At 32.5% G+C, this 115,343-nt stretch carries 116 protein-coding genes, 2 pseudogenes and 2 riboswitches (2 of these 120 running past the window's edge); of the genes and pseudogenes, 98 read left to right on the forward strand and 20 right to left on the reverse strand.

The features are described 5' to 3' along the window. Together G9F72_RS12015 and G9F72_RS12020 are read right to left on the reverse strand one after the other, a co-directional pair. On the reverse strand, window positions 1-31 hold the beginning of the coding sequence (locus G9F72_RS12015) for an NADH-dependent flavin oxidoreductase (RefSeq protein WP_164957468.1). 1,088 nt of this gene lie to the left of the window's left edge; the window shows 31 of its 1,119 coding nt (coding positions 1-31); the start codon lies at window positions 29-31; its stop codon lies beyond the left edge, outside the window. A 119-nt stretch (window positions 32-150) separates the two neighbouring features. Next, window positions 151-1,134, reverse strand: a complete 984-nt coding sequence (locus G9F72_RS12020) for a tocopherol cyclase family protein (RefSeq protein WP_164957467.1) — start codon at window positions 1,132-1,134, stop codon at window positions 151-153. A 159-nt stretch (window positions 1,135-1,293) separates the two neighbouring features. Between G9F72_RS12020 and G9F72_RS12025 the strand changes: the two genes are divergently transcribed. The 12 genes from G9F72_RS12025 to G9F72_RS12080 all read left to right on the forward strand — a co-directional run bounded on the left by G9F72_RS12025 (window position 1,294) and on the right by G9F72_RS12080 (window position 15,132). Further along, window positions 1,294-1,803, forward strand: coding sequence for a sigma-70 family RNA polymerase sigma factor (locus G9F72_RS12025; protein WP_164957466.1), 510 nt, complete (start codon window positions 1,294-1,296; stop codon window positions 1,801-1,803). Next, window positions 1,800-2,258 (forward strand): hypothetical protein, encoded by a 459-nt coding sequence (locus tag G9F72_RS12030; protein WP_164957465.1) that lies wholly within the window; start codon window positions 1,800-1,802, stop codon window positions 2,256-2,258. Before G9F72_RS12025 ends, G9F72_RS12030 begins: the two co-directional genes overlap by 4 nt. Continuing rightward, complete coding sequence (locus G9F72_RS12035; protein WP_164957464.1) at window positions 2,239-2,763, forward strand: hypothetical protein; 525 nt, start codon at window positions 2,239-2,241, stop codon at window positions 2,761-2,763. Before G9F72_RS12030 ends, G9F72_RS12035 begins: the two co-directional genes overlap by 20 nt. Beyond that, the gene (locus G9F72_RS12040) at window positions 2,756-3,061 is read left to right on the forward strand and encodes a LiaF transmembrane domain-containing protein (RefSeq protein ID WP_164957463.1); all 306 of its coding nucleotides are present in this window, start codon (window positions 2,756-2,758) and stop codon (window positions 3,059-3,061) included. The genes G9F72_RS12035 and G9F72_RS12040 overlap by 8 nt, the downstream gene beginning before the upstream one ends. 65 nt (window positions 3,062-3,126) lie before the next feature. Next, window positions 3,127-4,218 (forward strand): hypothetical protein, encoded by a 1,092-nt coding sequence (locus G9F72_RS12045; RefSeq protein WP_164957462.1) that lies wholly within the window; start codon window positions 3,127-3,129, stop codon window positions 4,216-4,218. Between the two features lie 487 nt (window positions 4,219-4,705). Continuing rightward, window positions 4,706-6,280, forward strand: a complete 1,575-nt coding sequence (locus G9F72_RS12050; RefSeq protein WP_164957461.1) for a hypothetical protein — start codon at window positions 4,706-4,708, stop codon at window positions 6,278-6,280. 301 nt (window positions 6,281-6,581) lie between these two features. Beyond that, entirely contained in the window at window positions 6,582-8,723 is a 2,142-nt protein-coding gene (locus G9F72_RS12055; protein ID WP_164957460.1) for a PAS domain S-box protein, read from the forward strand. A gap of 198 nt (window positions 8,724-8,921) precedes the next feature. Beyond that, a complete protein-coding gene (locus G9F72_RS12060) occupies window positions 8,922-9,344 on the forward strand; it encodes a MarR family winged helix-turn-helix transcriptional regulator (protein ID WP_164957459.1) in 423 nt (140 codons plus the stop codon). Window positions 9,345-9,428: 84 nt separating this feature from the next. Next, window positions 9,429-9,785: a carboxymuconolactone decarboxylase family protein gene (locus G9F72_RS12065; RefSeq protein ID WP_164957458.1), complete on the forward strand. Its 357-nt coding sequence runs from the start codon at window positions 9,429-9,431 to the stop codon at window positions 9,783-9,785. An 82-nt stretch (window positions 9,786-9,867) separates the two neighbouring features. Next, window positions 9,868-11,577 carry a dihydrolipoyl dehydrogenase gene (gene lpdA / locus G9F72_RS12070; protein WP_164957457.1) on the forward strand — a complete coding sequence of 570 codons (1,710 nt, stop codon included), beginning with the start codon at window positions 9,868-9,870 and terminating at the stop codon, window positions 11,575-11,577. Between the two features lie 435 nt (window positions 11,578-12,012). Next, window positions 12,013-13,713 (forward strand): ABC-ATPase domain-containing protein, encoded by a 1,701-nt coding sequence (locus G9F72_RS12075; protein WP_164957456.1) that lies wholly within the window; start codon window positions 12,013-12,015, stop codon window positions 13,711-13,713. Window positions 13,714-13,749: 36 nt separating this feature from the next. Next, complete coding sequence (locus G9F72_RS12080; RefSeq protein WP_164957455.1) at window positions 13,750-15,132, forward strand: glutamate decarboxylase; 1,383 nt, start codon at window positions 13,750-13,752, stop codon at window positions 15,130-15,132. Between the two features lie 96 nt (window positions 15,133-15,228). Here the strand turns inward: G9F72_RS12080 and G9F72_RS12085 are convergent, their stop codons facing one another. Genes G9F72_RS12085 through G9F72_RS12100 form a run of 4 tightly spaced genes read right to left on the reverse strand, consistent with a single transcriptional unit; the run spans window position 15,229 to window position 19,126 of the window. After that, window positions 15,229-16,392, reverse strand: coding sequence for a DHHW family protein (locus tag G9F72_RS12085; RefSeq protein ID WP_164957454.1), 1,164 nt, complete (start codon window positions 16,390-16,392; stop codon window positions 15,229-15,231). Window positions 16,393-16,411: 19 nt separating this feature from the next. Further along, window positions 16,412-17,818 carry an MBOAT family O-acyltransferase gene (locus G9F72_RS12090; RefSeq protein ID WP_164957453.1) on the reverse strand — a complete coding sequence of 469 codons (1,407 nt, stop codon included), beginning with the start codon at window positions 17,816-17,818 and terminating at the stop codon, window positions 16,412-16,414. 29 nt (window positions 17,819-17,847) lie between these two features. Beyond that, the gene (locus G9F72_RS12095) at window positions 17,848-18,333 is read right to left on the reverse strand and encodes a DUF4358 domain-containing protein (RefSeq protein ID WP_164957452.1); all 486 of its coding nucleotides are present in this window, start codon (window positions 18,331-18,333) and stop codon (window positions 17,848-17,850) included. A 25-nt stretch (window positions 18,334-18,358) separates the two neighbouring features. Further along, window positions 18,359-19,126 carry a GDSL-type esterase/lipase family protein gene (locus tag G9F72_RS12100; RefSeq protein WP_164957451.1) on the reverse strand — a complete coding sequence of 256 codons (768 nt, stop codon included), beginning with the start codon at window positions 19,124-19,126 and terminating at the stop codon, window positions 18,359-18,361. Between the two features lie 550 nt (window positions 19,127-19,676). Between G9F72_RS12100 and G9F72_RS12105 the strand changes: the two genes are divergently transcribed. The 50 genes and pseudogenes from G9F72_RS12105 to G9F72_RS12350 all read left to right on the forward strand — a co-directional run bounded on the left by G9F72_RS12105 (window position 19,677) and on the right by G9F72_RS12350 (window position 59,514). Then, window positions 19,677-20,540, forward strand: a complete 864-nt coding sequence (locus G9F72_RS12105) for a MurR/RpiR family transcriptional regulator (protein ID WP_164957450.1) — start codon at window positions 19,677-19,679, stop codon at window positions 20,538-20,540. 198 nt (window positions 20,541-20,738) lie between these two features. Beyond that, window positions 20,739-22,154, forward strand: a complete 1,416-nt coding sequence (locus G9F72_RS12110) for an ABC transporter substrate-binding protein (protein WP_164957449.1) — start codon at window positions 20,739-20,741, stop codon at window positions 22,152-22,154. A 116-nt stretch (window positions 22,155-22,270) separates the two neighbouring features. Then, entirely contained in the window at window positions 22,271-23,191 is a 921-nt protein-coding gene (locus G9F72_RS12115) for a carbohydrate ABC transporter permease (RefSeq protein ID WP_164957448.1), read from the forward strand. Between the two features lie 21 nt (window positions 23,192-23,212). Beyond that, entirely contained in the window at window positions 23,213-24,073 is an 861-nt protein-coding gene (locus tag G9F72_RS12120; protein WP_164957447.1) for a carbohydrate ABC transporter permease, read from the forward strand. A gap of 37 nt (window positions 24,074-24,110) precedes the next feature. Further along, a complete protein-coding gene (locus G9F72_RS12125) occupies window positions 24,111-24,575 on the forward strand; it encodes a GNAT family N-acetyltransferase (protein ID WP_164957446.1) in 465 nt (154 codons plus the stop codon). Window positions 24,576-24,596: 21 nt separating this feature from the next. Beyond that, a complete protein-coding gene (locus tag G9F72_RS12130; protein ID WP_164957445.1) occupies window positions 24,597-25,559 on the forward strand; it encodes a GNAT family N-acetyltransferase in 963 nt (320 codons plus the stop codon). A 2-nt stretch (window positions 25,560-25,561) separates the two neighbouring features. Continuing rightward, on the forward strand, window positions 25,562-26,263 hold the full coding sequence (locus G9F72_RS12135) for a PIG-L deacetylase family protein (RefSeq protein WP_164957444.1): 702 nt from the start codon (window positions 25,562-25,564) through the stop codon (window positions 26,261-26,263). 12 nt (window positions 26,264-26,275) lie between these two features. Further along, window positions 26,276-27,424, forward strand: coding sequence for an exo-beta-N-acetylmuramidase NamZ domain-containing protein (locus G9F72_RS12140; RefSeq protein WP_187356062.1), 1,149 nt, complete (start codon window positions 26,276-26,278; stop codon window positions 27,422-27,424). Window positions 27,425-27,449: 25 nt separating this feature from the next. Beyond that, window positions 27,450-29,030, forward strand: coding sequence for a glycoside hydrolase family 3 protein (locus G9F72_RS12145; protein WP_164957443.1), 1,581 nt, complete (start codon window positions 27,450-27,452; stop codon window positions 29,028-29,030). Between the two features lie 45 nt (window positions 29,031-29,075). Then, window positions 29,076-30,218 (forward strand): annotated as a pseudogene (gene anmK / locus G9F72_RS12150) (anhydro-N-acetylmuramic acid kinase AnmK); the annotation flags it as partial. 43 nt (window positions 30,219-30,261) lie between these two features. Next, a complete protein-coding gene (locus G9F72_RS12155) occupies window positions 30,262-30,435 on the forward strand; it encodes a hypothetical protein (RefSeq protein WP_164957441.1) in 174 nt (57 codons plus the stop codon). Next, window positions 30,420-31,181, forward strand: a complete 762-nt coding sequence (locus G9F72_RS12160) for an N-acetylglucosamine kinase (protein ID WP_224676100.1) — start codon at window positions 30,420-30,422, stop codon at window positions 31,179-31,181. Before G9F72_RS12155 ends, G9F72_RS12160 begins: the two co-directional genes overlap by 16 nt. Before the next feature lie 188 nt (window positions 31,182-31,369). Then, on the forward strand, window positions 31,370-31,909 hold the full coding sequence (locus G9F72_RS12165; RefSeq protein ID WP_164957439.1) for a cob(I)yrinic acid a,c-diamide adenosyltransferase: 540 nt from the start codon (window positions 31,370-31,372) through the stop codon (window positions 31,907-31,909). Window positions 31,910-31,954: 45 nt separating this feature from the next. Continuing rightward, window positions 31,955-32,128, forward strand: a riboswitch (cobalamin riboswitch). Window positions 32,129-32,314: 186 nt separating this feature from the next. Beyond that, complete coding sequence (locus G9F72_RS12170; protein ID WP_164957438.1) at window positions 32,315-32,683, forward strand: sirohydrochlorin chelatase; 369 nt, start codon at window positions 32,315-32,317, stop codon at window positions 32,681-32,683. Next, window positions 32,674-33,306 (forward strand): precorrin-8X methylmutase, encoded by a 633-nt coding sequence (locus tag G9F72_RS12175; RefSeq protein WP_164957437.1) that lies wholly within the window; start codon window positions 32,674-32,676, stop codon window positions 33,304-33,306. Before G9F72_RS12170 ends, G9F72_RS12175 begins: the two co-directional genes overlap by 10 nt. Next, complete coding sequence (cbiD, locus tag G9F72_RS12180) at window positions 33,299-34,381, forward strand: cobalt-precorrin-5B (C(1))-methyltransferase CbiD (protein WP_164957436.1); 1,083 nt, start codon at window positions 33,299-33,301, stop codon at window positions 34,379-34,381. Before G9F72_RS12175 ends, cbiD begins: the two co-directional genes overlap by 8 nt. Continuing rightward, window positions 34,378-34,974 (forward strand): precorrin-6y C5,15-methyltransferase (decarboxylating) subunit CbiE, encoded by a 597-nt coding sequence (gene cbiE / locus G9F72_RS12185; protein ID WP_224676101.1) that lies wholly within the window; start codon window positions 34,378-34,380, stop codon window positions 34,972-34,974. Before cbiD ends, cbiE begins: the two co-directional genes overlap by 4 nt. Then, window positions 34,961-35,512 carry a precorrin-6Y C5,15-methyltransferase (decarboxylating) subunit CbiT gene (gene cbiT / locus G9F72_RS12190; RefSeq protein ID WP_164957435.1) on the forward strand — a complete coding sequence of 184 codons (552 nt, stop codon included), beginning with the start codon at window positions 34,961-34,963 and terminating at the stop codon, window positions 35,510-35,512. Before cbiE ends, cbiT begins: the two co-directional genes overlap by 14 nt. Next, window positions 35,509-36,168, forward strand: a complete 660-nt coding sequence (gene cobI, locus G9F72_RS12195; protein WP_164957434.1) for a precorrin-2 C(20)-methyltransferase — start codon at window positions 35,509-35,511, stop codon at window positions 36,166-36,168. The genes cbiT and cobI overlap by 4 nt, the downstream gene beginning before the upstream one ends. Continuing rightward, on the forward strand, window positions 36,168-36,929 hold the full coding sequence (gene cobM, locus G9F72_RS12200; RefSeq protein WP_164957433.1) for a precorrin-4 C(11)-methyltransferase: 762 nt from the start codon (window positions 36,168-36,170) through the stop codon (window positions 36,927-36,929). Before cobI ends, cobM begins: the two co-directional genes overlap by 1 nt. After that, the gene (gene cbiG / locus G9F72_RS12205) at window positions 36,926-37,891 is read left to right on the forward strand and encodes a cobalt-precorrin 5A hydrolase (RefSeq protein ID WP_164957432.1); all 966 of its coding nucleotides are present in this window, start codon (window positions 36,926-36,928) and stop codon (window positions 37,889-37,891) included. Before cobM ends, cbiG begins: the two co-directional genes overlap by 4 nt. Further along, the gene (gene cobJ, locus G9F72_RS12210) at window positions 37,891-38,610 is read left to right on the forward strand and encodes a precorrin-3B C(17)-methyltransferase (RefSeq protein ID WP_164957431.1); all 720 of its coding nucleotides are present in this window, start codon (window positions 37,891-37,893) and stop codon (window positions 38,608-38,610) included. Before cbiG ends, cobJ begins: the two co-directional genes overlap by 1 nt. Next, the gene (gene cobK / locus G9F72_RS12215; RefSeq protein WP_164957430.1) at window positions 38,607-39,338 is read left to right on the forward strand and encodes a precorrin-6A reductase; all 732 of its coding nucleotides are present in this window, start codon (window positions 38,607-38,609) and stop codon (window positions 39,336-39,338) included. Before cobJ ends, cobK begins: the two co-directional genes overlap by 4 nt. Window positions 39,339-39,389: 51 nt before the next feature. Further along, window positions 39,390-40,262, forward strand: a complete 873-nt coding sequence (hemC, locus tag G9F72_RS12220) for a hydroxymethylbilane synthase (RefSeq protein ID WP_164957429.1) — start codon at window positions 39,390-39,392, stop codon at window positions 40,260-40,262. A gap of 19 nt (window positions 40,263-40,281) precedes the next feature. Beyond that, the gene (gene cobA, locus G9F72_RS12225; RefSeq protein ID WP_164957428.1) at window positions 40,282-41,757 is read left to right on the forward strand and encodes a uroporphyrinogen-III C-methyltransferase; all 1,476 of its coding nucleotides are present in this window, start codon (window positions 40,282-40,284) and stop codon (window positions 41,755-41,757) included. Further along, on the forward strand, window positions 41,750-42,718 hold the full coding sequence (gene hemB / locus G9F72_RS12230; protein WP_164957427.1) for a porphobilinogen synthase: 969 nt from the start codon (window positions 41,750-41,752) through the stop codon (window positions 42,716-42,718). Before cobA ends, hemB begins: the two co-directional genes overlap by 8 nt. 117 nt (window positions 42,719-42,835) lie before the next feature. Then, window positions 42,836-43,576 carry an energy-coupling factor ABC transporter permease gene (locus tag G9F72_RS12235; RefSeq protein ID WP_164957426.1) on the forward strand — a complete coding sequence of 247 codons (741 nt, stop codon included), beginning with the start codon at window positions 42,836-42,838 and terminating at the stop codon, window positions 43,574-43,576. A 3-nt stretch (window positions 43,577-43,579) separates the two neighbouring features. Then, entirely contained in the window at window positions 43,580-43,894 is a 315-nt protein-coding gene (locus G9F72_RS12240) for an energy-coupling factor ABC transporter substrate-binding protein (protein WP_164957425.1), read from the forward strand. After that, a complete protein-coding gene (gene cbiQ, locus G9F72_RS12245) occupies window positions 43,891-44,709 on the forward strand; it encodes a cobalt ECF transporter T component CbiQ (RefSeq protein ID WP_164957424.1) in 819 nt (272 codons plus the stop codon). The genes G9F72_RS12240 and cbiQ overlap by 4 nt, the downstream gene beginning before the upstream one ends. Then, entirely contained in the window at window positions 44,688-45,533 is an 846-nt protein-coding gene (locus tag G9F72_RS12250; RefSeq protein ID WP_164957423.1) for an energy-coupling factor ABC transporter ATP-binding protein, read from the forward strand. Before cbiQ ends, G9F72_RS12250 begins: the two co-directional genes overlap by 22 nt. Window positions 45,534-45,568: 35 nt before the next feature. Beyond that, entirely contained in the window at window positions 45,569-46,210 is a 642-nt protein-coding gene (locus G9F72_RS12255) for a bifunctional precorrin-2 dehydrogenase/sirohydrochlorin ferrochelatase (RefSeq protein ID WP_164957422.1), read from the forward strand. Between the two features lie 598 nt (window positions 46,211-46,808). Further along, entirely contained in the window at window positions 46,809-47,612 is an 804-nt protein-coding gene (locus tag G9F72_RS12260) for a lipid II flippase Amj family protein (RefSeq protein WP_164957421.1), read from the forward strand. 257 nt (window positions 47,613-47,869) lie between these two features. After that, window positions 47,870-48,124 carry a GNAT family N-acetyltransferase gene (locus G9F72_RS12265; protein WP_224676285.1) on the forward strand — a complete coding sequence of 85 codons (255 nt, stop codon included), beginning with the start codon at window positions 47,870-47,872 and terminating at the stop codon, window positions 48,122-48,124. Between the two features lie 78 nt (window positions 48,125-48,202). After that, a complete protein-coding gene (locus tag G9F72_RS12270; RefSeq protein ID WP_164957420.1) occupies window positions 48,203-48,658 on the forward strand; it encodes a GNAT family N-acetyltransferase in 456 nt (151 codons plus the stop codon). Window positions 48,659-48,803: 145 nt separating this feature from the next. Further along, the gene (locus G9F72_RS12275; RefSeq protein ID WP_164957419.1) at window positions 48,804-49,712 is read left to right on the forward strand and encodes a PhzF family isomerase; all 909 of its coding nucleotides are present in this window, start codon (window positions 48,804-48,806) and stop codon (window positions 49,710-49,712) included. Between the two features lie 187 nt (window positions 49,713-49,899). After that, window positions 49,900-50,442 carry a GIY-YIG nuclease family protein gene (locus tag G9F72_RS12280; RefSeq protein WP_164957418.1) on the forward strand — a complete coding sequence of 181 codons (543 nt, stop codon included), beginning with the start codon at window positions 49,900-49,902 and terminating at the stop codon, window positions 50,440-50,442. 267 nt (window positions 50,443-50,709) lie between these two features. Beyond that, window positions 50,710-50,898, forward strand: coding sequence for a class I SAM-dependent methyltransferase (locus tag G9F72_RS12285; RefSeq protein WP_164957417.1), 189 nt, complete (start codon window positions 50,710-50,712; stop codon window positions 50,896-50,898). 28 nt (window positions 50,899-50,926) lie between these two features. Further along, window positions 50,927-51,151 carry a class I SAM-dependent methyltransferase gene (locus G9F72_RS12290; protein WP_164957416.1) on the forward strand — a complete coding sequence of 75 codons (225 nt, stop codon included), beginning with the start codon at window positions 50,927-50,929 and terminating at the stop codon, window positions 51,149-51,151. 17 nt (window positions 51,152-51,168) lie between these two features. Next, complete coding sequence (locus G9F72_RS12295) at window positions 51,169-51,327, forward strand: hypothetical protein (RefSeq protein ID WP_224676102.1); 159 nt, start codon at window positions 51,169-51,171, stop codon at window positions 51,325-51,327. A 709-nt stretch (window positions 51,328-52,036) separates the two neighbouring features. After that, the gene (locus G9F72_RS12300; RefSeq protein WP_202054851.1) at window positions 52,037-52,720 is read left to right on the forward strand and encodes a response regulator transcription factor; all 684 of its coding nucleotides are present in this window, start codon (window positions 52,037-52,039) and stop codon (window positions 52,718-52,720) included. Next, window positions 52,717-54,081 carry a sensor histidine kinase gene (locus G9F72_RS12305; RefSeq protein WP_164957414.1) on the forward strand — a complete coding sequence of 455 codons (1,365 nt, stop codon included), beginning with the start codon at window positions 52,717-52,719 and terminating at the stop codon, window positions 54,079-54,081. Before G9F72_RS12300 ends, G9F72_RS12305 begins: the two co-directional genes overlap by 4 nt. 87 nt (window positions 54,082-54,168) lie before the next feature. Then, window positions 54,169-55,416: a hypothetical protein gene (locus G9F72_RS12310; RefSeq protein WP_164957413.1), complete on the forward strand. Its 1,248-nt coding sequence runs from the start codon at window positions 54,169-54,171 to the stop codon at window positions 55,414-55,416. Window positions 55,417-55,888: 472 nt separating this feature from the next. After that, window positions 55,889-56,167, forward strand: coding sequence for a helix-turn-helix transcriptional regulator (locus G9F72_RS12315; RefSeq protein ID WP_224676103.1), 279 nt, complete (start codon window positions 55,889-55,891; stop codon window positions 56,165-56,167). A gap of 102 nt (window positions 56,168-56,269) precedes the next feature. Further along, window positions 56,270-56,455, forward strand: coding sequence for a hypothetical protein (locus tag G9F72_RS12320; protein WP_224676104.1), 186 nt, complete (start codon window positions 56,270-56,272; stop codon window positions 56,453-56,455). 99 nt (window positions 56,456-56,554) lie between these two features. Next, window positions 56,555-56,806, forward strand: a pseudogene (locus G9F72_RS27620) (group II intron reverse transcriptase/maturase); the annotation flags it as partial. 141 nt (window positions 56,807-56,947) lie between these two features. Then, entirely contained in the window at window positions 56,948-57,196 is a 249-nt protein-coding gene (locus tag G9F72_RS12330) for a hypothetical protein (protein ID WP_224676105.1), read from the forward strand. A 110-nt stretch (window positions 57,197-57,306) separates the two neighbouring features. Beyond that, window positions 57,307-57,606, forward strand: coding sequence for a hypothetical protein (locus tag G9F72_RS12335; protein WP_164957412.1), 300 nt, complete (start codon window positions 57,307-57,309; stop codon window positions 57,604-57,606). 267 nt (window positions 57,607-57,873) lie between these two features. Further along, the gene (locus G9F72_RS12340) at window positions 57,874-58,743 is read left to right on the forward strand and encodes a helix-turn-helix domain-containing protein (RefSeq protein WP_164957411.1); all 870 of its coding nucleotides are present in this window, start codon (window positions 57,874-57,876) and stop codon (window positions 58,741-58,743) included. 218 nt (window positions 58,744-58,961) lie between these two features. Continuing rightward, window positions 58,962-59,252, forward strand: a complete 291-nt coding sequence (locus G9F72_RS12345; RefSeq protein ID WP_164957410.1) for a YciI family protein — start codon at window positions 58,962-58,964, stop codon at window positions 59,250-59,252. Between the two features lie 106 nt (window positions 59,253-59,358). After that, a complete protein-coding gene (locus G9F72_RS12350) occupies window positions 59,359-59,514 on the forward strand; it encodes a GNAT family N-acetyltransferase (RefSeq protein ID WP_202054850.1) in 156 nt (51 codons plus the stop codon). Between the two features lie 175 nt (window positions 59,515-59,689). Here G9F72_RS12350 and msrB read toward each other — a convergent pair whose 3' ends face one another. Together msrB and G9F72_RS12360 are read right to left on the reverse strand one after the other, a co-directional pair. Next, the gene (gene msrB / locus G9F72_RS12355) at window positions 59,690-60,145 is read right to left on the reverse strand and encodes a peptide-methionine (R)-S-oxide reductase MsrB (protein WP_164957409.1); all 456 of its coding nucleotides are present in this window, start codon (window positions 60,143-60,145) and stop codon (window positions 59,690-59,692) included. 86 nt (window positions 60,146-60,231) lie between these two features. Beyond that, window positions 60,232-61,359 carry an aminopeptidase gene (locus tag G9F72_RS12360; protein ID WP_164957408.1) on the reverse strand — a complete coding sequence of 376 codons (1,128 nt, stop codon included), beginning with the start codon at window positions 61,357-61,359 and terminating at the stop codon, window positions 60,232-60,234. Window positions 61,360-61,587: 228 nt separating this feature from the next. Here G9F72_RS12360 and G9F72_RS12365 point away from each other — a divergent pair, with 228 nt between their 5' ends. The 8 genes from G9F72_RS12365 to G9F72_RS12400 all read left to right on the forward strand — a co-directional run bounded on the left by G9F72_RS12365 (window position 61,588) and on the right by G9F72_RS12400 (window position 71,461). Beyond that, window positions 61,588-61,983, forward strand: coding sequence for a hypothetical protein (locus G9F72_RS12365; RefSeq protein WP_164957407.1), 396 nt, complete (start codon window positions 61,588-61,590; stop codon window positions 61,981-61,983). Window positions 61,984-62,076: 93 nt separating this feature from the next. Next, window positions 62,077-62,178: riboswitch (purine riboswitch) on the forward strand. Between the two features lie 168 nt (window positions 62,179-62,346). Beyond that, the gene (locus G9F72_RS12370; RefSeq protein WP_164957406.1) at window positions 62,347-63,462 is read left to right on the forward strand and encodes a BMP family ABC transporter substrate-binding protein; all 1,116 of its coding nucleotides are present in this window, start codon (window positions 62,347-62,349) and stop codon (window positions 63,460-63,462) included. A gap of 30 nt (window positions 63,463-63,492) precedes the next feature. Continuing rightward, on the forward strand, window positions 63,493-65,031 hold the full coding sequence (locus G9F72_RS12375) for an ABC transporter ATP-binding protein (protein ID WP_164957405.1): 1,539 nt from the start codon (window positions 63,493-63,495) through the stop codon (window positions 65,029-65,031). Then, entirely contained in the window at window positions 65,025-66,083 is a 1,059-nt protein-coding gene (locus G9F72_RS12380; protein ID WP_164957404.1) for an ABC transporter permease, read from the forward strand. The genes G9F72_RS12375 and G9F72_RS12380 overlap by 7 nt, the downstream gene beginning before the upstream one ends. Next, a complete protein-coding gene (locus G9F72_RS12385) occupies window positions 66,080-67,018 on the forward strand; it encodes an ABC transporter permease (RefSeq protein ID WP_164957403.1) in 939 nt (312 codons plus the stop codon). The genes G9F72_RS12380 and G9F72_RS12385 overlap by 4 nt, the downstream gene beginning before the upstream one ends. Before the next feature lie 190 nt (window positions 67,019-67,208). Then, window positions 67,209-67,649, forward strand: coding sequence for a MarR family winged helix-turn-helix transcriptional regulator (locus G9F72_RS12390; RefSeq protein WP_164957402.1), 441 nt, complete (start codon window positions 67,209-67,211; stop codon window positions 67,647-67,649). Between the two features lie 30 nt (window positions 67,650-67,679). Next, window positions 67,680-69,455, forward strand: a complete 1,776-nt coding sequence (locus G9F72_RS12395) for an ABC transporter ATP-binding protein (RefSeq protein ID WP_164957401.1) — start codon at window positions 67,680-67,682, stop codon at window positions 69,453-69,455. Next, the gene (locus tag G9F72_RS12400; RefSeq protein ID WP_164957400.1) at window positions 69,452-71,461 is read left to right on the forward strand and encodes an ABC transporter ATP-binding protein; all 2,010 of its coding nucleotides are present in this window, start codon (window positions 69,452-69,454) and stop codon (window positions 71,459-71,461) included. The genes G9F72_RS12395 and G9F72_RS12400 overlap by 4 nt, the downstream gene beginning before the upstream one ends. 60 nt (window positions 71,462-71,521) lie before the next feature. On the opposite strand, the gene G9F72_RS12405 is transcribed toward G9F72_RS12400, so the two are convergent. After that, the gene (locus tag G9F72_RS12405; protein ID WP_164957399.1) at window positions 71,522-72,238 is read right to left on the reverse strand and encodes an SGNH/GDSL hydrolase family protein; all 717 of its coding nucleotides are present in this window, start codon (window positions 72,236-72,238) and stop codon (window positions 71,522-71,524) included. Between the two features lie 302 nt (window positions 72,239-72,540). Here G9F72_RS12405 and G9F72_RS12410 point away from each other — a divergent pair, with 302 nt between their 5' ends. Next, on the forward strand, window positions 72,541-73,071 hold the full coding sequence (locus tag G9F72_RS12410; RefSeq protein ID WP_164957398.1) for a YcxB family protein: 531 nt from the start codon (window positions 72,541-72,543) through the stop codon (window positions 73,069-73,071). A 115-nt stretch (window positions 73,072-73,186) separates the two neighbouring features. On the opposite strand, the gene G9F72_RS12415 is transcribed toward G9F72_RS12410, so the two are convergent. Continuing rightward, window positions 73,187-73,333, reverse strand: a complete 147-nt coding sequence (locus G9F72_RS12415) for an LDCC motif putative metal-binding protein (RefSeq protein ID WP_164957397.1) — start codon at window positions 73,331-73,333, stop codon at window positions 73,187-73,189. Between the two features lie 580 nt (window positions 73,334-73,913). On the opposite strand from G9F72_RS12415, the gene G9F72_RS12420 reads away from it, so the two are divergent. The 15 genes from G9F72_RS12420 to G9F72_RS12490 all read left to right on the forward strand — a co-directional run bounded on the left by G9F72_RS12420 (window position 73,914) and on the right by G9F72_RS12490 (window position 91,313). Beyond that, complete coding sequence (locus G9F72_RS12420; protein WP_164957396.1) at window positions 73,914-75,080, forward strand: ABC transporter substrate-binding protein; 1,167 nt, start codon at window positions 73,914-73,916, stop codon at window positions 75,078-75,080. Between the two features lie 79 nt (window positions 75,081-75,159). Then, window positions 75,160-76,053, forward strand: coding sequence for a branched-chain amino acid ABC transporter permease (locus G9F72_RS12425; RefSeq protein ID WP_164957395.1), 894 nt, complete (start codon window positions 75,160-75,162; stop codon window positions 76,051-76,053). Window positions 76,054-76,056: 3 nt separating this feature from the next. Further along, window positions 76,057-77,121, forward strand: coding sequence for a branched-chain amino acid ABC transporter permease (locus G9F72_RS12430; protein WP_164957394.1), 1,065 nt, complete (start codon window positions 76,057-76,059; stop codon window positions 77,119-77,121). Then, window positions 77,109-77,906, forward strand: a complete 798-nt coding sequence (locus tag G9F72_RS12435; protein ID WP_164957393.1) for an ABC transporter ATP-binding protein — start codon at window positions 77,109-77,111, stop codon at window positions 77,904-77,906. Before G9F72_RS12430 ends, G9F72_RS12435 begins: the two co-directional genes overlap by 13 nt. Continuing rightward, a complete protein-coding gene (locus G9F72_RS12440) occupies window positions 77,899-78,615 on the forward strand; it encodes an ABC transporter ATP-binding protein (protein WP_164957392.1) in 717 nt (238 codons plus the stop codon). Before G9F72_RS12435 ends, G9F72_RS12440 begins: the two co-directional genes overlap by 8 nt. Window positions 78,616-78,873: 258 nt before the next feature. Further along, window positions 78,874-79,380: a flavodoxin domain-containing protein gene (locus G9F72_RS12445; protein ID WP_164957391.1), complete on the forward strand. Its 507-nt coding sequence runs from the start codon at window positions 78,874-78,876 to the stop codon at window positions 79,378-79,380. Between the two features lie 64 nt (window positions 79,381-79,444). Further along, window positions 79,445-80,041 (forward strand): signal peptidase I, encoded by a 597-nt coding sequence (gene lepB, locus G9F72_RS12450; RefSeq protein WP_164957574.1) that lies wholly within the window; start codon window positions 79,445-79,447, stop codon window positions 80,039-80,041. Window positions 80,042-80,202: 161 nt separating this feature from the next. Further along, window positions 80,203-81,246 carry a threonine aldolase family protein gene (locus G9F72_RS12455; RefSeq protein ID WP_164957390.1) on the forward strand — a complete coding sequence of 348 codons (1,044 nt, stop codon included), beginning with the start codon at window positions 80,203-80,205 and terminating at the stop codon, window positions 81,244-81,246. Window positions 81,247-81,279: 33 nt separating this feature from the next. After that, window positions 81,280-82,446 carry a DUF4041 domain-containing protein gene (locus G9F72_RS12460; protein ID WP_164957389.1) on the forward strand — a complete coding sequence of 389 codons (1,167 nt, stop codon included), beginning with the start codon at window positions 81,280-81,282 and terminating at the stop codon, window positions 82,444-82,446. 167 nt (window positions 82,447-82,613) lie between these two features. Next, window positions 82,614-84,698 (forward strand): penicillin-binding transpeptidase domain-containing protein, encoded by a 2,085-nt coding sequence (locus G9F72_RS12465; protein ID WP_164957388.1) that lies wholly within the window; start codon window positions 82,614-82,616, stop codon window positions 84,696-84,698. Window positions 84,699-84,820: 122 nt separating this feature from the next. Next, window positions 84,821-85,594, forward strand: a complete 774-nt coding sequence (locus G9F72_RS12470; RefSeq protein ID WP_164957387.1) for a LamB/YcsF family protein — start codon at window positions 84,821-84,823, stop codon at window positions 85,592-85,594. Between the two features lie 11 nt (window positions 85,595-85,605). Further along, window positions 85,606-86,835: an NRAMP family divalent metal transporter gene (locus G9F72_RS12475; protein ID WP_164957386.1), complete on the forward strand. Its 1,230-nt coding sequence runs from the start codon at window positions 85,606-85,608 to the stop codon at window positions 86,833-86,835. A 16-nt stretch (window positions 86,836-86,851) separates the two neighbouring features. Continuing rightward, a complete protein-coding gene (gene pxpB / locus G9F72_RS12480; RefSeq protein ID WP_164957385.1) occupies window positions 86,852-87,586 on the forward strand; it encodes a 5-oxoprolinase subunit PxpB in 735 nt (244 codons plus the stop codon). 4 nt (window positions 87,587-87,590) lie between these two features. Then, the gene (locus G9F72_RS12485) at window positions 87,591-88,625 is read left to right on the forward strand and encodes a biotin-dependent carboxyltransferase family protein (RefSeq protein WP_164957384.1); all 1,035 of its coding nucleotides are present in this window, start codon (window positions 87,591-87,593) and stop codon (window positions 88,623-88,625) included. Between the two features lie 588 nt (window positions 88,626-89,213). Continuing rightward, window positions 89,214-91,313, forward strand: a complete 2,100-nt coding sequence (locus tag G9F72_RS12490; protein WP_164957383.1) for a sodium-translocating pyrophosphatase — start codon at window positions 89,214-89,216, stop codon at window positions 91,311-91,313. Window positions 91,314-91,370: 57 nt separating this feature from the next. Here the strand turns inward: G9F72_RS12490 and G9F72_RS12495 are convergent, their stop codons facing one another. Beyond that, entirely contained in the window at window positions 91,371-91,988 is a 618-nt protein-coding gene (locus G9F72_RS12495) for a nitroreductase family protein (protein ID WP_164957382.1), read from the reverse strand. A 254-nt stretch (window positions 91,989-92,242) separates the two neighbouring features. Between G9F72_RS12495 and G9F72_RS12500 the strand changes: the two genes are divergently transcribed. Then, window positions 92,243-94,270, forward strand: a complete 2,028-nt coding sequence (locus tag G9F72_RS12500; protein WP_202054849.1) for an alpha-amylase family glycosyl hydrolase — start codon at window positions 92,243-92,245, stop codon at window positions 94,268-94,270. Window positions 94,271-94,399: 129 nt separating this feature from the next. Here the strand turns inward: G9F72_RS12500 and G9F72_RS12505 are convergent, their stop codons facing one another. Together G9F72_RS12505 and G9F72_RS12510 are read right to left on the reverse strand one after the other, a co-directional pair. Further along, window positions 94,400-95,101 carry a tetratricopeptide repeat protein gene (locus G9F72_RS12505; RefSeq protein WP_224676106.1) on the reverse strand — a complete coding sequence of 234 codons (702 nt, stop codon included), beginning with the start codon at window positions 95,099-95,101 and terminating at the stop codon, window positions 94,400-94,402. 63 nt (window positions 95,102-95,164) lie between these two features. After that, window positions 95,165-96,058: a polysaccharide deacetylase family protein gene (locus G9F72_RS12510; RefSeq protein WP_164957381.1), complete on the reverse strand. Its 894-nt coding sequence runs from the start codon at window positions 96,056-96,058 to the stop codon at window positions 95,165-95,167. Between the two features lie 185 nt (window positions 96,059-96,243). On the opposite strand from G9F72_RS12510, the gene G9F72_RS12515 reads away from it, so the two are divergent. Further along, entirely contained in the window at window positions 96,244-96,720 is a 477-nt protein-coding gene (locus G9F72_RS12515) for a cation-transporting P-type ATPase (protein WP_224676107.1), read from the forward strand. A gap of 178 nt (window positions 96,721-96,898) precedes the next feature. On the opposite strand, the gene G9F72_RS12520 is transcribed toward G9F72_RS12515, so the two are convergent. Genes G9F72_RS12520 through G9F72_RS12530 form a run of 3 tightly spaced genes read right to left on the reverse strand, consistent with a single transcriptional unit; the run spans window position 96,899 to window position 100,836 of the window. Beyond that, the gene (locus tag G9F72_RS12520) at window positions 96,899-98,644 is read right to left on the reverse strand and encodes an ABC transporter ATP-binding protein (RefSeq protein ID WP_164957379.1); all 1,746 of its coding nucleotides are present in this window, start codon (window positions 98,642-98,644) and stop codon (window positions 96,899-96,901) included. Then, a complete protein-coding gene (locus G9F72_RS12525) occupies window positions 98,634-100,376 on the reverse strand; it encodes an ABC transporter ATP-binding protein (protein WP_164957378.1) in 1,743 nt (580 codons plus the stop codon). Before G9F72_RS12525 ends, G9F72_RS12520 begins: the two co-directional genes overlap by 11 nt. After that, window positions 100,357-100,836, reverse strand: a complete 480-nt coding sequence (locus G9F72_RS12530) for a MarR family winged helix-turn-helix transcriptional regulator (RefSeq protein WP_164957377.1) — start codon at window positions 100,834-100,836, stop codon at window positions 100,357-100,359. The genes G9F72_RS12525 and G9F72_RS12530 overlap by 20 nt, the downstream gene beginning before the upstream one ends. A gap of 321 nt (window positions 100,837-101,157) precedes the next feature. Between G9F72_RS12530 and G9F72_RS12535 the strand changes: the two genes are divergently transcribed. Further along, window positions 101,158-102,567 (forward strand): GGDEF domain-containing protein, encoded by a 1,410-nt coding sequence (locus G9F72_RS12535; protein WP_164957376.1) that lies wholly within the window; start codon window positions 101,158-101,160, stop codon window positions 102,565-102,567. Between the two features lie 282 nt (window positions 102,568-102,849). Here G9F72_RS12535 and G9F72_RS12540 read toward each other — a convergent pair whose 3' ends face one another. The 4 genes from G9F72_RS12540 to G9F72_RS12555 all read right to left on the reverse strand — a co-directional run bounded on the left by G9F72_RS12540 (window position 102,850) and on the right by G9F72_RS12555 (window position 106,471). Continuing rightward, window positions 102,850-103,572 carry a phosphatase gene (locus tag G9F72_RS12540; protein WP_164957375.1) on the reverse strand — a complete coding sequence of 241 codons (723 nt, stop codon included), beginning with the start codon at window positions 103,570-103,572 and terminating at the stop codon, window positions 102,850-102,852. A gap of 76 nt (window positions 103,573-103,648) precedes the next feature. Next, the gene (locus G9F72_RS12545) at window positions 103,649-104,671 is read right to left on the reverse strand and encodes a metal-dependent hydrolase (RefSeq protein WP_164957374.1); all 1,023 of its coding nucleotides are present in this window, start codon (window positions 104,669-104,671) and stop codon (window positions 103,649-103,651) included. 52 nt (window positions 104,672-104,723) lie between these two features. Further along, window positions 104,724-105,365 (reverse strand): pentapeptide repeat-containing protein, encoded by a 642-nt coding sequence (locus G9F72_RS12550; protein WP_224676108.1) that lies wholly within the window; start codon window positions 105,363-105,365, stop codon window positions 104,724-104,726. Between the two features lie 158 nt (window positions 105,366-105,523). Continuing rightward, the gene (locus G9F72_RS12555) at window positions 105,524-106,471 is read right to left on the reverse strand and encodes an L-lactate dehydrogenase (RefSeq protein ID WP_164957372.1); all 948 of its coding nucleotides are present in this window, start codon (window positions 106,469-106,471) and stop codon (window positions 105,524-105,526) included. A 536-nt stretch (window positions 106,472-107,007) separates the two neighbouring features. On the opposite strand from G9F72_RS12555, the gene aroF reads away from it, so the two are divergent. The 9 genes in view from aroF to G9F72_RS12600 are tightly spaced (at most 60 nt apart) and all read left to right on the forward strand, a layout consistent with a single transcriptional unit that may run on beyond the window. After that, entirely contained in the window at window positions 107,008-108,021 is a 1,014-nt protein-coding gene (gene aroF, locus G9F72_RS12560) for a 3-deoxy-7-phosphoheptulonate synthase (RefSeq protein ID WP_164957371.1), read from the forward strand. 15 nt (window positions 108,022-108,036) lie between these two features. Continuing rightward, a complete protein-coding gene (locus tag G9F72_RS12565) occupies window positions 108,037-108,888 on the forward strand; it encodes a prephenate dehydrogenase (RefSeq protein ID WP_224676109.1) in 852 nt (283 codons plus the stop codon). 1 nt (window position 108,889) lies between these two features. Next, window positions 108,890-109,963 carry a 3-dehydroquinate synthase gene (gene aroB, locus G9F72_RS12570; RefSeq protein WP_164957369.1) on the forward strand — a complete coding sequence of 358 codons (1,074 nt, stop codon included), beginning with the start codon at window positions 108,890-108,892 and terminating at the stop codon, window positions 109,961-109,963. Between the two features lie 33 nt (window positions 109,964-109,996). After that, window positions 109,997-111,334 (forward strand): 3-phosphoshikimate 1-carboxyvinyltransferase, encoded by a 1,338-nt coding sequence (gene aroA / locus G9F72_RS12575; RefSeq protein WP_164957368.1) that lies wholly within the window; start codon window positions 109,997-109,999, stop codon window positions 111,332-111,334. Beyond that, window positions 111,315-112,385 (forward strand): chorismate synthase, encoded by a 1,071-nt coding sequence (aroC, locus tag G9F72_RS12580; protein ID WP_164957367.1) that lies wholly within the window; start codon window positions 111,315-111,317, stop codon window positions 112,383-112,385. The genes aroA and aroC overlap by 20 nt, the downstream gene beginning before the upstream one ends. Window positions 112,386-112,444: 59 nt before the next feature. Continuing rightward, a complete protein-coding gene (gene pheA, locus G9F72_RS12585) occupies window positions 112,445-113,584 on the forward strand; it encodes a prephenate dehydratase (RefSeq protein WP_164957366.1) in 1,140 nt (379 codons plus the stop codon). Window positions 113,585-113,586: 2 nt separating this feature from the next. After that, entirely contained in the window at window positions 113,587-114,087 is a 501-nt protein-coding gene (locus tag G9F72_RS12590; RefSeq protein WP_318010949.1) for a shikimate kinase, read from the forward strand. Window positions 114,088-114,098: 11 nt separating this feature from the next. Next, window positions 114,099-114,524, forward strand: a complete 426-nt coding sequence (aroQ, locus tag G9F72_RS12595; protein ID WP_164957364.1) for a type II 3-dehydroquinate dehydratase — start codon at window positions 114,099-114,101, stop codon at window positions 114,522-114,524. Window positions 114,525-114,584: 60 nt separating this feature from the next. Then, window positions 114,585-115,343, forward strand: partial view of a mechanosensitive ion channel domain-containing protein gene (locus G9F72_RS12600; protein WP_224676110.1) — the 5' portion only. The gene runs 102 nt beyond the window's last position; the window shows 759 of its 861 coding nt (coding positions 1-759); the start codon lies at window positions 114,585-114,587; the stop codon falls past the right edge of the window.

Genomic DNA, 115,343 nt, shown 5'->3' on the forward strand with positions numbered 1-115,343 from the left:
TTCTAGGTTGAAGTAATTTTTCAATTTTCAATTAAATCTCTTCCTTTCAAAATAAAATTCATTGTACTTGTCTTTATTTTCATAATACTACACTTTTATACCATTGTATACAATAATAATTATTATTAAATATTTATTAATATTTATGAACTATTCACTTAATATCATTCTCTGATCTCCACCATATTCTATGCCACAACATAAACCATTTTCACAAAATATGATTTTAGAAATTGTTTTATCTATAAGAGTAACTTTTACTGAGGCTTTTAAATTTTCCTCAACTAGTGGAACCATTTTGTCGTCTCTAGGTCCCATACAGAGCATGAAATTACTTTTATCTGTTTTTGTTTCAATTAATAGTTTGAATTTTTTATTTTCAGTGGTTATTATAACATCTAAAGAGTTTTGAACAATGGTTAATGTACTTTTATTTATTGTTGTAAATTTATAAAATTTATCATCAACGAATAACCCAATTAAAAAACCTCTAAAGCTTGTAATCATAAAAGGGATATGGCCTATAGAGCAACTAAGAGAGGCTTTTCTATTTTTGAAACTATTGCACTGTACCCAAGTCCAAGAATAAGGAAAAGCAGAACCCCAATTTTTTTCGATATACCCTTTTCCACCACTAAAATCTATTTCAGAGCCGTTGATGCATAATGATCCTTCAAGGTCCATGTCCATAACTGATACTTGACTATAGCATTGCATTGAAGGTATAAAATTATAATAGCCCATGCTTCCTGGATTTATTAATGAGTCTGGCCATTTCAAGAGGTTTTTAAAAGAAATTAAACCAGTTATATTATCAGTAGAATCATTTATATTTAAAGAAATTTCCTTTAAAGAAAAGTTGCTATTTGCAACACTTATATTAAGTTCAATATTACTTTTAGAAATAAATTTATCTTTGGTAAATTTTTTATAACTATAACTCGCCTTATTACCTTGTAATATCTGTATAAAAGAGTGGGAGTTTTCCGTGGATTTACCAAGGTAAATTCCAGGTATTGTGGAAATCACATTATTCATGTTTTTATCTACTAATTTAAAGTACCAACCTTCAAAAAAGTTACTTTTTCTATTTTTTCCATGATAAAGATCTGGATTTATTATATTCTTAAGCATTAGTTACTCCTTACAAAACATGATTTTTTTTATTATAACCTAATTCCATATTTTAACCTAATTTATAAGTTAAAAAATATTATAAAATAAATTTATCTAATATTGAAGTGTTTTTTAACTGTTAATCGTTATATTAAGTGTAAGGATAAAAAAGGGGTGATGGCTATTCAAAAACAGCAGTTTGCAAACTATATAAAACAGTATGAACGATTAATCATTACTATTTGCTTATCCTTTACAAAAAATTACTTTGATGCAGAAGATTTAGCACAACAAACTTTTTTGTCAGCCTATACAAATTTCGCTAAATTTGATGGGGTAAATTTTAAGGCCTGGCTTACAACAATTGCCACAAATAAATGTAAAGATTTTCTTAAGAGTCCTGCAAGGGTAATTAATAGCGTATTACCGGAAGATTTTGAAAAGCTAGTGGACACGGGAGATTCGCCTGAGGATGTACTTCTAAAAAAACATAGTAAGGAAAAAATATATATTTTATGTGACAAACTAAAAGAACCTTATAGGGCAGTGGCCGTAAACTATTTTTGCGAAGACATTAAACTATCCGACATGGCAAAAGATACAGGACAAAGCTTGAAAACATTACAAACCCATCTTTATAGGTCTAAAAAACTGTTAAAAACACTATGGAAGGAGGAGTCAATGTGAGTAGTACATTATTTAAAGAAAATGGACACGTATCTAAAATAGCACTAAAAGCACTTAAAGAGGGTTGTCTAAGTGATAATGAAGTAATTTTATTATCAGAACATATTTGTATATGTGAAGGTTGTGCGGATGCACTAGCGAGTAGCTTTGATGATAATGAACTTGCAGTGGCTCCTTTAGGATTTGGGCAGGAAATAATGTGCAAAATAAAAAATAAAAAAGAAAAAAACACCCAGTTTGTGTTTTATTCTCTTAGGGTGGCAATGGCAGCAAGTATAGCATTAATGTTTGTTTTTTCAAATGGATTAAATTTTCTGGCCAATACAAAAACCAAAACATTAGTTGTAAATCCCATGAGCTTAAGTACTATAAACGCAATTAATGAAAGTCTTAATAATTTCTCTCAAAAAATAATCAACTTGGAGGTTTTTAATAATGAAAAAGGAAAAAAGTAAATTTTTAACCTTTGGTTTTTCAATGTTACCTGGTGCAGGGCACATGTATATGGGCTTTATGAAGATGGGACTATCACTTATGGCGGCATTCCTCTTTTTAATATTTCTTTCTAGCTGGCTTTCTATAGGACCACTGCTCTTCGTTTTACCATTAATCTGGTTTTACTCGTTTTTCGATTGCATGAACAAACGTTATTCAACAGATGAAGAATTTTTACTTTTGGAGGATAATTACTTATTTTCTCTTGATGAATTAGTAAAAATAGATAAGGGAATATTTAAAAAACACAGCTTGGTTTCAGGAATATTACTAGTGCTTCTTGGTGGCTACTTAATATGGAATAATATAATAAACAGTTTATCAGGATATATTTCTGGTGAATTATATGGCACTATCTATAATATAACAAGAATGGCTCCACAGATAATCTTAGGTGTTGTAATAATTGTTGTGGGTGCAAAGCTTATTATAGGCAAGAAGAGAGAGTGTGATTCAAATGATTAAGGGGCGTCGCGTTGGAACATTTACCACGGGAATAGTTTTAGTTATGTTTGGAATAATGTTTTTACTAAAGTTAATATATCCAGGAATTAATTACTTATTAATAGCATCGCTTTGGCCACTAGTTTTAATTATACTGGGCATTGAAATTATTGTAGCATATTTAACAAATAAAGAAGAAATAATGAAATACGATTTCTACGCTATAATTCTCATAATAATAGTATCCGTCTTCGCAATGGGCATGGGATGTATGGAGTATGTAATTACTCATATGTCACAGTTTAGAACTGTATTTTAATTGTGTTGAAAAGTATGGAGCAATATGTAATAATATAGTTATACACATTTAGGGGGAATTAACTTATGAAAAAATCATTTATTTTATTTGGTTTGTCAATGACTGTTCTTGCAATGTTCACTGGTTGCAGTCAACAAGTAAAGTTGCAAACGGGTATGGAAAACAGTTCAACTATTAAGTCTTGTTCTTATGACATGACAGTATCGGCTGATGCAACAGGTCTTAAGAGCAATAGTTCAGATACGGGGATAGCAGCAGGATTAGATGCAGGCGTGTCAAGTATGCTAAGTGCAGGAAAGGTATCATTAAACTTTAACGGAAAGATGTTAAAGACAGATGACAGATCAAAGCTTAGTAGTAATGTAAAGGTATCCTCAGGAGGAGTATCTTTTGAAACACCAATATACATTGATAGTTCCAATACAAAACTAGACTTTGATTTGTTTGTAGGTGTACCAGCTATTTTCAAAGATGTTCTAGGTGCTGAATTAGCAAATATATCAAATTTACATTTGGCTTCTAAGGATTTAGAAAGCTATGTAAAGAGTAATAGTTCTGCGGATGAAAATAAAAAATTTCAGGATTCAATGACAAAGTTATTTGATAATAAGGGGAATAAGAATACTCAAGTTTCAAAAGATATGTTACTATCATTTAATACGTATTTAACTAAGAATAAGGCAAAAGTACAAACCTTTGCAAAGCTTGGTGATGCGTCAGCTTCAAAGAACGGCATATACACTATTAAGCTTTCAAAAGAGGATCTTAAAGCTATCGTTTCTGATTATTTCAGTAATGAAACATATTTCACAAATTTCAAAGATGCAGCTAAGGAAACAGAGGGGTTATATTCAGTAGGTGCTTCAGATACAGTAAAACCTGTGAAAGTCGATGATGCAAAAACAATTATTTCGGATTATAATAAAGCACTTGATGCTAATAAAACTGTGGATATAGTGGCAACAATTACAATAGCAGAAAAGCTTATAACTAAGACGAATATTAAATTTGCTGTTGTTAACACAGATGGTAATGTAACCTTTGAAATAGATAGCAAACTAAGTGATATTAATAATGTGACATCTATTGTTGCACCAGATAAAAATTCTGATAAAACTTTAAATATTATGAAATTAATTGATCCTTCAACTAAATAACTATAATAGAAAGTGTTATAAGTTTAACTTATAGCACTTTTTTTTTTAGCGTGAAATTAATTGAAACTGGATGTGATTGTTTAATTTCACTGTAAAATGGCATAAGAGATTTATTAGCCTTCCTTATATTGATAAAAAATGCAAGAAAAAAAAGGAATTTTCTTAAATATGACGAAATTATGTAGAGAAGTAAGAATTTGCACCATGAAATTCTATAAGGCGGTATATATTTGTGTATAAATTAGCATTTGCTATTTGCTAGGAAAAAATACTTAAATAACTAAAATTTTAGCTTTAATTTTAGTTAGAATTAACTACATAAATAGAAATGACTCTGATTTATGGGGAGAAATTTAACTAGGGAAATTTAACTAGCTGTGCTAAAATTAGTGAATATATTTGAATATAGTATGCAAACAGGATATAATATATTGAATACAAAATATTGCTTATTTTAAAGATTTACATAAATGTTTGGAGGGAATAAATGATTTGTAACTATTGTAACAATGAATTTACTAATATTAATGGATTGAAATTTTGCCCATATTGTGGAGAAGAAATAGAAGAATCCGTTGATTCTAAAGTTGGACAGAGTGCAGATAAAATTAATAATGTAGAAAGCGAGAATATAGTTGCAGGGGACACATTGACGAAAAAACATGAGGATACACTTCCCATGCCTGCAATAACAGAAAAAGATATAAAGAAGTATAAAAGGGATAAATTTTTTAGTTCTTTAAGAAAACCTGTTATAAATTTGAAAGTAATTATACCTATAATGGCATTGTTAGTAGTTATTGCAGGAGGAGTGTTTGCATTCACATTAGCTAAAGTTAAACCTGTAGATGAAGTGAGAATAAAGGAAGATTTGATAGGAAAAGTAATAACTCTTCCTAAAGGGACAAGCATAAAAATTAGCAAGGATAATATGAAAAGCTTCAGTATAAATACTAGAAATACGGATAAGAGTAAGGATCAGATAAAAGTAGCATTAACACTGAACAACGGCGCTCTTGAGGCAAAGACTCTGATATCAGCAGTATATACAAACCAAGGTAAAAACCAATGGAAAATAAGTGACGAAATTATATTGGACAAGGTTACTGCAATAAAACCAGTGGTAGGTATGGATGAAAAGAAGTTATTAGAATCATTGAAGAAATTAAGTATAACTATAGCAGATACAAAAATAATATTAGGTGGAAAAGATGTTAAAAATCTTGGCATAAGTTTAAGAACACCAGATTTAGAAAATGGAAAAGAAGAAATTCAAGTGCAAACATCTATAGACAGCGGACTTCTTGCTGCTACAGGAAAATTAAAGTGCAGCCTTGTTTTCGAAAATGAAGCTTGGAGCATTGCTACCACTGAAAAGAATAGCACTGAGGACTTTACATTAGTAATTTCACCAACCTTTTCTAATGAAACAGTTATTGAAGCTATAAGAAAACAGGGATTAGAAGAAACCGTAACTTATCCAAGTTTTTTCGGGGGTAAAGGGTTTACAGTAAAGGATAGTTTTACTAAGGGCATTAGTATATCAGGTAAAAGGTATGATGCACAAAAGGGATTATTATATGTTACTGCTAAGAGGGAAAATACAGCAGGAGAAATAAAGTCTGTATTATCAACTGGTTATACTTTCTCAATATCCTTAAGCACAATAGCATTAACAGACAAAGCGAAAACTACTGTTAGTAGTGGTGCAATAAATAATATGGCTACACCGTTAATAATATCAACTATTACCAATGTTGAAATTGAAGGAAGCAATTTATTTTTCTGGTTTTCTAATAATCATAAAATAACACCTGAAGAAGCAAATACATTTAAGACTACTGAAATATTATCCAAGAAGGGCTTTGATAATATAAAATATGTATATGGAAGTATTACTTATAAGGATGGTAAAAAGAATAAAAGTGTTTCAGGGTCCTTTGTTGCATTATATTTCCTAGTTTACGATGGAGCTAAGGGATATAACTGGAAATTGGATAAAATAATTGGCGAAGATTCACCTAATTATAAGACAATTAGCAAGGAAGTGAAAAATCAATAAAAGATATAGAGGTAATTTTACTAACTTTCTGTGAATTGTGAAAAAGAACAATTGTTCATTCTAATGGAGTCTAAACAAATCCTATGACAAAGTCATAGGATTTTCTTGTTATATGTTGAATTTATGCTAATATGTATTATAAATTTTAAAATTTATGTTGAATAAATGCAGGATATAAATATAATTAAAATATATGTATAAATTAGAATTAAAGTAGGGCTTTTTAATGTATTATTATGGTAATAATAAATACAAAGAGTTTGAACTATTGTTATTTGATTATTGGGGGTGGGTAAAAATTATGAATAGAGACAAGTCTTTAGAAATAGAAAACCTTAGAAATAAGGAGCGAGTTCAACATAAGCATACTAACTGCAATGATTTTTTTAAAATTAATCACACAATAATGATTGTTATAGATCCGGAAACTGGAGTAATAATAGATGCTAATGATGCTGCGTGCTCTTTTTATCAATATGATTATGAGCATATCATTAAATTGAAAATCAGTGACATTAATGTACTTTCAATTGAAGAACTTGCTATGCAAATCCAACTTGCCACTAAAGAGCAGAGAAATCACTTTTATTTTAAACACCGATTATCAAATGGTGAAACCAGGGATGTAGAAGTCCACAGTGGACCAATAATTCAGAAGAGTAGGAAACTATTATACTCAGTTATCCGTGATATAACTGATAGCAAGAAAGCCGAAGAAGAAATGATAAAAAAAAACAATGAACTGGAAGAGAAGAATAGTGCTAATATGAAGAAATTGGAACAAGTCAATGCCATCCTTGAAAAAGAGATAGCTGAAGGTAAGAGAACTATGGAACAGCTAAAAGCAAACGAAGAACGACTGACCTTTGCTCTTGAGGGTAGCGGAGATGGTGTTTGGGATTGGAATGCAAGAACCAATGAAATGATTTATTCAAAAGGATGGAAGAAAATGCTTGGGTATGAAGAGTCTGATATTCAAAATTTATTTAGCGAATGGGACAAGTTACTTCATCCTGATGATAAGGAGTCTGCTCATTTAAATTTAAACATGTATTTAGAAGGACTAGTTCCGGTATACGAGAGTGAATATAGACTCCGTGCAAAAGATGAATCCTATATATGGATACTTAGTAAAGGTAAAATTATAAGTTGTACTAAAGACGGAAAGCCATTAAGAGTAACAGGTACACATTCTGATATTAATTCTCGCAAACTAATGGAACAGGAATTAAGAGAAGCCAAGGAACGGTTTTCAAATGTTCTTGAGTATTCCAAGGATGCATCTTATAGAAGAAATGTTGTAACAGATAAATATGATTATATGAGTCCAGTTATTGAAAGATTAACGGGTTATACTCTTGAGGAAATGATGATAATGAACGAGGATTCTGTTTTTGAAAAAATTCATCAAGATGATTTGCAGGATGTAGTTCAGTGTATAAAAGAATCAACAAAGAACTCTGGATCAGATGCAATAGAGTATCGTTTTTTATGCAAAGATGGTGAGTATCGCTGGTTTCTTGACAGGTTTACATCAGTAGTGGGAAAATTATCACAACCTTCATTCCGTTATGGGGTTTTTCAAGATATTACTTTTCAGAAAAATGCTAAAGAAGAGTTAAAAAAAGCAAAAGAAATTGCTGAAAAAGCTAGTATTAACAAAAGTGAATTTATTGCTAATATGTCACATGAACTTAGGACTCCACTTAATGTTACCCTTGCAGGGGTTCAGCTCTTTGAGCTATATCTTAAAAATGGCTCTTACTTAGATAAAGAAAAAAGTTCAAGGCACCTAAAAGCTATGAAACGGAATTGCATGCGCCTATTAAGGTTGGTAAATAATTTAATTGATTCAACTAAAATTGATGCTGGATTTTATGAACCACATTTTAGCAATCAAGATATTGTAAGTCTTATTAATAGAATTTCATTGTCGGTATCAGATTATGCAAAACATAAGGATATCAACTTGTTATTCCATACAGATGTTGACGAAATGTCCATAATATGTGATGTGGATATGGTTGAGAGGATAATGCTTAACATCATCTCTAATGCTATAAAATTTACTGCAGATTCTGTCATTATAAATATTCACAAGGGAATGGACACGGTTATTATTTCGGTTAAAGATAATGGCATTGGAATTGAAAAAGAGAATCAGGATATTATATTTGAGAGGTATAAACAAGTTTCAAAACTATTTACAAGGGAGAATGAAGGTAGTGGTATTGGATTATCGCTAACAAAATCTCTTATTGAAATGCATGGTGGAAATATTAGCGTGGAAAGTGAATATGGAAAGGGCTCAGAATTTATTATTGAACTTCCAGTTAAACAGTGTGCACATGAGGAATGCATAGTATATAATGTTAATGAAACTGAGAATAAAGACAAATTTATTGAAAAGATGAATGTGGAATTTTCGGATATTTATGAATAAGGGAACATCCATAATTTTAGAATGTATGATTATAAAGAAAAGCAATTCGAACTATTAATTTACAGTAAGGAGAAGATAATAAGTCCTCTCCTTGCAACCTTGGTTAATTCTTTAGAAGTAAATAAAATTGATAAAAAATATTAAATCTTATATAATAATAGTATGAAAATATACTATAATAAAAAGTTGGAGGCTTAAATGTTTGATATTGAATCATGTGTGTGTTTTATAAATAGCAAGACATCTAAAAAAATGGCAAGTATGTTTAATGAAAGACTAATTCCACTTGGTGTTACCAGAGTTCAGTGGATAGCTATGTATTATTTATTAAAACATGGAGACCTAAGCCAAAAGGAATTAGGAGAAAAGATGGATATAAAAGAGTCTACTGTAGCTAGGCTTTTAGATAGAATGGAAGAAGAAGGTTTAATTATAAGAACTCTTGCAAAGGAAGATAGAAGGGTTAAATATATTAAACTTACCCCAAGTGGTAGAGAGAGAATGGGGGAGCTTTTACCTGAGGGACAGAAAATGAGTGAGCTTTTTTCAAGGGGTATTACGGAGGATGAAATACAAGTATTTAAAAGAGTACTGGAAAAATTCATGGAAAATATCAGTTAAATTTTTATCATATACTATTGCAATTACTTAAAATACTTGCTATACTAATCATTAGGATAGCAAGTATTTTAAGGGGGCAATAATATGGCTAAAAATGTTAGAGAAATGTTAAATGATTTTATGGGTGGATTACAGGCATTAGGTGAAACTAACGGTGAACATGTAGGTGCATTTATGAACTTACTTGGTACAACATATAAACCAGGTGCGTTAGATACAAAGACAAAGGAATTGATCAGTGTAGGTATTGGAGCATACAATCGTTGTGAATACTGCATAGTATTCCATGTTTATAAAGCATTTGAGGCAGGTGCTACTTCAGAAGAAATAATGGAAGCAGCTATGGTTTCTGTTGCCTTTGGTGGTGGACCTTCAATGGCTTATAGTGTAACCTTACTTAAGGATTCTATTGAAGAATTCAAAAATGATTTTAATAAATAACCTAGATAAAGCAGTTATGCTGCAAAGTTAGTAAGGCGGCGCAAGCTGCCTTATTTCTTATTTTGGAAAGGGGATAAAAGAAATGATTATAGATGTTAAGGTAGAGAAATCTACAGATAAGAATGCTGTAACAAAAATAATGAAAATCTTAAAAAATGTGGGAGATTCTATTCTGGTAAATGATGAAATTTTTGAGGTGGAGAGTGGAAAGGGTACCAGCACCATTAGTTCAAAAGCAAAGGGAATTATTGATAGCATTAATGTAAAAGAAGGAGACATTGTTAATGCAGATACTGTATTGGCAAAGATAAATGGAGAGCAAGCGCCTAAAGCTGCAAACACAAGTAATAATACCTTTAATTATTTTCAAAATTTGATTAAGCCAGTGAAGCTTCAAATGGAGTGCGACATTACAATAATTGGCGGAGGTCCTGGAGGATATGTAGCTGCAATTCATGCTGCTAAATTAGGGGCAAAGGTTATATTAATAGAAAAAGAAAAATTAGGTGGAACCTGTTTAAATTGGGGGTGTATTCCTACTAAAACATTAGTTAGGTCTGCACAGGTTTTCGATACCTTAAAACGGGCGGAAGAATTTGGATGCTATGCGGAAAATATTGGTATTAGCATGGAAAAAGTAATTGCAAGAAAAGATAAGGTTGTTACAGAGCTAGTTCAGGGTATTGTGTATTTAATGGATAAAAACAAGGTAAAGGTTATTAATGGGGCTGGTGAAATTCTTGATAATGAGACTATAATAGTGAAAAGTAATACACAAGAAGTTACTATCAAAACAAAAAATATTATTATTGCTACAGGTTCTAAATCAGCAGTGGTACCACTTAAGGGTATTGAAAATAAAAATATAATTAATAGCACCGATGCACTTTGTCTAAAGGAAGTACCAAAGAATCTAGTAATTGTAGGCGGTGGGGTTATTGGGATGGAGTTTGCCTATATTTTTGCTAGCTTTGGCGCGAAGGTTTCAGTGGTGGAATTTATGGATCAATGCCTTTTAAGCTGTGATGATGATATATGCGAAGAAAACAAAAAAAATGCATCAAAAAGAGGGATTAAGCTATATACTACTGCAAAGGTAGAAGAAATTTGTGAAGCTGAGGATAATGAATGTATAGTTCATTTTGTACAGGATGGTAAAGATAAATACATAACTGCAAACAAAGTACTTTTATCTGTTGGAAGAACTCCATATATAGATGGACTTGGACTAGAAAAGGTAGGAATCGAATTAAATCAAAATAAAAAGGGAATTATGGTTAATTCTAAAATGCAAACTAATATTTCTAATGTGTATGCCATTGGAGATGTAACAAACATTATGTTACTTGCTCATGCTGCATCTCACCAAGGAATAGTAGCTGTAAACAATATAATGGGTAAGCCTTGTGATATGGATTATACAACAGTTCCTAGCGCAATTTTCACGGATCCTGAAATAGCAATGGTGGGTATAGGTGAAAAAGCAGCAAAGCTTCAGGGAATAGAGGTGGAAATAGGCAGATTCCCATTTTCAGCTAACGGAAAAGCGAAATGTTATGGAGAAAGTAATGGCTTTATTAAAATTATAAGAGATAAAAACACAGAAAAGTTGATTGGTGCAAGCATCGTGGGTCTACATGCTACAGATTTAATTGCAGAGCTTACTCTAGCCATTAAGAATAATTTAACAGCAGAAGCAATAACTGAAACTATACATGCCCATCCTACTACAGCAGAGGTAATTCACGAAGCTGCATTGTCTTTAGAAGGAGGAGCTATCCATTTTGCATAATAGTGGACAATTACTTAAATAATCTCCATTTCTTCATAACATCTACATATCCTTAGGCTATATTATAGTCATAGATAGTTTAAGGAGGTGTTGTTATGGTTGGACTCGCTTTAGCTAAATGTATTCATGCATGTGGCATGCACGGGCAAGAATTAGTAGCTTGTATAAAAATGATGATGAATATGTAAATAAAATTATCATAAATTCATAAAAAGGCTTGTGATTATTCTTATCACTAGCTTTTTTATATTTGAAAACAGAAATTGATACTTTAGAAAAAATAATAGTTTTTGCAAACTCTAGATGCTTATTGATACATTAATTAAAGATGGGTATAATTACTACAAGTTACTAAAAAAAACATTAACAATTTATTAGCTTTTTTATTTCATAGAAAAGTGAATTTAATTTATAAAGACATATGAGGAGTGTTACATGAAGAATTCAGAAGTATTAAAAAAAGATTTAGACAGAATTGATGGAAAAAGCTATAGGATGTATAAGGAATTAGAAGGAGAATATGATTTTGGAAATTATATACTTAGCATAGATTATGTTCAAGGTGATCCATTTGCTTCCCCATCAAGAATTAGATTGATAGTAAATCAAAATATTGCTATGTTTCCAAAGGAAATTTTTGATAATAAAAACAAAAATATTGCAGTAGCAGATTACCTAACAAGAGAATTTTATTCTAATATAAATAGATACTCGGAAAAAGTTCTTGGATCTGGGAAGAGTGGATTAATAGCTATAAGCAAATGTCCACAAGAGATATTAAATAGAACTTCAATAATTATAGATGAGGATAAAATAGAAGCAAGGTTTTACGTTGGGTTTCCAGCAAGAGGAAGAAGTGTTTTAGCAAGAGAGCTCCAGAAAATTTTATATAATGTTATGCCAAGCATAGTTGAAAGAACTTTAATATATAGAAATATTAATAGCGAAAAACTAATAAATAGAGTAAAACTAGTAGAAGATCAAGAACATATAAGAAGCGAGTTAAGTAATCGCGGGTTAGTTGCATTTGTGGCAAATGGATCAATGTTACCTAGGGAAAGTGGCATATCTACAAAAGCATTAAGAGGAGGTATTGTATTTGTTTCACCAAAGGAATTGGAAGTAGAGTTTGATACTCAAAGCCTCGGCACAATTTGCGGTATGGGTATTAAAAAAGGTATAACACTTATAGTTGGCGGGGGATATCATGGTAAATCCACATTGCTAAAAGCATTAGAACTTGGAGTTTATAATCATATTGAAGGTGATGGTAGAGAGTTTGTTATAACAGATGAATCTGCTTTAAAGGTAAGAGCAGAAGATAGTAGGTGTGTAACTAAAACAGATATATCCCTATTCATAAGTAACCTACCTAATGGGAAAGATACTGTAGAATTCTATACTGAAAATGCAAGTGGGAGTACATCACAAGCGGCGAGTATTATAGAGGGAATAGAGAGCGGTGCTAAGGCATTTTTAATTGATGAGGATACTTCTGCGACTAATTTCATGACTCGTGATGACTTAATGCAAAAATTAGTTTGCACAGAAAAAGAGCCAATTACACCCTTTATTGAGATAGTGAGACCATTATTTAAGCAAATGAGTATTTCAACAATAATAGTAGTAGGAAGCTCCGGAGAATTTTTTGATATAGCAGATTGTGTAATACAAATGGATAATTACGAGATTTTGGATGTCACAAGAGAGGCTAAAAAGTTGAGCAGTGGGAATATTATAAAAAGGATTAACGATAAAAATTTAAAAATAGATATTTTATTTAATAGGCGGGTTAAAGCCGGAACTATTGAAGTAGGAGAAAAAGGCGTTAAAATCAAAACAATAGGGTTAGACACAATAAGTATAAATAGAGAGGAGATAAATCTAAGGGCTGTGGAACAAATAGTTGATAATGAACAATTAAATGCTATAGGTTCGATTATGAAATGGACAGAGGCTAATATTATGAATAAGGGTTTAGGCTTTGAAAATATGGTGGATAATATAATTAGTAAAATAGAGAAAAATGGGTTATTATTTATAGATAGATCAAAAGGTGGAAGTGGAAGTTTAGCCATGCCTAGGAAACAAGAAATAATGGCAGCTTATAATAGATACAGAAATCTAAAAATATAATCATTTAAATATTATGGATAAGAGAGGCGAAAAAATATGGCATTGTTTAATAATAAAAACAGAGATGCTGATGGGGTTAAAAATCTTTATACTAATTCAATAGCCCAGAATCAGCTTCCGAAAGATGAGTTACCTGATAAGATTTCAGACCCTGGAGTGATTCGGCAATTGATTCACGATGAGCTATTTATGGATGGAAACGCTCGTCAAAACCTAGCAACCTTTTGCACTACGTATATTGAAGATGAAGTTCGTAATCTTATGGATTTGTCAATTAATAAAAATATGATAGATAAGGATGAGTACCCGCAGACTGCTGAAATTGAACATAGATGTGTGAATATATTGGCAAATCTTTGGCATGCACCTGGGAAATTAGATACTATTGGGTGCTCAACAATTGGATCTAGTGAAGCAGCGATGCTTGGTGGTTTGGCACTTAAATGGAAGTGGCGAATGAGGCGCGAAGCTGAGGGCAAATCTACTAATAATCCTAACATTGTATGTGGACCTGTACAAATATGCTGGCATAAATTTGCACGATATTTCGATGTTGAAATTAGAGAAATCCCTCTGATGCCAGATGAGCTAGGTCTGCAGCCAGATCAACTAGTAGATTATTGTGATGAGAATACAATTGGAGTAGTGGCAACTTTGGGTAGCACATTTACCTGCATTTATGAACCAGTGGAGGAGATTGCTAAAGCCCTAGATGCAATTGAGAAAGACACAGGCTATGATATCCCTATTCACGTAGATGGAGCTAGTGGAGCATTCATTGCACCATTTATACAAAAAAAAATTAAATGGGATTTTTGCATTCCTAGGGTTAAATCTATTAATGCATCAGGTCATAAATTTGGAATGGCACCACTTGGTGTTGGTTGGATTATTTGGAGATCTTTAGAAGACTTGCCTGAAGAATTAATATTTAATGTTGATTATTTAGGAGGAGAAATGCCAACCTTTGCACTCAATTTTTCACGTCCAGCTGGTCAAATTATTGCCCAGTATTATAAGTTTTTGCAATTGGGTCATGAGGGCTATACTGCAATTCAGAATGCCTGTGCAGACACTGCCCAGTATTTAGGCCAGGAGCTTGCAAAAATAGAACTATTTGAAATATTATATGATGGACATGATGCAATACCTGCAGTTTGCTATGCTCTAAAAGATCAAGAGGCAGCTGGATTTTCACTTTATGATCTTTCTGATCGTTTAAGAATGCATGGTTGGCAAATAGCCTCCTATCCACTCCCAAGCAATCGAGAGAATTTAACCGTACAACGTATATTGATTCGTCACGGGGTTAGTCGTGACATGATATTTTTACTACTTCGTGATTTAAAAAAGGAATTGGAGTATTTAAAGAATAATTCAGTATTAAATTGTTGCAGTAAGGTTAGTTTTCATCATTAATTAATACCAGACAAAGGATAGTAAAATAATAACTCCAAATCCTTAGGAGTAAACTAAGAATTTGGAGTTTCTTGATTTTCAATTGCACTTTTTTAGTTATTCATAGTCACTAATATTAAGTATGGATTCATCTTCAAAAAATGTATTTGTATTATAAAGCATCAAAACATCAGTAATATTGTAGTCTTTAATTAGTGTATTTACATCATCTGAGTAATATCTTAAATCTACAACTATTATGTCACTAAAGTTAGAAGTCAAAAATGGTATAAAACAATTAGCATATGAATCCTTAATAACTAAAAGCTTTTTAGCACTATTGCTCATAGTGCTTATTTTTATAATAGGATGATTCCCACCTAAAAATGCAGAGTACTTATCTTTAGTATTTAAACTGCTGGAATCATATAAACTTGCACTCTTTTTTTTCTCTTCCAGGTAATTTACTAATACCTCTTCGTGATTTTTAGGCAAATATACATTAATTGTATCGCTATCAACATTTTTAACTCCAGCTCTAGAGTAAAGTGTTCCGTAGAATTCATTATTAACCTTTTGAATATTATAGGAACTAGCATCTTTGGGTGTTATTCCTGAACTCTTGCAAAATTCTAAGTATGCGTAATATGCACCTTCTGATGTCCAATGGTGGTCAGTTTTATAATAAATGTATTTATCTTTATTTTTATTTAAAGTATCAAACACATTTATTGTTTTTATAGATTTATCTAATCCAGAATAAAATTTATTTATATACTCAAGTTGATTTTCTACTGGAGCAAATTCAGGCAATTTATCTTGTAGAACTTTTATTTTGTTTGGAACTAACATAATATATTTAGATAATTTCTTGTTTCCACTACTAAAAGTATTTATTGCTTTTAATTTTTCCTCTAGATTGTCTTTGTCTGGCTTCTTGAACTTAGCTATTAAGTATTTATCATCCCCTAAATATACATCGTTATTTTCTTTTTTTCCACTAATTATTTCTGTACTTGATTTTACATTTATCCAAAAGTTTCTCAATATAAATTGATCAGCCATATACTTTTCATATTTTGAAGTAAATTTGTTATACAACAAATTATTTACCGAAAATTTAGGCTTGGTTTTAAGCTTTCTATTCTCCTGCTCGGAAAACTCTTTGTCTGGAACTATAATATTTAATATCATTACACTAAATATAAATAATAAAAATATTAAAGTTAGGGATTTTATATATATATTATTGTATTTTCTTCTTCTATAGTTATATTCCATATTTATTATCACCTTTTTTCTAAAATCTAAAGTATAAGAATGGATTAAAGCTCTGATTTACAAGGTATGCAGTAGATAGAAACAGTATAAAAATATGACTTAAAGCCATAACTATTGCGCCCCTCGCATTAAAACGGTTTTTAAGTTTTTTATGAAAATTGTAAACAACTGGTGTTGCACAAAAAATTGCTATTACAAATAAGATTGTGTTTGTATAAAAATAGTATACAGCGGCACTATCCGTAAAAGCATTTCCACTAAGGCCAAACATTATTTTTATATAATTTATAGCATCGCTTAATTTATTATTATCGAAAATTACCCAACCAACTATGACAATTATCATAGTATATAAATTTGAAATACACTTAGGAAGTCTTTCTAAAAGCTTTCCTAAAAGGGTCTTTTCTATAAATATAAAAAAGCCGAAATATAATCCCCAGAATATAAAATTCCAGCTAGCACCATGCCATAACCCTGTTGCAAACCAAACTACAAACAAGTTCCTGAATTGTTTTCTTAAAGAAACCCTGTTACCGCCTAGAGGAATATAAAGATATTCTCTAAACCAACTCCCTAAGGATATGTGCCATCTTCTCCAAAACTCAGTTACACTTTTAGATATATATGGATAGTTAAAATTTTCAATGAATTCAAATCCAAGCATTTTTCCTAGTCCTATTGCCATATCTGAATATCCACTAAAATCAAAATAGATTTGAAGAGTAAAGGCTATTATTCCAATCCAAGCGGAAATAACTGATATATTTGAAATTTCAGTAGCCTTTACGCTTGTCCAAACCATTGCTATATTGTTAGCAATTAATACTTTTTTCCCAAGACCTATTATAAATCTATCTATACCTTCTGAAAATTGATTTATATTTTCTTTCCTATTTTTTAATTGGATGAAGATATCGTTGTACTGTACTATGGGACCTGCAACTAGCTGCGGAAACATAGTGACATATGCTCCGAAATCTATAATGTTCTTTTGAACCTTTACTTTGTTTAGATACACATCTACGACATAGGATATAATTTGGAAGGTATAGAATGATATTCCCACAGGCAGTGGAAGTTTTTCAATAGATATACTTAATCCGAATAGTATATTCATATTATCTACTAAGAATCCAAAATATTTAAAAAAAGCCAATATTCCTAAATTAACAACTAGTGTATTTACAAATATTATCTTTGAAAGCTTCTTATGTTTTCTATATTTGCATATAAGCAAAGTGCTTATATAATCAAATATTATAGAAAAAACCATAAGACTTATGTATACGGGTTCTCCCCAGCCATAAAATATAATGCTTACCACTAAAAGTGTAAAATTTCTTATTTTCTTAGGGGAAATATAATATATAGTTAGAGTTAAGGGCAAGAATATAAAAATAAATATTAAACTACTAAAAACCAATTTCAGTCACTCCACCTCAAGTTGCCTTTTTATTTGAAGCTGTCATTAACAGCCTTTGTTATGTTGTCTACATCTTTGGATACAATTAAAATGAGATATTTTCCTTTTACTTCTAAAGTGTGATTTTCCAAAAGATCATACTGATCTGGACTATAATCTTTAAAACTGCTGGATTGTCTCTCAATGATTTTTTCGAAATTTTCTAATAAGTCATCCATATCGTCTTGACTTTTAACCTTTAATATGAGAATTTCATTTGCTTCCATATTGGTCTTTGGTGCATATAACGCAAAATCCTCTAGCCCTTTAGTACTTGTAGAATAAAGTTTTCTGAGCTTAGTTTTATTACCTTTTTCCATTGGCGATAAATCTGTAACCTTTTGAACATTAGCTAAAATTTCAGGTATTTCAGGACTTTTAGTTTGAATGAATGCACACCCTTGAAATATAACACCAATAAAGGTGACTAAACTTAAAATTAATACTTTCTTATGTATATTTCCAAATCTTTTCATAGTCATCATCCTTATGTACATAATATTAATCGTCTAAATGATTTCTTAAATAATCTAACCATAAACCATAAAATGCCACTGTGAAATGCATACCATCTGGCTCATATAAATCCTCTCTATCTTTAACAATAGATCTTATATCTATATAATGCACATTCTCTTGCCTAGCAACCTCAATTACTTTTTCTACAAATTTATCTATTCTATCTTGTGAAAGACTATTATTTTCCTGCCGCACTTTAGCTTGTACAGGCGTTAGTGATTGAAGATATATTTCAGCACTCGGTACCTTTTGTTTTATAGCTTGTATAAGCTTCGTGTAGTTATCTTTAAAATCATTAGGGCTTTCAAAGCTTTTCAAGTCATTCATTCCATAAAGTATAAATACTCTTTGTGGATTAATGCTTACTAAGGTGCTTACAGCTTGTTTAGCTTGTACCAGATTTACTCCTTTTTTAGCTAAGACAGAGGATTTATTTACTATGTTATAAAAGTCTAAACCTTCTGTAATGGAATCCCCCATAAAAACAGAACTCTCAAAGTAAACTTTATTGCTTATTTCATTTGAATTATCACCACCTTTTTCATCCTTTAGCTTATGTTTTTCTGTTATGTTTTTCTCCACCGTAGCAACATCTGCACTCTCTAGCTTTTGCAAAATAATATAATTAGCTTCTATTATTTTTTTTTCTTGCTTATGTTTTAAAAAGGACCTTAGAAAAAAACAACAGGAAATCAATATTATTAATCCAATTATGATGTTCAGTTTCGTTTTGGTGCCATTACTACTCATAGTTAATACCTCATATAATTTTATAGTATATATTAATGCAAATTTTTTTGCACCCATGTATATTATATAGGGGTTTTGAAATAAAGTCATTACAAAATAGTTAATTTTAATATAAAAAGGTATGTCCCTATTTAGGACATACCTTAAAAACTCTTTTCTTTAGGCCTTGCTAAACCTACGAAGGACACAACAATATGATATTAATTGTCTTCATCATTATTAATATAATGACTGTGAACAAAGCCAATTATTTTAAACATATCAACATATTTATCAGGACTTTGAAGCAATATAAACTCCATATCATCATTTTTTGTGGCACTTTTTAAAGCTTTTTTATTAATTGTAAATATGTCTTATACATTCCATATAAAGGAAAGATGGGTATGATTAAAATTTTATTCCAATATTCAATTAAACTATTGAAATATTGTTCCATGAGAGTTATAATAAGTAAAACACGCCTGTAAAGGTTTTCAATTATAAGAACATTCTAAAAGATATATTATAAGTAACATCAAGTGGAAATGATTAATTAGGAGGGGCAAATATGCCTGATAAGAACAATATATTACTAAAACTCCGTGAAATGAAAGATAATCTTACCCCAGTTGAAAGAAAAATAGCTGACTATATACTTGAAAATACTTCACAAATTCCTCGCCTTTCAATTAAAATGTTAGCAACAAAAAGTAAAACAAGTGATGCTTCTGTTATAAGGTTTTGCAAAAGTATGGGTTGTGATGGTTATAGAGATTTAGTAGTAAGTATTTCCGGATCACTAGGATCAGCGGATGAAGCGCAAGCTGAACAGTATACTGACATATTGCCTGGTAATGATATAAATACAATTATAAACAATATTTCAATGAATAACTGCAAATCCATCCAAGATACATTAAGTGTCATTAATCGCGATGAGATTGCAAAGGCGGTAGAACTTTTAAGAAAAACACAAAAGATTGACTTTTATGGTGTAGGTGCTTCAGGACTTGTATGTATGGATGCCCAACAAAAATTTATGCGTATCAATAAGATGTGCCATGCTTATACCGATGGTCACAGTCAATTAACTGCCAGTGTACTTCTTGAAAGTAGTGATGTAGTTGTAATCATATCTAATTCGGGGAGTACCAATGAAATTTTGGAGGCCCTTGAAATTGCAAAGGATTCTGGTGCGCCTGTCATAGCAATAACTCGCTACAATAAGAGTGAGCTGGCTAAAAAAGCTGATGTTGTGCTTTTTATTTCAACGCCAGAAATTACTATGCGAAGTGGGGCTATGGGATCTAGAATCGCAATGCTTAATGTAATAGACATACTCTTTGCAGGTGTAGCAAGTGCAGAATATAGTAATGTGAAGAAATATCTTAGCAAAACACATAATATTCTAAATAGTAAACATCGAAAATGAACGTAGTCCACTAGTGGTTCTTATATTGTAACAACCATTAGTACTATTGTAGAATATTATTCTGTCACGTATGAAATAAAATACCGAAATTATATTTTATAATTAAATATAATTTTGTTTAAAATGAAATTTATTTTACTTTTATATATAATATTAAAATGTAAGGTAAAAATTTATATTTTTTAGGGGGATATTATTATGAGAAGAACCAGATGTATTATTGGAATGTTATTAACAATGACAATTGTATCTTCTACATTTGTAGGTTGCGGTAAAAAAGCAACAGAAACTGTAGTTAAAGATGCAATGGCAAAAGACACAATTACAGCATTACTTCCACCGGTTTCTCCAACTTATCAAAAGAACTTTGACCAAATGACTAAAGATTTTAACACAAAGTATCCAAACCTAACACTAAAAATTGAACCAGCTAGTTGGGAAGATATGACCCAGAAACTAGATGTTCAAGTTAATGCAGGTAGCCCTCCAGATATTGCATTTATAGGTTCAGATGGAGTATCCAAATATGTGGATTCTGGTCTGATTATGGATATCAGCAAAGAGGCCAAGCCTGAAATGTTAAGTGATTTTGATGCAGGTCCTCTTGAATATATGAAAAACGGTACAGGTCTTTATGGATTCCCTGCATACATGGAAATTCACTGTTTAGGCGGAAACAAACAATTTTTAGAAGCAGCTGGTATCGACTGGAAATCTATTCAAAAAAATGGTTGGACCTTTGATCAGTTTAGAGAAGCAATTAAAAAGGGTGTTGTAAAGGAAGGTACTGCTACCTCTCGTTATGGTTTCGTATTTGCTGCTGCCGGCGTTGCATCTAAGGATTACTTAGGAGTACTTGTTAAGGAAGCAGGAATGCCTTCTGCATTCACAAAAGATCTAAAATATGCTTACACAAGTAAAAATTACTTAGAAGTTCTTAAGGGTATAAGAACCCTTATAGATGATGGTTCAATGCCTAAAGAACTAAGCTCAGTAGACGCAGGTAAGCGTTGGAATATGTTCCTAACAGGACAGACAATGATTACAGGTAAGGGCCTGGCTGTATTTGAGAATTCCGCTAATAAAAACAATAAAAAAATAGCTGACAAGGATGCCAGTGCCGTAAAAAATAGCATAAATGTTGATTATATAGTTCTTCCAGTTCCAACCTTCCTTGGTGAAAAACAACAAGCTGCTGCTGCCGTAGATGGATATGTAACCTTCCGTGGTAAAACAGCTCCAACACCAGAACATGTTGCAAATGTTGTTAAGGCTGCTTATTTCTTAGCTTCAGGGTCAGTTGCAGCACAGACGAATAATGACTTATTTGTAGCACAGATCACAAAAAGTTCAAGAGATGCTGCAAAAGACATGACTACTACTAGAAATGCAGATAACGCCACTGCAGTAGAAACACTAATTAAGCAAGCTGTTATAGCACGCCCAGACATTACTTCAGAGCTTGGTGCAAAAGCTATTAAACTTGAAAACGAAGTAATAATTCCAAAACTTCAAGCTCTACTTGCTAATGAAATCACTCCTCAGCAAATGTTTGATGCAGTTAAGGCTGCAGCAATAGTAACATTTGGTGATAGTGGTGTTGTAAAAGATTAGTTATAAATCATAATATATCCCGCTTATTAAGGATTGGGCGGGATATGTTTTTATAAACAGAATTTAAACAGTCTAAGTTAATAATTGCTCTAAAATAGGTTTCGCAGGAGGAGATTATGAAGGTTATAATAAATAAACCAGTAATAATTAGAAATAAGAAAAAGACTAAAATAAAAGGAGATCATGTTTGGGGATATGTTTTTATTATAGTTGCATTGATAACATTCAGCATGTTTACGCTGTATCCAGTAATTAGTGCATTTATTATTAGCTTTCAGAAATTTAAACCTTTAGGCTCAGTCTGGGTTGGTTTAGATAATTATTCAGGACTATTTAAGGATAAATTATTTGGCAAAGCAATACTTAATACTGTAATTTACACTATATTTGCTGTTCCTGTTGCACTAGTTGTTTCTTTTACTATTGCACTTTTAATATTCCCACTTAGAAAATGGATGCAGACTATGTTTAAGGCCATCTATTATCTACCTGCAGTGGCTTCAGGTGTTTCGTTATCCGTGGTTTGGCTATGGATTTATGACCCACTACCAGCAGGTTTATTCAATAAATTAATAGGATTTTTAGGAATACCTAACCAAAATTGGCTTGGTTCAAGTAAAACAGCCATGTTGTCACTACTAGTAATGTCTTGGCTTTCAAGTCATGGTACAAGCATTATTATATATATTGCTGCATTACTTGGCATTCCAGACAGCTATTTTGAAGCTGCAGACTTAGATGGAGCAACATTTTTAGAAAAAATTAGATATATTATAGTTCCTCTTTTAAAGCCAACAACACTTTTTTTACTGGTAACAGGAATAATAGGTTCTTTCCAGGTATTTATGAACGCCTATATGATGACCGGAGGTGGGCCAGACAATGCAACTACAATGGTTGGTCTACTAATTTTTAACAATGCATTCAAATACTCGAATTTTGGTGTAGCCGCAGCACAATCATTGGTACTCGCAGTTATAATTGCGATTATTTCCATATTCCAGTTTAAATTCTTAGGCGATGATATTGAATACTAAGTGAAAGGGAGGTCATTCTAAATGTCTTTATATAATGGTTATAAAAAACATAAGAAAAGTGCGAAAATTGGCAGAGTGGTATCAATAATTATACTATTTATGTTTGCAATTGTTACACTTTTTCCTATATACTTCATGATTATTTCATCTTTTGGAGATCCCGTTGAAGCCGGTGCTATGAGCTACTCACTATTGCCACAAAAGTTAACACTTGATTCCTACAAGTTTTTCTTTAATTTTAGTAAGTACTCCTACAGATGGCTTTTAAATTCACTAGTAGTAGCCTCAACAATAACTGTATCTAACGTTATCTTTGCAGGTATGGCTGGATATGCCTTCGCAAAAATTAAATTTCCTGGAAGCAAATTTGTATTTTCTATGCTTCTTTGCTCAATGATGGTACCATATCAAGTTACGCAGATACCTCTTTACATTCTTGTTGTAAATACTTTTAAAATGTCAAATACATACTCAGCTCTAATTCTTCCAGGGTTATGTGGTGTGTTTAACATATTTCTTGCAAAACAATTTATGTCCACATTACCAAAAGAAATTATAGAAAGTGCAAAGATTGATGGTTGCAATCAGTTGCAAATCTTCATTAAAATTATACTTCCTCTTTCAAAAACTATTTTAGCTGTAATGGCTATACTTACATTTATGGATAGTTGGAATTCTTTCTTTTGGCCATTCCTCGTTACAAAAACAATGGATATGCAGACAATTCAAGTAGGACTTAAAAACTTCCGTTTTGCAAACACCACTTATTTTGCACCAATGATGGCTGGGGCAACAATTTCAGCGCTGCCCATGTTCATACTTTTCTTCTGTTTACAGAAGTATTTCTTAGAGGGTGTAACAGTAGGAGCAGTTAAAGGTTAATAATTCAATTTTCTTAATTTATAATAGGAGGAAAACTATGGCAGATATGCTTGTTAAATTATACAATTTGAAATCTGAGGATAATCTAGAAGAACTTTATAGTAAAGGGGTAACTTTAAGAAGGGCTTTACCTCCAGAGAAGTATCGTGTTATTTCATGGGTTAAGGATAAGTTTGGAGATCATTGGGCAAGTGAATGCGATGTAGCATTTTCAAACAAACCTGTGACCTGTTATATAGCTATTAAAAATAAAGAAATAATTGGGTTTGCCTGCTATGAGGCAACTTGCAGGGATTTCTTTGGACCTACTGGTGTGGATAATGAGTTTAGAGCACAAGGAATAGGAAAAGCTCTCCTGATTAAATCCCTAGTTGCCATGAAAGAAATGGGGTATGGGTATGCAATAATAGGTGGTGCAGGACCTACAGAATTTTATGAAAAAGCTGTCCAAGCAGAAGTAATAGAAGGCTCAATCCCTGGTATATATGAGGGTCTGCTTTAATAACGAAAGGAATAATGTAGTATGATTGTTAATTTTGATGATAAATATACAGATGGCATAATAAAGCTGTGGAATACTGTAGCCGTAAAAGATGGATACGTGGAATTAAACCATAAAAATTTTGAGAGTTTTTTTACAAATAATCCATATTTTAAATCAGAAAATACTTTCATATTGCACCGCGATGGCATCGATGGCTTCGCTTGCGGCTGCACAGGCGACGATTTACCTCTAGGCGATACTTCAGGATATATAACTTGTATTATTTTATCAACTGAAGCGCAAACATTAAGTAATTTTCTAAATCTAACGAATGCCTTAGAAATTTCATTTAAAAAACAAGGTAAAAAACAATCTGAAGTACTTTTTTTTAATCCTATGATGCTACCTTGGTATATTCCAAATACACAGAAACACCAACATAATAATGCTCCAGGTGCTCCAATAGATGGCTATTTTTATAAGTTTTTACTAGAAGCGGGGTATATGGAGCGTACTCGTGAATGTGCAATGTATATGAATCTTAAGGAATTTAAATTACCAGAAGACATTCTAAAAAAAGAGAGAAAGTTATTAGACCTCAATTATGAGGTGAATTTGTTTGATAGTGACCGACATTTCGGAGTAAAAGAAATGCTGAAGGGATTAAACAACCCACTTTGGAAACAAGAAGTTTCTAACTGTACAGGAAATGGTATACCAATCATTATTGCAGCTAAAAACAGAGAGGTTGTTGGATTTGCTGGTCCAGTTATAAGGCAGGAAACCGGTCGTGGTTATTTTGCTGGAATAGGGGTACAGAAAGAGCACGAGGGTCATGGGCTAGGGAGTGTTTTGTTTTTCAAATTGTGTGAAGCACTTAAAAATATTAATGCTGAATATATGTCGTTGTATACAGGACTTAGTAATCCAGCGATTAAAATATATAAAAAGGCAGGGTTTATTCCTGTTAGAGAGTTTGCAGTAATGCGAAAGGAGCTTTAAAAATGAAGGAACAAAAAATCACCATTCTTGCTATCGGAGGTCATGTAGGGGATATGGAACTTACAGCTGGTGGAATACTTTCAACTCATGCATTAAAAGGTGATAACATAGTTACATTGGCTCTTACGGCTGGAGAAAAAGGTGCTCCAGAAAATATGGACCTGGCAGATTACCGCAGTCAAAAGGTGAGAGAAGCAGAAACCTTCGCCAAGATGCTTGGTGGAAGAGCTATTGTGTTTGATTATCCTGACGGAGAACTTCCTGATAATGAGCAAGTTCAGTTCGAGGTTTGTGATGTGATTCGGGAAGTAAAACCTAACGTTATTATCACACATTTTAAAAATAGCATGCACAAAGATCATATGACTACCAATAAAATAGTCAACAATGCTCGCTTTTACGCAGGCAATAAATTTTTTGTTCGTAAAAACCCTAGTTTTTTCGCCTCAAAATTATATTTTGCTGAAAACTGGGAAGATGCCGTTGACTTTAAACCTTATGTCTATGTTGATATCTCCATGGGCTTTGAGCTATGGCAAAAGGCTGTGGCGTCGCATTGGTTTGTTACAGGTAGCAAGTCCTTCCCATATCTTGAATATTATACTCACCTAAGTCGTGTTCGTGGTATTGAAGCTCACATAGGCCGTGCTGAATGTTTTTCAGTTCCAGAGGAAACCATGAAACTTATTAAAGATACCCTTTAATGGAGGATAGTAATGAAAATAGTGGTCAATAACGGAATAGATAACTTGGAAAAATATGCAGAGATTTTTAAAGGAAAAAGATTAGGATTAATTACAGGTCCAACTGGTGTTAATAAAAAGCTAGTATCAACAATTGATATTTTGCATGAAAAATATAATTTAGTAGCCTTATATTCTCCCGAACATGGAGTTCGCGGAGACATACAAGCAGGGGTAAAAGTCGATGACTATGTAGACCCTTCTACAGGAATACCAGTTTATAGCCTATATGGAGATAAAAAGAAGATAACAAAAGAAATGCTAAGTAATATTGATTTACTAGTATTTGATATACAAGATGTAGGAGTAAGGTTTTATACTTACTTATATACACTTACTTACGCGATGGAAAGTTGTAATGAGAATGGTAAACCCATAGTTGTACTTGACAGAATAAATCCATTGGGTGGTAATATAGTGCAGGGAAATATGTTAGAATTGGGTTTTGAATCATTTGTTGGTAAATACCCTATTCCTACGCGATATGGATTAACAATAGGAGAGTTTGCACTATATATAAATTCAAAGTTTGAAATTAATGCTGACTTAACTGTTGTACCTTGCACTGGATGGTCTAGAGATTTGTATTATGACCAAACAGATTTAGTGTGGGTTCAGCCATCTCCCAATATTCCTACAATTGATAGTGCATTTATCTATAGTGGAACCTGCATCTTTGAAGGAACTAATTTATCAGAAGGTAGGGGGACCACAAAACCTTTTGAAATCATTGGAGCACCTTGGCTTAATAACAAAAAATTAATAGAGATTATGAATTTAAAAAATTACCAAGGGGTTATGTTTAGAGAAGTGTATTTTACACCTACTTTTTCAAAACATGTGAATATTCTTTGCTCTGGTATACAAATTCATGTTACTGATAGAGATAAATTTAATCCTTTTAAATTATCACTAGATATTTTATTAGAAATAAAAGCTATGCATAATAGAGAATTTGATTATATTCTTCCGTATGCAAGTGGTGCTCAGCCATTTATAAATTTAATAACAGGGTCAGATAAAGTTATGAATCATAAGGGATCCTTAGATGAATTGTTTGGCAAAATGAATGTAAATTTTTATGAATATCTAATAGAAAAAAAATTATATAAATTATATTGAGGAGAATTATAAAAAGGAGATAGATATGAGTACAAAACTAAATGAACTAACCTTAGATCAAAAGATTGGTCAATTACTCCTAGTAGGGTTTCCTAGGTCGGTATTAAATGAGGATTTTAAAGAGTTAATTAAAAATTACCATATTGGAAATGTCATCGTATTTCAAAGGAATATTAAAGATTCCTTGCAGCTTGCGGGGTTAGATAATAGTATTCAGAAATTAATGGATAAACATAATAGTGTTCCTGCATTTATAGGTATTGATCAAGAAGGGGGTATGGTCACAAGACTGTTTAAAAAAGCAACATTTTTTCCAGGCAATATGGCAATTGCTGCTGGGATTCCCTGGGAAGAAGCTTTCGAACTAGGAGCTGCTGTAGGGGAGGAACTACATGATGTGGGAGTAAACATGAATTTTGCGCCTGTACTGGATGTGAATAATAATCCTGGAAATCCAGTTATTGGTGTTAGATCCTATGGGGATAGTCCAGAGCGGGTAGCTCAGTATGGGAAGCATTTATATAAAGGGCTTCAATCAGAAAAAGTATTGAGTTGTGGAAAACACTTTCCAGGTCATGGTAATACAAATGTAGATTCTCATTTTGGAATACCAATAATATCAAGTGATTTATCAGAGCTGAAAAAAGTAGAGCTTGTCCCATTTATTGAAGCTATTAATAGTGGTATAGATGGAATCATGACATCCCACATTTTATTCTCTGCCCTTGAAAAAAATAATTTGCCTGCTACACTATCTAAGACTATTCTAACAGGATTATTAAAAGAAGAGCTAGGCTTTAAGGGGCTTGTAATCACAGACTGCATGGAAATGAAAGCTATCAATGACAACTATGGTATAGAAGATGCTGTAATAAAAGCATTGAATGCAGGAGCTGACCTTTTGTGTATATCTCATACAAAAGAACTTCAAATTGGAGCATTTAATGCTATTAAAAAAGCTGTTGAAGCTGGAATTATATCCAATGAGTCATTAGATTCTAAAGTTGAAAAGATTCTATATTTTAAAGAAAAGTACGATTTGTATAATTGGAGAAATTTAAGTGGCAAAATAAATGAAGAACAGCTTAAAAGGCATTCTAAATTAGCTGCGGCTATAAGTGAGAAAAGCATAACTTTAATAAAAGACCAAAAATTATTACTTCCTTTAAAAAATGAAGGCTTAATTTCAATAACGCCGATTTCGCAGGCTACATCTATTGCAGATGATGAAATAGAAAAAGCTAATTTAGGCAAAGTTTTAGAAAGTGAGATAGGTTGTGAGTATATTAATTATGATCTAAAGGAAATAGATGAAGATTATATAATATCAAAGGTTTCAAATAAAAAAACTATCGTTTTTGGAAGCTATAACATGAACCTTAACAAATCACAAAAAAACTTATTAAACAGATTAATAGCGAGTGGGAAAGATATTGTTTTAGTCGCACTCAGAAACCCCTATGATATTTCAGATTATATAAATGAAATATCAACAATCTTATGTACTTATGAATACACTAAACTTTCAGTTAGTAGTTTAGTTAAGGTATTAAAAGGTGAAATAAGCTCTAAAGGAAGATTACCTATAAAAGTAGAAAATTATTAGTAGTTTAAAATATATTAAAGTCATGGAGGTGGCAATTTATTTGCAGTTGGATTAATGTCAGGGACGTCACTTGATGGTATAGATGCTGCTTTGGTTGAGATAAATGGCAATTATACAGATACTGTGGTTAATTTAATTGGCTATATAAATATCAAAATGCCCAGTAGTATTAAAGAAGAAATAAAAACTGCATTCAGTATAGAAGATTCCTCTTCTATACTTGTATGTAGTTTAAATTTTAAACTTGGTTACTTGTTTAGTAGTGCGGTTAAAGAAGTTTGCAAAAAGTTTAATTTTCCTATGGAAAAATTAGACTTTATTGCAAGTCATGGACAAACAATTTTTCATATACCAAAAGCGTATGATACTTTTGCAAGTTCTACTCTTCAAATAGGAGAAGCTAGCGTAATAGCTTATGAAACAAATACTACAGTTGTATCTAATTTTAGAGTTATGGATATGGCTGCCGGAGGTCAGGGTGCACCATTAGTTCCCTATAGTGAATTTATATTATACAGAAGTACGAATAAAAATAGACTACTTCAAAATATAGGTGGTGTAGGTAACGTTACAGTAATACCTAAAAACGCTAATATTAATGATGTTTTTGCTTTTGATACTGGACCAGGTAATATGATAATAGATGAGATTTGTGAGAAATTATTTAATGTAAAATATGATTTTGATGGTGATATTGCAAGGAAAGGAAAAGTTGATGAAGAAATGCTACAATTTTTAATGAATCATCCATTTTTACTGAAATTTCCACCGAAAACTACAGGACGTGAAGAATTTGGAAAGCAATTTACAGAGGATATTTTAAGGAAATATAAAAATTTAAGTAGTGAAACTATACTTACTACAGCAACTATTTTCACAGCTAAATCAATTGCTAACAGTTATAAAAATTATATTTTTCATAAAATCCATATAGATGAAATAATTATTGGTGGTGGGGGAGCTTATAATTCATACTTAGTAGAGCTTATAAAGAAGGAATTAGTTGGATTTATTGTTTTAACTCAAGAAGACTTAGGGTATTCCTCTGATGCTAAGGAGGCAATTGCGTTTGCAATATTAGGCAATGAGACATTAAATAGTAGCTTTTCTAACATTCCTTCAGCTACAGGTGCAAAAGAAAAAGTTATATTAGGCAATATAACTCCAATAGTTAAAATACGTAATTAAGTATATAATAATTAGTTCATAAAATCAAAAGTGAGGTTAGAGAATGCAATATATATTAGGTGTGGATGGTGGAGGAACCAAAACAGAGGCTATAGCCTACGATTTATACGGTGTGGAAATTGCAAGAGGCTATGCTGGGCTTGGGAATATAATTATAGATAAAGATATAGCACTTAACAATATAGAACTATCTATATTGGAATGTACAAAAAATTAAAATTAGAGGATTGTGTGTACCTATGTCTAGGACTTGCAGGTTGTGAGGCAGGGGATAATAAGATAATAATTCAGGAGTATTTAAAATGGAGATTTCATTGCCCTATAAAAGTTATCAATGATGGGGAAATAGCACTAAGTGCCTTGTTAAAAGGCAATGATGGCATAATAACTATTGCTGGCACTGGCTCTATTACCATTGGAAAATATATGGATGCAGAAGTAAGGGTCGGAGGTTGGGGCCATTTAATAGGAGACCAAGGTAGTGGATACTATATAGCTATGGAAGCCATTAGAGTGGTTTTCTTGGAAAATGATTTAGGAATTCCTGATAGCATATTAACGAAAGAAATCTTTAGAAAAACAAATTGTGATAATAGAAAACAACTATTACACTTTGTTTATAATTCAAATAAGGGCGAAATTGCGGCATTAGTTCCTGTAATATTAAAAATATATGAAAAAGGTGATAATGTTTGTACCAAGATTCTAAAAGATGCAGGTGTTGATTTAGCTAAAAATACTATTAGGGCAATTAATTTATTAGGAGTTGAGGGAACTATAAAAGTTGCAATAAAAGGAAGTATAATAACAAAAATTCAAATTGTTAAAGATGAATTTAACAATGAATTTAATAGAAATGATATTAAAATTGACCTTTATGATGAAGATGTTTCATCAGCAAAAGGTGGATATTATCAAGGAATTAGAGAAATTGAAAATAGAAAAAAATGCCGAAACTTGTAGTCATGTAATATTTATTGCTTTAATATTTTTTTGATGCTAAAATAATAATTGTGAGTATAATAAAAGTTATTGAATTATTCCACATCTGGGGGTGTGGTTTTTTATTTGCTGTTTTTTTTATGGGAATTAATCATTTAAATTAGAAAGTTAAGTGAAATAATTAAATATTAGAAGGAGAGATGAATATAATGGGAAAATTAAAAAATGGATATGTGCAAATTTATACAGGAAATGGTAAGGGAAAGACAACTGCAGCTGTAGGACTAGCTGTCCGTGCAGCAGGAAATGGATACAATGTATTTATGGTACAGTTTTTAAAAGGGAGTAAAACTGGCGAAATTGAAAGTGCTAAAAAATTGGCTCCCTATTTTAATATATTTAGGTTTGAGAAGAAAAGAGGATTTTTTTGGACATTAAATGCTGAAGAAAAAATTGAATTAAAAGAAGAAGTACAAAAGGGATATGAGTTTTGCATGGAAACGTTAAAAGAAGAAAAATGCGATATACTTATCATGGATGAGGTAATGGGTGCATTGAACAATGGACTAATAAGTGAAGAACAACTGCTAGAATTAATAGATAATAAACCTTGCAATATAGAATTAGTTTTAACCGGAAGAGATGTGCCTAAAGCTATAATAGATAAAGCAAACCTTGTAACTGAGATGAAGGACATAAAGCATTATTTCAACGAAGGGGTATCATCTAGAGAGGGTATAGAATTTTAGTTATTGCAAAAAAAGAAAATATACTCTATAATAAAATTAATAACTTAATAAGAAATTATCTAAGGTACCTTTTAAAGGTTTAATAGGGAAAGTGGTCTAAATCCACTGCAGCCCCCGCTACTGTACACGGAGACAAATCCATACCACTGGCTAACGCTGGGAAGGTTGGAGGAGAGTGACCCGCAAGCCAGGAGACCTGCCTAGATGATATACAGCTTTATCCTACGGAGGGAAGGGATTGCAATTATATATGCTTTTTTTTGCATTATATTGCTTTCACATGGGATGTGAAGGCATTTTATTTTTATAAAATCTTTTACTCGACCTTTTGTAGGTCGGGTATTTTTGTTTTTTTGAATTAGAGTGATTTAAAATGTTATAAATTTAGTCGAGAGGAGTAAATAGATGAAGGGTATATTAGTTGTTGGACACGGAAGTAGGTCAAAAGAGGCCTTTGAGGTTTTTAATAGGGTACTAGATAATTTTAGGTTGAAGGTAGAGGAAAATGTAGAGGGATGTTTTATGGAGTTATGTCCACCAAACATACCAGACACAATTGATGTTATGTATAAAAATGGGACTCGAGATATAGTAGTTGTTCCATATTTCCTTTTTTCAGGAATTCATATTAAGGAAGATGTCCCTGGAATTTTGAAAGAAATCAAAGCTAAATATGGAGATCTTAAAATAACATTGGCAAGACCAATTGGATACAATAATATAATTGCAGATATACTGAAGGAAAATGCGGAGGGAGAATTAACATGTATATAAAAATACCTATGGATATAGAAAATAAAAGCATGGAGATAATTGAAACGCAGCTTGGGGAGCATGGCCTCAGCCCAATGGAACTTAAGGTTGTGGAAAGAACAATACATACCACAGGAGATTTTGATTATAAGAACATAGTGAGTATAAAATCAGGAGCAATAGAGGAAGGCCTTAAGGCAATAAAGGGTGGGTGTAGAATTGTAACTGATACAACCATGGCACTTTCTGGAATAAACAAACCAGCACTTGAAAAGCTAAACTGCAAAGTGGAATGTTTTATTGGACACGATGAAATATTTAAAAATGCAAAGTTAAAGGGAATTACAAGGTCAATGGCATCTATGGATTATGCAGCAAGTGAAGAGGTTGATATTTTTGTAATTGGTAATGCTCCCACTGCGTTATATAGAATTGGGGAGCTTATAAATGAAAATAAAGTGTCGCCAAAGCTTATTATTGGAGTCCCAGTTGGATTCGTTGGGGCTGCAGAGTCTAAGGAATATATTAGAGGATTTGATGTGCCTTCAATAACAACAATTGGTACAAAGGGAGGAAGCAATGTGGCAGCATCCATAGTAAATGCATTAATGTATATTGCGCTAGATGGCAAGCGAAATGATTGAACACTATGTAGTTAAATATGGGGAAAGCCTTAGATGTGGGTATACAACTGGAAGCTGCGCAGCAGGTGCTGCAAAAGCAGCGGCATCAATGTTACTAAGTAGAGAAAAATTAGAAAATATATGTATAGACACGCCAGCTGGAATAGTGCTTACGTTGAAGCCTATGGACATTCATATTGAGAATGATTATGTATATTGCTGCATTATAAAAGATGCAGGAGATGATCCTGATTCTACAGATAAAATAGAGATATATGCAAAAGTGAGCAAACGTAATGATTCTAAAATTGTTATTGATGGTGGCGAGGGTATAGGAACAATAACAAGAAGTGGTTTTTGGGGAAAGAGTGGCACCGCGGCAATCAATCCTGTTCCAAGAAAAATGATTGCAGATGAATTATTAAAGGTATCAAATTGTGGTTTTAATGTATTAATATACGCACCAAGGGGTAGAGAAATAGCTAAAAAAACCTTTAATTCAAATCTTGGAATAATTGATGGTATATCCATAATTGGAACAAAGGGAATAGTGGAGCCAATGTCCGATGAAGCGCTTAAGAAAAGTATTTATATAGAAATTGATGATGCTTATGATAAAGGAATGAGGGAGATAGTACTATTCCTCGGAAATTATGGTGAGAAGGTTGTTGAAGACTTAAAACTTGTGGGGGCTAAAATAAAAATATCAAACTTTATAGGTGATATGCTTCTTTACTCTAAAAACCAGGGTTTTGATAAAATAACACTTGTAGGCCATATTGGAAAGTTATGCAAGCTTTCAATAGGAGCCTTTAATACACATAGTAAGATTTGTGATGTTAGAATTGAAGCTTTTGTTTATTATCTTGCACTTAACAGTGCTCCCCTTGAGTTAATAAATAACGTTAATGAATGTAAAACCTCCGAGGAGGCACTTACACTCATAATGAATAACAATTATCCAGTGGTGATAAATAATATGATAGATGGCTGCATTGACAGAATCAAAAGATATCTTAAAGATGATGGTAATGAATCTAACATTGATGTAATAATGTATTCAATGGATTATGGAATACTTGGGGTGAAGTTATGATTAAAGTTGTTGGCATGGGGCCAGGAAATATAAATTATCTTACAATGGAAGCAATAAATGCAATAAAATCCGCGGATAGGGTTATAGCCTTCGGAAGAATATGTAGCACTGCCAAAGTTATAGTAAATAGCGTTATTGAAGTAAATAGGGTTGATGAGATAATTGAAAACCTAGATAATAAGGTAAATACAGCAATACTTGCATCGGGGGATCCTTGTTTTTTTGGTATTATAGATTACTTAAGAAAGAAGGGTATTGTAATAGGCGAAGTAATACCAGGAATTTCTTCCTTTCAGTATATGATGGCAAAACTTAAAAAGAGTTGGCAGGATGCCTTACTTATAAGTCTTCATGGAAGGGACGAAAAACTTGAAGGAGTTGTTAAAAGCAGGCTCTCAGTAATACTTACGGATAAAACAAATAACCCTAATTTCATATCAAAAAAGTTATGTGAACTAGGTGTAATTGGGAAAATCCATACAGGGTATAACCTCTCCTACGATGAGGAAGTTATATTAATTAATAACATAGGCGATGAGATAGAAATAGCAGGTAATATTTCAGTGGTGGTGATCGAAAATGAAATGGCTTAGAGATGAAGATTTTATACGTGGAAAGATTCCTATGACTAAATTTGAGGTTAGAGTTCTTACCCTTGCCATGCTCGATATATGCAGTGGTGATGTATTTTTAGATGTTGGTGCAGGAAGTGGTTCAATTTCTATTCAGGCAGCGATGCTATGCGCAAAGGTATTTGCAGTTGAGAGAGAGGTCGAGGGATTAGAACTTATCGCTGAAAACTCTGAAAAATTTAACGCAGCTGTAAATGTCATAGGCGGAAATGCCCCAGAGGTACTAGAAAATATTGAAGCTTTTAATAAATGTTTTATTGGTGGAAGTGGTGGAAAGCTTAGTGCTATTGTTCTTGCTGTAAGTGAAAAGCTACTAAGTGGTGGAATTATTGTGGGTAATTTTATTATTCCTGATAACATGATTGAGTTTAAAAACTTATTAATGAAATTAGGATATGAGGATATCGAGGTTAGGCTTATTCAATGTTCAGTTATGGATAGACTAGGACTTATGAAGGGTCAAAATCCTGTCTATATAGTTAAGGGGAGAAAAATATGAGAAAGATTTATGGTATTGGAGTAGGGCCAGGGGACAAGGAACTTATTACACTAAAGGGTTATAATCTAATTCGTAGTTGTGATTATGTATTTTTGCCAAGTAGCAAGGGAAATAGTCTTGCAGGAAAAATAGTTAGTGATTACACCTATGACAAAAGGATCGTTGAAATCGATTTTCCCATGGGTGAGGATAATGAAGAAAGATATAAAAACGCAGCCATTAAAATTAATGAGATTCTAGGCGAGGATGAGGTGGGAGTATTTTTAACCCTTGGTGATCCAATGACCTACAGTACTTATTTATATTTGCTCTTTGAACTTAAAAAAACGGATGTCAATGTGGAAACTATCCCAGGAATAACCTCATTTAATGCAGCATCATCAAGACTTTCATTGCCTTTAACTTTAAAAAATGAAAGTTTTTACCTTGCAGATGGGACTTTAGATGAAGAAATACTTAAGAGGGTTGATACCGTATGTGTGCTTAAAATAATAAAAAATAAATTAGATATAATGGACAAACTTACAAAACATGGGTTTGAATATGTTTGTGTGAAAAGATGTACACAGGAAAATGAAGAGATAATGTATGAAAAATCAAAAATACTAGGCGACAATGATTACATGTCTTTAATATATGCAAGGAGGAAACATTAGTGATTTATTTTGTAGGTGCGGGACCCGGGGATGTTGATTTAATAACTGTTAAGGGAAGAAGAATTTTAGAAGCTGCGGATGTAGTTATATATGCAGGCTCCCTTGTATGGGACGAACATTTGAAGTATTGTAAAAGTGACTTTAAAAAATATAATAGCGCTTCAATGACACTTGAAGAGGTTATTTCTGTAATGGTAAGTGATCAAAATCAAAACAGTGATAAAACAGTTGTAAGACTTCATACTGGAGATCCATCAATTTATGGAGCAATCAGGGAGCAGATGGATGAACTTGATAAACATAATATAGAATATAAAGTAATACCAGGAGTAAGTTCCTTTACAGCCAGTGCTGCAGCCATTAAAAAGGAATTCACCCTTCCAAATGTAAGCCAAACCGTAATAATTACTAGAATGGAAGGAAGAACACCAGTGCCACCTGAAGAGGATTTAGAAAAACTTGCGGCGCATAAATGTTCTATGGCTATTTTCCTATCAGTTCAAGATATTGATAATGTAGTTGCGAAACTTACCAAAGGTTATGGCAGAGATGATGTTCCTGTTGCGGTTGTTTATAAAGCTACCTGGCCAGAGGAAAAGATTATTATGGGAAGACTTAATAATATTGCTGGGAAAGTAAAAGCTGAGGGTATAGGAAATTTTTCTCAAATTCTAGTAGGAGACTTTATAGAGGGAGAATATGAACGCTCATTATTATATCATCCTCAATTTACCCATGGCTTCCGCAAGGGAGTAAAATGAAGATTGCCTGTCTTTATTTTACCAGCAGCGGAAAAGCTATTGCAGAGAGAATAGTAGATTCCTCAGATTATGAAGTACATATATACTCTAAGGAAAATTATAAAAGTAATTTAAATCATATTTTTGAACATTATGGTGGAATTGTTTTTGTCTCTTCCACGGGAATTGCAATTAGAATATCAGCACCATTTATAAAAAATAAGGGTGTTGATCCTGCAATAGTTGTGGTGGATGACCTAGGTAGATACTCAATAAGCCTTTTATCAGGACATATTGGAGGGGCAAATGAGCTTACAGAGAATATAGCAGCTTGTCTTAACAATCAAGCAATAATTACAACGGCATCAGATGGTAGGGGAATAGAGGCAGTTGACATGTTTGCAAAAAGAAATAATCTTTTTATTGAGAATTTTGGCGATGCAAAAAAAATAACCTCTATGATGATAGACGGAGAAGATATAAGGCTTGAATCTGAAATCCAAGCTAAAATAGGATATAGCAATATTGTTAAAAATAATGAGGTTGGGGCAATATTCGTTTGTTCAAAACTCAATATTATTTATGATAAACCTAGCTGTATTTTAAGACCTAAAAATATTACAGTGGGACTAGGCTGCAGACGTGGGAAGACAGTGGATGAGATAATTAGTGCCCTCCTGGCTACATTTAATGACAATGATTTAAGTATAAAGTGTATAAAACAAATTGCAACTGTTGATGTAAAGCAAGATGAAGTTGGAATAATAGATGCTTGTAAGTATTTAAATTGTGAAATGGTGATAATTTCAAGGGAAACTATTAAAGTGGTTCAAGATAAATTCAGTAAAAGCGCATTTGTAGAAGATACAATTGGAGTATCCTCCGTATGTGAGCCTTGTGCGTATATTTCCGGTGGGGATTTAATAGTTGGTAGAACTGCAATAAATGGGATAACAATTGCTATTTCTAAAGGAGGAAAATAATGGCTAAACTTTACGTAGTTGGTATTGGTCCTGGGGGCCTAGATAATCTTACATATAAGGCAGCAAACGTGATAAAGAAATGTGAGGTTGTGGTTGGATACAAATTTTATATAGAACTTGTGAAAGAGATAATAGTAGGTAAGAAAATTATTTCAACTGGTATGAAGGGTGAAATAGAAAGATGCAAATTGGCTTTGCAGGAGGTTGAAAATGGACTTGATACCTGCATTATAAGCACGGGAGATCCAGGCCTTTATGGTATGGCTGGGTTAATACTTGAACTAGCTGGCGATATAGAAGTTGAGGTAATTCCTGGTGTTAGTGCTGCCTTTTGCGCTGCTTCAGAGCTTGGAGCACCTATTATGCATGACTTTTGCACAATAAGTCTCAGTGATTTACTTACACCTTGGGAGGTTATTGAAAAAAGGCTGCATTCTGCGGCAAGTGCTGATTTTGTAATAGCTCTATACAACCCAAAGAGCAAGGGGCGAAGAACCCAAATAGAAAGAGCAATTGAAATAATAAGAATGTATAAGAATGGAGAAGTTCCTGTAGGGCTTGTTAAAAATGCAGGTAGAGAAGGTAATGACAGGAAAATAGTAACCCTTGCCACTGTGGATTTTGAGTTTATAGATATGATGACAGTTGTACTTATTGGTAATAGCAAAACCTACATAAAGGATGGGAAAATAATAACTCCAAGGGGGTACAATCTTTGATATGGATTATTGGAGGAACCACAGAAAGCACTATTTTAATATCTAAAATAAAGGGGCTTTTGAAGTATGTAATATCTGTTGCAACCTATAGCGGCAGTGAGGTAATAGAGGATGAACATGAGAATGTTGTGGTTGCGAGGATGAATTATGAGGAAATGTTAGAATTTATTAAAATGCATAACATTGAAACTGTAATTGACATGTCCCACCCTTACGCTATTGAAGTAAGTGAAAATGCACGACTTGCTTGCCAGAAGGGTAAAATAAAATACCTGAGGTTTGTACGTAAAAAAACTGAATTCCAAAATGTTGTTTATGTGAATTCCATATCAGAATGTATTGAGTTTATAAAAGAAGTTCAGGGACATGTTCTATTTACAACTGGGATTAAGAATATAGTAGATTTTGAGGCAATAAAAGATAAAGATAGGCATAGATTTATATATAGGGTACTTCCAACAATCTTTAGTATTCAGGAGTGTATTGATAACAATATTAAGATGAAGGATATTATTGGGATGCTGGGGCCTTTTTCCGAAGAACTTAATATTAGTATATTCAAGGAATATAATGCGGATTATGTTGTTATGAAGGACAGTGGAAGCGTCGGTGGAACGCCAGAGAAAATAGAAGCTTGTTTTAAATGTGGAATTACTCCCATAGTAATTGGACGAGGATTTGAGGATGGAATAAATGATATGGATAAACTAGTAGAGATGATTTTATGATTGGACTAAGAAGATATTAAAAATATGTATTTCGAGAGGTTGGGTCATGATTTGGGAATAATAATAGCGTCTAGAAAAAGTAAGCTAGCACAGGTTCAAACTGATCTTGTTATGAGCATGATATACCAAAAACATAAACTAATTTGCGACAAGCTATTACTTGATACAAAGGGAGACAGAATACTCGATGTAAGTCTTGATAAGATAGGTGGTAAGGGTGTTTTTGTTAAGGAGATTGAAATTGCAATACTTGAGGGGCGTGCAGAAGCCGCGGTTCATAGTATGAAGGATGTGCCTTACGCAATGCCCGAGGGCTTTGAAATAGTTTCAATGCCAATTCGTGAGGATGCTCGGGACGTTTATGTATCCATGAACGGTATACCACTTGAAGATTTACCAAGGGGTGCTAGAATCGGGACAAGTAGTAAAAGACGTTCTACGCAGATTATGGAACTAAGACCAGATGCTATAATGGTACCTATTAGAGGAAATGTTCAAACTAGGGTGGACAAAATAGAAAGGGAAAACCTGGATGGGATTATACTGGCAGCAGCTGGGCTAAAGAGGCTGGGAATGGAGTGCATTATAACCCAGTATCTTGATTTGGAAGAGTTTGTACCTGCTATAGGTCAAGGGGCCCTTGGAATTGAAGCCTTAAAGACAAGCTCCTATATTGATATATTAAAAAGTATAGAACACCACGAGACCAGGATATGCGTGGATGCAGAGAGAAGCTTTATGAGACGATTAAATGGAGGATGCCATTCTCCAATTGGAGCATATGCTAGACTACAAAATGAGGACATGTATATTCAGGGTGTATTTGAACTTAATGGAAAATTTATTAAAAAAGATATATTAGGAAGTAAGTATGATTATATAAATCTTGGAAAATTGCTTGGCGAAAAGATAATAAATGCTTAAGAGAGTGTGGTGATTGTTTATGTCAAAGGTATATTTGATTGGTGCAGGACCTGGAGATGAGGAACTTCTAACCCTTAAGGGCAAAAGGATTCTTGAGAAATGTTCTGCAGTTCTATATGATAGGCTTGCTAATGATAGTCTATTAAAATATTTAAATGAGAAATGTAAAATATATTATTGTGGTAAGGAACCGGGCTGCCATTATAAAACTCAGGAAGAAATAAATGATATGCTTGTAAAATTAGCACAAGAAGGAAACACCGTTTGCAGAATAAAGGGAGGAGACCCCTATGTATTCGGAAGAGGTGGAGAGGAGGCCTTAAGGCTAGAAGATGAGAAAATTGAATTTGAAGTAATTCCTGGAATTACTTCGGCAATAGCTGTCTTAAATTATGCTGGAATTCCAGTAACACATAGGGGAATATCACAGAGTTTTCATGTATTTACTGGACAAAGTGCAGAGAAATTAGACGTTAACTGGAAAAGTGTAGCTGAATTAACTGGAACCTTGATATTTCTAATGGGACTTAAAAATATAAATGCTATAGCAAATTCGCTAATAGCCAATAACAAGGATTCAGAATGCCCATGCGCTGTCATTATGAGTGGGACAACCTCAAATCAAAAAAAGATTGTGGGAACCCTTAGTAATATATGCAGTAAGGCAGCAGTATCAGGATTAAAATCTCCCTGCATAATTGTGGTTGGAGGGGTTGTTGGATTAAGCGAGAAACTTAATTGGTATGAAAGAAAACCTCTATTTGGAAAGAACATTTGTATAACCCGCTCAAAGGAGCAAAGTATAGAAATTAGTGAAAAACTACTTGATTTAGGTGCACAGGTAACCCCTATAAATTCAATTGAAATAGTGGATACTTCAATAAAATTAACAGATTATATTGAAAAAATTAGTTTATATAATTATATGGTTTTTACAAGTGTAAATGCAGTTAACTTATTTTTCAAATATTTAAAGGAAAGTGAATTTGATATTAGGAAGATAGGTGGGGAATTTTGTGCAATAGGTCCTGCAACAGCACAGGCACTAAGAGATAGGGGGATAATTCCTCTAATTATTGCAAAGCAATTTGTTTCAGAATCTCTTCTAACAGAGCTTAAAAGATATGTAAAACCCTGTGATAAAATATTAATTCCAGGGTCTAAGAATGCAAGAGCATATCTGGGGGAGGAACTTAAAAAACTTCATTGCTCTGTGGATGAGGTTCCTATTTATGAAATTGAGGAGGGCACACTTCAAAATGAGGGTACATTTGATAATGTTGATATTGTTATTTTCACAAGTCCCTCAACGGTTAAAAATATGATATCAATGGTTGGAATAAATAGAATAAGGGAAAAAGAATGTATAGCCATTGGTCCCATAACAGGGGCTGAACTCTATAAAAATGATATTAAATATAGTATATGCGATGAATATTCCAGTGATGGAATAATCAAAAATTTGTTGCAATTAAAAGGAGAAAAAAATGATTAACAGAAGAAGAAGACTAAGAGCAAATACAGCAATAAGAGATTTAGTAAGAGAGACAATATTAACACCTAAGGACTTTATATTTCCAATATTTGCTGTGGAGGGTGAAAATATAAAAGAAGAAATTACATCGATGCCAGGAAATTATCATTATTCAGTGGATAGACTCCATGAAATAATAGATGAGGTGCAAGAGGCCGGAATTAGGGGGGTTATTTTATTTGGACTTCCTGATACCAAGGATAAGGTTGGAACTTCCGCATGGATAGATGATGGAATAGTTCAAAGGGCTGTAAGAAAAGTAAAAGAGCTGAATAAGGAACTCTTAGTAATTACGGATATATGCATGTGCCAGTTTACAAGCCATGGGCATTGTGGAATAATTAAGGATGATGTTATTGAAAATGACGCATCACTTCATTATTTATGCAAAATTGCACTGTCCCACGCAAAAGCTGGAGCAGATATGGTAGCACCCTCTGATATGATGGACGGAAGGGTTTTAGCTATTAGAAATATTCTAGATGAAAATAATTTTAAAAATGTATCAATAATGTCTTATAGTGCAAAGTATTCATCGGCATTTTATGGCCCTTTTAGAGAAGCAGCTCACTCCGCACCACAATCTGGAGATAGAAAAACTTATCAAATGGACCCAGCAAATATAAGAGAAGCAATGTGCGAGATTGAGGATGATATAGAAGAGGGTGCTGATATTGTTATGGTAAAGCCAGCAATTTCATATCTTGATGTAATAAGATGGGCAAGGGATAGATTTGATGTGCCAATAGCAGCTTATAGTGTAAGTGGAGAATTCGCAATGGTTAAGGCTGCAGCTGAAAAGGGACTTATTAATGAGAAAAATATTGCCATGGAGATGTTAACATCAATAAAAAGGGCAGGTGCGCATATAATAATTACTTATTATGCAATAGATGCTTGCAGGTGGCTTAAGGAAGTTTAGATTTCAAGAAAAATTCCTTGATATTTTGGGGTAAAATCTAATCAGCATGCTCACTAGTCAGTATTTTTATATTGACCGGTGAGCATTATAATATTATAGAAAAGAGGAATGTTTTTAATGAAAAAAAAATATCAAGTTGCCTTGGGAGTTTTAATAATGCTAATATATATTCCTAAAAATGTTTTTGCAATGCATATAATGGAAGGGTTCTTACCACCATTATGGTGTATTTCATGGGGGGCAATTAGTTTACCATTTATTATTGTAGGTATGTTTTCAATAAAGAAAAAAATAGAAATAAATCCGAGAATAAAAATGCTTATGGCAATGGTAGGTGCATTTACCTTTGCACTATCAGCACTTAAAATTCCATCAGTTACTGGAAGTTGCTCACATCCAACTGGAATTGGGCTTGGGGCAATACTTTTTGGGCCAACAGTAATGTGTGTAATAGGATTTATAGTCCTTATATTTCAAGCACTTATACTTGCCCATGGAGGATTAACTACCCTTGGAGCAAATGCGTTTTCAATGGCTGTTGTTGGAGGTTTAGTAGCATATTTTACATATAAAGTATTAAAAAAAATGAAGGTATCCCAATCAATTGCAATCTTTACTGCTGCTGCTCTTGGAGATATAATGACGTATGTTACAACTTCTTTTCAACTTGCTCTAGCTTTTCCAGATAAAACTGGAGGGTTTATAGCATCACTTATGAAATTTATGGGTATATTTGCTGTAACTCAAATTCCCCTTGCTATTAGTGAGGGCATACTCACGGTTATAATATTTAACCTTTTAACTGCCTATAGTAAGGACGAACTAATAGACTTAAAAGTGCTATCTGAGGAGGCATAAAAAATGGATAATAAAAAAAATAATAAAATGCTAAAGAAAAACCTTTTATTAGCACTTATTGTGATAATTCTTGCAGTTGCACCATTATTTATTCGTAAAAATGCAGAATTTGGTGGTGCAGATGATAAGGCGAAGAAGGCAATTAGCCAAATTGATACTAATTATAAGCCCTGGTTTTCGTCCATTTGGACACCACCCAGCGGTGAGATAGCAAGTTTATTATTTTCCTTGCAAGCAGCCCTAGGTGCAGGATTTATTGGTTACTATTTTGGATACGCTAAAGGGAAAAAAAGATTCCATAAAAGTGAAGAAATATGATTTCTATTGATAAATTATCTTATATATCCAAGCTCAGAAAAGTTAACCCAATGGAAAAATTTATATTTGCTATTTTAACCATGCTACTAAGTATATACTTAAATAATATTTTAATATCCATAATTGTTATAATTCTTATGGGTTTTATAACTGTTTATAAAGGGAAAATACCCTTCAGCTCATATTTAGTATTAATGTTAATTCCCCTAGGGTTTTTGATTGTGGGAGTTATCACCATTGCAATAAATATAGGAGATTATAGCAGCCATACATTATTTGGTTTTAGTATTTTTAATATTAGGTTTGGGTGTACACAGGAAAGTATTATAGAAAGTGCAAAAGTATTATTTAGATCACTTGCTGCAGTCTCATGCCTATACTTCCTTTCTCTATCTACTCCTATTGTTGAACTTTTATCTGTATTAAAGAAACTAAAAGTTCCAAAATTGTTTGTAGAGTTAATGAGTCTAATTTATAGGTTTATTTTTATATTTCTAGAAACAGTAAATCTAATTTATATATCACAAGATTCAAGACTTGGATATTCAAACCTAAAAACTGGCTATAACTCATTGGGGAAACTCATAGGTTCACTATTTCTAAGTTCCTATAAACGTTCTCAAGATATGTATAATGCACTAGAATCAAGATGCTATGAGGGTGATATTAATGTTATTGAAAATAATTATAAAATTTCATATGTAAATCTAGTCATGATATTATTTCTAGAAGTGTTTTTAATATTTCTAGCTATAAATGAAAATACATGCATAGGAGTCATGGGAGGGGTAATATGGAGAAAAAATATATTATAGAAACAGTGAATTTAAATTTTCAGTATCAAGATGGAACTAAGGCTTTGAACAATATTAGTTTGAAAATAGAGAAAGGCAAAAAGATATCCTTTCTCGGTGTAAATGGGTCGGGTAAATCAACATTATTTTTAAATTTTAATGGTATTTTAAAACCATCTTCGGGTAAAGTGATTTATGGTGGAAATGAAATAAAGTATAATCGAACATCATTACATGCCCTAAGAAAAAATATAGGAATTGTATTTCAAGACCCTGATAATCAGCTTTTTTCAGCAAGTGTATATCAAGAAGTTTCTTTTGGACCAATGAACTTAAAGCTTGATGAGGGTGAAGTTAGAAATCGTGTGGAGGTCGCACTTACAAATACAGGTATGATTGGTTTTAAAGATAAAGCAGTTCATTTCCTAAGTTATGGACAAAAGAAAAGGGTGGCAATAGCAGATATAATTGCTATGAAGCCAGAAGTAATAATACTTGATGAACCCACTTCAAGCCTTGACCCTGTGCATTCAAAACAAATAGTGCAGATACTTGATAAACTTAATGAAGAGGGCATGACTGTGATTTTATCAACCCATGATGTTGAGCTAGCCTATGCCTGGTCAGACTACATAATTGTTATGAAGGATGGAGAAATAGTTAAAGAAGGCACACCTTACGCAATCTTTTCAGATGATGAATTAATAGTTAACTCTTATCTTGAAAAGCCATTAATACTTGAAATTTATGAAGTGTTATGTAAAAATGGGGAGGTTAATCGCAAGCTTCTAAATAATGTGCCTAGAAATAAAGAAGAACTTTTTAAAATTTTAAATAAGGAATAAATAAAATAGATAAATCCTTTTGGAGGAATGATGATATGACTAAATACTATCCAATGATGATTAATATAAAAAATAAAAAATGTTTAGTTGTTGGAGGTGGAAATGTTGCCTTTAGGAAAATTAATGAGCTAATTGAATATGGTGGGAAGGTAACACTTGTTTCTAGGGAAATTAATGAAAACATAAATTTATCACTTGAAAATGAGAGCATTACATATATTGTAGATAGTTATAAAAGTGAATATATTAACGAAGCTTTTATAGTTATTGCAGCCACTAATGATAGTGGGGTTAATCTTCAAATAGCTAGGGATTGCGCTCAAAAAGATATTCTCGTAAATGTAGTAGATGATCTAGAAAGTAGTAAATTTATAGTTCCTTCAAAAGTTAAAAGGGGGGATTTAACAATAACAGTATCTACTAATGGCAAATGCCCCTTTTATAGCAAATTACTTAGAAAGAAATTAGAACTTCAATTTGATGATAGCTACAGTACAATTATAAATATATTAGGTGATTTTAGAAAAGAGCTCCTTTTGAATATTAAGTCCAGTTCAAAAAGAAAAGATATAATAGATTCCTTAGACATGGAATATTATATTAAAAGGCTTAAGGAAATAGGAGAAGAGGGAGTTAGAAAAGAAATGGAGGCGTATGCTCAGGATATAACGAGGTAAATTTCCTTGAAATTACATCAAGATCTTTTGATATATCTATTAAATCCTCACTCTTCCCTTTCAAACTTGACTCATGAACAATTGTAGACCTAACGTCATAGGCCTTCTTTATTAACCAAAGAACCATTGAAAAATAACACTTTTTTCTAAATATTATTTTACATTTTGAACAATACCTTTAGTTAGTGATAATAGACGCATATCTTAATTCCAAGTTTGTCTTAACGGAGTCCAATGTTTGATTCCTAATCTCTAAGTAATCCTTAATAAATATAATAAATTTGTAATTTGAAGTATTATTAGTGCATTGTCAAGTATATCCATTGCATAAGTAAGAATTATATGGGGGTGCTGAAAAATGGATACTTAATTGAATGGTGTGGAATACAGAAGTTGGACAAGGTATAATAATTCTTTTTATAAATATAGGGCTGACAAGGCACAATTCTCTTAAATAAAGTTATAAACGAATGTACGATTTTAGTTAAAATCGTACATTCGTTTGTTATCTCCAATATACGGTAAATATGGTATAATAAAAGCATCACACTGGTAGAACAGGGCGAATTAAGGTAGAAGGATGGATGGGGGAAAGTAAATGTCTACACAAGTAATAATCGTTTTAATTCTTACAGTTATCATTTCTATAATTTCAACGCTAGCTTATTCTGTAAGAATTGTTGCTGTAAGAACAGGAAGAATAGCAGTATCTTTTGCAGTATTCAATATTTTTGCATTAATTTCTAGAACTGCAAATAGTGTTCAAGCGCCATTATTGGCTAAAACAATTGAAAATACTATAAAAATAGGAAATCCCCAAAGTTTATTATCTACATTCAGATGGATATTATTATCGACAACGTTTGCGACGATTATTGGCTCAGCATTAATGCCAACCTTTATAAAAGTTTTTGGGAAGGCTGTGGAATCATTTAGTATTAATCGTTCTATACCTAAATTATTATTACATGGTTTCTCGAAATCAGGAATATTGCAATTTAAAAATAGTGTCACAAGACCAAAAAAAGAAAACTTGTCACTTTTGAAAAATTTCAAAATTATGCCAAAGAAAATTATTTTACTTAACACTTTAGCATTTTCAATATCAACTGTTGGTGTTTTGGCATCACTGTATGCAGGATGTTTAAATCCAGAATTAAGAACAACATGTAGTACATTGTCAGCTGTAATAACTGGGCTGTCAACAATACTTATGGTTATATTCATTGACCCATATATATCAATTCTAACAGATGATGTAATCAAAGGAGAATGTACTCAATTGCAGTTTGATAGATGTATAATTTTTATTGTTGGAGGGCTAATAGTAGGTACGATTTTAGCTCAGATTTTATTAGTTCCAGCAGCTCAAATAATATCCTTTATAGCTAAAATAATTTAGAATATAATGAAAATATCATTGACCATTGACTCATCAAAATGTTTAGCCGAATAATTATTAGAAGTATTTAGAATTGGTCAAATAAAGTTAGTTCACAATCTTCTAAAAGTTTCTCATAAGCAAATGTAAAAATCACTAAGCCACTAGGTAAACTGGACAGGTTACAAATATAAGATTACTTTATACAATTCAAATGATAGCATAGGTAATATTGATATTCTATTGGTTATATTAAGAACATATATTATGGTGGTCATATTGGTTATGGAATAGATGAAGCCTATAGGGGTAAAAGCTATGCTTCAAAAACATGTAGAATTATTAAACAGGTAGCAATTTCTCATGGAATGGATAAAGTAATAATAACATGTGACCCTGACAATTGGGCATCTCGAAGAACTTGTGAAGAGGGGCTTAAACTCAAAGAGATAGCAAACTTGCCACCACATAATGTGATGTATCTGGAAGATGAGAGACAAAAGTGTATATTTGGGTGGATTTTAAGAGTGTAATGTTTCGTGATATTCATATATTGTTGGACAATTGTAGAAAAATGCGTAGGAAATATATATTAAATATGGAGGGGTTTTATGAATATCTGCATAGTTGAGAAAGACATAACTGAAATTGAACTTATAAAGCCATTGTGGGAACAGCTTAATTCCATTCACCTTGATAAATCAATTTATTTTAAGAATAAATTTAAGAATCATACCTTTGATAAAAGAATGGAGTCTATTTATAAAAAGGCACAAAAAGGTATTATGAAACTTGATATACTTTTAGACAATGATACGGGGAATTATATAGGTTATTGTTTAAGTTCAATTGAAGATAATTTAGGAGAAATAGAATCAATATATATTGAAAATCAGTATCGTAAGTTTAGATTAGGTGACAAACTTATGAAGAATGCTTTAACTTGGTTTGAATCAAATACAATAACAAATATTGAAATTAATGTAGTTTACGCAAATGACAAAGCATTGCCTTTTTATGAACGCTATGGGTTTCATGTTGGAAATTATATCCTAAAAAGAAACTAATATTTAAGATGGGTTTTTCTTGAAGTTCGTCATAAACAACTGTAAGAATTACTAAAGAAAATAGATAAACTAATAGAGGCTATCTGCTCCAGATAAATTGAGTAACTTGCAATATATAAATTGATACTATCTTAGGAGGAATATTATGACAAGGAAATATAATTTATACCAAATTGACTCATTCACTAAGGAGAAGTTTGCTGGAAATCCAGCTGGAGTAATAACAAATGCTGATGGATTAACTGAAGCTGAAATGCAGAAAATAGCTAGGGAACTTAATAATTCTGAAACAGCATTTATTCTATCTTCAAATAATGATGAGTATGATGTTCATATACGGTTTTTCACTCCGACAAATGAAGTACCAATTTGTGGACATGCAACTATTGCAGCTCACTATGCCCGCGCAATTGAAAACAGGCTTGTTACTTCTAGGGTTTATCATAAAACTGGTGCTGGAATTTTACCTGTTGATATAGTAAAAGAAAATGATGATTATAAAATTACTATGACACAAGGTAAGATTGAATTTGGAACGATTATTGATGGAATAAATATAAAAAATATTACATTCGCGTTGAATATAAGTAATAAAGATTTACTAGAAGATTATCCAATACAGGTAGTTTCAACAGGTCATTCTAAGGTTATGGTTGGTATAAAAAACATTGAAACTTTAAATAAAATGAAACCAAATTATGATGCCCTTTCTAAATTGAGCAACGATATTAAGTGTAATGGATATTACGTTTTTACAGTTAATTCTCAAGATGCTGATATTTTAGTACATGGCAGAATGTTTGCTCCTGCGATAGGCATTAATGAAGACCCTGTAACTGGTAATGCAAATGGTCCTTTGGGTGCATATCTGGTTCATCACAAATTGGTTAATCATAATAATTCTTTATTTAGATTCAAAGCTAAACAAGGTGAAGCTATAAAACGAACAGGTATTATCGACGTTGAGGTAAAGATAGAAAATAAAGAACCTGTAGAAATTAAAATTTCAGGAAATGCCATAATAGCATTTAAATCTGAATTATCATTAGAATGACTATCTTAAATAACAACCAATTTAGATAAGATAGAAATAAAGTATTAGTTTTGATATGTACTAATCAATAATCAGTTTCCTATTATCCATATAACCATTAGGTTAATAATTTGCAGTTATTATATTATCGGATGCAACATATTCGAAATTATAGAAATTACCATCATAAGGGAGGCTGAGTAGTAATTTGAAAGAGTCATTAAATAAATTATTAGAAAATACTTTTATCCCTACAATAGACATGCCCACTAAATTACCAGATGCAGCAGGAGCTTATCTAATATGTGCAAAAAATACTGATGTTTTACCAGTAAGAATGAAGGAATTAGAATATTCATACGTTAATGGATTACCAATTATTTATGTAGGAATCGCCGGTATACCAGCTTCAAGGGTAAAAAGTATAAGAAAACGGGATTATAGAAATCACTTTAATGGAAAAGCTAGAAGATCTACATTACGGAAAAGCTTGGGAGTATTGTTTGGTTTTGAAAAAGAATATGAGAGTGAAACAAATAACTTAAAATATAAGTTTATTGATGAACACAAGGAAAGATTATCAAAATGGATGAAAGATAACTTGATACTGCATTTTGTTACAATTGATAACCCTATGGAGTTTGAAATATATTTGATTAACACTTATGAACCCCCTTTAAATTTGAAAGATAATAATAGTGAAAAGAATAGAACTTTTAGGGAAGAATTATCTAAGTTAAGAACTAGATAATACAGCCTAATTTTAAAATTATTATGCTTTAATTTAAGATTCCCATTATCCATAAAACTGGACATATCGTGTCTATAACGGGAAGTTGAAAAAAATCACATTTAATTAATGAGTGTGCGGAATGTCATAGTTATACGGAATTTAGAACAAAAGAAGTGATTGCTCTAAGTTATTGAGTTTGATCTGATTGAGATGCGGTTGTAAAATATTGTAAAACAAAGATTGTTTATATAATATGGAGGCAAATTAAAATGAAAAAAACAGATAATGGGGAAATTGTTTTGGAATCGTTTTTCAAAAATATATGACTTTATTTCGAAAAAAGACCAAAAATCATACGACATAATAGTAGATAAAATTAGAAATGAATTAAGTACAAATATGAATGTATTAGAACTTGCTACATGTACAGGCTTACTTGCAATGCGTATTGCTGATATCTGTGGGCATTATTAGGCAACAGATTTCTCGGAAGAAATGATAAATGTTGCAAAAAAAGAAAAGCATAAAAACTATTACTTTTGCAGTGCAAGACGCAACAAATCTAACTTATAAAAGTAAGAGTTTTGATGTAGTTATTATATCTAATGCCCTACATATTATGCCTGAGCCTCAAAAAACTCTCGTAAATATAGCAAGAGTCTTGAAAGATGATGGTATTCTAATTGCTCCAACTTTTACAAGAAACGGAAATTTCATGAGAGAATAATAGAAAGCACAACGTCTATGGTAGGATATAGAACTTTTTCAAAATGGAAATATGCCGAATATATTCAGTTCCTTGAACTAAATGGATGGAATATCATTAAAAGTGAAAGTATTAAAGCAAGTTTTCCAATTGCATTTGTGATTGCGAGAAAATGTAAAAATGAGCATGACATTTAGAAATATATTATACAATATTCATATATTGCACCACAATCATTATTAGGCATAAGCAAGGATAACTGAAGCAGGTCTTGCTAAAAGTGTAGTGGCTAAAACTCCGCATAACAAAATGTTGCCGTCCGCCTTGACTGGTGGACTATTTTTATATAGCGTTGTGTAAATTTATGACTTATAATCTATATATAGGTTACTGGTAAACCATCGCCAAGGCACATTCCCCAGTCCAAGTGCATTCGCACTAAGGCTGGGAAACGTCGGCAACACGAAACGTTACCTGAAAAATTATGGTTTATAAAGAGCTCTCTTAATTAAGAATAATGGGGATATGTCGAACTTGTATTTTTAGACGTCACAAACAATAAAAGTTTGTGGCATTTTTACTTGTGACACATTGGGAATATATGGTGCAGTAAAGTTTTGACTATTCCAATATTTACTATTATGTTATATAATGGTAATAATGATTCGGAATCGTAAAAAAATGCGAATATTGAACTAAAATAAAATAGTTCTCAGTATTCTTTAAGTACGTTATAAACTACTGTAAGAATTGCTAAATAAATCAGATAAACTGGACATGTTATGTCTATAATGGCAGTTCAAAAGATCAGGATTAATTTATGAGTGTCTTGGATTTTCTCAGTTAAAGAATAGCGGGAATATATTACATATATTATTCCAATTGGTTTTTATAGGAGTGAAAGAAATGAAAATACTTATTGTTGAAGATGATGAACTTATTGCTAATCTTATAGATCAAAACCTAAAGCTTGAGGGATTTGAAACTGATGTTAGCTATGATGGGATAGCTGCTATTGATATATGCAAAAGGAAACACTTTGATCTAATTCTTCTTGATATTATGATTCCTGGTATGGATGGATTTCATGTATGTAGGGAATTGCAGTATCTTGTGATTCCGATAATTATGCTCACTGCTAAAAATGATATATCTGATAAATTAACAGGTCTCGAGGCCGGAGCAGACGATTATATTGTCAAACCCTTTGATAATAGGGAATTGGTGGCAAGAATACGCTCAGTATTCAGGCGTCTTGATAGGGTTAATAAAAAATCTAATTTAGTGGATATAAATATGAATAATTCTATTGTTACAATAAATGAAGAAACGCATATGGTTATAATAAATTCAACGGAATTGGAATTAACACCAACGGAATTTGACTTAATGCTCTTATTTATTAAGAATCCTAATAGAGTTTTCACAAGATCACAATTAATGGATGATGTATGGGGCTATGATTTTTTAGGCGATTCCCGAACAGTAGACATACATGTTCAAAGAATAAGAAAAAAATTGGGTGACTTTAGCAGTTGTATCGAAACAGTTTTTGGGGTAGGATACCGCTTTAAGGAGTTGAAAAGATGAAGCTGAGAACTAAGGTAATAACAATGAATGTTCTCATAACAACTGTAATTATATTAATAAGTGGTTTTATTATTTTAAAAACAGTTGATAACTCTAATTTGTACGGTATGTATCAAAATCTTTTAAGCCAGAGTAATTTTACAGAGCAGTATCTATCAGAGTTTATGAGGAGTAAGGATAATTCTGGTGAAATTTTGGAGAAAGAGAAATCATCCTTGGAAGATATACTGACGATGAATATGGGAAGTAAAGTTACAATAGACGGACTCAGTGTAAATAATCCAACTGAACTTCAAAAGGGCGCTCTAAGTGGTAAGAAAGTATACTTGATTAATACTACTGGGAGTGTTAGAACATTTTCTTTGTCTCTACCAATATATTCTAATGAAAAAATCATTGGATGTGTTATTTTAGAGAACTCATTGTATCAAGCAGACATGATGAAAAAGACTTTGCTTTTTACTCTATTATTCATATCATTAACTGCACTACTTATTTTATTTATATTAAGCTACTTGTTTTCTTACAGACTTATTAAACCACTTGAACAATTAACACTTGTAACAAAAGAATTTTCAAAGGGAAATTTTAATGAAATAAAAGCCATTAGAACAGGCGATGAAATTGAAGGATTAACTGATTCCTTCAATAAAATGGGGCGCGATATCAAATTGATTATTGAAGATTTGAAGGAGGAGCAGAAAAAGCAAAAAAAATTTCTTGATAACGTCACCCATGAAATAAGAACTCCCTTAACAAATATTATTGGATATGCTGACCTTTCAAATAGGACAAAGGAAAGTGAGCATTTAGAAAAATATTTATCCTATATTACCGGTGAAAGTAATCGGCTTCTTGGCATGGTAAATGATCTGCTGGAGCTATCCAGGCTTAATACTTATGAGCAAGCAATTATAAAAAATGAAGTTAATCTAAGAAATCTTATAGAACAAATTATTAATCTCATGAAGGATAGAGCAAGGAAGTATGGATTCAAAATAGAATGTGTGATTGAGGATTTGGTTGTCATAGCAGATAGCGAAAAACTTAAGCAAGTTATAATCAATCTTATAGATAATGCTATAAAGCATTCTGATGGAGATCATATTATTATAAGGCTTTGGAAAGCTGATTTTATTTATATTAGTGTCAGTGATAATGGAATGGGTATACCTAAAGCTGACATAGATAATATTCTGCAGCCATTTTATCGTATAGATAAATCAAGAAGCAGAAAACTTGGAGGCAGCGGTCTTGGACTTTCAATCTGTCAGGAGATTGTAGTTGCCCATGGTGGAAGTATTAAAATAGAAAGTATGATAGAATGTGGTACAACTGTTACATTTAGTTTACAACTATGAGATAACTTGGATATAACTAAATGCTATTATTTAATTATAAGTTAATTCAAGTATGCACAAAAATAAAATGTAGCAGGGGGTTTGAAAATGAAAAAAATAGTAGCAATTTCACTGTCTCTGGTTGTTATAATCTGCATAATGTTGTTTTATTTCAGAAGTTCAAATTCAATAGCAGTACCTAAAATGGTACTTAATAAGGTAACTATCATTGAAAATAATTCGATTCAAGCGAAACAACAGAAAGAAATCGATGCTGTGATAAGTAAATACCTGGTAGATAGTTTCAATATCAATACAAAAGCTGATAAGACCTTGGAAGCACATGAACTCTTGGGGATTGAAGAAAATAATGATAAGATTTATGCTTATATTTGGGCATATCAAATGGGCTTTATGAACCTAGGAATATCAGATTATAGAGAGGGAGAAGAATCATTTAAACCAATGGTAGTAGTTATAGGAAAAAAGACTAACGGTGAATATTCTGTAATTGAGAGTAAAACTCCTAAAGAAGGTGAGGAGTATTTCTCCTCAGTTAAGGAAATGTTCCCTGAAAAATATCAGGACAGAATATTAAATAGAAAGAATCAAGGGGAGAAATTAGGATTAATTCTTGGTGAAAAGATCAATAATCTTATAAAGCAACCTGTACGCAATAAGGAAAAATATACACCGTGGAATGCCAAGTTGATTACTAATGTAAAAACTCCCATTTATAATGTCAACATTCCAAAGGAATGGACATATAAAAACAATATAGATAATGGGATTAACTTTATAAAAGACAAAAAGGTTATTGGAGGGTTAGATATTATCAAACAATACTCTTCTGATCGTGTTGAGTGGATGGAGAGCAATTTTCCCAGCAGTAGTAGTGCAGCTACAATAATGAGAGTTCTTCCTGATGGATATTCATACAATGTTGTAAGGGCGGAACTAATGGACGGCGAAGTTCATTACTTTTTTAGAATAGAGGACTATATTTACGATTTATATTTTTATGGGGGACAAATTGATAAATCAACAATAGTTAATGTGGCTAAAAGTTTCAAATGTGATCATCCATTAAAAAACACCTTGACTATGGATGGTACTCTTCAGAAAGTTTCAGGTTATTTTCAGGGGAATATAGGTGTAAAACCATACAGTATAAATATTAATATAAAACAAACTAGCCGTTATCATAGTGAATTGAAGCTGATTTGCTCAGATGAATTATTAAAAACAATTGACAAACTTGATCTTAAAAAAGACGATTTTGTTGAGATAACCTATAAGATTAATGGATATGATCAAATTGTTCTTATGAGCATTAATAAGGTTAAGAAGGAATAATGTTGTTTTTTTAATAAGGCCCTCAGTTTAATTACTGAGGGTTTTTTAAAGGGAAATTAGTAAGGTATGTTGAATTATGGTAAATAGAATGTTATAGAGGTATTAATATATTCTATTACATAACGTCTATTCTGAGCGTGTCTATAATGGGAAGTTGAAAAAATTTACACTTAATTGATAAGCTCTGCGAATATCAGATATATCTGAAAAGTCATGTTTTATAAGGGTATTTCTCAGTTAAAGAATAATGGGGATATGCGAACTTGTATAATTTTGTTCATCAACCATAAAAGTAGTAATGCCTTTATCCATTGTATTTAACATATATAAAATACAATGTTATCATAATTACATTCGGCATATTTATCAGGAAATACTACTAAACCTATAATAAAATAGGACATTTGTTAGCAGCTTAAGACAGGCTAAAATAGTATCTAAATGTTATCATCTTAATTAAGGGGGGATAGATATGGATTGGTTAAGTAGTATGCAAAACTCTATTAACTACATGGAGGATAATATCTTAAACGAAATTGACTTTGATAAGATTGCCCAATGTGCTTATTCATCAACATTTCATTTTCAGCGTATGTTTAGCATGCTGACAGGCTTTACAATTGGTGAATATATACGCAATAGGCGGTTAACACTTGCCGCGCAGGAACTATCATTTTCAAATGTAAAGGTTATAGATATTGCCTTTAAGTATGGTTATGAAACATCAGAAGCATTTACAAAAGCATTCTAAAGACTTCATGGTGTGACTCCATCGGCTACGCGCGAGTCAGGAGTTAAACTAAAATCTTTTAGTCGTCTATCAATCCAAATTAATATGAAAGGTGATAAAGAAATGAATTATCGTATTGAAGAAAAACAAGCCTTTGAAATGTTTGGTATATCAACGGAGATTAATGATATTGGAGATAAGCCTTACATTGAAATTCCGGAATATTGGAAAAGATGTATTTTAGATGGAACAATCGATCGCATTCATAACGATGCCAGAATAAGCGAGGAAACATGTGGTGGAAGCTGATATTAGAAACTTCTTGGGGATATAGACCATCAATGGTTATTAAAGCTGTTAGAGTTACGAATAAAAGATAAATCATTTCTAAGGTTATTACTTGCTAACATCTATTTACATTATGCATTAGATTTATGGTATGAGAAAATTGTAAAACCTGCTTGTATAGGAGAAACATATATATGTCGGCTAGCGGATGATTTTATATGTGCATTCAGCTATAAAGCAGATGCTGAAAAGTTTTACAAAGTACTAGGAAAAAGGCTTTGTAAGTTCAAATTAGAATTAGCCGAGGAGAAAACTAAGATTATAAGTTTCTCTCGCTTTAGAAAACATGAAAATACAAGCTTTGAATTTCTTGGATTTAAATTTCGCTGGGCAGTATCCAATAAAGGTAAAGATGTAATAAGAAGGAGACCCAGTAGGATCAAATTAAGGAAATCTATAAAGGCGTTTAGCCTGTGGTGCAAAGAAAACCGTAGTAAAAGAATTAAAAACATAGTGGAAACTCTAAACTCAAAATACAGAGGATATTTCAACAATTACGGAGTAATAGGAAATAGCAAAGGTATAGGTGAATTTTATAGTTCAACCTTAAAAATATTGTATAAATGGCTGAATCGTAGAAGTCAAAGGAAAAGCTTTAATTGGGATGAGTTTAGTGAAAAGATGAAATGGTATGGTCTAATTAAGCCTAAAGTAGTTGAAAAGACTAATAATCAAATTAGATTTGAAGAATGTTTTGCTTAGTACGGAAGTGAGTATATTTGAAGAGCCCGGTGCGGTAATTCCGCACGCCGGGATCTTGGTACAAGCTGTAAGTTATATTTTTAGATCAACATTACTTCAAGTCCATTGATATGTTTGAAGATGAATTTGCAGTTCCTTCTTTCAAAAGAGAATTTAAAAAAGCTAAACAAAAGGGTTTAATTTTGAAAGCACATGTGGGTGAATTTGGAACTGCTGAATTAGTTAGAAAGGCTATAGAAGAATTGGAACTTGATCAGGTACAGCTTGGAATAGCCGCCGCAGATTCTAGGAGTGTTATGAGTTGGTTATGTGCTAATAAAATTCAGCTTAATATATGTCCGACAAGTAATATTTTGCTTAGTAGGGTAGAAAACTATAGCGTTCATCCTATTAGAAAACTATATGATTAATGGAAAGTTGAAAAAAGTATAAAAATTGATAGGTGTAGTGCATATCAGCGATATTGAAGACCTTTCTCAGTTAAAGAGTTATGTCAAACTTGTAAGATATTATGAAGTAACTTAATAATTTGACTGTACATGTATATGTACAATTATAGTTAAATAAGCATTATGTGGAATGAAGAAACAATTTTTATTAAAACAGCAAAAGAAGTCCATTTAATATTAAATTCATGCATTATAATTAAGTTATCGTTGCAACGAGGAGTGAATTTTATGAGTTATGTTGAATATCTACAAAAAACCATAGATTACATTGAAGAGAATATTAAACAGCCTATCACAATTGAGGTTTGTGCAGATGTTGCTGGATTTTCAAAATATCACTTTTATAGATTATTTACCTTGTTTGTTGGAGTTCCATTAATGGAGTATGTTAGAAAAAGACGACTTGCCTATGCCATGCAGGAAGTTAATAGAGGAAGACGCATTATTGATATAGCACTTGATTTTCAATATAGCTCAGAACGCTCATTCTGCAGAGCCTTTCAAAAGGAGTTTGGCAAAACCTCCAGCAAATTTAGAAATAAGCATTATGCAATACCTCAAAAACTTATTCTCAAGAAAAATGAATTTATAATTTGGGGAGGATTAAATATGGAATATAATTTTAGTGATGTAAAAATTGAGGAACTTGATACTATGTATGTGGCAAGTTCATATGTAATTAGTAATAACCCTGAAGAGGATGTTATAACCTTTATGACAAAATGGATGGGAAATAATAATATTGATACTAGCTCGAGACAATTCGGATTTGATATTCCTGTTTCAGAAGAACAAAGGCAAAAGGGATTAAGGGGGTATGAATATTGGATAAAAGTCAATGAAGATATTGATGTCTGCGAAGGTGTGAAACTTAAAAAAATAGATAAATGGAACTATGCAACTCTCAGAATAACTAACCCTTTCTCAAATCCCTTTCAATCTATACCTGGTGGTTGGAATAAATTAGTGGAGTGGGTTAACGCAAATGGATATGAGCCTGATTGCAGAGCTGACTGTTATAAGGAGAAATACTGGCTTGAAGAAAAATTCCAAGAAAATGGTATTACTTACATGGATATTTATTTCCCATTAAATTAATTTTATAATTAGTAAACACAGGAATATTTTCTGTGTTTACTAATATTTTAATTACACTTTTTTCTAAAGTGATGACATATTAAAAAAGAACTAAACCGCTAAAAATGGTGGCAGACGATAAGTATATACTTAAGGTAATAGTTTTTATCGGCTCAACTTCTGAATCCAAACCTATTCATAAGGTTAATTAAAAATAGTTTTTTAGGAGGAGAACATTAATGTTTATTATAGTATTAAAGTACATAAAGCCACTTGAGGAAGTTGAAAAAGAATTAAAACCACATATAAAACATTTAGAGAAATATTATTCATTACAAAAATTTATTTGTTCAGGCAGAAGAAATCAAAGGGTAGGTGGAGTAATTCTTTGTAATGCAAGGAATATGGAAGAAGTTGAAACAATAATTAAAGAAGACCCATTTTATATTAATAAAATTGCAGAATATGAAATAATTGAGTTTTCACCTACAAAATATGTTGATGGGTTTGAACGTTTCATAAGTGAGTAATCTTCGTATTAAGTGTCATAACTGTAGAATCTATATTTTTACTTATTTTATGGAGTTTGCTAGTTCAAAAAAAGTGTAACATAGACTAAATTTAGAGGAGGTGAAAATGGTTTTAAAATTAAATATTTCATATAAAAAACAGTTATTGGAATTAACATTATGTCTATTTTATGATAACCCTTCAGCAGGGAAAATATATAAAAGTTTAGGATTTGAAGAGATTGGCTTTTGGAGTTTATGGAAAGGTAAAGAAAGTCAATAAAAACCCACTAGTGTGATACATTCATTTTATAATAATTATAGATATCAATGGCAATTAAAAAAATGATTCCTGTACAATACAGGAATCATCTGTTTGCTTGTTAGCACCTTTTTTTTAGAATGTCCTTGACATAGGTGCTAGGTACTACATATACCTTTATAAGGAGTCTTACACCTTATTTCGTAAATAGTTCTAAATACTCGGTATATCCTTCTGATTCAAGTTTACAAATAGGTATAAACTTCAATGAAGCACTATTTATGCAATATCTTAATCCGCCTTTTTCACTTGGTCCATCAGTGAATAAATGTCCTAAATGGCTGTCACCATACTTGCTTCTTACTTCTGTTCTTATCATTCCATGGGTTACATCCTTATTTTCTTTCACATGTTCTTCTATCATTGGTTTTGTAAAACTAGGCCACCCACAACCAGAATCAAATTTATCTATAGAAGTAAATAATGGCTCTCCACTATTAATATCTACATAAATTCCCTGTTCACTGTTATTCCAATATTCATTGTCAAAAGATCGTTCTGTGCTATTTTCTTGACTTACTTCAAATTGAGTAGGGGTCAGTATCTTTTTTAGTTCTTCTTTACCTTTTTTAGTATAAACTTTTTTATCCATAAAAATACCTCCTTAAAATAAACGTATTTTTTTTATTTTCATGTATAAAAATCATAAAAGACATGAAAATGCAATTTAACAGTAAATTATAGGTTATATTTCTCTAATATACTTTCAATAAAACTGCCATTTTCATAGAATAATTCATCGTCAGCATAAATCTTTCCGCCATTTCTCATATCGCAAAGCATATCCCAATGCAAAGTGGATCTGTTTAATCCACCAGCTTCAGGCATTGAGTCCCCAATAGCTAAATGAACAGTTCCACCAATTTTTTCATCAAAAAGCATGTTTCTTGTGAAATTTTTAATACCATAGTTGGTCCCTATAGCTACCTCGCCAAATCTGCAGGCGCCTTCATCAGTTTCAAGAAGTGATTTAAGTAGGTCCTCGCCCTTTGCGGCTGTTGCGTTAACAACCTTTCCACTTTTAACTTCTAAAACTATTCCTTCTATTTCTTTTCCCATATATATTCCTGGGAAACTAAAAGTAATTACTCCATCTACACCATCTTCAACAGGTGAAGTAAATATCTCTCCGTCTGGAAAATTTACTCTCCCATCACAGTTTATCCATTTTCTTCCTGAGACGTTTACTTTGATATCTGTTCCCTCAGAGATAAAATGTAGTCCACTTTTAGTATCAAGGTATTTAACCCATCTTTCTTGCTCTGCACTTATCCTTTTCCATTCTTCTACAGGATCCTTAGCATGGAGTAGCCCCGCACCATAAACAAAATCCTCATAATCGCTAAAGCTCATGGAAGCTTCCTGAGCATCTGAATAAGTAGGGAATTGTGTGCCACACCATCTTAAGGAACCATTGCCCATTTTTTCAGAGTATATTTTTCTCCAGCTTGCTGCTCCTTTGGAGGATATTTTAAGTTTATCTGCATCAATTCTTGAATTGGTCTTTGTGTTTCTATTCCCCCAGGCAGAAAGCCATACATCTGCCTTTTCAAGCATAGTTTTGAAAAGTATATTTTCCTCAAGAAGCTGCTCAACGCTGCTGTGTTTTAGTTTTATTTCTGAAACTTCCTGTGAAGAAAGTGAAGTTTCCACATGAGCACCTGCCTTCACAGCCTCCTTTACCACCTCTACCATCCAAGGTGTTGCAACCTCATCACAGGATACAAATACAAAATCACCTGGTTTAACCTGAGTGGAATAATTTACTAGTAGTTTTGCAAGTTTGTTAAGTCTTTGATCAGCCATTTATAATTTCTCCTTTCATTGGTAGCACGTTAAACTTAAGAATGCATATTCCAGTTTGAAGTTCCCCGTTAAAAAATATTCATATAAACATGTTACCAAATGTTTAAGAAATACTCTAGTTAAATTTTATTGTTTTTAACTTACATTTATAGTGTGCTCAAACAGAATTATTTATAATAATAAGGAAACAATATAATAATAAAATATTTTTATACAAGGAGGGAAATTATGAACTATTTAGACAAATCAGCAAAAAAAAATATGTTTAGTAAGAAAAAACAAAAGATTGTTAATCTTAAAAGTTTTTGGCCTTTAACAGTATTGGGCGTTGCAATTGGAGGTGCTGCTATAGCTTTTTTTACCAAAAATTACTGTGAAGAAATAAAAAATATTGATATTAACAATGTTGTAGATAATCCAGATTATATGAATGATAATATTGATAAAGATATTGAGGAAAATGACGAAAATATTGAAGATGATAATAATATTAATACAGATAAAATTATGGAGACGTTGGAACATGTAGGTGAAGAATCTTTAGGTGATGTTGGCCTTGCAATGGAGGAGGCACTTGAGGAGTTGGAAGACGTGAATCAAAGTGAGAATAAGATTAAAAATTAATTAAAATCACAAAATAATTACTAAAAACTATATACATTTTATGACTTTTACTGTAATATAACCTTATATACAAAATTTTTGCAATATTGAAAAAATAGTAAGTATTCTGTAACCTATATATGTTTAGTAATATGGTCTAAATGTTTCTATCGGGCTGCCATAAATAGCCTGACTATGGGTGGTTGTATATAAGAGTTAAAGTTATAAAATTTTTTAAAGTAATTCTATAACTTTAATAGATTTTTATATAAACTTTCCATTTTGAAATTTCAATTTGGAGGGTTTATATTTTTTGTTTTAATTATGTATATTAAAGACGTCATGTCTTTGTATAAAATCTTATAAAAATAGGGGGATCGTTTTATGAAAAAAGTTATTGGTTTAATGCTTACATTAATACTAGTTCTTGGAGGACTTTTAACAGGTTGTTCAAAAAAAAGCAATACAGTTACTCCTGATACTAGTAAAAAAGTAAAGGTAGGTTTTATTTACGTAGGACCTATTGGTGATGGTGGTTATACTTTTGCTCATGATCAAGGAAGGCTATTTCTTCAAAAGGAACTTGGAACTAAGGTAGAAACAGTATTTAAAGAAAGTGTAAAAGAAGATGCAGCAGAGGTTGATAAGACTTGTGAAGAAATGATTAACAATGGTGTTACAGTAATTGTTGGAACAAGCTTTGGATTCATGGATGGCATGGATAAATCTGCAAAGAAACATCCTGAAATAAAATACATGCATTGCTCAGGATATACACAAGAAACTAATATGTCAAATTATTTTGGTAGAGACTATCAAGTAAGATACCTTTCTGGTATTGTTGCAGGAATGAAAACTAAATCTAATAAAATTGGATATGTTGCTGCTATGAACATTCCTGAATGCGTTAGAGGTATAAATGCATTTGCACTTGGAGTTCAATCCGTAAATAAAGAAGCAGTTGTAAAAACTATATGGACAAACACTTGGTATGATCCCGCAAAGGAAAAAGAAGCAGCAAAGGCACTTTTAGATCAAGGTGTAGACGTAGTTGCTCAACACCAGGATACAACTGGACCACAAATAGCTGCAGAGGAAAAGGGAGTTTGGTCTATAGGATATAACTCAGATATGAGTAAGGCTGCACCAAACGCTTATATGACAGCTCCAATTTGGAATTGGGGACCATATTATGTAGATCAACTTAGCAAAATTATTGCTGGTACTTGGAAATCAGAAAGTTATTGGGGAGCAATGGAAGCAGATAACAGTAAAAGCATAATATACTTAGCTACTTTAACTAAAAATGCTCCACCTGACGCACAAGCTGCAGTGGATAAAGCTAAGGCTGATATAATTTCAGGAAAAAATAAAGTATTTGTAGGACCTATCTATGATAATACCGGTGTTTTGAAAATTAAGGAGGGTGAAGTTATGTCAGATAAGGATATGCTTCTCTTTGATTGGTTTGTTAAGGGAGTAGAAGGTAAGGTAAAATAAAGGTAAAGTAAAATAGAAAAGGGTGATATTATGAGTACTGTTCCACACATATCCATGAAGGGAATAACCAAGGTTTTTGGTAAGGTAGTTGCCAATAATAATATCAATCTAGAAATAAATAGCGGTGAAATCCATGCATTGCTGGGTGAAAATGGAGCAGGAAAAAGTACACTAATGAACATTCTGTCAGGAATTTATATTCCTGACAGGGGTTCTATTTTTGTTAGTGGAAAAGAAGTAAAGTTTTCATCGCCAAAGGATGCTATTAACGCAAAAATTGGAATGATTCATCAGCACTTTAAGTTGGTAGAAGTGATGACAAGCCTCGAAAACATAATGATTGGGCAAAAGACTGGTTTTTTTATAAATAAGAATAATGTAATAAAGGATATCACAGAACTATCTAATAAATATGGTCTTGAGGTGGATGTAAACAAAAGAGTATATGATATGACAGTTGGAGAAAAACAAATATTGGAGATACTTAAGGTGATGTATAGAGGTGCAAAAATACTTGTGCTAGATGAGCCTACTACGGTATTTACTCCTCAAGAAACGAAAAAGCTATTTAAAATAATTAATAAAATGAAGGAGCAAGGCTGTGCCATAATATTCATAAGCCATAAAATGGACGAGGTTATGGAGATATCCGATAAGATAACAGTTTTAAGAAAGGGTGAAACCATTATTACCCTTGACAAAAAAGATACTAGTCCTGAAAAATTGGCTGAACTTATGGTGGGACATCCTGTAGATCTATCTATTAAAAGAGTAAAATTTGAAAGTGCGAAAAATATTTTAGAGGTTAAAAACCTTAAAGTATTGGATGAAGAGGGAATAGAGAGATTAAAGAAAATTTGCTTTACTATAGGAGAAGGAGAAATACTTGGAATGGCAGGTATTGTAAACAGCGGTCAGAAGGAATTGTGTGAATCACTTATAGGAATGCAAGCAGTAAAAGAAGGGGAAATAAATTTTCAGGGAGAAAATATTGTAGGGAAAAATACAAGAGAAATAATCAAAAAAGGTATTAGTATGAGTTTTATTCCAGAAGATAGGCTTGGTATGGGACTCGTTAGTTCTATGGACATGGTAGATAACTTAATGCTTAAGGAATATCAGTGTCAAAAGGGACTTTTTATTAATAAAAAGCCCGCTATAAATAGGGCAATAGAAATCATTGAAAGGCTTGAAATAAAAACTCCAGGAATTTACTATCCTATTAAAAATTTATCTGGAGGAAATATTCAAAAGATACTACTTGGAAGAGAACTTGCCGCAAAACCAAAGCTTCTCATAATGGCATATCCAGTAAGAGGACTTGATATAAACACTTGCTATACCATATATGACCTGATAAACAAGCAAAAGGCTAAGGGTGTAGGAGTACTTTTTATTGGAGAAGATTTAGATGTGTTAATTCAGCTTTGTGATAGGGTAATGGTGATTTGTAGTGGTGAGATAACTGGAATTTTGCAAGGCGAGAATGCTACAAAAGAGGAAATTGGGTTACTTATGACAGGACACAAAAATGAGCTGCAGGAGAATAGGGGGGATAGTGGATGCTAAGGTTTATAAAAAGAGATGAAATAACCAAAGGGAAAAGTACAACTATTAGAATTTCTTCAGTAATACTTGCACTTTTCGTATTTAGCATAGTTTTTATACTGATGGATAAGAATCCCTTAGATATTTATGCATCAATGCTTAATGGTGCTTTTGGTTCCTCTTATTCCATTAGAGAAACTATTAAACTAGCCATTCCTCTTTGCATAGCTGCGTTAGGTGTTGGTGTAGCCTTTAAGATGCATTTTTGGAATATTGGTGCTGAAGGTCAAATCCTAATGGGTGCCTTTGCAGCTTCAATATTTGCACTGAAATTTCCAGCGATGCCAAGACCGGCACTTTTAATATTAATGATGGTAGCGGGTATAATCGGTGGAAGTTTGTGGGCACTAATCCCTGCGGTTTTTAAAGCAAAGTGGGGTACGAATGAAACCATAGTTACATTGATGATGAATTACATTGCTATTAAATGGATAGTTTTTCTTCAGCATGGACCATTAAAGGACCCTAATGCAAAGGGTTTTGCTAAGATAGCAAACTTTACTGATAATGCTATACTTCCAGAGATTTTTAAAGTTCATATTGGTTGGATCTTTGCACTAGTTTTAGTTATATTTATATTTATTTTTATGAACTATACTAAAACAGGTTACGAAATCTCAGTGCTAGGAGAAAGTGAAAAAACAGCACTTTACTCTGGGGTTAACGTTAAGAAAACAATAATTATATCCATACTTTTAAGTGGTGGCTTATGTGGTCTTGTTGGTATGATTCAAGCTTCAGGTATAAGCAATACCCTTGTTGAAAGTGTATCTGGAGGAGTAGGTTATACAGCAATAATTGTAGCATGGCTTGGTTATCTAAGTGCCCCAGTTATTCTTGTTGTTTCAGTATTATTTGCAGCTCTTCAGCAAGGAGGATCCTTCATTCAAACCTCCTATGGGATACCCGGTGCAACTGCACTAATATTACAATCTATGATATTGTTTTTTGTACTTGGTAGTGAGTTTTTTATTAGGTTTAAAATTGCTAAAAAAGTAGGTGATGCAAAATGAATGGAATGACAACATTTTTAGCTGCAGCAATAGTTGCAGGAACTCCTCTGCTTTTTGCAACTCTTGGTGAAATATTGATAGAGAGAGCGGGTAACCTTAATCTTGGCGTAGAGGGTATGATGCTTATGGGGGCCGTAATAGGTTTCTTAGTAGGGCTAAATACTGGAAATGTTTTTGCAGCTCTTCTAGGAGCCATGGTTGCTGGAGCATTTGGCGGCTTAATATTTGCTTTTTTAACAATATCCTTAAGGGCAAATCAAGTTGTTACTGGCCTTGCACTAGCTACCTTTGGAAGTGGTTTTTCAACTTTAATAGGCAAGCAATTGGTAGGGCAAACTGCACCTGCAGCCGTAAAAAATTTTTTTAGACCATGTTCAATTCCTGTAATAAGTGATATTCCTGTCATTGGACAAATATTTTTTAAACAGGATGCATTTGTTTATCTTGGGTATATATTAGCTGTGGTTATTGGTGTATATTTATATAATACTAGCAAAGGGTTAAATCTAAGGGCAATAGGAGAAAATCCAGGTTGTGCAGATGCAGCAAGTATAAATATTACATTATATAAGTATGTTCATATTTTACTTGGAGGAGCATTGTGTGGACTTGGAGGGGCTTACCTTTCACTTGTTTACATACCTAATTGGCAAGAAAATGTGGTGGCAGGTAGAGGGTGGATTGCCATAGCACTTGTTATATTTTCTGCATGGAATCCCTATAAGGCAATATTTGGAGCATTTTTATTTGGGGGCCTTGATATAATAGGCTTTAGGCTTCAAGGAGCTGGAATTCAAGTAGTTTCTCAATATCTGGTAGATATGCTTCCATATTTAGTTACAATAGCGATTCTTGTAATTGTATCTATGAAAAAATCTAAAAGAAATTCACCACCTAAGAATTTGGGAACCCCATATTTTAGGGAAGATAGATGATAAAAATATAACTTTGAGTTTAGTTAAAAATTGGTTGCAGTCTCATAGAGACAGACACTTCAGTCTGTCTCTTTATATTTTTTGAATATATCTTGACATAAAAAATTTATGGGATTATAATATACTTCGTAAGCGAAATATACGTAAGCGAAACATACGCAAGCGAAATACATTTTAAGGCGGTGAACAAGTGGAAATATTAAATGAGAGTATGGAAGTTGCAAGCCTTTTTCAAGAGGTTATGCAGCTATTTAAACATAGTATGAACAAATTGCTTGAAGAAACAGGTATGTCTGCACCTCAAGGCATGGTACTAGGACTTTTAAGTAAAAAAAAGAAGATTAAGATAACAGAACTTAGTCATGAGCTTTGTTTATCCAATAGTACTGTATCTGGAATCGTGGATAGGCTTGAGAAGCAACAAATGGTGGTAAGAGAAAGAAGTGAAAGTGACAAGAGGGTAGTTTATGTAAGCATATCACCAAACTTCAAAGACATGCATGAAGCCTTTCATAAGCAATTTCAAAAAAATATTCAAAATACTATGAGTAAAGGAAGCATTGATGAACTTCATAAAATTTTTGAAGGATTAAGTACACTTAAGAAGCTTTTAAGCGACCAACAAAAATAAAACAATAACAATGAATGGGGATGGTATTAAATGATTAAATTGTTCAGATTTTTAAAACAATACACATTGCAGATATTGGCAATAGTTGTATTGGTTTTTACTCAAGTACTTGCAAACCTATATTTACCAACATTGATGGCTGATATAGTAGACAAAGGTATAATGCAAAAAGATGTAGTTCAAACCATTTCATTTTTAGGCTTTACAGGAGCTTATAAAGGGGTAGATTACATTATTAGAATAGGTGGTTTTATGCTACTAATATCAGCAGGTGGTGCTATATGCTCAGTTGTAGCTTCATTCCTATCTTCAAGAACAGCTGTGGGACTTGGTAGGATTATTCGTAACAAATTGTTTGCGAAAGTTGAAGGATTCTCGCTACATGAATTTGATAAGGTAGGTACTGCTACCCTAATAACTAGAACAACAAATGACGTTACTCAAATTCAAACAGTAACAGTAATGATGTTTTCTATTATGCTTTTTGCTCCTTTAACCGCTATAGGCGGTGTTGTTATGGCTTTAAGAGAGGATACATCACTAACATGGATTTTTGCTGTTGTAGTTCCACTACTTGGAATAATTATTGCAGCAACTCTTAAATACGCAATGCCATTATTTAAATTAATGCAAGTGAAAATAGATAAATTGAATCTTGTATTACGTGAAAAGCTTACTGGCATTAGGGTAATACGCTCTTTTAACCGTGTAGATACTGAAAAAGTTAGATTCGATGATGCAAATGCTGACCTTATGGACAATGCTGTAAAGGTCAATAAAATCATGGCGTTTTTATTACCAATAATGATGCTAATTATGAATGTTACAACAGTTGCTATTATTTGGTTTGGTGGTAAAAGAATAGACGCTGGTAGTATGGAAGTTGGTTCATTAATAGCATTTATACAATACGGAATGCAAATTTTATTCGGTTTCTTAATGCTTGCTATGGTATTTATAATGATACCTAGGGCTCAAGCTTCTGCAATAAGAATAAATGAAGTATTAGACATGGAACCAGAAATTATAGATCCAAAGAATGCAATTCTAGCTGACAAAGAAAGTGGATATGTGGAATTTGTGGATGTGTCTTTTAGCTACCCAGGTGCAGAACAACCAGCTATTAGCAATATAACCTTTAGTGCAATGCCTGGAGAAATAACAGCTATTATTGGTGGCACAGGTTCTGGTAAATCTACCCTTGTAAACTTAATACCTCGTTTTTATGATGCATCTAGTGGTTCCGTACTAGTGGATGGTGTAGATGTACGCGAAATGAGTCAAGAGTCCCTAAGGTCAAAAATAGGGTTCGTTCCTCAAAATACGGTACTCTTTTCTGGAACTATTGCTGATAATATTAAATTTGGTAAGGATAGTGCTACTGCTGAGGAAATTCAACATGCAGCTACTGTAGCACAAGCTACAGAATTTGTTAATGGAATGAAAGATGGCTATGAACATGTTATTGCTCAAGGAGGAACAAATGTTTCAGGAGGACAAAAACAACGTTTATCTATAGCACGTGCCTTAATTAGACAACCTGAAATATACATTTTTGATGACAGTTTTTCAGCTCTTGATTTTAAAACTGACGCAAAACTTCGTGCAGCACTTAAAAAGGAAACAGCAAAATCTACTGTACTTATTATTGCTCAAAGAGTTGCAACGGTTATGGACGCGGATAGAATCATAGTCTTAGATGATGGTAAAATAGCAGGAATGGGAACACATAAGGAACTTTTAACTAGTTGCAAGATATATCATGAGATTGTATCTTCACAGCTTTCAGAGGAGGAATTAGCATGAGTGAGAATAAAAAAGGTAGATCAGGCGGAGGTATGGGACGTCCAGGTGGTGGACCAATGGGATCCTTTTCTGGCCCTGTAGTAAAAGCAAAGGACTTCAAAGGAACTTTAAAAAGACTTTTAAGTTACTTAAAGCCACAAAGAGTTAATTTTATACTAGTATTTATATTTGCAATCATCAGTACTGTTTTTAGTATAGTAGGACCTAAGATTTCAGGTAAAGCTATAACTAAACTATTTGAAGGTATAATGAGTAAATTTGGATTAATTAAGCTTCTTTCGGAGCAGGATAAAATAACAGCGGTCATAAAGGCTAATCCTGCAGCTGCGAAGAGTCCAAAAGTAATTGAGGGTACGGCTCAAATTAAAGCTGGAATAACTAAGATAATGGATTTAAATGGCGGTAAAATAGATTTTTCATATATAAAGAACATTATTTTATTATTACTTGCACTATATTTAATAAGCACACTTTTTGGTTTCCTTCAACAATATATTATGGCTGGAGTTGCTCAGAAAACTGTTTATAATTTGCGTAAGGACGTTGATAATAAGCTGTCAATCTTACCTCTAAAATTCTATGATGCAAGAACTCATGGTGAGATATTAAGTCGTGTAACAAACGATATTGATAATATTTCAACCACCCTGCAACAAAGTCTTACTCAGCTTATTACATCTATTGTTACCATCCTAGGTGTTATCATTATGATGCTCACAATAAGCCCACTACTTACACTTGTGGTTATTTTAACATTGCCACTATATATTGTTGTGACAGCTTTTGTTGCAAAACGCTCTCAGAAATATTTCGCAGCGCAACAAAAAGAAATTGGAGCGCTCAATGGTCATGTTGAAGAAATGTACACTGGCCACAAAATTGTTAAATCCTTTGGACACGAGAAAGATTCAATTGAGGAGTTTAGAAATATTAATGATAGGTTATACAACTCAGGTTGGAAAGCTCAGTTCATATCCGGGATAATAATGCCTATGATGAGATTTGTTGGTAATATAGGTTATGTAATAGTTTGCGTTGTTGGAGGTTATTTAGCAACACAAGGAAGAATTACTATTGGTGATATTCAAGCCTTTATCCAATATTCAAGTCAGTTTACTCAGCCAATAGTTCAAACTGCAAATATTGCTAATATAATGCAATCAACAATTGCATCTGCTGAACGTGTTTTTGAGCTTTTAGATGAAATTGAAGAGTTACCAGATGCTAAAGGCGCGAGAATTATAGAATTACCTAAAGGCGAAGTTAAGTTTGAACATGTTGACTTTAGCTATAAGGCAGATGAACCTCTTATTACGAACATGAACATTGATGTAAAACGAGGTCATACAATCGCAATTGTTGGACCAACAGGAGCTGGTAAAACTACCCTTGTTAACTTGCTTATGCGTTTCTATGAAATAGGTGCAGGTAAGATTACAATTGATGGAGTAGATATTAGAGACATAAAACGTGCAGAACTACGTAATATGTTTGGGATGGTACTTCAAGATACTTGGCTCTTTAATGGTACTATAATGGATAATATTGCTTATGGTAAAGAGGGAGCTACAAATGAAGAAATTATAGAGGCTGCAAGAGCAGCTCATGCACACCACTTTATTAAGACTCTTCCCGATGGATATAATACAATACTAAATGAAGAAGCTTCAAATATATCACAGGGTCAAAAACAACTTCTTACTATAGCTAGGGCAATACTTGCAAATCCAACTATTATGATACTTGACGAAGCTACAAGCAGCGTTGACTCAAGAACAGAAGTTTATATACAAAGAGCTATGACAGAGCTTATGCAAAATAGAACAAGCTTTGTAATTGCTCATAGACTTTCTACAATTAGAGATGCAGAGTTAATACTAGTTATGAATAAAGGAAGTATTATTGAGATGGGGAGTCATAATGAACTTCTTGCTCAGAAGGGTTTTTATGAAGATCTGTATAATAGTCAATTTGCTGGTGCAAATTTAGATAATGAAGTAGTATAAAAGAAAATATAAATAAGGCTATGTTACCATTATTTAGATGGTAACATAGCCTTAAATTAATTATACTTGTAATAAAAAATTATAGTTTTCACTTATAAATTTTAATATAACAGTAGCTATTAATGATTGACCATCAATATTTGGATGGATACCATCCTTACATAAAAACTCACTGTAATTACGGTGTTTTAAAAACTCTGTTCTTACATCTATCAGAACAGTACTAGTTTCATTAGCTACTTCCGTAATAATTTTATTATATGAACTATGCCAATTGAAGAGAGCATCCTTTGTTCCTAGCCAATGTAAAATATTTTCCTCAGCAAAAGAATCTTCCTTAGTAATCCATTTGAAGTATTTTAGTGGATCCAGTGGTGGTAAAGTCATAAGTACAGGTAATATGTGATTATTCTTTAAGGTATCAATCATTGTAAGTAGTGTTTCACGAAACGTAGAAATATCAGTATTTGGTTTGTATTCCTCGTCAGGATTTTTAGCAATGTCATCCCATTTATAATCACAGTCATTACCACCAAATTCTATTAAAACTATATCAGGTGATTTCTTTATGACATCATTATACATTTTACTAACGCCCCTCATAATTGTACTACCAAATTTACCTGCATTGTATACTTGCCCTTTTATTTTATTTCCAATGATACTTGTAAAGTTTTCTTTTAAAGTTGAATATTTAGATTTTTCTTCATCGTAAATAATTCCCTTGGTAATAGAATCACCAAATGCTATAAGAATGTAACTATCTTTTATTTTCATAATTTGCCTCCACAAAATTAAATATTAAACCCAGTAATATTTTGATATAATTCATTTAATGTATATTGACAATATATCATATAATTATAAAAAACACAATACATAGTTATTAAAACCAGGTAATGAATAAAAATATCACTAACATTAAAATCTCATAGAAATATTATCATTATAATATTTTCCAAAAGGCTTATAATATATACGCAGAAGCTACTTGCCAACTAGGCGTCATTAATGTAAAATATAGACACAATATTTTAATTTTTTATGATATTCTAATTGTAAAGTTGAGGGGGATTTTTATGAAAATTGATTATCAACTAACTAAACAGGACTATATAGATTTTAATATGAATTACATGAGTAATTCAAAGACTATTAAAAGGTTATTCATAGCTCAAAGATACATTGTTCCTATAATGTTTTTAGTATTACCATTTGTTTTGATAAGAGTTACAAGTATTCCACTGGGGTATTGGTTTAAAATTTTTTTAGTATGTAGCGTGCTATGGGTTATATTTTATCCCAAATATTTTAAATGGACTGTATCAAAAAGAATTATAAAAATGCTAGATGAAGGTGATAACACAGATATGTTAGGTAAACGTTCTTTGACACTTACAGAAAAGGGTATTATTGATTGTAGTACACTAAGTGAATCAAAGACAGATTGGAGTGTTATTGAAAAAATAACACAAACCCAAAAACATATTTTTATATTTATTAGTTCCGTTGCGGCTTATATTCTACCAGTTCACGTATTTAAAAATGAGAATGAAAAAAAGAGATTTATTGATAAATTAAATTATATGGTCCAGAAAGCTAAAGACTAACAATATTATCATGCAAGAGCAATTGGTATTATAAATAGATAGTAATAATGAAATGTTTTTTAATTAGAGCTCCCTTTAATTAAATATTAACAAAAATAAAACCCTAAAACGGGTTTTATTTTTGTGGTTTAGTTGGATTAGGTTTATTAGGTTTATTAGCGTTTAATCCACAGCAACCTAATTTCTTATCACCAAAACTCTCTTCGTTGGCTTTTTCTAAGTCTTTTATAAAATTATTGAACCATTGTTTTAAAGATTTCATTAATAGCCTCCATCGAATTTAGTTTATATAATTATTATATATAAAATCATTTTAACACTATTATATGAAGAAAATATAAAGATTGGTAAACAAGATATATACGGAGTCAAACTTTCTTAAATACATTTTAGCTCATCCTGAATTGCAAATAGCTGATGAGGAGTTTGACCACTTCTGTGATAAAATATATTAAGGCAAAGCAAGAAGCGGTAATATATTTTAAAAGTTTATAAAACTTGATAATAAATTGAAACTATAGAAAAATAGAGTTAGTAGATAAATATCTGCTGGCTCTTTTTTTTAATAACAATATTCCTGCATAAAATTATTTTTTTTATAAAGTGAATTATTCTTTGGCAAAATAGTGTTAGGCCTATTATTATATAAATTAATATTACAGGCATATAATTGGAGCTATATGCATAAAACTTATATTAACAGAATTGAGAAAATAAACAAACTAGTTATTGCAATCAAGCAAATAAAAGTGTGGTACTCTTGAAAACGCAGTTTTTACTTATTTTTAATTGAATAAAAAGATAGTGCTAACACTATCAAAATAAAAAATAGGGGGAATAAAATGAAAAAGAAAATATCAATTATGCTTATGACTCTTATGATAGCGACAATGGGGCTCAGTGGTTGCGGAAAAAAAACAGTAGAGAAGGTTGCAACTGATAGAGATGTAATTAAAATTGGAGTTTTTGAGCCTTTGACTGGAGCTAATGCAGGTGGGGGAGCGCTAGAAATTGAAGGTATAAAGTTGGCAAATAAACTTTATCCTGAGGTACTAGGAAAGAAAGTTGATCTTGTAATTGTAGACAATAAGTCAGATAAAGTGGAAGCAGCCAATGCAGCCTCGAGATTAGTTTCTAAAGAAAAGGTTACAGCAATAATCGGAAGTTGGGGAAGTTCACTTTCCATGGCGGCTGGAGATATAATTAAAAAAGCACAGATTCCAACCATGGGAACTTCTTGTACCAATCCACTTGTTACAAAGGGCAATGAATATTACTTTAGAGTATGTTTTATAGATCCTTTCCAAGGAACTGTTATGGCGAATTATGCTTATAGCACATTAAAAGCGAAAAAGGTTGCAATAGTTCAAGAAGTGTCTAATGACTATGCAATTGGTCTTGCAAAATATTTTACAGATTCCTTTAAACAATTAACAGGAGACCCCGATTCTATTGTTGCAGTAACAAACTATAATACTGGAGATCAAGATTTTACAGCCCAGCTTACAAACTTAAAAGCTAAGAATCCTGATGTAATTTTTGCACCAGGTAACTTTACTGAATCTGCATTAGTAATAAAACAAGCAAGACAATTAGGAATTACCGCACCATTTATTGGAGGAGATACTTGGGAAACACCTGCGTTCTTAACAATAGGAAAAGAAGCTGTAGAAGGAGCAACATTCTCTACATTCTTTGCTACAGAAAAACCAATTACAAAAGAATCAGAAATATTCCTAGCAGAGTATAGAAAAGAATATGGCGGAAAAGAACCCGCAGCTGTAACAGCACTTGCTTATGATGCATATATCATACTTTTAGATGGACTTAAGAGAGTGGGAGCTGCTGACTCAGTTAAATTAAGAGATGAACTCGCCAAAACTAAGGACTTCCAAGGTGCAGCTGGAGTTATTAATTTTGACGAAAATAGAGATGCCGTAAAGAGTGCTGTAATTAAAGAAGTTAAAGATGGCAAATTCACATTTAAAGAAGTAATTCAACCTAAATAGTAGCAAAATAAAATAATACGCTTCCATCAAATGGTGTGAAGCGTATTGTTCTTAATAATGAGGGATAGGGGGTGTCCATATGAACTTAAATACTTTTTTGCAGCATCTTACTAACGGGATTTCTCTTGGGAGTTTGTATGCACTGATTGCAATTGGATATACAATGGTTTATGGAATATTAAGACTGATCAACTTTGCTCATGGTGATATTTTTATGATGGCAACATACTTTGCTTTTTATGGAGTATCAACCTTCATGTTGCCTTGGTATTTTTCTTTTTTATTAGCAATAATTTTGACTGGTACACTAGGAATGGTAATTGAAAAAACTGCATATAGACCTCTTAGAGGTGCACCTAAAATTTCAATCATGATCTCTGCCATTGGAGCCTCCTTTCTTTTGGAAAATATAGCAATTGTATTGTTTGGAGGAATTCCAAAACCTTTTCCAACTCCAGAAATTTTCGATAAAATGGTTCGAATTGGGGATATATCTGTGCAGAGATTGACTTTCGTCATTCCTGTAGTTACGCTTATTCTTTTATTTTTACTATTATATTTGATTAATCATACAAAGAATGGCATGGCAATGAGAGCTGTTTCGAAAGATTATGAAACAGCGGGGCTTATGGGGATAGATGTAAATAAAACAATATCTTTTACCTTTGGAATTGGATCTATGCTTGCAGCAGTGGGGGCGTTATTGTGGGCTTTGAAGTTCCCGTCGATTTTACCACTTATGGGGGTTATGCCAGGGTTAAAATGTTTTATAGCAGCGGTTATAGGAGGAATAGGAAATATTAAAGGTGCTGTTATTGGAGGCTTTATACTAGGTGTGGGTGAAATTATGCTAGTTGCATTTTTCCAGGATTTATCAGGATATAGAGACGCATTTGCGTTTATATTGCTTATTCTTATACTATTACTTAAGCCAACAGGTATAATGGGCGAAAAAATATCGGAGAAGGTGTAGAATGTGAAAAAGAGAAATTTGATTTTAACAATTATTTCTATACTAATTTTAATAGTAATATTATTTATTATAGATAGGAATTTAGACGCCTATAACACAAGGATATTAAATTTATGTGCTATTTATGTAATACTTGCACTAAGTATGAATTTGGTGAATGGTTTTACAGGATTATTTTCACTTGGACATGCTGGTTTTATGGCAGTGGGAGCCTATGTTACAGCAATACTAACAATGTCTGCAGATATGAAGGCTCAAAATTTTTTCTTAGCACCTATCATTAAACCACTAGCAAACTTAACCTTGCCATTTTTTCCATCACTTATTATAGCAGGACTTGTTTCAGCTTTTGTCGGATATTTAATAGCAACCCCTGTGCTAAGATTAAAAGGAGATTATTTGGCAATAGCTACTTTAGGTTTTGCAGAAATTATAAGAGTTGTCTTTACAAATACTCAAACCTTAACAAATGGAGCCTTAGGCTTAAAAGGAATTCCAAACACCACAAATATATGGTGGACTTTTGGAACGGCTGCGGTTACGGTTACAATAATTACCCTTCTCATAAATAGCTCCTATGGGAGAGCTCTAAAAGCAATACGAGAAGATGAGGTAGCAGCAGAAAGTATGGGAATCAATTTGTTTAAACATAAGGTATTGGCTTTTACAATTGGCGCATTTTTTGCTGGCATAGGCGGGGGGCTTTTAGGAAATTTGCTGGGAACAATAGATCCTAATATGTTTAGGTTTATATTAACATTTAATATACTTCTTATCATAGTACTTGGGGGTATGGGTAGCATCACAGGGAGCGTTATTTCCGCTTTCCTTGTTACAATTGCAGGAGAGGCCTTACGGTTTCTTGATGAGAAGATGGATTTTGGATTTATATCTTTTCAAGGAATACCTGGTCTTAGAATGGTAGTATTTTCAGCGCTATTAATGATGGTGGTCATATTTTTTAGACATGGGCTTATGGGAACTAACGAGTTTAGCTTTGACAAGATTATTCATATATTTAGCAAAAAACCACCTGTCAAGGGAGGCGATGAGGCATGGCACAAGTAAAAAAAGAAGTGAAAACAGTATTAAAGATAGAAAATGTATTGATGCAGTTTGGAGGACTTACTGCAGTAAAGGATTTTAATCTTTCTCTAAACAGTGGAGAAATTGTGGCGTTAATAGGCCCAAATGGTGCTGGCAAAACCACAGCCTTTAATATGGTTACTGGTGTGTACAAACCAACCTCAGGGAAAATCTATTTTAATAATAAGGATATTACAGGAGTAAGACCAGATTTAATTACTAAAACAGGAATTGCAAGAACCTTTCAAAATATAAGATTGTTTAAAGATTTATCAGTTCTGGACAATGTTCTAATTGCAAATCATTTGAATATTAAATCTAATTTTATGGATGCTATTTTTAGACTTCCATGGTACAGAAAAGAAGAAAATGAAATGATGGAAAAGTCGCTTAACTTGCTTAAAAAAGTAGGCTTATTGGATTTAAAAGATGAGAAGGCACATTCTTTGCCCTATGGAAAGCAAAGAAGACTAGAAATTGCTAGAGCCATGGCTACGAGTCCACAAGTTTTGCTTTTAGATGAGCCAGCAGCAGGAATGAATACAAAGGAGTCAGAAGATTTAACACTTTTTATTAAACAGATTAGAGACGAGTTTGACTTAACTATATTTATGATAGAACATCACATGCAGGTTGTAATGGGAATATCGGATAGGATTTATGTTCTTGACTATGGTGTTACTATAGCAGAAGGTACTCCCTATGATATTCAAAATAACGAAAGGGTTATTCAGGCATACTTGGGGGTGAGTGAAGAGGATGCTTAATATTGATAATTTAGTAGTTTCTTATGGTGGAATTGAAGCTTTAAAAGGAGCTAGCATTCATGTTGAAGAAGGTAGAATTGTAACCTTAGTTGGTGCCAACGGTGCTGGAAAAAGCACCATGCTTCGTTCTATTGTAGGACTAGTGAAAACTAAAAGTGGGACAATTCAATATGAAAATAAAAATTTGATGCTCATTAAACCTCAAAATATAGTCAGGCACGGAATTACTTTAGTTCCAGAGGGAAGAAGGGTTTTCGGAGACCTTACGGTACTTGAAAATCTAAAACTAGGTGCATTTTCAAGAAAAGATGAAAAGGGAATTAAAGAAGATTTGCAGCGGGTATATACTCTTTTCCCCAGGTTAAAGGAAAGAACCTGGCAACAAGCAGGAACACTATCTGGCGGAGAACAGCAAATGCTTGCAATTGGAAGAGCATTAATGTCAAGGCCAAAGTTACTCATGATGGACGAACCTTCTTTGGGACTTGCGCCATTAATTATTAAAGATGTATTTAATATTATTAAAGAGATTAATAAGCAAGGTGTAACTATACTTTTAATTGAACAAAATGCTAATGCTGCTTTGCATATTGCAGATACAGGATATGTGATAGAAACTGGAAGAATTATAATTAAGGGAACTGGAAAAGAGCTATTGCTCAATGATGAAGTAAAGAAGGCTTATTTAGGGGAAAGTGTACTTGCATAAGTATAATATTAGATTATAATTGAAAAACCCATGTGGATTGTGGAGATGATTTCTGTATCTTAGACAGAAGTCATCTTTTTGATTGAATAAGAAATTTGGGTTAGGGTTACGAAAAATCATTGTTAACTTAGCAGGAATTTTCCTTGGTAATAAAGAATATATTACATAATGGTATTTGGAAATATAAGCCATGATAAAAATGCACATCATTTTTAAAATGTAAACCGTGGAATATTATATAGAAGGAGTGGGAAATTTATGAAAACACTTATTGTTTATGGTTCTAAACATGGGGCTACAGAGAAATGTAGTAAAGTTTTAAAAAATAAGCTCCATGGGGAAGTTGTAGTTGTAAATATTAAAAAGGACATAATACCAGATATAAGTTTATTTGGTAGCATTGTTATTGGTGGGTCAATCTATGCGGGAAGAATTCAAAAGGAGATAAGAGAATTCTGTTTTAAAAATGCTAATACTTTAAAAACCAAAAAAATAGGCCTTTTTGTATGCTGTATGAGTGAAGGGGAAAAAGCAATATCACAGTTAAATAATAGTTTACCAAATGAATTAATGTCTATGGCTACAGCTAAAGAACATTTTGGAGGTGGATTTACTTTTAGTAAAATGAACTTTTTCGAGAAATTTATAATTAAGATGGTATCAAAAAAAGAAAAGAATGCAGCTATTGTAAATATGAATAAAGATATTTTAAATATACATGAAGATAATATTAATAGATTCGCTCAATTAATGAATAAGCAATAGTTTGTGAACAGTTATTTTCAGATTATGTAACAATTGAATTTTGAAAATCGGAGGGATAAATATGATTAAAAAAAACAAAATAATAAAAGAAATTAGAAACTGGGTTTTCCCTATTTTAGGAGCGGTTCTTATAGCGTCACTTATTAATAGTAAAGTTTTTGCAAGGGTCCAAGTACAACAAAGCTCTATGGAAAATACCTTGTATAGCAGCCAGCAATTGATAGTAGATAAGTTAACTTATAACTTTGCTGGGCCCAAAAGAGGGGATATCATTATATTTCTTGAAAATGAACAAAGAGGAACTATTATTGATGATACTGTTATTTTTTTTAATAACATAAAGTCATTATTAAAAAATACAGATGAGGACAAAAGATTGGTAAAAAGAGTAATTGGTGTTCCAGGAGATGAGGTCAACATAAAAGATGGCTATGTATATATAAATGGTGAAAAACTTAATGAACCTTATGTAAAAGGTGAAACTTTTAACCAGGAACTTAGTCTTCCAATAAATGTACCAGCTAATAAATTATTTGTATTGGGCGATAACAGACCTGTAAGTAAAGATAGTAGAGCATTTGGGCTAATTAATTATAATCAAGTTGAAGGTAAAGCGGTATTTAGAGTTTTTCCCTTTAATAAGATAGGTTCTATTAAATAAAATCTTTAAATAAAAAATACTATTCTGACTATAGAATAGTATTTTTTATGCCGTTTGATAATTAAAAGTTGTATAATAATATAGAAAGAAGCATAGTAGAATATAATTCTAGAAAAATTAAGGGATTTATTTAGTAACATAATGAAAGGGGAATTAAGCTAATGTATAGTTTTAAAAATGATTATAGTGAGGGATCCCATCCAAATATATTAAAAACACTAATGGAATCAAATATGGAACAGACAGAGGGGTATGGAGAAGATAGGTATTCTTTAGCTGCTATTACATTGTTAAAGGATAAATTAAAGTGTTCTGATGTTGATATACATATGTTTTGTGGTGGAACTCAAACAAATCTTACTGCAATTTCTGCATTTTTAAGACCACACGAGGCTGTTATTTCAGCTAGTACTGGTCATGTATTAGTACACGAAACTGGAGCTATTGAAGCCACTGGTCATAAAGTTATTTCCATGAAAGTAGAGGATGGGAAGCTTAAGCCTATTAATATAGAAATGGCACTTGAGGAACATACTGATGAGCATATGGTAAAGCCTAAGATGGTTTACATTTCAAATCCAACAGAAATAGGATCTATTTATAACAAACAAGAATTAGGAGATCTAAGTGAGTGTTGCAAGATCTACAATTTGATTTTATACCTTGATGGAGCGAGACTAGGCTCCGCACTATGCTCAAAAGGGAATGATATTGAGCTCTCGGATTTGCCAAAGCTCACTGATGCTTTTTATATAGGAGGAACTAAAAATGGTGCATTAATGGGAGAAGCTCTTGTTATCAGCACGGATTCTCTTAAAGAGGATTTTAGATTTCATATAAAGCAAAAGGGTGGGTTACTTGCTAAGGGAAGGTTAATTGGTATACAATTTTTGGAGCTATTTAAAGATGATCTTTACTTTGATTTGGCAAAACATGCGAATAATATGGCGCATCTATTAAAAAAGGGAATTAGTAATTGTGGATATGGATTTTTAATAGACTCTCCAACAAATCAAATATTCCCAATATTACCTAATAAAATAATTGAAAAGCTTAAGGAAAAGTATTCCTTTTATATATGGCAAAAAATTGATGAGGATAATTCTGCTATTCGTTTAGTAACATCTTGGGCCACAAAGGACGCGGCTGTTAAATCATTTATAGATGATATTACCATATTTATGAATGAATTTTTTGTGGTATAATGTAAATTGTTAAAGAAATAAGGAGGTTTTTCAATGGCAATACTTACGTCACTTAAGGATGCATTAAACGCGAAGCAATATAAATCTGAGATTGATAAATTAATCGAGGAAAATAAAAATTTGAGATATATAAAGCTAACTCCAACTCAATTGGGAATGAGCCAAGTTTTATCTAAAATTAAAGAACTTGAAGTGGAACTGGAGGAATATGACAAGCTAATTGAAACAAAAACAAAAGCCATAGAAGAACTCAATAGGGAATATAAGAGCCAAGCTGTATATCAAACCAAGGAATTTGAAGAAAAATCAAATGAATATGACAATTTAATGGTACTAAAAGGTAAAGAGCTTGAAGACAAAAGGGCTGAATATGATGAGTTAATCGGAACTAAAAGTGAAGAATATGATAATTTAATTGGACTAAAGGGTAAAGAACTGGAAGATAAAAAAGCAGAATACGATGACTTAATCGGAACCAAAAGCCAAGAATATGATAATCTAATTGCCTTAAAAAGCAAAGAACTTCAAGACAAAAGTACAGAATACGATGAATTTATTGAAAGAAAAAATAGTGAATATGAGGATTTAACTAGACAAAAGGCTGAGGACCTTAAGCAGAAATTAAGTGAATATGAAGTTTTAATTGGAACTAAAATAAAATCCATTGATGAACTTAATTTAGAATATAATAATGTGAAAACATCTGTAGATACTTTAAAGTCTGAAATTGTAACTTTAGATGATGATATTTTAATGCAGAGTTTTGGGGTTTATAAGCCTGAATATAATTTAATGAATTCAATAAAAGGTGCTACAATGCTTGAAAATATAAGAGAAAAGCAAATGGATATGGTTAAGTCAAAAGAAGCTATAGAATTTAAACAATGGGTTGTTAATGGAAGCATAAAAGAAGGTAATGAACTAGTTGAGGATATGACAGAGGATATGATTAAACTAGTCCTTAGGATTTTTAATGATGAGTGCGATTCTATTATTGATAAGGTGAAATTTAGCAATATAGAAGTAATAGAAAATAGAATTAAAACATTCTTTGGGGATTTAAATAAGCTTTCCAACCTAACACAAGTTAAAATAGTTCCTAAATATCTTAATACAAAACTAGAAGAACTTTATGTTACCTATGAATATAAATTGAAACAGCAGGAAGAAAAGGAAGAACAAAGTAGAATGATGGAATAATATAATTCACAGAACAATTTATTATTAAAGAAAAATGCCCTTGTAATTTTACAAATTACAAGGGCATTTTTATATTAGATTACTTGTATATCTATAATTACCCTCTTTAGACGGTTTGGGTGTTATAATTAGTAAGTAGCATTATAATTAGTAAGGGGTGATGTAAAATGTTAAAGAAAAATTTTAAAATAATTCTTTTCACAGCAGTAATCATTATAATAACGGCACTTATGGTTGTGTTTTTAACAAAAGGCGATAGTGCAACCCAAACCTTTGATGCATATAAGAATAATTGGGTGAAGAAGGATTTCAAAACCATGTATAGCATGCTCTCTGTAAAAACTAAGGAAACAGTAACTGAAAAGCAATTTATAGATAAATACTCTGCTATTTATAGTGGAATAGGAGCTGAAAGCATATCAATTAAAGTGGAGAATGAGGATAAAATTAAAATTGGCAACAAAAAAAATATTACTATACCATTTTCCATAGTTATGAATACAGCTGCTGGGAAATTAAATATGCAAGGGTACCAGGCAACTATGGTAAGGGAAAAAGTTAATAATAAAAAACAGTGGGCACTATTTACGAAAAAACAATGGACCATAGTTTGGGATGAGAAAATGATATTCCCCAATATGGAAGCAGGAGATAAGGTTAGGATAAAACTAGAAATGGCAAAACGTGGAGAAATTTCTGATAGAAATGGAAACCCGCTTGCTATAAATGCGCCAATTGTATGTATTGGGATACAACCCAATAGATTTGTTAAAAATAAGGATAGTAATATATCTCAAATGGCTAAGATATTAGATATTGATGCCACCGTTATAGAAACTAAACTTAAAGCTAATGCAAATTCTGAACAGTTTGTACCAATTATTAACATATTGCCTAGTGAAAAAGTGAAAATAGCTGAGGTTATGAAGCTTGAAGGTGTAATTCATAACAAACCTGAAGGTAGAATATATCCAGGTGGTGAAGCCTTTGGGTCATTGATAGGGTATATTGAGCCTATAAATGCTGAAGAACTAGAAAAGATGGCTGGGCAGGGTTATAGCTCAGTGAGTTTAGTAGGTAAGGCAGGGCTAGAACAGGTCCATGAAAAAAGACTTAAGGGGGAAAATGGAGCAACAATATATATATCAAAAGAAGTGGATGGGAAGGAAATCCAAAAGCTTATAATTCTTAAAAAAGAAGCTAAAGCTGGTGAAAATATAAAATTATCAGTAGACTCTGAGCTACAAAAGAAAATATATGCAGGAATGAATAAGGATGCAGGAGCTTGTGCTGCGTTAAATCCAAAAAGTGGAGAGGTTTTGGCTTTAGTAAGTTCACCATCGTATGATTCAAATGCACGGACCACTTATATTTCAAATAGCCAAAGCGCAGCATGGAAAAGTGCTAAGGAACCATTTAAAAATAGATTTAAGGCTGTATATTCTCCAGGATCTACATTTAAAATGATAACGGCTGCTATTGGGTTAGATCAAGGTAAGATAAAACCTAATGAACTTATAAACATACAGGGAACACAGTGGCAAAAGGATAAATCATGGGGACCCCATATGGTTACTAGGGTTAGTGATAAGGTAAAGTCAGTGAATTTACAGGATGCATTTGTATATTCCGATAACATATACTTCGCAATGGCAGCTCTTAAAATAGGTAAAGAGGAATTTATAAAGGGAAGTAGTAAATTTGGAATGGGGGAAAAACTTCCAATAGATTATCCCATAGCAAATTCACAAGTAGTAACTGACAATATTAAAAATGAGGTAGCATTAGCGGATACTGGTTATGGTCAGGGGCAGGTACTTATGAGTCCACTACAGCTTGCACTATCATATAGCGCAGTTGTTAACGATGGAAACATTATGTCCCCAACTTTAGAAAGTTTTAATACGAAGGTAAAGTCTAAGGTATGGAAAGCTAATGCAATTTCTGTGGGTAATATAAAATTCATAAAAGACGGTCTCACTGCAGTTATAGAAAATCCGGATGGTACAGGTAATTTGGCAAAAATTAACGGGATAGCTCTTGCAGGTAAAACTGGAACAGCAGAACTCAAGAAAGATGCCAAAGATACTACAGCAGAAAATAATGGATGGTTTGTATGTATGGATACAGCTAACCCCCAAATAGTAGTATCGATGTTAATTGAGGATGTTAAAAATAAAGGTGATAGTCACTATGTTGTACCTATTGTAAAGGGAGTAATGGAATATTACTTGAATAAAGTACCAAAATAGATTTAACTAATTATTAGAAATAAAGTGAATTTGCTAAATATTGTTTAGAGAAGTACAATTAGGTAGTGGATATTTAAACTTTTTAATAACATTAATTACCAAAACGAAGGAGGAAAGATAGTGTGAGAAAGTTTGTTGATTTGAACAGTGATGTAGGAGAAAGTTTTGGAGCTTACAAGATAGGGATTGATGAGGAGGTACTAAAGTATGTCTCTTCAGCTAATATTGCCTGTGGATGGCATGCGGGGGATCCTGTAGTTATGAGGAAGACTGTAGAAATTGCTTATAATAACAACATAGGTATTGGTGCACATCCTGGATTTTTTGATATTATGGGTTTTGGAAGAAGAAATATGACAGTGTCTCCTGATGAGATAAAGCAGTATACCATATATCAACTTGGAGCATTATACGGTTTTGTAAAAGCAATAGGAGGTAAAATACAGCATGTAAAGCCTCATGGAGCAATGTATAACATGGCAACCAAAGATGGCAAAATGGCCTGTGCAATAATAGAGGGAATATGGGAAGTGGATAGAGATCTGATAGTCCTTGGACCTTCAGGAAGTGAAATGGTGAAGGCAGCAGCGGAAAAGAAATTAAAAGTTGCAAATGAAGTTTTTGCCGACAGAGCATATAATTCTGATGGAACTCTTGTTGCAAGAAGTCTTCCTGGCTCCATGATAACGGATAAGAATATAGCTATTTCAAGGGTAATAAGAATGGTAACAGAGGGAAAAGTCACAGCAATATCCGGAGAAGAATTGGACATAAAGGCAGATTCCATGTGTGTTCATGGAGACAATCCAGAGGCTGTTGATTTTGTACGACTTATAAAGGAAGAGCTATTAAAAGCTAGAATAGAAATAAAACCACTACATGAATTTATAAAATAGGGAGTGACTTTATGAAAAATAACATACATTCTGAGGAAAAGCATATAAACATAAAAAAGAAAAGTAATTGGGGTGTACTTATTGGAGCAGCATTCCTTATGGCTACATCTGCTATAGGACCGGGATTTATGACTCAAACTGCTGTATTTACAGAAAAATATAAAGCTAACCTAGGATTTATTATACTACTTACTATTATTGTAAACGTTGTAGCCCAACTCAATATATGGAGGGTTATTGGTGTATCAGGACTTAGAGGGCAAGATATTGCAAATAAGACCATGCCTGGTCTTGGTGTTTTTCTAGCAATACTCATATGTCTTGGGGGACTTGCATTTAATATAGGAAATATCGCAGGAGCTGGCCTTGGTATTAATGTAATGTTCGGTATAAATTCTAAAATAGGTGCTATGATTAGTGCTGTTATAGCGGTTATAATATTTACTTCTAAAGAAGCTGGAAAAGCAATGGATAATTTTACAAAGGTACTGGGTGTGCTTATGATTATTGTCATAGGCTTTGTTGCATTTAAGACTCATCCTCCAGTGGGGCAGATGATTGCAAGGACATTTGTACCAACCAAGTTTGACTTTCTGCCCTTTGTAACGCTTGTAGGTGGAACAGTAGGAGGTTATATAACATTTGCAGGAGGACATAGACTAATAGATGCTAATATTATTGGAGAAGAAAATTTGGGGGAAATAACCAAAAGTTCAGTAATTGGTATACTAATAGCATCATTGATGAGAATACTTCTTTTCGCCGCAGTGCTTGGAGTTGTTGTTAACATAGGAAAACCACTCGGCTCAGAAAATCCTGCAGCTGAAGCGTTCAGACTTGGAGCGGGTAACCTGGGCTATAAGTTTTTTGGAGTTGTACTTTGGTCGGCGGCTATAACTTCAGTGGTTGGATCTGCTTATACATCGGTATCATTCTTAAAAACACTAGCCCCAGTCTTTGAAAAACACACCTCGAAATTTATTATAGGGTTTATTGCAATATCAACAATTATATTTCTAACGGTAGGTAAGCCAGTAAAGTTGCTTGTATTAGCAGGTTCATTGAATGGTTTGATTCTTCCAATTGCCCTTGGAATAATACTTATTGCGTCTACTAAGAAAAATATTGTGGGAGAGTATAAGCATTCAAAGTGGCTTATGTATACGGGCTATATTGTTGTAGTGTTAGCAATTATTGCAGGCTACCAGTCCATGAGTGGAATAGCTGCACTATGGAGATAGGAGGTAAATATACAATATGTATGAAAAAGTTAAGTATTTAACTGCGGGAGATAGAGGATTAGTTATCGAATTTGGAGATGAAATTGAAGAAGGTATTAACTCGAAAATCAGAAGTCTTACACTTGCAATGGAGAGAGAAGGGATTAAAGGAATAATAGAGACTATTCCTACATACAGGTCACTGATGGTAATTTACGATCCTATGATAATAGAATTAGTGGAGCTTATAGATAATGTAAAGTCTATCCAGGCGAAAATGGATGAAATGAAGCTTCCTGATGCTAAAGTTATTGAGATACCAACATTTTATGGTGGGGAGCATGGACCTGATATTGAGTTTGTGGCACAACACAATGAAATATCTATAGAGGATGTAATAAAGATTCATACGTCCATGGAGTATTTGATTTATATGATCGGATTCACACCTGGCTTTCCTTACCTAGGAGGTATGAATGATAAAATAGCGGCACCTAGGCTACAGACCCCAAGAACTAAAATACCTGTTGGAAGCGTAGGAATTGCAGGTAACCAGACAGGTATATATCCTATAGAAAGCCCTGGGGGATGGCAATTAATTGGCAGGACTCCTGTTAATCTGTATGATCCATACAGGAAGGAGCCTGTACTATTAAATGCAGGTGATTATATAAAATTCATACAAATAGATGAAGTAGAATATAAAAATATTGAGGCTTTTGAGAGAGAAGGAAAATATAAAGTAATTACAAGAGCAAGGGAAAGAAGGTGAGTATATGACAATAATGAAAATACTAAAGCCAGGTATGTATACCACCATTCAGGATGAGGGCAGATATAATTACCAAAAATCTGGAATGTCTGTTGCAGGAGCAATGGATCAATTCTCTCTAAGAGTGGCAAATATTCTTGTAGGAAACAGTGATGGTGAAGCCTGTTTGGAAGCTACCATTATGGGACCGGAAATAAAATTCCAGGGTGAGGCAATGATTGCAGTTACAGGAGCTAATCTGGTCCCTAGGATAAATAATGTGGCTGTAGATATGTGGTGTGGAGTTAAAGTTTCAGATGGGGATGTACTTTCCTTTGGAACTGTAAAAAGTGGATGCAGGAGTTATATATCAATAACAAATGGAATAGACGTGCCAGAGGTTATGGGTAGCAAGTCTACTTATGTGAAGGGAAAAGTGGGAGGTTTTGAGGGAAGGATACTGAAGGCTGGTGATGAGATAAGGATAAGAAGTTCAGAAGGAAGTAATTTTGATAGTAGGGTAAAACTTCCAACTGAGTTTATACCAAGTTATAATAAGGATAATATGGTAAGGGTAGTGATGGGTCCTCAGGATGATTATTTTACAGCAGAGGGTATCAATACATTTTTCAATTGTCCCTATGAAGTTACAAATGAAGCCGATAGAATGGGATATCGTTTATCAGGCACTAAAATTTCCCATAAAACCGGTGCAGACATTATATCTGACGGCATAACCATGGGGTCTGTGCAGGTTCCAGGACATGGGGCTCCCATAATTATGATGGCGGATAGACAAACTACTGGTGGATATACAAAAATCGCAACAGTAATAACACCGGATATAAACATAGTAGGCCAGTTGAAGCCTGGTGACAGTATAAGGTTTAAAGCAATAGACATTGTGGAAGCTCATAAAATATATAAAAAATACATTAGAGACTTCCATGAGATACGAGAATGCGTGGCAAAGTTAAGATCAAACAAAACATGCACTAAAAATTTTAAAGTAAGATTAAATAATAAGGAGTTTGAAGTGGTTGTAGAGGAAATTAAGTAACAACAGTCCTAGCGCACAAAAACACTTTTGAAAAAAAATACCTAAAAGTGCTCTAGCAAAATGCTGGAGCACTTTTAGCTTTTAAAGAATAGAAGTGAAACCGCTTTGGAGGCTCGTAAGCTCAGTTGGTAATTGGGTAATATTTAAATTTGTGTTAAAAACATTAAAGTTAGCAAAACTATAATATTTTATAAAAATATTGACATGTATACTAACATTTGGTTATTTGTGCTATAATATATAATGACGAGGAATTTTTTTAAAAAATATTTTAATTTATTAATTCAACTAAAAAACTTATTAAGCTATAGAGATAATTGTAAAAATTATTACAGTGTTTAGATATACAACAAAATGCCTTAAATTGTGGACAAGGTTATATAAAATGAAATCTAGGAGAGTTAAGGACTCCTAATATGAAAATCACTGATAATATTATGTGTTGCAATCTTAACATTTATGATGAGCTTTGTAAGGATATTGTATTTCATGAAGGGGAGATGAGAATTAGATTTAGGTGTCTGGTTACATAGTTGAATTTTAACGAGAAGAGAATCTTATTACTAAAATATTTAGGAGGCAGTTATTATGAAATTATTGATTTTGGCCCCAATTTGTTCTATATTAGCACTTGCTTTTGCTGGATATCTTGCATATAAAGTAATGAAAGAAGACGAAGGAACGGAGCAAATGAAAAAAATTGCTGCGGCTATCAGAAAAGGTGCAGATGCCTATTTAAAAAGGCAGTACACAGGAGTAGCTCTTTTCTTTGTAGTTATGTTTGTAATCCTAGGGATACTTGCAGCATTTGGTTTTCTTACCCCATTTGTACCTTTTGCATTTATAACTGGAGGTTTCTTCTCAGGTCTTTCAGGTTTTATAGGAATGAAAATTGCCACTCGTGCAAATGTTAGAACTACACATGCAGCTGGGAAAAGTCTTAACAGTGCCTTAAAGGTTGCTTTTTCAAGCGGTGCAGTAATGGGACTTACTGTTGTAGGTCTTGGACTTCTTGATATTAGCATATGGTATTATTTGTTAGATTTTTTCTATAGAGATTTAGATGCGGCTCTAAGAATTCAAAATATAACAAGTGCAATGATTACTTTTGGAATGGGAGCTAGCTCCATGGCATTATTTGCTCGTGTAGGTGGAGGTATATTCACTAAAGCTGCAGATGTAGGTGCAGATCTTGTTGGTAAAGTTGAAATAGGAATTCCAGAAGATGATCCAAGAAATCCTGCAGTTATAGCTGATAATGTTGGAGACAATGTTGGAGACGTAGCTGGTATGGGAGCAGACCTTTACGAATCCTATGTTGGATCAATAGTATCCACTTCGGCTCTTGCAGTAGCTGCTGGACTTGGAGTTAAAGGTGTTGCGATTCCTATGATTATAGCGTCAATTGGTGTAGTTGCATCTATTATTGGAACCTTCTTTGTTAAATCAGGGGAGAAAACAGAGCAAAAGGGTCTTTTAGCAGCTCTCAGGCGTGGTGTCTATGTAAGTTCTGCAATAATTGCAATACTTTCCTTCTTCCTTGTATGGAATGTACTTGGATGGGAGCACATCGGAGTTTATTGTGCAATATTAAGTGGGCTTATAGCAGGTAATTTAATTGGTTTTTGTACAGAATACTTTACGTCAGATACGTACAAGCCTACTAAAAAACTGGCACAGACCACAACAACTGGTGCAGCCACAGTTATAATTGGTGGTATTTCACTGGGAATGATGTCTACTTTTCTTCCGGTTATAATAGTAGCTATAGCAATCGCAGCTAGTTTTAATTTTGCTGGAGGAGCGGGAGATTACAATATGGGGTTATATGGTGTGGGAATAGCAGCAGTAGGTATGCTTAGTACACTAGGTATAACCTTAGCTACGGATGCTTATGGTCCTGTAGCAGACAATGCTGGTGGTATTGCAGAAATGACTCATCAAGATCCTATAGTTCGAGAGAGAACAGATGCTCTTGATTCACTAGGAAATACTACAGCAGCTACAGGTAAAGGTTTTGCTATAGGTTCAGCTGCTTTAACAGCTCTAGCACTTATTGCAGCCTATAGGGATCAAGTGGAGATTATTGTAAAAAAAGAAAATTTGAAGTTTGTTTTTGACTTGTCAATATTAAATCCTCAGGTTCTTATAGGTTTATTTATAGGTGGAATGGTACCTTTTGTATTTGCGGCATTAACAATGGATGCAGTAGGTAAAACAGCACAACTTATAGTTGTAGAAGTTAGAAGACAATTTAAAGAGATATTGGGTCTTATGGAGGGCAAAGCAGAGGCTGACTATGCAACCTGTGTTGATATCTGTACAAAAGCAGCTCAAAAGGAAATGATTATGCCTGCTCTACTGGCTATTATTATCCCAATAACAGTTGGACTTCTTTTAGGTGTAAATGGTGTGGCAGGACTCCTGGCAGGAGCAACTGTAACAGGTTTTGTACTTGCTGTTATGATGGCAAATTCTGGTGGAGCTTGGGATAATGCCAAAAAGCATATCGAAGCTGGCAACCTAGGCGGAAAAGGATCAGATTGTCATAAAGCAGCTGTTGTTGGTGACACTGTGGGAGATCCATTTAAGGATACCTCAGGTCCAGCAATAAATATATTGATTAAGTTACTTTCAATGGTATCAATAGTATTTGCAGCATTTATTTTGAAGTTTTCAATATTTTAAGTAAACTAAAAGCGGCTCCCCATTAATCTAGGGAACCGCTTTTAAAATTAAAAACTGTTAAACTTCTTTAACTATCTCATCGTAGCTTCTTCTATATGCTCTAGGGTAAAGTGTCTTAGTTTCATCTAAGTGTCCAAGTGCAATTAGCATTACAACTGTCTTATTTTCTTCAAGTCCAAATTCACGTCTAACTCCTTCAAAATCCATGCCACTCATTGGATGAGAATCTACTCCAAAGCTCTTTGCTGCATACATTATAGACATTGCAAGAAGTCCTGCATTACTTTCAGCAAACTTTAATTTGTTTTCTTCTGTTGTTCCATATAAACTACGTGCAAAACCTTGAGTACCTGCTAATTTTTCTTTATCATTACCAAGCATTTTTAACATATCTTGCCATGTAGGATTTGATTCATCATATCCAGTTTTATTACCTACAATTATTAAAGTTACTGGAGCTTCTAATATCTTAGGTTGACTATTTGAAAGTTTGTGTAATCTCTCTTTAGCGTCCACTGTTTTTACTGCTATAATTTCCCAAGGCTGAAGATTAAATGCTGATGGAGCGAGTACTGCAAGGTTAATTATATCTTTAAGTAATCCATCCTCCACTCCTTTATTTGTATCGAAAAAATTGATAGACCTTCTATCTTCATAGACTTGTTTTAAATTCATTTAAATACACCCCTTTATCTCTTTTTATTATTTATAATTATTTATTACTAATAGCTACAAACTACTAATAATTATTATTTACTTTATAGTAGTATAATAACAATAATTAACTAATTATGTCAAGTAGTTATAAAAATTATTTTTACTTATTTAATAATATAACAAAGGTATTGAAAATAATTAGTCGAATTAGATATAATAAGTTATAAAATATTTTGTTTTTCAATAATTACAAGCATGAAAGGAACTTTTTTATGAATAATAATGAAAATAAAAATAAATACATGGAAATAATGGAGATTGATCCATATCTCAGACCTTTTGAAAAGGATATTCAACTTAGAGGGTCAAATTATACATCGTGCAAAAAAAAATTGCTGGCTAATAATCAAAGTTTGCAGTCTTTTGCTAATGGAGACTTATTTTACGGGTTTCATCGTCTATCGGATGGTTGGATTTATAGAGAATGGGCTCCTAAGGCAGATGCTCTTTATTTAATTGGTGATTTTAATTATTGGGATGCAAACGCACATCCATTACAAAAAAAAGAAAATGGTAATTGGGAGATATTTTTGCCGGGATTGCAAGCGCTGAGACATAAGTCTTATGTTAAGGTAAGAGTAGTAGCTAAAAATGTATCAAGAGATAGAATTCCACTTTATATTAAGCGAACTGTTCAAGACCCTGTTACTCATGATTTTGTAGGACAGATTTGGCAACCGGATTACGATTTTAATTGGCAGGATAGTGAGTTTCATGTTGATAATAATAAACCACTGTTTATATATGAGTCTCATGTAGGTATGGCGCAGGAAAAAGAAGGTATGGGAACTTTTAGTGAATTTACGGAAATTACACTTCCAAGGATAAAAGCTGCTGGCTATAATACAGTGCAGCTTATGGCTGTAATGCAACATCCTTATTATGCTTCCTTTGGTTATCAAGTATCTAATTTTTTTGCAGTTTCTTCCTGGTTCGGAACCCCTGAAGAGCTTAAAATATTAATTAATACTGCCCACCTTATGGGAATTGCTGTATTACTTGATTTAGTGCATTCTCATTCAAGTAAGAATATAGCAGAGGGTATTAATGAGTTTGATGGGACTGATTATCAATTTTTTAATACTGGAACCTCCGGGAATCATTCCGCTTGGGGTACAAAACTTTTTAATTATGGAAAGCCAGAGGTTCTTCATTTTCTTTTGTCTAACATTAAGTTTTGGCTGGAGGAATATCATTTTGATGGTTATAGATTTGATGGTGTTTCCTCCATGTTATATCACCACCACGGACTTGGAGTAGCCTTTACAGATTATAGTAAATACTTTAGTATGGATACAGATATAGAAGCAATAACTTACCTTCAATTTGCAAATGATTTAATTAGACAAGTGAAACCGAGTGCGGTAACTATTGCTGAGGATATGAGTGGAATGCCTGGAATGTGTTTGCCAGTAGACGTTGGTGGGTTGGGCTTTGACTATCGGTTGTCTATGGGAGTGCCTGATCTTTGGGTGAAAATACTTAAAGAGACACCGGATGAAAAATGGAGTATGAGTAAGCTTTGGCATGAATTGACTAGTAGACGACCTCACGAGAAGAATATAGGTTATTCTGAATCACATGATCAGGCACTTGTAGGTGACAAGACCTTAATGTTCCGTTTAGGAGACAAGGAAATGTATACTCATATGTCAAAAAATGATGACAATTTAATAATAAGTAAAGCTATAGAATTGCTTAAATTAATTAGATTCATCACTATAACTTTAGGTGGTGAAGGCTATTTGAATTTCATGGGTAATGAATTTGGTCACCCGGAATGGATCGACTTCCCAAGAGAAGGTAACCATTGGAGTTATCATTATGCAAGAAGACAATGGAGTCTAATGGAGGACAAAGAGCTTAAGTATGAATATTTATTAAATTTTGATAAAGGTATGTTGAGTTTAGTAAAAACCTATAATGTTTTAAGCGCTTGTGATCTGCAAAACCTTTGGACTGATGAGCAGAAGAAACTGCTTGCTTTCAGAAAAGGTGAGCTGATATTTTTATTTAATTTTAATCATTGCGAATCTTTCTCTGAGTATGAACTTCCTACTCATGAAATGGGTGAATATAAAATTGTATTTAATAGCGATGAGCAAATATTTGGTGGGCAGGGTAGAATTTCAAGTAATTATATTTACCATGCAGAAACATTGAAGCATAAGGAAAATAAAACTGGAGTTATAATATACTCACCTAGTAGAACAGTACTAGTATTAAAGAAAGTGAGGTAATATTAACAATATATTTTAAATAGGAGTTTTCACATTGGAGGAGAGGGCATGTTAAATCCGGGACAAATACTAGATGAAGGTAAGGGCAAGGATAAGATCTGTAAATGTTAAAAAATGAAGTCCCCATTATTACTTTATTAGCTCTTTAAATTCTATACTATCCTGTACATTATCAAAATCCTCTTCGTCTTTTGCTGTATTTTTAATAGTTGGGTTAATATCAATGGCTAGTTTTAAATATTTTATAGAGTTTTCAATATCACCTTTTCTTCCATAGATACTAGCTATACCATAATAACTCCATTCGAATTTTTCTACTTCTAAAGCACTTTTATACCATTTGATAGCTTCATCATAATGTCCGTATAATTCATTAGCTAGTGCTTTATTAAATCTTGCATAACCATAATCAGGTTTCAGTTTTAAAGCTTGATCAATTTGCTCTAAACCACTTTTGAAATTTCCACTGTAAGCTAGAGCAATTCCTTCCACGGCATATGCTTTATAAAAGTTAGAATCTTCTTTAAGTACCTTTCTCTCTGTTTCGATAGCTTGCACATATTTTTTTTTGAAAAACTCGTCGTAACCTATTTTCCATTTCTTTTCTAAGGCTTCTTGCTTTTGTTTTATCACTTGCTGTTTTTTAATTTCAGCGTCTTGTATTTTATCATTTTTTATTTCTTCACTTTTACTAACGGTTACTTCAGCTTTATTGTTTGAAGGGGCTACAATACTATTTTTTAAATTAATGTTTCTAATTGAAATAATAATCGCTAGGATTGCTATAATAATAGAAATTAGCACCTTGAATTTAAACCATTTTGCTTTCATATTTTCCACCTATTTCCTCATTATAAGGTTTTAAGGTAACACTTAAAACCCTATAAATAAATTTTATGGATTCAACTTTACTTTGAACTCATTAAAACTGAAATTTGCATTAACAAAAATTCTGCCTAATGAATAAATATTATTGTTTTTATTTATCCAACTCATATCTGTTGAAAAAGCTAACTTATAACCGGATTCTTTTGCAGCTTTTATTGTGTCTTCCGTATATCCTCCATAAGGATATGCTAAGTAATTTATTTTTCTGTTTAATATTTTTTCTAATTTAGCTTTTGAAGAGGTCATTGTTTTTATATTATCACTATAGGATATCTTATCTAAATGTTCATGGGCAACTGTGTGGCTTTCTATTCTTATATTGTTTGAATCTAGGAATTTTATTTCATCAGATGTTAAAAAATCTTTCTCAGTATCTATGGCACCAGTAATTACAAACACAGTTGCTTTTAATCCTAATTCCTTTAATATAGGGTATGCATTAGTGTAGTTATCTTTATAGCCATCGTCAAAGGTTATGATTATGGGTTTATCAGGTATCATTTTACCTGTTTGCATATAACTATAAAGTTCATCCACAGTTAAAGTTGTATAATTATTATCTTTGAGATATTTCATTTGCATTCTAAAGTTTTCTTTGGAAAGTCTTAGAGAATTTCCTTTTTCATAACTAATAGAATGATACATAAGTATTGGTATTTTACTATTATTCACCTTGAAAACAGATGATGATTTATAAATTTTTTCTTCGATTTTTAAATTATCATACACAGCCAATTTATCTGAGGGCTCTGGTGTCAATTTAATTTGTTCATTAATTACTTCCGGTATTTTTATTCCACTAGAAGATCTTAACCTATTAATCCCATAAGTTAGTCCTAAACACAATATAAAGATTGCTATTGTTGTAATTATAATAAATGGGTTTTTACTTAATTTCATAATACACCTCATTTTGTTATTCGTTTTTTAAATTATATCATAGATATACTTACATAATATCAATACAATTACACGATAGCAATATATTAACATCTTTTAAAGAAGTTATAGTATATAAAATAAGATATCATTTATCAGTTAGCAACCAGTAAGGATGGATTAACAAATGATGATGCCAAAAAAAATTGGAGACATATGGTTTAAATGCAATGAAGCCTAAAAAGAGCAATAGTGTGTTAAAACTTTTGCTCTCTCAGTTTAAAAGCCCAATCATATTAATTTTGTTTTTTGCTATTGGCTTATCTTTTTTTCTTAAAGATACTGTGGATGCATTAATTATATTAGCAATCGTACTAGGCAGCGGATTGCTTGGTTTTTGGCAAGAATATGGAACCAGTAACGCAGTGGAGAAACCTTTGGCCTTGGTGCAAATTAAGGCAACGGTGCTTCGTAATGGTTTATCCAAGGAAATAAGTGTGGAAGAAATCGTACCGGGAGATGTGGTTATATTAAAAGCAGGGGATATGGTACCTGGGGATTGCCTCATCATAGAGTCCAATTCGCTATTTATAGAAGAAACTACTTTGACCGATGAAACCTACCCACTTGAAAAAGAGACAGGAATACTGGCAGTTGGATTGACACCATACTACCTGCCATAATCAGTATAAATCTTGCTCATGGAGCAAATTGCAACTGCAGAAATTGCCAAAAAGCTTTTCTACAAAATAGTAAAGTATTGAAAATTAAAATTAGTTTCCAATTTATGAAAGGTAACTGTTACCTTTCATAAATTGGAATTTTTTTATTGTTAAACAAATGGAGCGATAACTTTATATTTTACTTCCAAGTCAACTTTTCCAGTGCAATATGATTGCGATACCAAGCATCATTTTGTAAAAGCATCTCAGGAGACCCTGTATTTTTAATCATGCCATTTTCTAGAATAGCCACAGTACCTCCGGCAATCATTGATGATACGCGGTGAGTAATGGACAATATAGTGTGAGAATGGCTTGCCTTTTGCAATACAGCTATAAAATTTTCTTCTGTTATAGAATCAAGATTAGCAGTGATTTCATCAAGAAGTAAAATAGGTGGGTCAGTCACAATGGCTCTTGCAATAGCAAGGAGTTGCTTCTGTCCTTGTGAAAAAAGGGAATGGCTATTTACTTGTGTATCGATACCCATTTCTAAGCCGGCCACATAATCAGTTAGTCCCACAAATTCCAGAGCATTTTCAATTTGCTCCTTTGTAATGCTTTCATCTTGAAGACTAATTTGCTCAGCCACTGTGCCGTCTATAATATGGAAGCCCTGATCAACATATCCGAATATTTTGCGCTTCTCGGAGTTAGCTATGTTATAAACATCAATTCCATTTATTGTGATATTTCCATCTGAAGGCTTTAAGAATCCCATAACCAACTTGAATAGTGTAGATTTTCCAACACCTGTTCTACCTACAAAGGTAACTTTTTCTTGAGGGTCTAAATCAAGAGAAATGTTTTGCAGAATATCAATACCTTCTTCATATTGAAAGGTTACATCATTAAAGGATAGTCTAATATCCTGGCGACTTGGAATAATATCCACTGCTTTAAGTTCATTGTTTTTACGTTGGTCCTCAGGCAAACTATAAAAATCATTCACCCTATGAATACCAGATACTGCTTGTTGAATATTTTGAAGCTCCATACCCAGGTTTTCAATGGGTGCAAATAAATTTGAGATTAAGTCAATGGAGGCTGCAATCATGCCTAGGGATATACCAAAATAGTTCAGCCTCTTTGAGGATAATATCACAATAAACCCAATGACCATAGCACGGGTAAGTTGAATGATGGGAGAAAATACAGAATCATAAAAATTTACTTTCTCCACGGTTTTGTAGTTATCTAGCAAATAGGAAATATAGTTTTCTTCCATGTAGCCCTCTTTACTGTAAGACTTAATCATCTGAACATTCTTCAAGCTTTCTGAAATGTGATTATTTACCTTGCCAACGTAAATTCGATTTTCTATTTGCGCCTTTAGCATTCTCTTTTGAAAAATCCGAGTAATTATATAAATGACAGGTAGCAGTATGAGAGTAACACCACCAAGTTTTGAGCTAAATAACCAGATTGAAATTACAATTCCAAAAATTTTGAGGCAGTCAACCATCATTCCAATAATACCGCTGGTAAATAGCGAGTTAATTGCATCCACATCATTAGTGAACCTTGAAACAATGGTGCCCGTTCCATTTTCGGAAAAGAACATAGCATTTGTTTTTTTTAGTTTTTCCATCATGTCCAAACGAATTTCACTGGTGATTTTTTGACCTAAAACTGTGAGTACAGCGTCTTTAACAAAATCAAATATACCAATAAATAATAGCACTGCAAGGTAGGTAATCCCTATAGGAAGTAGACCCTCATTGCTTTTGGGTACAAGGTTATGATCAACAATATATTTCAAAAGTTGGGGAGGAATCAGGCTTGCTATAACAACACCACAAACAGCAAAGACCAATAATATATCAATTTTTATGTTTTTCCTAAGCACCACAATAATAGCGTTTTTTACGGAACTATTCCTCATAATTATCACCCCCAGCACATTGTAAATTAAATATTGCGCTATAAACCTCTGAACTTTTCATAAGTTCATTATGTGTGCCATAATCTGTTGTTTTATCATTGTTCAAAAACACAATATGGTCCACCGTCTTAAAAATAGTTAAGCGGTGCGAGATTAATATAATTAGACTGTCTTTATAATTACTTTTAAGCTTATCAATAATTTCTTCTTCTGTCTTCATATCAACTGCAGAAAAGGGGTCATCTAAAATTATGATTTTGCTTTTCCTTAAAAGCGTTCTTGCCAGGGATATTCTTGCCTGTTGACCGCCACTTAACTGGGTTCCACTGTTGCCAACCAATGTGTTTGCACCCTTTGGCATTGATGCCAAATCAGTATCAAAGCGAACATCCACTAAAACAGAACTAATATCCTGGTGATTGCCAAGAGTAATATTGTTATAAATGCTATCGGAAAGTAATTGAGGATTATGACCTTGGTATGAAATCATTTGACCTCTCTCATATTCAGAGTAGCTCTTAAGCTCCTTACCATCAATTTTTATACTTCCCAAATATGGATACATTCCAAGTAGTGATAGTGCAAGTGTGGATTTTCCGGAGGCAATAGAACCAGTAATGCCTATAATTTCGCCTTGCATACCTTCGAAACAAATTTTCTGAATTATGTTCTCATTATCTTTAGAATAGCAAAAGCTAAGGTTATTTACTGAAAGTATTGTATTATCATTATCAATGCAACAAGTGGTAGCTTTGCTTTGGTATTCAGTAAGATAAGGTTTTATGCGTTTCCATGATATCTGTGATTTTTGAATTGAATTAAATAGTTTAGCTGCTTTACTTGCCTTATTTGCCATAGCGGCAAACATGATGAGATAGGTAGAAAAGTTACCTACAGTCCAGCCACCATTAATAACCTTCGAAGCTCCAAAGTAAATTACAATGATTATTCCAAACATGGCAATTACATTATAAATTGGCTGTAATGAATTTTCTAAGATATTGGCTTTAATTGCTTTGTTTTGCAAATCCCTAAGTTCAATATTATACCTGGTTAGATTCTGATCCTCCATGCCATTTGCCCTATAGAGCATAGCATTCTCCACTGTGTCATAGGTAATATTGGCTACGCAGCTACTTTTGGCACGAAAGGCAATAGTGTACTTGTATATAACGCTTTTTAATTTTTCAGCCAGCACCATAGCAACAGGAATAAAAATACTGGATAGGATAGTTATTTTTATATCATAAAAAAGCATTGATATGAAATAAGAGGCCATTAGAACGCCTGTATCAAATATCTCTGTAGTGAATTTTCGCATACCCTCAACGCAGAGATCAACATCAGAGATAGCTCTAGTCATTAAATTACCCATATTTTCCTTATCTAACTCATGGGTGTCTTTGTGCATTATGTTATTGTATATCATAAGCCTCATGGTAGCGCTAGTACTATTGGCAAATCTTCTTATGTAGAAACGTTTAAAATAGCGCATTAATTGAATCATAGCTATAAGAAAAACAAAAGTAAAGGCTAGCATTACAACAGAGGATAAGCTATTACCGTAAGTAATGGAATCAATCAACTTACCTTGATAAATAGGAGCTACAATAGACGAAATGTTAAAGGTTAAGCCAAATATCACAATACATCCCACAACAAACTTGTCTTTTTTCCAATAGTTAATAATTTTGTTTGCCCCATATATGGGTTTAATCGTTAGCTTTGCCATAAAAATTAACATCTCTTTTCTTTATATTTATAAAGCCTTCTACACGTTCCTTTTTACTTTTTATATAAAGATCATTGAGCACCTTTAAAAATATCTTCTTTTCTTCCTCATTGATGTCTTCAAGGAGCCATTCATAGAAAAAGGATTCCACGGAAGAAGACTTATTTTTAACATGGATTGCCTTATCTGTTATAAAAAGATTTTTGGATCGCTTGTCATTTTCGTCTTGCAATCTATATAGATATCCCTTTTCTTCAAGGTTCGCAACCATTCGTGCCACCGCAGATTTATCAATATTTAAAAAGCTGCGCAAATTTTCTTGACTAATGCCCGTATTTTTACTTATATAATGTAGACATTCATACTCAGAGGTTCCAATATTAGTCCCTTGCAGGCGCAAGCTTGCGTATCTATGTGATACACGACAAATTTTTGATATATGCCTTTTTGTTATATCCATAATTTCACCTCACTAATTTAGTTGATGTATCAACTAAATTAAGAATAACAAAATATGGTTGATATGTCAACTGAAATCATTTGATAAATTTCAGCATAAACCCAGTTGATTCATGTTTTTATTTCAATTTAGACTTTTTTGAAATTGTTTTATAAAGGGGACATATTTTAATGGAATATGCTATACTAATTGGAGATATATGATGATATATGAGATAAATTGTGAGATTAATGTGAAAAGTTTATTTTATATTGTTGTATATGAATCTATAAGTAAAGATCAAATAAAATATATAATGACTTGCTTAGGAGGCAAATAAATATGCTGAAAGAAGATTTGATTGAACTTCAACGAAAAATTTCTATATTAAGGGTTGAAGGAAAATACAAAGAAACAATTGAAAATTGCTATGAGCTTATTGAAAGTGGAGAGCAAGTAAAAGATTACAAATCTATCTTAGTTGGCTATATGAATTTGGTGGCTTCATACTATTCTATTGGGGACATTGAAGCAGCATTTAGCAGTCTTGAGATTTACAAAGAAATTTGTGATAAACATGGCGATGGACAAGACATATTATTCTCATACAATTCACTATTTTTACTATATGAATATAATAAGGATTTAGACAAAGCAAAGAATACCCTAGAAAAAAGTATCGCTTTAGGTAAAGAATTAAAGAAATACAATATTGTGAGCAATGGATATAGTAATTATAGTCATATATGTATGATGGAGGAAGACTATACTAAAGCATTAGAAATGGCGAATATAGGTCTTGAAATGGCAAAACTACATAGGCCATCTACTCCTATTTTAGAACTTAGAGTTAAATTAAACATTGCTAAAGCATTAATAGAATTAAAGGACTTCGAATCTTCAAAATCACTAATTGTGGAAATGATAAATGATTCCATTTTAGATTTATTTATAAGAGAAAAAGCAAATTGTTATGAGTTACAAGGATATTGGTACAGTAAGCAACAATTATATAGCCAAGCTTTCCAATCTTTTTCTCAGGCAAAAGAATTTGTTGAAATATCCAATGATATTTATTTATTAAAATCTATTCAAGAAGAAAGATGCAAATTATGCGAACTGTTGGGTGATATAAATTCAGCATATAAAATTCAAAAGGAATACATATCTCTTCTCAATGACATTAGCAAAACAGAACTTGCACAAGCGGCTCTAAAACTTGAAATTAAATATAGAATAGATTCCATGAAAAAGAGAGCCAATACTGATTATTTAACGGGTATATATAATCGTGATTATATGGAAACTACTGCAAATAAATTTTTAAAGTGTGCATATAAAAATAATGAAAGTATAATATGTATAGTCTTTGACATAGATAATTTTAAAGCTATTAATGATCATTATGGCCATCTTTTTGGAGATGAAGTTATAAAAAAGGTAAGTGTGGCTTGTTCTAGTATTCTTCGGGAAATTGATTTATTTGCTCGTTTTGGTGGAGATGAATTTGTTATTATTCTAAAGGGAATAGCTCTAGAAAATGGAGAAAAGAAGGCAGAACAAATTTTAAAAACAGTAAGAAATTTGAATATAAATAAGGAAGGCAAGAAAATTCCCATAACGATTAGTATTGGAGTCACAGATAATTTAACTTGCGCTGCGCTATATTTTAATGAATTATTTAATGTTGCAGATTTAAGACTTTATAGGGCAAAAAACAGTGGTAGAAATAGAGTTTGTGCAGTTAATTAAGGAAATATCATAAAGTCACTAAAATCATAAAAAAACAAAATATAGTTAGATATTAAGGAAAAACTTAGTTATAGTGACTTTATTTTTAATATTGGTAAGAAATAGTATTAAATATTACCTGATGGATTTATAGTGAAATGTTTTGTATGGAAAAGCTTTGGAGTGGGTAATCCTTTTGAGGGAGCTCTTGAAGTACCTGTAGTAAAATAGTAATAAAAATAAGGAGTACATAGTTTATATAGCTATGTACTCCTTATTTTTTTAAGATAAAGTGAATTCGACTTATATATTTTTACCTTTTTCGCGAAGAAATTCTATTAACATTTTTTTATTTGTATTAATAATAAGTTCTTCAGGCATATCTATACCTTTAAGTGTTTTTTCAGCAACTGTAAAATTTCCTATAGAAAAACAGAAATGAGCATCACTATTTACAATAATTCTTTGTCCGAATTCTTTACAAAGTCTTACTATTTTAATGCAATTCACGTCACTGCCTAATCTTGAAGTTATAAAAGAACTATTATTTAATTCTATCAGTATATTTTTTTCTTTTGCTTTTTTTACTATTTCTTCCTCGTGTATAGGGAATTTTGGATTTCCCAAATGTCCTAAGATATTTACATTTGGATTATCCATAGCTTTTAAAATAGTGGCTGTATTTAAATCCGCGCTCTTTCCACCTTCCATAAGTGGTTCATGCATGCTTACTATCATTATGTCAAGATTCTTTTGCATATCTACTGGTAGATCAAGATTACCTTCATAATCAATTATATTAGCTTCACATCCGTAAAGCATTTTAACACCGTATAATTCTTTTGGTAGCACTTTAAAGTTTCCAAAATACCAAAGATCAGGAGAACCAGGCATATTAGGACCATGATCTGTAACTCCTAATATCTCGAGACCTATCTCACTGGCATATTTTGCATTTTCCATTAGTGTACTGTATGCATGGCCACTAACTATAGTATGGGTATGTAAATCCGCAACAAACTTCATAAAATCTCTCCTTTACATTTCCTTTATTTATCTTCATTATAAACCAAAATCCAAGTTTATTGTTAAAAGACTAAATTTAAATTACTGTGAATTTTCCACCATAAACAGTGAAACCTATTACAACTACAACAAATAACAGTAAAATATATATTATTTCAAATAGATTCCCCGTATCAGAGCCTGTGGTAATATGAGGTGGTAATTTAAGCTTAACCTTACCTATTTTTTCTAAAGCATGAACAAGTTTATTATGAAAGCCTAATTTTTTCAATAATTCTGCAATAAATCTTGGCATTGAAAGTACTGGTACCCCTTCCTTTGTAAATATATCAGCCCAATAAATATGACTTATATAACCAACAAAAAAACATCCAGTTAAATATTCGTAGCCTAGTTTATTAAATACATAGGAAGCTGATATGGTAAAAATAGTAACGCCTTCTATTGAGTGCAAAAATGTTCTATGTGGGAAGGTTGCTATACCAATTAACAAAATACAAATAAGATAAATATTTGCGTCCTTTAAATTAGTGAAGTTATAAACTGCTAAAATTGTGCTTGAGCCAGCATAAGTTAAAAACATGGCTATTCTTATAAAATCATGGGATCCCACATTTATTATAGATGATAACTTCTTATAAACTAGCCCAATTATAGGAATCCTTTTAAAATTTCTTTCACTGGTTACTCCTAAAACTATAAAGATGAAAGAAATAGCATATGTAATTATTTGAGCATATTTGCTTATGTATTTTATTCCTGCGAGTTCCCCTATAATAGTCTTTGAATACCATAAAATTAGTGCGCCAAGTCCAATCCCTAAGAATAATCTAAGCAGGAACTTTAATATTTTTTCTATGTCACTTATCACTTTATTACTTGTACCTGTAAGTGGGTTCATGTGATTTATCTTACTATGTTGACTATCCGCATCAACAAGTAATCCTGAAAGCCCTGCAGTCGCAAGGCCTATAAGGCTTATTCCCATGGGTACATGTATATATTTATTGTTGAATAATATCATTGAATTAACTGTAGGTATTGTTGCTACTATTGCATAGGATAGCATTGCTATTTTTTGATGGGATCTACCATTCATATTATGTCACCTTACCTTTTTAATGTCATTGAAAAGTCACTAGGGTCATTAACTACATATTATTTTTCAAAAACTTAACTAAATAACTTAATGTGTAAAAATCACAATCTAATTCAGTTTGAATGATATTTAACCCTTTAATTAAAGTTTCTTCATCAAAATTTTCTAGTAATATCATTAAACTTATTATGTTAATGCCGCCATCTTTTGTATCAAGAACTCTAGCAGCTTTAACATACTTATTTTTCATTGCATTTATAACAGCTATTCGAATATCTTCATTAATTTCATTTTGAGGCATTTCACTGAATACTCTAGTATCTGAATTCTTAATGCTAAGATTCTTAGCTTTGGTAAGGTCAGTTGATAAAAATATGGTATTTTTAAATTCAGCATCTTTGAAATCAGCCCCATCTAAATTCACAGAGTCAAATATAGCATTTTCAAATATTGTGTTTTTAAAATCACTGCCCTTAAGATTTGTTCCAATGAATTCAGCCCATTTAAAGGTACATTCAGAAAAAACACAGGATTTAAAATGTGCACCTCTAAAAGTTACAAAATCAAAATTTGACCTTGAAAAATCACAATTATAGCAATTGCTTCTCTCAAGGTTTTTATACATAAAATTCTTACCCTTTTTCTCTATATTGTTGTATACAAAATTATTTCTAACACTATGATTCTTACCCATTTTTACCTCCATGGCAAATACTTTTATTTGCCTTCCTTCTATATAGTATGGTTAAATAAAAAGACTCCTAACCAATTTTGAGAAGTGGCTAGAAGTCTTCATATTTCATTATAAATACTATACACAAAGTTAGTAAAAGTCAATGTTTTATTAAAATTTTATATTTTTGAATCACTTATAACTGACTTAAGTACCTTTGAGGATTCAATAAGTTGAGCGCTTTCGTCCTCACTTAGTTTAACTTGTAATGTTTTCTTTACTCCTTGTCTACCTATAATTGTTGGAACTCCCATATAAACGTCTTGAATTCCATATTCACCTTTTAGCATAGAGGACACTGTAAGAATGGAGTTCTCATTACTTAATATTGCTTCAACTATCCTTTTAATAGCTAGAGCAACAGCATAATAGGTTGCACCCTTTTTTTCTATGACATTATAGGCTGCTTGTTTTACGTCATTATATATATTTAATTTTAGTTCTCCGCCACATTTTTTTGCACAAGTATCGCAGTACTCATCAACATTCATACCTGCAATACTGGTTAAACTCCAAGTGGCAATTTCAGAGTCCCCATGCTCACCCATTATGTAGGTATGTATATTTCGGGGGTCAACTTCAAAATGCTGACCAAGCATGTATTTAAATCTTGAAGTATCAAGAACTGTACCTGATCCAATTACCCTATCACTTGGGAAGCCTGAAAGCTTATATGTCATATAAGACAATATATCCACAGGGTTTGAAACTACTACTAATATAGAATCAGGGCTGAATTTTACAACCTCAGGAACTATGCTTTGAAATATTTTTAGATTTTTTGAAATACAAGTAAGTCTGGAATCTCCTGGTTTTGGTCCGATTCCTGCTGTGATAATTACTATATCTGAATCTTTTGTATCTGAATACTCCCCGGAAGTTATATCTATAGGCCTTACGAAGGGTGCACCATGTGATAAATCCATTGCCTCGCCTTCAGCTTTTTCTTTATTTATATCTACAATTACAATTTCAGATGCAAGTCCACTAGTCATTAGTGCAAAGGCAGTAGTAGAACCTACAAAGCCTGCTCCAATTATGGATATTTTATTTCCTCTTGTTTTCATACAAAAACTTCCTTTCATTTTCAACTTCATAATAGTATTATATACTAATTAATAATCATTATCAACTCAGTGTTCTAATAATTTTCTAAATCTTCCTATTTATGAAAAGTGATTCCTTGACAAATATACCTAACATGTTATACTGTTTTAATATTAAAGAATTTACAGATACTAATTCAAACTTTGTGAGGCGTAATTATGAAAAATATCATTGTTAAAGGAATCAGTCAAAAAGTATATTTTTATTTTAGCTTTAGCTATCGTTATTTTAGCTTTAGCTACTTTTTGTGCAAAAAAATATATATGATTCTTTTAAATAATGAGTTTAATAATAAAACTATAATACCAGTATATGCTGATTTATAGAAAGTAAACTTTGTCTGTTCGCAAGGAAGACTCATTATAAGAGGTCTTCCTTTTTTTTAGAGGAAGGCTCATTATAAGGGGTCTTCCTTTTTTTATAAATTTTTATAGCAGATTATAAACTAAACGTTTTTTAAAATGAGGCAAAAATAATATTTTAGGAGGAATTTTAAATGGTAATTGTAATGAATCCAAATGCAAAACAAGATGAAGTTAGAGGTATTGTGATAAAACTAGAGGGGCTAGGTTGCATCGTTCATGTTTCCCAGGGAGAAAACCATTGTGTTTTAGGACTTGTTGGAGACACAAGTAGAATAAATATAAGCCAGATTGAAGCAGAGGAATTTGTTGATAAGGTTATGAACGTTCAAGCTCCGTACAAAAGAGCTAATAGACTTTTTCATCCCGAAGATACTATAATAAAAGTAGATGACAGAACAATCGGAGGAAAAGAACTAGCAATAATAGCTGGACCTTGCGCTGTGGAAAGTGAATCACAGCTAATAACAATTGCTAAAGATGTAAAGCTAGCAGGAGCTAATTTTCTAAGAGGAGGGGCATACAAACCAAGAACGTCTCCATACAGCTTCCAAGGAATGGAGGAAGAAGGACTAAGAATATTATTACAAGCTAAAAAAATTACGGGACTTCCAATAGTTACTGAAGTTATGAGTGTAGAGCTTGTTGAGAAAATATCACAGTATGCTGATGTATTGCAAATTGGAGCTAGAAATATGCAAAACTTCGATCTTTTAAAGGAAGTAGGTAGATGTAATAAGACAATACTTTTAAAAAGAGGTATGAGTGCAACCATTGAAGAGCTTCTTATGTCTGCTGAATATATTATGTCAGAGGGCAATGAAAATGTAGTTTTATGCGAAAGAGGGATTAGAACCTTTGAAACTTTTACAAGAAATACACTAGATTTAAGTGCGATTCCAGTGCTTAAGAAGCTCACTCATTTACCGGTTATAGTAGATCCAAGTCATGCTACTGGTAAATGGTGGTTAGTAGAACCCTTGGCAAAGGCTGCTATAGCAGTTGGTGCAGATGGGCTGGAAATTGAGGTGCATTACGATCCTGCGAATGCATTGTGTGATGGAGCACAATCCTTAAAACCAGAGAAATTCAAGACTTTTATAGATTCAGTAAGAACAATTGCAATATCGCAAGATAGAATAATTTAAGAGGTGGTGGTAGAATTGGACTTTAGGGACTTTAATATTACAATTGTAGGCCTAGGACTTATAGGGGGATCATTTGCTATGGCACTAAAAGAATTAACGCCTAAAAATCTTTGGGCTATTGACATTGATAGTGCTGTTTTAGAAACAGCAGAGAAAATGAATATTATTGATAAGGGATATATAAGTCCAGAAATACCACTTATGAATTCGGACATTGTGATACTTGCCATTTATCCTCAAAAAACTATTGATTTTGTGAAAAACAATATGAAGTTCTTTAAAAGTGAAGCAGTTATTACAGACACTGCAGGCATTAAGAGTGATTTACTAAGTGAAATTATGCCTATACTTCGAGAGGATCTAGATTTTATAGGTGGTCACCCTATGGCAGGAAAAGAAGAATCTGGTTTAAAGGCGGCCAATGTTGATATGTTTAAACATGCTAATTATATTTTAACCCCAATAGATAGCAACATGGAGAAAAATATAAACTTAGTAGGGGATCTAGCTAGGAATATGGGCTGCAAAAGGGTGGTCCGCCTTACTCCAGTGGAGCATGATGATATAATAGCTTACACAAGCCAATTGCCTCATGTTATAGCAGTTTCCTTAATAGATTGTAATAATTCAATTATGGAAATATCGAAGTTCGTTGGAGAAGGTTTTAAGGATACAACTAGAGTCGCTACTGTAAATGAGGAATTGTGGCCTGAATTACTATTGTATAATAAAGAGAATATAATTAATAAAATACAAGACTTTGAAAATAATATAAAAGAGATAAAAGATGCAATAATTAAAGGCGATGAAGCTTTTCTAAAGAATAGGTTTCAGCGTGCAACCAATAAGAGAAAGGAGCTAGGCTAAGATGTATAGTATAGAAATTAAAGCTTCGGGCGGAAGCTATCCAATATACATTAAGAACGGATTACTAGGTGAAATTGGTAGTGAAGTTAAAAAGATATATAAAGGAAGAAAAGTAGCTATAGTAACTGATTCTAATGTTAATAAATTTTACGGAGAAAAGGCTATTAGCTCATTAAAATCGGAAGGTTTTGAGACTTTTAAAATTGTGGTGAAAGCTGGGGAAGAAAGCAAATCCTTTGAAACTCTTTTGCAGGTATATGACAAACTTTTAGATTTTAAGATAAATAGAGGAGATATTATAATTGCCTTAGGTGGTGGAGTTGTAGGAGATATGACTGGTTTCGCAGCCGCAACCTTTTTAAGAGGGATTGACTTTATACAAATTCCAACTACGCTACTGGCGCAAGTGGATAGTAGCGTGGGTGGTAAGGTGGCAGTAGACTTACCTCGCGGCAAGAATCTTGTAGGGTGTTTTTACAATCCCAAGGCAGTTTTTATTGATCCATTCTTGCTTAAAACACTTAGTGATAAGTTTGTATGTGACGGAATGGGTGAAGTTATAAAATATGGTGCAATTAAAGATAAAGGGTTATTTTATAAATTAATGGAGTATGAAAATAGTGAAGCTATTTTAAAAGATATAGATAAAATCATTTATACTTGTTGTAGCATTAAAGCGGGTATTGTTGAAAGAGACGAGAGGGAAACTGGGGAAAGAATGTTACTAAACTTTGGTCATACCATAGGTCATGCAATTGAACAATTTTTTAATTTTAAAGAGTACTCTCATGGAGAAGCGGTGTCAATGGGAATGTATGCTATAACAAAAATAGGCGAAGAACTAGGAATGACTAAAATTGGAACATCAAGTACTATAAAAGATATCTTAATTAAGTATAATTTACCTTGGACCTTGCCTGAAATAAAAACTGAGGCTATAATTGAAACTATTAGTCATGATAAGAAAAACATTGGTGACTTTATGAATTTTATATTAATAGAGTCCATTGGAAATAGCTTTATTGGTAAAATTGAGGAAGCTAAGATTGTGGATTATTTACAAAAAAAATCATAAATAAATTATTCTATAGAATTGAGGTTAGTAGCTATGAAATCAGTTATGATTCAGCCATTTTCTTTAAATGGAAAAGTGAAAATTCCACCTTCGAAATCCTTATGTCATAGAGCAATTATAGCCGCCGCATTGAGCCAGGGGGAATGCCAGATCCAAAATGTTAATATGTCTGAGGATATAATAGCTACCTGTGAAATCATGGAAAAACTTGGAGCAAAAATTGAAAAAAATCCAAACAGTCTTCACATAAATGGAGAAGGCTTGTATGATTTTTTTCACAAAGGGATTGTTAATAATAAAATTGAAAATAACAACTCAGAAAACAATGAAGCTGCTAGCATTGAGTTAGAATGCAATGAAAGCGGATCAACCTTACGTTTCCTGATCCCAATAGCCATGCACAGGGTCGAAAAAATAGTTTTTAAAGGTAGAGGGAAGCTAGTAGAAAGAACACTTAAACCTTATTATGAAATCTTTGATAAGCAGAACATAAAGTACACAACAGATAGAGGTTTTCTTCCACTAACAATAGATGGTGGATTTAAACCTGGAATTTTCGAACTTCGAGGAGATGTAAGCTCTCAATTTATTACTGGTCTTCTTTATGCACTGCCACTATTAAATGGGGATTCAATAATTAAAGTTACTACTAAGATGGAATCCATTGGGTACATAGATTTAACCTTAGATGTACTTTCTAAATTTGGATTAAGCATAGAAAATAATAATTATAGAGAATTTAAAATAAGTGGAAATCAAAGTTATGAAAATAGAGATTACAGGGTTGAAGGCGATTTTTCCCAAGCAGCCTTTTACCTTGCAGCAGGTGTTTTAGGTGGAGAGGTTCAATGTGTTGATTTGAATATGGAATCACTTCAAGGAGACCGGGTAATAGTGGACATAATAAGAAATATGGGCGGAAAGATATCACTTGTGGATGGTATCTTAAAGGCCTCAAAATCAAACTTAAAGGGTACTATTATTGATGTATCACAATGCCCAGACCTCTTACCAATAGTTGCAGTGCTTGGTGCACTAAGCGCGGGAACCACAGAAATTATTAATGCCAGTAGAGCTAGAATTAAAGAATCTGATAGATTAAAAGCTATAGCAACAGAGCTAAGTAAAATTGGGGCAGAGGTTATAGAAAGAGAGGATTCACTTATGATTCATGGTAAACCATGGCTTAAGGGTGGAGTTGTAAATAGTTGGAATGACCATAGAATAGCTATGGCCATGGCAATTGCTTCAATTAAATGTACTGAAAACCTTACTATACAGGATAGCGGTGCAGTAAAAAAATCTTACCCAAATTTTTATGAGGATTTTAAGAGTCTAGGAGGGAAAATTAATGAGTGGACAATGGGGTAAAAAAGTGAAGTATTCTATTTTTGGAGAATCTCATGGAAGAGGCATAGGAATAACCATTGATGGGTTGCCCACGGGTATAAAACTTGATATGGATTTTATAAGTGATGAAATGCAAAGACGGGCTCCAGGCAGAGATGAATTTTCAACCACAAGAAGTGAAGGGGACAGGGTTGAAATTTTAAGTGGGTATTTTAATGGATATACAACAGGCACACCTCTTTGCGCAGTTATTTTTAATGAAAATCAAAATTCTATGGATTATAATAAGTTAAAAGATTTAGCAAGACCTGGTCATGCAGATTTTACAGGTAAAGTTAAGTATTCAGGCTTTAACGATTATAGAGGTGGTGGCCATTTCTCAGGAAGAATTACAGCGCCACTTGTTTTTGCAGGTGCTGTTGCAAAACAAATCCTTGCACAAAATGGAATTCAAATTGGAAGCCATATTTTGAGTATTGCAAATATATTTGATAGTTACTTTGATGCTGTTAATTTAAAAAATCAGCTTTTAATAGATATTTTAAATAAAAACTTCCCCGTAATTGATGATATGAAAGGGAAAGAAATGAAGAGCATTATTTTAAAAGCTAAGGAAGAATCCGATTCTGTTGGAGGTATAATCGAAGCTGCCATATTAAATTTGCCTTGTGGGCTTGGAGAACCATTCTTTGATTCTATAGAGAGTAATTTAGCTCAATTACTATTTTCAGTTCCTGCAGTAAAGGGCGTAGAATTTGGTAGTGGTTTTGAAATAACAAAAGTTCCAGGAAGTCAGGCAAATGATATACCTTACATGGATAATGGTAGTGTGAAAATGAAAACTAATAATAATGGTGGAATTAATGGGGGTATTTCTAATGGGATGCCTATAGTGTTTAGAGTCGCAATGAAACCAACACCTTCCATTACTAAGCTTCAAAATACTATTGATATGGCCACTTATGAAAATACAGAAGTATCTGTTACTGGTAGGCATGACCCTTGTATAGTTTTAAGAGCGCTGCCAGTAATTGAAGCCTGTGCTGCAATGAGCATTTTGGATTTTATATAATATTACAGCTTCGTAGAAGATGAACAGCTGCGAGGGTGATGATTTAAGGATGTGATTTAATGAGTAATGTAGATAATTATGATATAGTTGATTTGAGAAATCAAATTGATAAAATCGACGCTGGACTGCTTTCACTATTTGAAAATCGCATGGAGGTAGTTCTAAAAATAGCTGAATATAAAAAGAAGAATAATATGGAAATTTTAAATGAAGCTAGAGAAGAAGCGGTTATAAAGAAGAATTTAGACCTGGTTAAAAATAGTGATTTACTTTTAGAGGTAGAAGAATTTTTTAAATCTGTTATGGAAATAAGTAGAGGGTATCAAAATAAAAATTTAAAAATTCATGAAACACTGGCTATAGATAAAAATTTAACTGTTGGATTTTATGGGGTTACAGGTTCCTTTAGCGAAGAAGCACTAAAAGGGTATTTTGGTGAAAAAGTGGATACAAAAGCAATAAGTGAGTTTGAAGATATATTTTTAAACTTGAGATATGGGAAAATAAATTATGGTGTTATCCCTATAGAAAATTCTTCCACAGGAGTGATATCTGAGGTATATGATCTACTTAATAAATATAACTTTTATATAATAGGGGAAAAATATCTTAAAATAAGTCAAAATCTAATGGGAATTAAAGGTTCAACCCTAGATGAAATTAAAGAAGTCTATTCTCACTCACAAGGGCTGGAGCAAAGCATGGAATTTTTAAAAGGCTATAAGAATTGGAAACTAGTCCCATTTAAGAGCACTGCAAAAAGTGCAGAGTTAGTTAAACAAAGTCAGAATAAAACCATGGCAGCCATAGCCAGTTCAAAAGCAGCAGAAATATATGGCCTCCAAATTTTGCAGAAAAATATAAATTCAAATGCAACAAACATGACTAGATTTGTTGTCATTGGCAAGGAAATGGAGACAACGGGCGATAGTAATAAAATAAGCACAGTTTTGTCCACCACCCACAAGGCAGGTTCACTTTATAATGTTTTAAAGCATTTTGCAGAAAAAAATATAAATCTTTTAAAAATTGAATCTAGACCAATAGTGGATAAACCTTGGGAATATTTCTTTTACATAGATTTCGAGGGTAATATAAATGAAGATAAAGTAAAGGCTTCAATTGATTTAATTAAATTGAATAGCCGTTATTTTAAGGTACTTGGCAATTACAAAAGTGCAATGGTTGATATTGAATGAAGATGAAAAACATAGTTTTAATTGGGATGCCTGGTTGTGGTAAAAGTGTAATTGGGAAAATACTTGCAGAAAAACTAAAATTGACCTTCCTAGATATAGATACATATATTGAGGAAAGTACAAAGCATACCATTACTGAAATATTTAAAAATGGTGAGGCGTTGTTTAGAGAAATAGAAGCTAAGGCAACTTTGGAAGTATCAGAAAAAGCTCCTGCGGTTATTTCAACTGGTGGTGGAGTTGTTAAAATGTATGAAAATATCATAAACCTTAAGAAAAATGGAATTATAATTTACATTAATCGCCCTATTAAAAACATAGCAGAGGATATAGAGGTTAATACTCGCCCTTTACTTTCAAAGGACCCATCAGGGCTTTATAGATTGTTTAAGGAGAGAGGCCCCTTTTATAAAAAATATTGTGACCATGAAATTATGAATATTAGTAATATTGAGGATGTAGTGAATAATATTATAGAGATATATGCAGAAATTAATAAATAAGAGGTGTGGTTATGAGGGTATTAATAATTAATGGTCCAAACTTAAATTTTTTAGGAATAAGGGAAAAAAATGTCTATGGAAACACAACTTACGAAGAGATGTGCAGCTACCTCTATAAAGAGGCTAAAAAACTTCAAATTCACATTGATATTGTTCAAAGCAATATTGAAGGCGAAATTATAAACCTAATACAAGGGGCTTATGATAAGTACGACGGAATAATCATTAATGCTGGAGCCTACACCCATTATAGTATTGCAATATTTGATGCAATAAAATCAGTTTCAATAAATACTATAGAGGTTCATCTTAGCAATATTTATGCTAGGGAAGAATTTAGAAAAAAATCTGTAACTGCGCCAGCCTGCATCGGCCAAATTTGTGGTTTCGGTAAATATGGTTATGTTATGGCTTTAAACGCTTTACTACAAGCATAGTGACATTGACTAACTTCCATTCCCTGTATAGTTAAAATTTATATAAAGGAGGGAAAGCCTGTGGCTGATTTTTTGTTGGAGTTAGGTTTGAAGTTTCAAACCGTTAGTGTTTTAATAAGGCTGATAATAACTTTAGTACTAATAATTATGTTTCATCTAGTGAAGATTGGTATCTGCTCATTTGTTGATAAATCAAAAATTTATTCTAATGACATAATAAAATATAAAAAGAAAACTTCCTTATTTATAAATATTTTATCAGTTATAGTGATTATACCAATATGGATGTATGAGTCTAAGGATATACTGACTTTTTTGGGGATTTTCTCAGCAGGGCTAGCCTTTGCCTTTCGTGATGTTGTAGCTAGTTTTTTAGGTTGGTTAATAATTAACACCCAAAAGCCCTTTGCTATTGGTGATAGAATAAAAATTGGGGAAAGTCTTGGTGATGTATTAGCAGTGGACTGGTTTTACACTACAATAATTGAAGTTATTGAAAATGACAACAAAACTTACGGACAAAGTACTGGAAGAATTACTCATATACCAAATATAAAGGTGCTAACTGAAGAACTTATAAATGAAACAAACTCTTTTCCTTTTACTTGGAATGAAATTGAAATAAACCTTACCCTTAACAGCAACTGGAAAAAAGCTAAAGATATATTATTAGCTATTGCTAATGATAAAGTAGGGGATATAGAACAAGAAGTAAAGGAGTCACTAAGTATAGCCTCAAAAACTCTTCCAATTTATTACGAGAACCTTTCGCACACAATATATACCTCTATGAAATCTGGAAGAATATGTTTAAGCTTA

Source organism: Clostridium estertheticum (assembly GCF_011065935.2).
Classification (GTDB): domain Bacteria; phylum Bacillota; class Clostridia; order Clostridiales; family Clostridiaceae; genus Clostridium_AD; species Clostridium_AD estertheticum_A.

Coding starts and splice junctions, on each gene's coding strand:
- G9F72_RS12020 (WP_164957467.1), bottom strand. CDS start 1,134: ATGCTTAAGAATATAATAAATCCAGATCTTTATCATGGAAAAAATAGA.
- G9F72_RS12025 (WP_164957466.1), top strand. CDS start 1,294: ATGGCTATTCAAAAACAGCAGTTTGCAAACTATATAAAACAGTATGAA.
- G9F72_RS12035 (WP_164957464.1), top strand. CDS start 2,239: ATGAAAAAGGAAAAAAGTAAATTTTTAACCTTTGGTTTTTCAATGTTA.
- G9F72_RS12040 (WP_164957463.1), top strand. CDS start 2,756: ATGATTAAGGGGCGTCGCGTTGGAACATTTACCACGGGAATAGTTTTA.
- G9F72_RS12045 (WP_164957462.1), top strand. CDS start 3,127: ATGAAAAAATCATTTATTTTATTTGGTTTGTCAATGACTGTTCTTGCA.
- G9F72_RS12050 (WP_164957461.1), top strand. CDS start 4,706: ATGATTTGTAACTATTGTAACAATGAATTTACTAATATTAATGGATTG.
- G9F72_RS12055 (WP_164957460.1), top strand. CDS start 6,582: ATGAATAGAGACAAGTCTTTAGAAATAGAAAACCTTAGAAATAAGGAG.
- G9F72_RS12060 (WP_164957459.1), top strand. CDS start 8,922: ATGTTTGATATTGAATCATGTGTGTGTTTTATAAATAGCAAGACATCT.
- G9F72_RS12065 (WP_164957458.1), top strand. CDS start 9,429: ATGGCTAAAAATGTTAGAGAAATGTTAAATGATTTTATGGGTGGATTA.
- lpdA (WP_164957457.1), top strand. CDS start 9,868: ATGATTATAGATGTTAAGGTAGAGAAATCTACAGATAAGAATGCTGTA.
- G9F72_RS12075 (WP_164957456.1), top strand. CDS start 12,013: ATGAAGAATTCAGAAGTATTAAAAAAAGATTTAGACAGAATTGATGGA.
- G9F72_RS12080 (WP_164957455.1), top strand. CDS start 13,750: ATGGCATTGTTTAATAATAAAAACAGAGATGCTGATGGGGTTAAAAAT.
- G9F72_RS12085 (WP_164957454.1), bottom strand. CDS start 16,392: ATGGAATATAACTATAGAAGAAGAAAATACAATAATATATATATAAAA.
- G9F72_RS12095 (WP_164957452.1), bottom strand. CDS start 18,333: ATGAAAAGATTTGGAAATATACATAAGAAAGTATTAATTTTAAGTTTA.
- G9F72_RS12100 (WP_164957451.1), bottom strand. CDS start 19,126: ATGAGTAGTAATGGCACCAAAACGAAACTGAACATCATAATTGGATTA.
- G9F72_RS12105 (WP_164957450.1), top strand. CDS start 19,677: ATGCCTGATAAGAACAATATATTACTAAAACTCCGTGAAATGAAAGAT.
- G9F72_RS12110 (WP_164957449.1), top strand. CDS start 20,739: ATGAGAAGAACCAGATGTATTATTGGAATGTTATTAACAATGACAATT.
- G9F72_RS12115 (WP_164957448.1), top strand. CDS start 22,271: ATGAAGGTTATAATAAATAAACCAGTAATAATTAGAAATAAGAAAAAG.
- G9F72_RS12120 (WP_164957447.1), top strand. CDS start 23,213: ATGTCTTTATATAATGGTTATAAAAAACATAAGAAAAGTGCGAAAATT.
- G9F72_RS12125 (WP_164957446.1), top strand. CDS start 24,111: ATGGCAGATATGCTTGTTAAATTATACAATTTGAAATCTGAGGATAAT.
- G9F72_RS12130 (WP_164957445.1), top strand. CDS start 24,597: ATGATTGTTAATTTTGATGATAAATATACAGATGGCATAATAAAGCTG.
- G9F72_RS12135 (WP_164957444.1), top strand. CDS start 25,562: ATGAAGGAACAAAAAATCACCATTCTTGCTATCGGAGGTCATGTAGGG.
- G9F72_RS12140 (WP_187356062.1), top strand. CDS start 26,276: ATGAAAATAGTGGTCAATAACGGAATAGATAACTTGGAAAAATATGCA.
- G9F72_RS12145 (WP_164957443.1), top strand. CDS start 27,450: ATGAGTACAAAACTAAATGAACTAACCTTAGATCAAAAGATTGGTCAA.
- G9F72_RS12155 (WP_164957441.1), top strand. CDS start 30,262: ATGCAATATATATTAGGTGTGGATGGTGGAGGAACCAAAACAGAGGCT.
- G9F72_RS12160 (WP_224676100.1), top strand. CDS start 30,420: ATGTACAAAAAATTAAAATTAGAGGATTGTGTGTACCTATGTCTAGGA.
- G9F72_RS12165 (WP_164957439.1), top strand. CDS start 31,370: ATGGGAAAATTAAAAAATGGATATGTGCAAATTTATACAGGAAATGGT.
- G9F72_RS12170 (WP_164957438.1), top strand. CDS start 32,315: ATGAAGGGTATATTAGTTGTTGGACACGGAAGTAGGTCAAAAGAGGCC.
- G9F72_RS12175 (WP_164957437.1), top strand. CDS start 32,674: ATGTATATAAAAATACCTATGGATATAGAAAATAAAAGCATGGAGATA.
- cbiD (WP_164957436.1), top strand. CDS start 33,299: ATGATTGAACACTATGTAGTTAAATATGGGGAAAGCCTTAGATGTGGG.
- cbiE (WP_224676101.1), top strand. CDS start 34,378: ATGATTAAAGTTGTTGGCATGGGGCCAGGAAATATAAATTATCTTACA.
- cbiT (WP_164957435.1), top strand. CDS start 34,961: ATGAAATGGCTTAGAGATGAAGATTTTATACGTGGAAAGATTCCTATG.
- cobI (WP_164957434.1), top strand. CDS start 35,509: ATGAGAAAGATTTATGGTATTGGAGTAGGGCCAGGGGACAAGGAACTT.
- cbiG (WP_164957432.1), top strand. CDS start 36,926: ATGAAGATTGCCTGTCTTTATTTTACCAGCAGCGGAAAAGCTATTGCA.
- cobJ (WP_164957431.1), top strand. CDS start 37,891: ATGGCTAAACTTTACGTAGTTGGTATTGGTCCTGGGGGCCTAGATAAT.
- cobA (WP_164957428.1), top strand. CDS start 40,282: ATGTCAAAGGTATATTTGATTGGTGCAGGACCTGGAGATGAGGAACTT.
- hemB (WP_164957427.1), top strand. CDS start 41,750: ATGATTAACAGAAGAAGAAGACTAAGAGCAAATACAGCAATAAGAGAT.
- G9F72_RS12235 (WP_164957426.1), top strand. CDS start 42,836: ATGAAAAAAAAATATCAAGTTGCCTTGGGAGTTTTAATAATGCTAATA.
- G9F72_RS12240 (WP_164957425.1), top strand. CDS start 43,580: ATGGATAATAAAAAAAATAATAAAATGCTAAAGAAAAACCTTTTATTA.
- cbiQ (WP_164957424.1), top strand. CDS start 43,891: ATGATTTCTATTGATAAATTATCTTATATATCCAAGCTCAGAAAAGTT.
- G9F72_RS12250 (WP_164957423.1), top strand. CDS start 44,688: ATGGAGAAAAAATATATTATAGAAACAGTGAATTTAAATTTTCAGTAT.
- G9F72_RS12255 (WP_164957422.1), top strand. CDS start 45,569: ATGACTAAATACTATCCAATGATGATTAATATAAAAAATAAAAAATGT.
- G9F72_RS12260 (WP_164957421.1), top strand. CDS start 46,809: ATGTCTACACAAGTAATAATCGTTTTAATTCTTACAGTTATCATTTCT.
- G9F72_RS12270 (WP_164957420.1), top strand. CDS start 48,203: ATGAATATCTGCATAGTTGAGAAAGACATAACTGAAATTGAACTTATA.
- G9F72_RS12275 (WP_164957419.1), top strand. CDS start 48,804: ATGACAAGGAAATATAATTTATACCAAATTGACTCATTCACTAAGGAG.
- G9F72_RS12285 (WP_164957417.1), top strand. CDS start 50,710: ATGGGGAAATTGTTTTGGAATCGTTTTTCAAAAATATATGACTTTATT.
- G9F72_RS12290 (WP_164957416.1), top strand. CDS start 50,927: ATGTTGCAAAAAAAGAAAAGCATAAAAACTATTACTTTTGCAGTGCAA.
- G9F72_RS12295 (WP_224676102.1), top strand. CDS start 51,169: ATGGTAGGATATAGAACTTTTTCAAAATGGAAATATGCCGAATATATT.
- G9F72_RS12300 (WP_202054851.1), top strand. CDS start 52,037: ATGAAAATACTTATTGTTGAAGATGATGAACTTATTGCTAATCTTATA.
- G9F72_RS12305 (WP_164957414.1), top strand. CDS start 52,717: ATGAAGCTGAGAACTAAGGTAATAACAATGAATGTTCTCATAACAACT.
- G9F72_RS12310 (WP_164957413.1), top strand. CDS start 54,169: ATGAAAAAAATAGTAGCAATTTCACTGTCTCTGGTTGTTATAATCTGC.
- G9F72_RS12315 (WP_224676103.1), top strand. CDS start 55,889: ATGGATTGGTTAAGTAGTATGCAAAACTCTATTAACTACATGGAGGAT.
- G9F72_RS12320 (WP_224676104.1), top strand. CDS start 56,270: ATGAATTATCGTATTGAAGAAAAACAAGCCTTTGAAATGTTTGGTATA.
- G9F72_RS12335 (WP_164957412.1), top strand. CDS start 57,307: ATGTTTGAAGATGAATTTGCAGTTCCTTCTTTCAAAAGAGAATTTAAA.
- G9F72_RS12340 (WP_164957411.1), top strand. CDS start 57,874: ATGAGTTATGTTGAATATCTACAAAAAACCATAGATTACATTGAAGAG.
- G9F72_RS12345 (WP_164957410.1), top strand. CDS start 58,962: ATGTTTATTATAGTATTAAAGTACATAAAGCCACTTGAGGAAGTTGAA.
- G9F72_RS12350 (WP_202054850.1), top strand. CDS start 59,359: ATGGTTTTAAAATTAAATATTTCATATAAAAAACAGTTATTGGAATTA.
- msrB (WP_164957409.1), bottom strand. CDS start 60,145: ATGGATAAAAAAGTTTATACTAAAAAAGGTAAAGAAGAACTAAAAAAG.
- G9F72_RS12360 (WP_164957408.1), bottom strand. CDS start 61,359: ATGGCTGATCAAAGACTTAACAAACTTGCAAAACTACTAGTAAATTAT.
- G9F72_RS12365 (WP_164957407.1), top strand. CDS start 61,588: ATGAACTATTTAGACAAATCAGCAAAAAAAAATATGTTTAGTAAGAAA.
- G9F72_RS12370 (WP_164957406.1), top strand. CDS start 62,347: ATGAAAAAAGTTATTGGTTTAATGCTTACATTAATACTAGTTCTTGGA.
- G9F72_RS12375 (WP_164957405.1), top strand. CDS start 63,493: ATGAGTACTGTTCCACACATATCCATGAAGGGAATAACCAAGGTTTTT.
- G9F72_RS12380 (WP_164957404.1), top strand. CDS start 65,025: ATGCTAAGGTTTATAAAAAGAGATGAAATAACCAAAGGGAAAAGTACA.
- G9F72_RS12385 (WP_164957403.1), top strand. CDS start 66,080: ATGAATGGAATGACAACATTTTTAGCTGCAGCAATAGTTGCAGGAACT.
- G9F72_RS12395 (WP_164957401.1), top strand. CDS start 67,680: ATGATTAAATTGTTCAGATTTTTAAAACAATACACATTGCAGATATTG.
- G9F72_RS12400 (WP_164957400.1), top strand. CDS start 69,452: ATGAGTGAGAATAAAAAAGGTAGATCAGGCGGAGGTATGGGACGTCCA.
- G9F72_RS12405 (WP_164957399.1), bottom strand. CDS start 72,238: ATGAAAATAAAAGATAGTTACATTCTTATAGCATTTGGTGATTCTATT.
- G9F72_RS12410 (WP_164957398.1), top strand. CDS start 72,541: ATGAAAATTGATTATCAACTAACTAAACAGGACTATATAGATTTTAAT.
- G9F72_RS12415 (WP_164957397.1), bottom strand. CDS start 73,333: ATGAAATCTTTAAAACAATGGTTCAATAATTTTATAAAAGACTTAGAA.
- G9F72_RS12420 (WP_164957396.1), top strand. CDS start 73,914: ATGAAAAAGAAAATATCAATTATGCTTATGACTCTTATGATAGCGACA.
- G9F72_RS12425 (WP_164957395.1), top strand. CDS start 75,160: ATGAACTTAAATACTTTTTTGCAGCATCTTACTAACGGGATTTCTCTT.
- G9F72_RS12435 (WP_164957393.1), top strand. CDS start 77,109: ATGGCACAAGTAAAAAAAGAAGTGAAAACAGTATTAAAGATAGAAAAT.
- G9F72_RS12440 (WP_164957392.1), top strand. CDS start 77,899: ATGCTTAATATTGATAATTTAGTAGTTTCTTATGGTGGAATTGAAGCT.
- G9F72_RS12445 (WP_164957391.1), top strand. CDS start 78,874: ATGAAAACACTTATTGTTTATGGTTCTAAACATGGGGCTACAGAGAAA.
- G9F72_RS12455 (WP_164957390.1), top strand. CDS start 80,203: ATGTATAGTTTTAAAAATGATTATAGTGAGGGATCCCATCCAAATATA.
- G9F72_RS12460 (WP_164957389.1), top strand. CDS start 81,280: ATGGCAATACTTACGTCACTTAAGGATGCATTAAACGCGAAGCAATAT.
- G9F72_RS12465 (WP_164957388.1), top strand. CDS start 82,614: ATGTTAAAGAAAAATTTTAAAATAATTCTTTTCACAGCAGTAATCATT.
- G9F72_RS12475 (WP_164957386.1), top strand. CDS start 85,606: ATGAAAAATAACATACATTCTGAGGAAAAGCATATAAACATAAAAAAG.
- pxpB (WP_164957385.1), top strand. CDS start 86,852: ATGTATGAAAAAGTTAAGTATTTAACTGCGGGAGATAGAGGATTAGTT.
- G9F72_RS12485 (WP_164957384.1), top strand. CDS start 87,591: ATGACAATAATGAAAATACTAAAGCCAGGTATGTATACCACCATTCAG.
- G9F72_RS12490 (WP_164957383.1), top strand. CDS start 89,214: ATGAAATTATTGATTTTGGCCCCAATTTGTTCTATATTAGCACTTGCT.
- G9F72_RS12495 (WP_164957382.1), bottom strand. CDS start 91,988: ATGAATTTAAAACAAGTCTATGAAGATAGAAGGTCTATCAATTTTTTC.
- G9F72_RS12500 (WP_202054849.1), top strand. CDS start 92,243: ATGAATAATAATGAAAATAAAAATAAATACATGGAAATAATGGAGATT.
- G9F72_RS12505 (WP_224676106.1), bottom strand. CDS start 95,101: ATGAAAGCAAAATGGTTTAAATTCAAGGTGCTAATTTCTATTATTATA.
- G9F72_RS12510 (WP_164957381.1), bottom strand. CDS start 96,058: ATGAAATTAAGTAAAAACCCATTTATTATAATTACAACAATAGCAATC.
- G9F72_RS12520 (WP_164957379.1), bottom strand. CDS start 98,644: ATGAGGAATAGTTCCGTAAAAAACGCTATTATTGTGGTGCTTAGGAAA.
- G9F72_RS12525 (WP_164957378.1), bottom strand. CDS start 100,376: ATGGCAAAGCTAACGATTAAACCCATATATGGGGCAAACAAAATTATT.
- G9F72_RS12530 (WP_164957377.1), bottom strand. CDS start 100,836: ATGGATATAACAAAAAGGCATATATCAAAAATTTGTCGTGTATCACAT.
- G9F72_RS12535 (WP_164957376.1), top strand. CDS start 101,158: ATGCTGAAAGAAGATTTGATTGAACTTCAACGAAAAATTTCTATATTA.
- G9F72_RS12540 (WP_164957375.1), bottom strand. CDS start 103,572: ATGAAGTTTGTTGCGGATTTACATACCCATACTATAGTTAGTGGCCAT.
- G9F72_RS12545 (WP_164957374.1), bottom strand. CDS start 104,671: ATGAATGGTAGATCCCATCAAAAAATAGCAATGCTATCCTATGCAATA.
- G9F72_RS12550 (WP_224676108.1), bottom strand. CDS start 105,365: ATGGGTAAGAATCATAGTGTTAGAAATAATTTTGTATACAACAATATA.
- G9F72_RS12555 (WP_164957372.1), bottom strand. CDS start 106,471: ATGAAAACAAGAGGAAATAAAATATCCATAATTGGAGCAGGCTTTGTA.
- aroF (WP_164957371.1), top strand. CDS start 107,008: ATGGTAATTGTAATGAATCCAAATGCAAAACAAGATGAAGTTAGAGGT.
- aroB (WP_164957369.1), top strand. CDS start 108,890: ATGTATAGTATAGAAATTAAAGCTTCGGGCGGAAGCTATCCAATATAC.
- aroA (WP_164957368.1), top strand. CDS start 109,997: ATGAAATCAGTTATGATTCAGCCATTTTCTTTAAATGGAAAAGTGAAA.
- aroC (WP_164957367.1), top strand. CDS start 111,315: ATGAGTGGACAATGGGGTAAAAAAGTGAAGTATTCTATTTTTGGAGAA.
- pheA (WP_164957366.1), top strand. CDS start 112,445: ATGAGTAATGTAGATAATTATGATATAGTTGATTTGAGAAATCAAATT.
- G9F72_RS12590 (WP_318010949.1), top strand. CDS start 113,587: ATGAAAAACATAGTTTTAATTGGGATGCCTGGTTGTGGTAAAAGTGTA.
- aroQ (WP_164957364.1), top strand. CDS start 114,099: ATGAGGGTATTAATAATTAATGGTCCAAACTTAAATTTTTTAGGAATA.